Annotated in this window: 91 protein-coding genes, 1 tRNA gene, 4 pseudogenes and 1 CRISPR repeat array (1 of these 97 running past the window's edge); of the genes and pseudogenes, 47 read left to right on the top strand and 49 right to left on the bottom strand. The window is 71.5% G+C overall.

What is annotated here, in order from left to right:
* On the bottom strand, nucleotides 1–1197 hold the beginning of the coding sequence (gene cas3, locus ACTWP5_RS15655) for a CRISPR-associated helicase Cas3' (protein ID WP_443221554.1). 1683 nt of this gene lie to the left of the window's left edge; the window shows 1197 of its 2880 coding nt (coding positions 1–1197); it begins with the start codon at nucleotides 1195–1197; its stop codon lies beyond the left edge, outside the window.
* A gap of 186 nt (nucleotides 1198–1383) precedes the next feature.
* Nucleotides 1384–4095: a CRISPR direct-repeat array (repeat unit 28 nt; unit sequence GTCGGCCCCGCACCCGCGGGGATGTTCC).
* 477 nt (nucleotides 4096–4572) lie between these two features.
* On the opposite strand from cas3, the gene ACTWP5_RS15650 reads away from it, so the two are divergent.
* From ACTWP5_RS15650 to ACTWP5_RS15640, 3 genes are all read left to right on the top strand, one after another.
* A complete protein-coding gene (locus ACTWP5_RS15650; RefSeq protein ID WP_443221553.1) occupies nucleotides 4573–4989 on the top strand; it encodes a DUF6573 family protein in 417 nt (138 codons plus the stop codon).
* A gap of 273 nt (nucleotides 4990–5262) precedes the next feature.
* A complete protein-coding gene (locus ACTWP5_RS15645) occupies nucleotides 5263–5685 on the top strand; it encodes a hypothetical protein (protein WP_443221552.1) in 423 nt (140 codons plus the stop codon).
* A 248-nt stretch (nucleotides 5686–5933) separates the two neighbouring features.
* Entirely contained in the window at nucleotides 5934–6569 is a 636-nt protein-coding gene (locus ACTWP5_RS15640; protein WP_443221551.1) for a hypothetical protein, read from the top strand.
* Between the two features lie 4 nt (nucleotides 6570–6573).
* Here the strand turns inward: ACTWP5_RS15640 and ACTWP5_RS15635 are convergent, their stop codons facing one another.
* Nucleotides 6574–6951 carry a hypothetical protein gene (locus tag ACTWP5_RS15635; RefSeq protein ID WP_443221550.1) on the bottom strand — a complete coding sequence of 126 codons (378 nt, stop codon included), beginning with the start codon at nucleotides 6949–6951 and terminating at the stop codon, nucleotides 6574–6576.
* A gap of 354 nt (nucleotides 6952–7305) precedes the next feature.
* Here ACTWP5_RS15635 and mobF point away from each other — a divergent pair, with 354 nt between their 5' ends.
* From mobF to ACTWP5_RS15605, 6 genes and pseudogenes are all read left to right on the top strand, one after another.
* Nucleotides 7306–11361, top strand: coding sequence for a MobF family relaxase (gene mobF / locus ACTWP5_RS15630; RefSeq protein ID WP_443221549.1), 4056 nt, complete (start codon nucleotides 7306–7308; stop codon nucleotides 11359–11361).
* A gap of 161 nt (nucleotides 11362–11522) precedes the next feature.
* Nucleotides 11523–11930: a hypothetical protein gene (locus tag ACTWP5_RS15625; RefSeq protein ID WP_443221548.1), complete on the top strand. Its 408-nt coding sequence runs from the start codon at nucleotides 11523–11525 to the stop codon at nucleotides 11928–11930.
* A 17-nt stretch (nucleotides 11931–11947) separates the two neighbouring features.
* On the top strand, nucleotides 11948–13624 hold the full coding sequence (locus ACTWP5_RS15620) for a hypothetical protein (RefSeq protein ID WP_443221547.1): 1677 nt from the start codon (nucleotides 11948–11950) through the stop codon (nucleotides 13622–13624).
* Between the two features lie 334 nt (nucleotides 13625–13958).
* The gene (locus ACTWP5_RS15615; RefSeq protein WP_443221546.1) at nucleotides 13959–14564 is read left to right on the top strand and encodes a dihydrofolate reductase family protein; all 606 of its coding nucleotides are present in this window, start codon (nucleotides 13959–13961) and stop codon (nucleotides 14562–14564) included.
* A gap of 203 nt (nucleotides 14565–14767) precedes the next feature.
* Nucleotides 14768–16822, top strand: a complete 2055-nt coding sequence (locus ACTWP5_RS15610; protein ID WP_443221545.1) for an outer membrane protein assembly factor BamB family protein — start codon at nucleotides 14768–14770, stop codon at nucleotides 16820–16822.
* A 99-nt stretch (nucleotides 16823–16921) separates the two neighbouring features.
* A pseudogene (locus ACTWP5_RS15605) lies at nucleotides 16922–19009 on the top strand (outer membrane protein assembly factor BamB family protein); the annotation flags it as partial.
* Nucleotides 19010–19086: 77 nt separating this feature from the next.
* On the opposite strand, the pseudogene ACTWP5_RS15600 reads toward ACTWP5_RS15605, so the two are convergent.
* A pseudogene (locus ACTWP5_RS15600) lies at nucleotides 19087–19248 on the bottom strand (transposase); the annotation flags it as partial.
* Nucleotides 19249–19375: 127 nt separating this feature from the next.
* Here ACTWP5_RS15600 and ACTWP5_RS15595 point away from each other — a divergent pair.
* On the top strand, nucleotides 19376–21298 hold the full coding sequence (locus ACTWP5_RS15595; protein ID WP_443221544.1) for a P-loop ATPase, Sll1717 family: 1923 nt from the start codon (nucleotides 19376–19378) through the stop codon (nucleotides 21296–21298).
* 201 nt (nucleotides 21299–21499) lie between these two features.
* On the opposite strand, the gene ACTWP5_RS15590 is transcribed toward ACTWP5_RS15595, so the two are convergent.
* From ACTWP5_RS15590 to ACTWP5_RS15555, 8 genes are read right to left on the bottom strand one after another with little or no spacing between them, the layout of a single operon-like run.
* Nucleotides 21500–22000, bottom strand: coding sequence for a hypothetical protein (locus ACTWP5_RS15590; RefSeq protein WP_443221543.1), 501 nt, complete (start codon nucleotides 21998–22000; stop codon nucleotides 21500–21502).
* A complete protein-coding gene (locus ACTWP5_RS15585) occupies nucleotides 21997–23703 on the bottom strand; it encodes a type IV secretory system conjugative DNA transfer family protein (RefSeq protein ID WP_443221542.1) in 1707 nt (568 codons plus the stop codon). The genes ACTWP5_RS15590 and ACTWP5_RS15585 overlap by 4 nt, the downstream gene beginning before the upstream one ends.
* A complete protein-coding gene (locus ACTWP5_RS15580) occupies nucleotides 23700–25109 on the bottom strand; it encodes a hypothetical protein (protein ID WP_443221541.1) in 1410 nt (469 codons plus the stop codon). Before ACTWP5_RS15580 ends, ACTWP5_RS15585 begins: the two co-directional genes overlap by 4 nt.
* Nucleotides 25106–26674: a hypothetical protein gene (locus tag ACTWP5_RS15575; RefSeq protein WP_443221540.1), complete on the bottom strand. Its 1569-nt coding sequence runs from the start codon at nucleotides 26672–26674 to the stop codon at nucleotides 25106–25108. Before ACTWP5_RS15575 ends, ACTWP5_RS15580 begins: the two co-directional genes overlap by 4 nt.
* Entirely contained in the window at nucleotides 26671–28089 is a 1419-nt protein-coding gene (locus tag ACTWP5_RS15570) for a hypothetical protein (RefSeq protein WP_443221539.1), read from the bottom strand. The genes ACTWP5_RS15575 and ACTWP5_RS15570 overlap by 4 nt, the downstream gene beginning before the upstream one ends.
* 8 nt (nucleotides 28090–28097) lie before the next feature.
* Complete coding sequence (locus ACTWP5_RS15565) at nucleotides 28098–29021, bottom strand: hypothetical protein (RefSeq protein WP_443221538.1); 924 nt, start codon at nucleotides 29019–29021, stop codon at nucleotides 28098–28100.
* A gap of 7 nt (nucleotides 29022–29028) precedes the next feature.
* Complete coding sequence (locus tag ACTWP5_RS15560) at nucleotides 29029–29319, bottom strand: hypothetical protein (protein WP_443221537.1); 291 nt, start codon at nucleotides 29317–29319, stop codon at nucleotides 29029–29031.
* Nucleotides 29306–30472: a MinD/ParA family ATP-binding protein gene (locus ACTWP5_RS15555; RefSeq protein WP_443221536.1), complete on the bottom strand. Its 1167-nt coding sequence runs from the start codon at nucleotides 30470–30472 to the stop codon at nucleotides 29306–29308. The genes ACTWP5_RS15560 and ACTWP5_RS15555 overlap by 14 nt, the downstream gene beginning before the upstream one ends.
* Before the next feature lie 220 nt (nucleotides 30473–30692).
* Between ACTWP5_RS15555 and ACTWP5_RS15550 the strand changes: the two genes are divergently transcribed.
* Nucleotides 30693–31706 carry a lytic transglycosylase domain-containing protein gene (locus ACTWP5_RS15550; RefSeq protein ID WP_443221535.1) on the top strand — a complete coding sequence of 338 codons (1014 nt, stop codon included), beginning with the start codon at nucleotides 30693–30695 and terminating at the stop codon, nucleotides 31704–31706.
* Nucleotides 31707–31847: 141 nt separating this feature from the next.
* Entirely contained in the window at nucleotides 31848–32615 is a 768-nt protein-coding gene (locus ACTWP5_RS15545) for a hypothetical protein (protein WP_443221534.1), read from the top strand.
* 436 nt (nucleotides 32616–33051) lie between these two features.
* Here ACTWP5_RS15545 and ACTWP5_RS15540 read toward each other — a convergent pair whose 3' ends face one another.
* The 12 genes from ACTWP5_RS15540 to ACTWP5_RS15485 form a co-directional block, all read right to left on the bottom strand.
* Nucleotides 33052–34458: an ApeA N-terminal domain 1-containing protein gene (locus ACTWP5_RS15540; RefSeq protein ID WP_443221533.1), complete on the bottom strand. Its 1407-nt coding sequence runs from the start codon at nucleotides 34456–34458 to the stop codon at nucleotides 33052–33054.
* A 358-nt stretch (nucleotides 34459–34816) separates the two neighbouring features.
* The gene (locus ACTWP5_RS15535; RefSeq protein WP_443221532.1) at nucleotides 34817–35668 is read right to left on the bottom strand and encodes a 5'-3' exonuclease; all 852 of its coding nucleotides are present in this window, start codon (nucleotides 35666–35668) and stop codon (nucleotides 34817–34819) included.
* A gap of 84 nt (nucleotides 35669–35752) precedes the next feature.
* Nucleotides 35753–37051, bottom strand: coding sequence for a glycosyltransferase family 4 protein (locus ACTWP5_RS15530; protein ID WP_443221531.1), 1299 nt, complete (start codon nucleotides 37049–37051; stop codon nucleotides 35753–35755).
* 4 nt (nucleotides 37052–37055) lie between these two features.
* Nucleotides 37056–37859, bottom strand: coding sequence for an RNA-directed DNA polymerase (locus tag ACTWP5_RS15525; protein ID WP_443221530.1), 804 nt, complete (start codon nucleotides 37857–37859; stop codon nucleotides 37056–37058).
* Nucleotides 37856–38638: a WbqC family protein gene (locus tag ACTWP5_RS15520; protein ID WP_443221529.1), complete on the bottom strand. Its 783-nt coding sequence runs from the start codon at nucleotides 38636–38638 to the stop codon at nucleotides 37856–37858. The genes ACTWP5_RS15525 and ACTWP5_RS15520 overlap by 4 nt, the downstream gene beginning before the upstream one ends.
* Complete coding sequence (locus ACTWP5_RS15515) at nucleotides 38635–39321, bottom strand: PIG-L deacetylase family protein (RefSeq protein WP_443221528.1); 687 nt, start codon at nucleotides 39319–39321, stop codon at nucleotides 38635–38637. The genes ACTWP5_RS15520 and ACTWP5_RS15515 overlap by 4 nt, the downstream gene beginning before the upstream one ends.
* A 32-nt stretch (nucleotides 39322–39353) precedes the next feature.
* Nucleotides 39354–40472 (bottom strand): glycosyltransferase family 4 protein, encoded by a 1119-nt coding sequence (locus ACTWP5_RS15510; protein WP_443221527.1) that lies wholly within the window; start codon nucleotides 40470–40472, stop codon nucleotides 39354–39356.
* The gene (locus ACTWP5_RS15505; RefSeq protein ID WP_443221526.1) at nucleotides 40469–41023 is read right to left on the bottom strand and encodes a phosphoribosyltransferase; all 555 of its coding nucleotides are present in this window, start codon (nucleotides 41021–41023) and stop codon (nucleotides 40469–40471) included. The genes ACTWP5_RS15510 and ACTWP5_RS15505 overlap by 4 nt, the downstream gene beginning before the upstream one ends.
* The gene (locus ACTWP5_RS15500) at nucleotides 41020–41475 is read right to left on the bottom strand and encodes a DUF6884 domain-containing protein (protein WP_443221525.1); all 456 of its coding nucleotides are present in this window, start codon (nucleotides 41473–41475) and stop codon (nucleotides 41020–41022) included. The genes ACTWP5_RS15505 and ACTWP5_RS15500 overlap by 4 nt, the downstream gene beginning before the upstream one ends.
* Entirely contained in the window at nucleotides 41472–42008 is a 537-nt protein-coding gene (locus tag ACTWP5_RS15495) for a formylglycine-generating enzyme family protein (RefSeq protein ID WP_443221524.1), read from the bottom strand. Before ACTWP5_RS15495 ends, ACTWP5_RS15500 begins: the two co-directional genes overlap by 4 nt.
* A gap of 236 nt (nucleotides 42009–42244) precedes the next feature.
* Complete coding sequence (gene queD / locus ACTWP5_RS15490) at nucleotides 42245–42649, bottom strand: 6-carboxytetrahydropterin synthase QueD (protein ID WP_443221523.1); 405 nt, start codon at nucleotides 42647–42649, stop codon at nucleotides 42245–42247.
* A complete protein-coding gene (locus ACTWP5_RS15485; protein ID WP_443221522.1) occupies nucleotides 42646–42801 on the bottom strand; it encodes a hypothetical protein in 156 nt (51 codons plus the stop codon). The genes queD and ACTWP5_RS15485 overlap by 4 nt, the downstream gene beginning before the upstream one ends.
* Nucleotides 42802–42979: 178 nt before the next feature.
* On the opposite strand from ACTWP5_RS15485, the gene ACTWP5_RS15480 reads away from it, so the two are divergent.
* Nucleotides 42980–44458, top strand: coding sequence for a peptide deformylase (locus ACTWP5_RS15480; protein WP_443221521.1), 1479 nt, complete (start codon nucleotides 42980–42982; stop codon nucleotides 44456–44458).
* Nucleotides 44459–44482: 24 nt separating this feature from the next.
* Here ACTWP5_RS15480 and ACTWP5_RS15475 read toward each other — a convergent pair whose 3' ends face one another.
* Both ACTWP5_RS15475 and ACTWP5_RS15470 read right to left on the bottom strand, forming a co-directional pair.
* Entirely contained in the window at nucleotides 44483–45562 is a 1080-nt protein-coding gene (locus ACTWP5_RS15475) for a pyridoxal-phosphate dependent enzyme (protein WP_443221582.1), read from the bottom strand.
* Nucleotides 45563–45856: 294 nt separating this feature from the next.
* Nucleotides 45857–46291: an ATP-binding protein gene (locus ACTWP5_RS15470; RefSeq protein WP_443221520.1), complete on the bottom strand. Its 435-nt coding sequence runs from the start codon at nucleotides 46289–46291 to the stop codon at nucleotides 45857–45859.
* 300 nt (nucleotides 46292–46591) lie between these two features.
* On the opposite strand from ACTWP5_RS15470, the gene ACTWP5_RS15465 reads away from it, so the two are divergent.
* Together ACTWP5_RS15465 and ACTWP5_RS15460 are read left to right on the top strand one after the other, a co-directional pair.
* Complete coding sequence (locus tag ACTWP5_RS15465; protein WP_443221519.1) at nucleotides 46592–47995, top strand: hypothetical protein; 1404 nt, start codon at nucleotides 46592–46594, stop codon at nucleotides 47993–47995.
* Between the two features lie 32 nt (nucleotides 47996–48027).
* The gene (locus ACTWP5_RS15460; protein ID WP_443221518.1) at nucleotides 48028–48942 is read left to right on the top strand and encodes a phosphotransferase family protein; all 915 of its coding nucleotides are present in this window, start codon (nucleotides 48028–48030) and stop codon (nucleotides 48940–48942) included.
* Between the two features lie 1026 nt (nucleotides 48943–49968).
* Here ACTWP5_RS15460 and ACTWP5_RS15455 read toward each other — a convergent pair.
* The 4 genes from ACTWP5_RS15455 to ACTWP5_RS15440 all read right to left on the bottom strand — a co-directional run bounded on the left by ACTWP5_RS15455 (nucleotide 49969) and on the right by ACTWP5_RS15440 (nucleotide 62569).
* Complete coding sequence (locus tag ACTWP5_RS15455) at nucleotides 49969–50370, bottom strand: hypothetical protein (RefSeq protein ID WP_443221517.1); 402 nt, start codon at nucleotides 50368–50370, stop codon at nucleotides 49969–49971.
* A gap of 8 nt (nucleotides 50371–50378) precedes the next feature.
* The gene (locus tag ACTWP5_RS15450; RefSeq protein WP_443221516.1) at nucleotides 50379–56813 is read right to left on the bottom strand and encodes a polymorphic toxin-type HINT domain-containing protein; all 6435 of its coding nucleotides are present in this window, start codon (nucleotides 56811–56813) and stop codon (nucleotides 50379–50381) included.
* Between the two features lie 518 nt (nucleotides 56814–57331).
* Nucleotides 57332–61387, bottom strand: a complete 4056-nt coding sequence (locus ACTWP5_RS15445; protein ID WP_443221515.1) for a LamG-like jellyroll fold domain-containing protein — start codon at nucleotides 61385–61387, stop codon at nucleotides 57332–57334.
* Nucleotides 61388–62119: 732 nt separating this feature from the next.
* Nucleotides 62120–62569 carry an ATP-binding protein gene (locus ACTWP5_RS15440; protein ID WP_443221514.1) on the bottom strand — a complete coding sequence of 150 codons (450 nt, stop codon included), beginning with the start codon at nucleotides 62567–62569 and terminating at the stop codon, nucleotides 62120–62122.
* A gap of 292 nt (nucleotides 62570–62861) precedes the next feature.
* On the opposite strand from ACTWP5_RS15440, the gene ACTWP5_RS15435 reads away from it, so the two are divergent.
* The 4 genes from ACTWP5_RS15435 to ACTWP5_RS15420 all read left to right on the top strand — a co-directional run bounded on the left by ACTWP5_RS15435 (nucleotide 62862) and on the right by ACTWP5_RS15420 (nucleotide 65842).
* Complete coding sequence (locus tag ACTWP5_RS15435) at nucleotides 62862–63302, top strand: hypothetical protein (RefSeq protein ID WP_443221513.1); 441 nt, start codon at nucleotides 62862–62864, stop codon at nucleotides 63300–63302.
* Nucleotides 63303–63385: 83 nt separating this feature from the next.
* Nucleotides 63386–63922, top strand: coding sequence for a regulator component (locus tag ACTWP5_RS15430; RefSeq protein ID WP_443221512.1), 537 nt, complete (start codon nucleotides 63386–63388; stop codon nucleotides 63920–63922).
* Entirely contained in the window at nucleotides 63909–65066 is a 1158-nt protein-coding gene (locus ACTWP5_RS15425; protein ID WP_443221511.1) for an MAB_1171c family putative transporter, read from the top strand. Before ACTWP5_RS15430 ends, ACTWP5_RS15425 begins: the two co-directional genes overlap by 14 nt.
* 23 nt (nucleotides 65067–65089) lie before the next feature.
* On the top strand, nucleotides 65090–65842 hold the full coding sequence (locus ACTWP5_RS15420; protein WP_443221510.1) for an SDR family NAD(P)-dependent oxidoreductase: 753 nt from the start codon (nucleotides 65090–65092) through the stop codon (nucleotides 65840–65842).
* Nucleotides 65843–65977: 135 nt separating this feature from the next.
* On the opposite strand, the gene ACTWP5_RS15415 is transcribed toward ACTWP5_RS15420, so the two are convergent.
* Nucleotides 65978–66481, bottom strand: a complete 504-nt coding sequence (locus ACTWP5_RS15415) for a hypothetical protein (protein WP_443221509.1) — start codon at nucleotides 66479–66481, stop codon at nucleotides 65978–65980.
* 420 nt (nucleotides 66482–66901) lie between these two features.
* Here ACTWP5_RS15415 and ACTWP5_RS15410 point away from each other — a divergent pair, with 420 nt between their 5' ends.
* The 3 genes from ACTWP5_RS15410 (at nucleotide 66902) to ACTWP5_RS15400 (ending at nucleotide 69431) form a co-directional block, all read left to right on the top strand.
* Nucleotides 66902–67738: a hypothetical protein gene (locus tag ACTWP5_RS15410; protein ID WP_443221508.1), complete on the top strand. Its 837-nt coding sequence runs from the start codon at nucleotides 66902–66904 to the stop codon at nucleotides 67736–67738.
* A gap of 122 nt (nucleotides 67739–67860) precedes the next feature.
* Nucleotides 67861–68058 (top strand): helix-turn-helix transcriptional regulator, encoded by a 198-nt coding sequence (locus tag ACTWP5_RS15405; protein ID WP_443221507.1) that lies wholly within the window; start codon nucleotides 67861–67863, stop codon nucleotides 68056–68058.
* The gene (locus ACTWP5_RS15400) at nucleotides 68055–69431 is read left to right on the top strand and encodes a tyrosine-type recombinase/integrase (RefSeq protein WP_443221581.1); all 1377 of its coding nucleotides are present in this window, start codon (nucleotides 68055–68057) and stop codon (nucleotides 69429–69431) included. Before ACTWP5_RS15405 ends, ACTWP5_RS15400 begins: the two co-directional genes overlap by 4 nt.
* Nucleotides 69432–69611: 180 nt before the next feature.
* Here ACTWP5_RS15400 and ACTWP5_RS15395 read toward each other — a convergent pair.
* Nucleotides 69612–69693: transfer RNA gene (locus tag ACTWP5_RS15395), tRNA-Tyr, on the bottom strand.
* Nucleotides 69694–69945: 252 nt separating this feature from the next.
* Here ACTWP5_RS15395 and ACTWP5_RS15390 point away from each other — a divergent pair.
* On the top strand, nucleotides 69946–70428 hold the full coding sequence (locus ACTWP5_RS15390) for a GNAT family N-acetyltransferase (protein ID WP_443221506.1): 483 nt from the start codon (nucleotides 69946–69948) through the stop codon (nucleotides 70426–70428).
* Here the strand turns inward: ACTWP5_RS15390 and ACTWP5_RS15385 are convergent.
* On the bottom strand, nucleotides 70413–71747 hold the full coding sequence (locus ACTWP5_RS15385; protein ID WP_443221505.1) for a BNR-4 repeat-containing protein: 1335 nt from the start codon (nucleotides 71745–71747) through the stop codon (nucleotides 70413–70415). The genes ACTWP5_RS15390 and ACTWP5_RS15385 overlap by 16 nt on opposite strands.
* Before the next feature lie 221 nt (nucleotides 71748–71968).
* Nucleotides 71969–72901 carry an aldo/keto reductase gene (locus ACTWP5_RS15380; protein WP_443221504.1) on the bottom strand — a complete coding sequence of 311 codons (933 nt, stop codon included), beginning with the start codon at nucleotides 72899–72901 and terminating at the stop codon, nucleotides 71969–71971.
* A gap of 548 nt (nucleotides 72902–73449) precedes the next feature.
* Between ACTWP5_RS15380 and ACTWP5_RS15375 the strand changes: the two genes are divergently transcribed.
* From ACTWP5_RS15375 to ACTWP5_RS15330, 10 genes are all read left to right on the top strand, one after another.
* The gene (locus tag ACTWP5_RS15375; RefSeq protein ID WP_443221503.1) at nucleotides 73450–74313 is read left to right on the top strand and encodes an ABC transporter ATP-binding protein; all 864 of its coding nucleotides are present in this window, start codon (nucleotides 73450–73452) and stop codon (nucleotides 74311–74313) included.
* A gap of 2 nt (nucleotides 74314–74315) precedes the next feature.
* Complete coding sequence (locus tag ACTWP5_RS15370) at nucleotides 74316–75158, top strand: ABC transporter permease (RefSeq protein WP_443221502.1); 843 nt, start codon at nucleotides 74316–74318, stop codon at nucleotides 75156–75158.
* A gap of 39 nt (nucleotides 75159–75197) precedes the next feature.
* A complete protein-coding gene (locus tag ACTWP5_RS15365; RefSeq protein WP_443221501.1) occupies nucleotides 75198–76256 on the top strand; it encodes an ABC transporter substrate-binding protein in 1059 nt (352 codons plus the stop codon).
* Between the two features lie 50 nt (nucleotides 76257–76306).
* Nucleotides 76307–77458, top strand: coding sequence for an FAD-dependent oxidoreductase (locus tag ACTWP5_RS15360; RefSeq protein ID WP_443221500.1), 1152 nt, complete (start codon nucleotides 76307–76309; stop codon nucleotides 77456–77458).
* A 17-nt stretch (nucleotides 77459–77475) separates the two neighbouring features.
* Nucleotides 77476–78129 carry an amino acid synthesis family protein gene (locus tag ACTWP5_RS15355; protein ID WP_443221499.1) on the top strand — a complete coding sequence of 218 codons (654 nt, stop codon included), beginning with the start codon at nucleotides 77476–77478 and terminating at the stop codon, nucleotides 78127–78129.
* 107 nt (nucleotides 78130–78236) lie between these two features.
* A complete protein-coding gene (locus ACTWP5_RS15350) occupies nucleotides 78237–78992 on the top strand; it encodes a class II aldolase/adducin family protein (protein ID WP_443221498.1) in 756 nt (251 codons plus the stop codon).
* An 80-nt stretch (nucleotides 78993–79072) separates the two neighbouring features.
* Nucleotides 79073–80005, top strand: a complete 933-nt coding sequence (locus tag ACTWP5_RS15345; protein WP_443221497.1) for a 3-hydroxyacyl-CoA dehydrogenase NAD-binding domain-containing protein — start codon at nucleotides 79073–79075, stop codon at nucleotides 80003–80005.
* An 8-nt stretch (nucleotides 80006–80013) separates the two neighbouring features.
* A complete protein-coding gene (locus tag ACTWP5_RS15340) occupies nucleotides 80014–80946 on the top strand; it encodes an alpha/beta fold hydrolase (RefSeq protein ID WP_443221496.1) in 933 nt (310 codons plus the stop codon).
* 69 nt (nucleotides 80947–81015) lie between these two features.
* Nucleotides 81016–81483, top strand: coding sequence for a YbhB/YbcL family Raf kinase inhibitor-like protein (locus ACTWP5_RS15335; protein ID WP_443221495.1), 468 nt, complete (start codon nucleotides 81016–81018; stop codon nucleotides 81481–81483).
* Nucleotides 81484–81553: 70 nt separating this feature from the next.
* Nucleotides 81554–82288 carry an IclR family transcriptional regulator gene (locus ACTWP5_RS15330; RefSeq protein ID WP_443221494.1) on the top strand — a complete coding sequence of 245 codons (735 nt, stop codon included), beginning with the start codon at nucleotides 81554–81556 and terminating at the stop codon, nucleotides 82286–82288.
* A 258-nt stretch (nucleotides 82289–82546) separates the two neighbouring features.
* Here ACTWP5_RS15330 and abc-f read toward each other — a convergent pair whose 3' ends face one another.
* On the bottom strand, nucleotides 82547–84178 hold the full coding sequence (abc-f, locus tag ACTWP5_RS15325; protein WP_443221493.1) for a ribosomal protection-like ABC-F family protein: 1632 nt from the start codon (nucleotides 84176–84178) through the stop codon (nucleotides 82547–82549).
* A 120-nt stretch (nucleotides 84179–84298) separates the two neighbouring features.
* On the opposite strand from abc-f, the gene ACTWP5_RS15320 reads away from it, so the two are divergent.
* On the top strand, nucleotides 84299–84943 hold the full coding sequence (locus tag ACTWP5_RS15320) for a TetR/AcrR family transcriptional regulator (protein WP_443221492.1): 645 nt from the start codon (nucleotides 84299–84301) through the stop codon (nucleotides 84941–84943).
* A gap of 69 nt (nucleotides 84944–85012) precedes the next feature.
* Here the strand turns inward: ACTWP5_RS15320 and ACTWP5_RS15315 are convergent, their stop codons facing one another.
* From ACTWP5_RS15315 to ACTWP5_RS15305, 3 genes are all read right to left on the bottom strand, one after another.
* Nucleotides 85013–85138 (bottom strand): hypothetical protein, encoded by a 126-nt coding sequence (locus ACTWP5_RS15315; RefSeq protein ID WP_443221491.1) that lies wholly within the window; start codon nucleotides 85136–85138, stop codon nucleotides 85013–85015.
* 18 nt (nucleotides 85139–85156) lie between these two features.
* The gene (locus ACTWP5_RS15310) at nucleotides 85157–86614 is read right to left on the bottom strand and encodes a hypothetical protein (protein WP_443221490.1); all 1458 of its coding nucleotides are present in this window, start codon (nucleotides 86612–86614) and stop codon (nucleotides 85157–85159) included.
* A 148-nt stretch (nucleotides 86615–86762) separates the two neighbouring features.
* Nucleotides 86763–88076, bottom strand: a complete 1314-nt coding sequence (locus tag ACTWP5_RS15305; protein ID WP_443221489.1) for an aspartate aminotransferase family protein — start codon at nucleotides 88074–88076, stop codon at nucleotides 86763–86765.
* Between the two features lie 144 nt (nucleotides 88077–88220).
* Here ACTWP5_RS15305 and ACTWP5_RS15300 point away from each other — a divergent pair, with 144 nt between their 5' ends.
* Genes ACTWP5_RS15300 through ACTWP5_RS15290 form a run of 3 tightly spaced genes read left to right on the top strand, consistent with a single transcriptional unit; the run spans nucleotide 88221 to nucleotide 90146 of the window.
* A complete protein-coding gene (locus ACTWP5_RS15300) occupies nucleotides 88221–88799 on the top strand; it encodes a sugar O-acetyltransferase (protein WP_443221488.1) in 579 nt (192 codons plus the stop codon).
* Between the two features lie 16 nt (nucleotides 88800–88815).
* On the top strand, nucleotides 88816–89364 hold the full coding sequence (locus tag ACTWP5_RS15295; RefSeq protein WP_443221487.1) for a TetR/AcrR family transcriptional regulator: 549 nt from the start codon (nucleotides 88816–88818) through the stop codon (nucleotides 89362–89364).
* Between the two features lie 41 nt (nucleotides 89365–89405).
* A complete protein-coding gene (locus ACTWP5_RS15290) occupies nucleotides 89406–90146 on the top strand; it encodes an SAM-dependent methyltransferase (RefSeq protein ID WP_443221486.1) in 741 nt (246 codons plus the stop codon).
* Nucleotides 90147–90156: 10 nt separating this feature from the next.
* On the opposite strand, the gene ACTWP5_RS15285 is transcribed toward ACTWP5_RS15290, so the two are convergent.
* Nucleotides 90157–90474 carry a 4a-hydroxytetrahydrobiopterin dehydratase gene (locus ACTWP5_RS15285; protein WP_443221485.1) on the bottom strand — a complete coding sequence of 106 codons (318 nt, stop codon included), beginning with the start codon at nucleotides 90472–90474 and terminating at the stop codon, nucleotides 90157–90159.
* A complete protein-coding gene (locus tag ACTWP5_RS15280; RefSeq protein WP_443221484.1) occupies nucleotides 90467–91438 on the bottom strand; it encodes a Twin-arginine translocation pathway signal in 972 nt (323 codons plus the stop codon). Before ACTWP5_RS15280 ends, ACTWP5_RS15285 begins: the two co-directional genes overlap by 8 nt.
* An 867-nt stretch (nucleotides 91439–92305) precedes the next feature.
* On the opposite strand from ACTWP5_RS15280, the gene ACTWP5_RS15275 reads away from it, so the two are divergent.
* The 3 genes from ACTWP5_RS15275 to ACTWP5_RS15265 all read left to right on the top strand — a co-directional run bounded on the left by ACTWP5_RS15275 (nucleotide 92306) and on the right by ACTWP5_RS15265 (nucleotide 93511).
* Nucleotides 92306–92518, top strand: coding sequence for a hypothetical protein (locus ACTWP5_RS15275; protein WP_443221483.1), 213 nt, complete (start codon nucleotides 92306–92308; stop codon nucleotides 92516–92518).
* Nucleotides 92515–92817 carry a hypothetical protein gene (locus ACTWP5_RS15270; RefSeq protein ID WP_443221482.1) on the top strand — a complete coding sequence of 101 codons (303 nt, stop codon included), beginning with the start codon at nucleotides 92515–92517 and terminating at the stop codon, nucleotides 92815–92817. Before ACTWP5_RS15275 ends, ACTWP5_RS15270 begins: the two co-directional genes overlap by 4 nt.
* A gap of 508 nt (nucleotides 92818–93325) precedes the next feature.
* Entirely contained in the window at nucleotides 93326–93511 is a 186-nt protein-coding gene (locus tag ACTWP5_RS15265; RefSeq protein WP_443221481.1) for a hypothetical protein, read from the top strand.
* Between the two features lie 131 nt (nucleotides 93512–93642).
* Here the strand turns inward: ACTWP5_RS15265 and ACTWP5_RS15260 are convergent.
* The 3 genes and pseudogenes from ACTWP5_RS15260 to ACTWP5_RS15250 all read right to left on the bottom strand — a co-directional run.
* Nucleotides 93643–93761: pseudogene (locus ACTWP5_RS15260) on the bottom strand (IS982 family transposase); the annotation flags it as partial.
* Nucleotides 93762–93799: 38 nt separating this feature from the next.
* On the bottom strand, nucleotides 93800–94453 hold the full coding sequence (locus ACTWP5_RS15255) for an MOSC domain-containing protein (RefSeq protein ID WP_443221480.1): 654 nt from the start codon (nucleotides 94451–94453) through the stop codon (nucleotides 93800–93802).
* Nucleotides 94454–94557: 104 nt separating this feature from the next.
* Nucleotides 94558–96201: a beta-N-acetylhexosaminidase gene (locus ACTWP5_RS15250; RefSeq protein ID WP_443221479.1), complete on the bottom strand. Its 1644-nt coding sequence runs from the start codon at nucleotides 96199–96201 to the stop codon at nucleotides 94558–94560.
* Nucleotides 96202–96310: 109 nt separating this feature from the next.
* Between ACTWP5_RS15250 and ACTWP5_RS15245 the strand changes: the two genes are divergently transcribed.
* Nucleotides 96311–97066 (top strand): TVP38/TMEM64 family protein, encoded by a 756-nt coding sequence (locus tag ACTWP5_RS15245; RefSeq protein WP_443221478.1) that lies wholly within the window; start codon nucleotides 96311–96313, stop codon nucleotides 97064–97066.
* Between the two features lie 63 nt (nucleotides 97067–97129).
* Here ACTWP5_RS15245 and ACTWP5_RS15240 read toward each other — a convergent pair whose 3' ends face one another.
* Both ACTWP5_RS15240 and ACTWP5_RS15235 read right to left on the bottom strand, forming a co-directional pair.
* The gene (locus tag ACTWP5_RS15240) at nucleotides 97130–98899 is read right to left on the bottom strand and encodes an acyltransferase (protein ID WP_443221477.1); all 1770 of its coding nucleotides are present in this window, start codon (nucleotides 98897–98899) and stop codon (nucleotides 97130–97132) included.
* Between the two features lie 113 nt (nucleotides 98900–99012).
* Nucleotides 99013–99510, bottom strand: a complete 498-nt coding sequence (locus ACTWP5_RS15235) for a hypothetical protein (RefSeq protein ID WP_443221476.1) — start codon at nucleotides 99508–99510, stop codon at nucleotides 99013–99015.
* A gap of 104 nt (nucleotides 99511–99614) precedes the next feature.
* On the opposite strand from ACTWP5_RS15235, the pseudogene ACTWP5_RS15230 reads away from it, so the two are divergent.
* A pseudogene (locus tag ACTWP5_RS15230) lies at nucleotides 99615–99755 on the top strand (hypothetical protein); the annotation flags it as partial.
* Nucleotides 99756–99899: 144 nt separating this feature from the next.
* Here the strand turns inward: ACTWP5_RS15230 and ACTWP5_RS15225 are convergent.
* Nucleotides 99900–100310 carry a four-helix bundle copper-binding protein gene (locus tag ACTWP5_RS15225; RefSeq protein ID WP_443221475.1) on the bottom strand — a complete coding sequence of 137 codons (411 nt, stop codon included), beginning with the start codon at nucleotides 100308–100310 and terminating at the stop codon, nucleotides 99900–99902.
* 924 nt (nucleotides 100311–101234) lie between these two features.
* Between ACTWP5_RS15225 and ACTWP5_RS15220 the strand changes: the two genes are divergently transcribed.
* A complete protein-coding gene (locus ACTWP5_RS15220; protein ID WP_443221474.1) occupies nucleotides 101235–102119 on the top strand; it encodes an SGNH/GDSL hydrolase family protein in 885 nt (294 codons plus the stop codon).
* 69 nt (nucleotides 102120–102188) lie between these two features.
* Here ACTWP5_RS15220 and ACTWP5_RS15215 read toward each other — a convergent pair whose 3' ends face one another.
* From ACTWP5_RS15215 to ACTWP5_RS15205, 3 genes are all read right to left on the bottom strand, one after another.
* Nucleotides 102189–103481 carry an SPFH domain-containing protein gene (locus ACTWP5_RS15215; protein ID WP_443221473.1) on the bottom strand — a complete coding sequence of 431 codons (1293 nt, stop codon included), beginning with the start codon at nucleotides 103479–103481 and terminating at the stop codon, nucleotides 102189–102191.
* Nucleotides 103478–105274 (bottom strand): SPFH domain-containing protein, encoded by a 1797-nt coding sequence (locus ACTWP5_RS15210; protein WP_443221472.1) that lies wholly within the window; start codon nucleotides 105272–105274, stop codon nucleotides 103478–103480. Before ACTWP5_RS15210 ends, ACTWP5_RS15215 begins: the two co-directional genes overlap by 4 nt.
* Nucleotides 105275–105464: 190 nt before the next feature.
* On the bottom strand, nucleotides 105465–106799 hold the full coding sequence (locus ACTWP5_RS15205) for an FAD-binding oxidoreductase (protein WP_443221471.1): 1335 nt from the start codon (nucleotides 106797–106799) through the stop codon (nucleotides 105465–105467).
* A 291-nt stretch (nucleotides 106800–107090) separates the two neighbouring features.
* Between ACTWP5_RS15205 and ACTWP5_RS15200 the strand changes: the two genes are divergently transcribed.
* The 3 genes from ACTWP5_RS15200 to ACTWP5_RS15190 all read left to right on the top strand — a co-directional run bounded on the left by ACTWP5_RS15200 (nucleotide 107091) and on the right by ACTWP5_RS15190 (nucleotide 112429).
* A complete protein-coding gene (locus ACTWP5_RS15200; RefSeq protein ID WP_443221470.1) occupies nucleotides 107091–108710 on the top strand; it encodes an ABC-F family ATP-binding cassette domain-containing protein in 1620 nt (539 codons plus the stop codon).
* 208 nt (nucleotides 108711–108918) lie between these two features.
* On the top strand, nucleotides 108919–109938 hold the full coding sequence (locus ACTWP5_RS15195) for a hypothetical protein (protein WP_443221469.1): 1020 nt from the start codon (nucleotides 108919–108921) through the stop codon (nucleotides 109936–109938).
* A gap of 256 nt (nucleotides 109939–110194) precedes the next feature.
* Nucleotides 110195–112429 (top strand): heavy metal translocating P-type ATPase, encoded by a 2235-nt coding sequence (locus ACTWP5_RS15190; protein ID WP_443221580.1) that lies wholly within the window; start codon nucleotides 110195–110197, stop codon nucleotides 112427–112429.
* Nucleotides 112430–112598: 169 nt separating this feature from the next.
* Here the strand turns inward: ACTWP5_RS15190 and ACTWP5_RS15185 are convergent, their stop codons facing one another.
* The gene (locus tag ACTWP5_RS15185; RefSeq protein ID WP_443221468.1) at nucleotides 112599–114296 is read right to left on the bottom strand and encodes an outer membrane protein assembly factor BamB family protein; all 1698 of its coding nucleotides are present in this window, start codon (nucleotides 114294–114296) and stop codon (nucleotides 112599–112601) included.
* A gap of 387 nt (nucleotides 114297–114683) precedes the next feature.
* On the opposite strand from ACTWP5_RS15185, the gene ACTWP5_RS15180 reads away from it, so the two are divergent.
* A partial coding sequence (locus ACTWP5_RS15180; protein ID WP_443221467.1) for an AfsR/SARP family transcriptional regulator occupies nucleotides 114684–115343 on the top strand: 660 nt, incomplete at its 3' end.

The following is a 115343-nucleotide window of genomic DNA, read 5'->3' as shown; positions in this document are numbered from 1 at the left end:
ACCGAACTCGTCGGCCCCCACCGAGCCGTCCCACGCCGGAAGATCGCCCCTGTCCTTTGTCGACCACGCCTTCCGCCACGACAGATTGAAACGTCGCTTACCGTGCAGCAGACCCACGTGATCCGCGAGGTCTGGCGCGACTTTCTCGACCCACCCGCGTACCTCGTCGTACATCGGATCGCACGTCGCCTGCGTCGGCATCCCCAGGAACACACCATCGGTACCGAAGCGGGCGGCCAGCACCTCGACCGCCGCGAGCATCCCCTTCGTCTTCCCTTCCCCCATCGGTGCCTCGACGAAGATCAGTCCGGGGGACGGAATCGACCACGCGATGTCCACTAGGAGCGACTGAGAAGGCCGAGCCGACACCTTGAAACGACGCTGCAGCAGGTCTCCCTGCGCCGGATGTGGCAAACGCCCCCAGCCGCCCCGCAACCGCAGCGACCGCCACGCCTGATCCGCCCGGACACGAGCCCCCGCCAGACTCACCTCCGCCAACCGACCGAGCCCTTGAAATCGTCCCTGGCGCGTGTCGCTGGCGATCCAGTCGGCCTTAACAATCAGCCCTGACAGGCATAACTGCTCCGCTTTCGAAGGCGTCATAACGGGCTCGACGTCGCCCAAGCCGGCGTACCCCAAGCACCGGGTGAACACGGTCAGCACAGCGTCCTGCGCATCCCTCCATTCTGGACTCCTCCCATGCAACTCGCTCAGACCTCCGCCTCTGTAGACCGAAACTGACGGCACCCGACCGTGATGACCCGCCACCAGCGGCCACACCCATCCCACAGCCCCGGGGTTCCACACGCCGCTCAGCACATCCCGGACGATTTTCCCGCCCGCCTTGTCATGCCTCCATCGCCCACGCCTTCCGTCCACCACCGAACGACGCCACTGCAAACCTGTTGCAAGGACCGCCCGCTGTCCCTCCTCATCCAGAGCCTGGTGAGCCGGCGTAGCCTTTCCCAGGTCGTGAATTCCACACAACCACATGAAGAACAGCCGCCCGTCGCCCCCTGACACCCGCTCCAGCATCTCCCGCACACTCGGAGCCAGGTACCCGTCCCACATTCGCTCTGCCACAGCCGCTGTATCCAGCATGTGGCTGATCAACAGATTCATCCGCCCACCCCCGTAGCGGGCAGACTTCCCCCACAACACCCCCAGGTACATCAGAGTCCCCACCGGCAACCCCATGCCCCGTGCCACCTCGGCAACAGAAGGGCTCCCCACAGGCGTTGACGGCGTAGTCACCCCAGGCCCCATACTCATGACCGCGAGCTTGACACACGCCACTGACACTCGAGCCGCAGATGTTGCCCCGACCGGACCGCACCGAATGTAATCGGCCCACCCATGGCGCAAAGCCGCAGCTCAACAAGGGTCGGCCCCGCACCCGCGGGGATGTTCCTGCATAGGCGGTAGGAGGGAACGCGGGGAAGTGGTCGGCCCCGCACCCGCGGGGATGTTCCGGCCGCACGCCCGCCAGGGCGAGCCGCCGGCCCGTCGGCCCCGCACCCGCGGGGATGTTCCGGAGCGCACCGATGCTCTCACGGATCGCCCGCCGTCGGCCCCGCACCCGCGGGGATGTTCCCGGGCGAGCATCCCGTTCGACTTGAACTCGGGCGTCGGCCCCGCACCCGCGGGGATGTTCCTGACCGTGGATGGGCTGGCTACGAGGGGGAGGGGTCGGCCCCGCACCCGCGGGGATGTTCCGCTCCCGAGCAGCGTCAGGAGGCCGCGTGATGGGTCGGCCCCGCACCCGCGGGGATGTTCCCAGCCGGTCCAGCCGGGCCGTGGCGGCGGGGGAGTCGGCCCCGCACCCGCGGGGATGTTCCAGGCCATGCGCCAGGTGATCCGCACCGTGACCGGTCGGCCCCGCACCCGCGGGGATGTTCCCGACAGCCTGTTGGGCATGGCGACCGAGCAGGAGTCGGCCCCGCACCCGCGGGGATGTTCCGAGTCACGACGGGATGCGGCCGGAGAGCTTCCCGTCGGCCCCGCACCCGCGGGGATGTTCCCAGCGACGTGCCTGAGGAACGCGTCTGGGACTCGTCGGCCCCGCACCCGCGGGGATGTTCCCTCAAAGGCGCCGTAGCGCTTCCTTGCCATCACGTCGGCCCCGCACCCGCGGGGATGTTCCCATGGCAGCCGCGGCGAAGCCGACGCCCCCTCCGTCGGCCCCGCACCCGCGGGGATGTTCCGAGCTGACGTACGCCGAGCAGGAGGAGCTGGACGTCGGCCCCGCACCCGCGGGGATGTTCCGGGTGCTACGCGAGTCTGGTCCGTGGCCTAGGGGTCGGCCCCGCACCCGCGGGGATGTTCCCTGGTCCATCGCCAACAACCCGGTCGGCGGGCGGTCGGCCCCGCACCCGCGGGGATGTTCCCCCACACCCCGTCAGGAGCCGACCACCACCCACGTCGGCCCCGCACCCGCGGGGATGTTCCCGATCCACCGAGGGGCGTGGTGCCGTGTCGGACGTCGGCCCCGCACCCGCGGGGATGTTCCCGACGACGCTGTCCGACCAGACGTCCTCGGGGAGTCGGCCCCGCACCCGCGGGGATGTTCCGGGTGTTCCCCCGCAGGCAGCGCCCGTTCTCCCGTCGGCCCCGCACCCGCGGGGATGTTCCGCGCGTCAGGAGGTTGGGCGCGATGAGCTGGTGGTCGGCCCCGCACCCGCGGGGATGTTCCGATCACACCCGGAAGTACCAAGGTATCTGCGATGTCGGCCCCGCACCCGCGGGGATGTTCCCGCGTCAGCGTCGGCCCGAGGTTCTGCGAGTGCGTCGGCCCCGCGCCCGCGGGGATGTTCCAGCACATCAGTGTCCTTTTCCGTTTCGACCAGGGTCGGCCCCGCACCCGCGGGGATGTTCCCCTGGCGTGGGTGGCGGTCGGGGGAGTGGCGGTGTCGGCCCCGCACCCGCGGGGATGTTCCTCGCTGACTTCGTCGCGTTCGGTGACGGTGGTCGTCGGCCCCGCACCCGCGGGGATGTTCCCCCACGATTCAGATGTCAAGGAGCCGCAGGTCAGTCGGCCCCGCACCCGCGGGGATGTTCCCCACATCCGCTGATCGCCCCGGGGCCGTCCGCTGTCGGCCCCGCACCCGCGGGGATGTTCCCCGCGCGCCCCTGGGGATGTGGCGTAGATGTGGGTCGGCCCCGCACCCGCGGGGATGTTCCCATGGACATCGTCCTGCTCGCGCAGGACCCGGAGTCGGCCCCGCACCCGCGGGGATGTTCCGGAGGAACAGGACGCCGAGTGGGCCGCCCACGTGTCGGCCCCGCACCCGCGGGGATGTTCCGCACCGCGGCCCCGCCGAAGTCGTCTGCGAGAAGTCGGCCCCGCACCCGCGGGGATGTTCCGTGGGGCCGCCCGGTCGCACCCGGAACGGCCCCGTCGGCCCCGCACCCGCGGGGATGTTCCCCGCGCACCGTCCAGCACGCGATCACCGCGCTGGTCGGCCCCGCACCCGCGGGGATGTTCCCAGCGGGCGCAGCGGGTCCTGCCGCCCTACCTGGTCGGCCCCGCACCCGCGGGGATGTTCCTACGAGGTCGTGCTCGAGCGGGTCAACGGCCGTGTCGGCCCCGCACCCGCGGGGATGTTCCCGCCTCCGACAGCGCGGTGTCGACGTTGCGGGTGTCGGCCCCGCACCCGCGGGGATGTTCCTCGGGGAGTTCGTCGCGGTCGGTGACGGCGGTCGTCGGTCCCGCACCCGCGGGGATGTTCCTCCTGCGGTGCGGCGTCCACGCGGACCTGCCGGGTCGGCCCCGCACCCGCGGGGATGTTCCTACCTCCAGAGGTGGCACGACACCCGGCGCCGGGTCGTCCCCGCACCCGCGGGGATGTTCCCATCACCGGCTGGGTCGAGTCCGTCATCCCCGGGTCGGCCCCGCACCCGCGGGGATGTTCCCGGACGCATGACCATGAGAGCGTTCGTCGGCACGTCGGCCCCGCACCCGCGGGGATGTTCCGTCCTGGCCAGTTGGGTGGGCGGAGCATCACCGGTCGGCCCCGCACCCGCGGGGATATTCCGGTGCTGGAGGCGGACGGCCTGGTCAGGAGTGTGTCGGCCCCGCACCCGCGGGGATGTTCCCCACGCACCTTTCGGGCACTGCTTCAGCTCGGGTCGGTCTCGCGCACCGGCAGGATTAGGACCGACTGGTAGCCGATCCAGGTGTGGCGGCGCTGCCAGCTATGACCGACAAAGATGACGGACAACACAGGGCTGATCATATTTCGTGAATTCGAATGAGGTGGCGAACGGCGGCGGAACCTGGGCGTCAACGGTAGCAACTCATCCACTTGCCCATTAATTCCTACGAAAGGGTGAAGCTTTCGCGCTCCTCGGGGAATAAGAGTTGGTATAGTTATCGATGTCGAAAGTGGTTGGCCCCGCTCTTCGGCGCGAATCGCGTACCCAGAACTCGATGGAAGAGGTCTCATGCTTCCTTCTCCTACCCCAGAAGACGGCGGAACAGATTCCGACCCTCACGTCAGCCCTGATGCGATGCGGTGGATTCCGCACCAGCGCACCGAGTCACCAGTGACGGCTCAGTCAGAGCCTTTGCCGATGAGAGACGCCACTGCTCGTGCGCATTCCGCAGCCGACGGTGGAGGGAGACTCATCGCCGTCGATGACGAGACGGCTCGCCAGGCTGGCTTCCGGCTTCCCGTTGCGCTCACTGCCGCCGCCTTCACGGACTGCGTCGCCTGGAGCACGGCCAACAACGAGCGGAAGGGGACATGCCTGGACGAAGCTGGTCGGCTGCGGGATGTGCTGGCCATGGTCCGGTTTGTGTTCAGCCGGACTCGGCGCGGCGCAAGAGACAACGGGCATGCAGGCGGCCAGCGATGCGTCGTCCAGCTCTACCGCGTGCCGCGTGCGGGAATCGACAGGGTCGCTCGCCGAACGCTGCTGACCGCACAGATTGGGCGGGCAGGCGAGGGAGAACCCGTGCTCACGATCACGTTGCAGAGCGAGAGCTGAGGCAGAGTCGCCGGGCGATGTCTGGTCCGTCGTCACGCGCCGAACAACGCCCGGCGGCGTGCGAGCCGTCGTGGAACGGCGGCCGTCCGCCAGCAGGCGGACCTCCGAAGAGGCTGGCCCGGCCGCCGTTCCTGCGAATCACGCACCCACCCGAGAGGGAGGCACGCCTACACATTCTCCCACGTCGCGTAGCGAGAGCGATATTCACATGAACACGGTCGGTTGGCCCCGACCTCAACGCGAATCACGCACGTCCATCAGGAAGGCATTGCCATGACACATCGCCCGCCTCACACCCAGAACCCCGACGAGTCTGAGCCGCTCACCACACCCACACCGTGCTACGCGGAGTCCGAGCTGGCGCGCGCCACGGAACTGCTGACGGAAAGCCTCGCGTTCGTCGCCGAGCGCACTGGGCAGCCGTTGAACCCTCTCAAGAACCGCGACGTGCTCGACACGCACACTCTGGCGTACCTCCTCGCGCTGCGTCACTCCGACAACGACGCCGTCGTTCACGAGCGCGCCACGGGTCTCTTCGTCCGTCTGCTCCAGAACAGGGGCGAGCTACGGGAACTGGCCCTGCACGCCATCGGCGCCGTCTACGCCCACGCCCCGGCCACCCAGCCCCGGCTCAGGGTCGTCGACGACGCCGAGGAGGACGCCGAGGAGGACGTGGAGGGGGACGCCGAGGGCTGAGCTCGTGGCGCGGGTTGGGGGCGTACTCTGCTTGTCACCCCAATCCGCGCCCTCCGGGCAGACCGCGTTATCCGTTGTTGGTCTGGACCTCTTGCCACCCACCCGACCAACCCCGCCCCGAAGCTTCCCCGTCCGTCCTGCCGACCGTTCCCGAGGCGATTTCCTTTTCGCTGCCGATCCGGCTTACATGGTGACGCCACCCCAAACGGCTCATCGCCACCCCGGCACAACGAAGGAAGCGCTCAGGCATGATCCCCGCTGGCCGCACTCCAGCGGACTCGACGCGCGCCGCCCGGCTCCTCGGCATCTCGCTGAGCACCTTCCGGAACCGCCGCGCCTGGCAGACGCTGCCCCCCACCCTCAGCCGCCCGGGAGCGCGCCAGCGGATCTGGGACGAGGAGCAGCTCCTCGCCGCCGTCGAGGGGCGGCCCGTGCTCGCCATCGCGGCGCAACCGCACCCCAGGGACCTGCTTGACGCTGAGGAAGCGCGTCAGACCATCCCGGAGCAGCAGCGGCCCACGCGGCAGACGTGGGCCAGCTACCTCTCCAACGGCACCGGCCCGCGCCCGGACCAGTCCGTGTTCGGCGTGCCCCACTTCTACCGCGAGACGATCCCCGCCTGGCTCGCCTCGCGTCCCGGCCGTGGCATCGGCGGGGGCCGGCCCAAGGGAGCGACCGACACCAGGCCACGCGACCACTCCCGTGACCCCCGCCACCACCTCGCCCAGCAACGCCTCGCGTACGTCCGCCGCCTCCTTGCCGAGGACCCGCACACGTCGGCCGAACGCGTCGCCCGCGACCTGTCCGTCTCCCACCGGCACGCCGAACGCCTCATCGCCAAGGTCCACTCGACACCGAACGCCCAGAGCGTTGACGAGCGCTGATCCGCTACGAGGGCGCGGTGACGACCGCGTTCGGCGCCGCGTTCGCCGTCGTGCCCGGCGTCACGGCCGGCTCCGGCTCGGGCAGCTCACTCGCGCTCGGCCGGCCGCGCCGGTGCCGGCGCTCGTACGCGCGCAGCTCCCGCACCTCGAACGGCGTCACCTCGGCCAGCGCGTCAACGGACGGAAACGCCTCCACTGCCCGCGCCACGGCAGCGGCGACGGTTGCCTGCGCGGCCTCAAGGCGCTCCACCGCGCCGTCCAACTCGTTCAACGCCGCCGTCTGCGCCTGCTGGCGGCGTTTCACCTCACGCCGCTCATGCTCTTGCCGCTCGCGCAGCCGCCGGCGCCGTTCCTGCGTCTCCCGGTCGTATCGCGTCGCCATGCGGTACAGATTCGCCCGCCTCGTTAACGCCCGACAACGCGCGACGCCGCCGCGCCGCCGACGTGGCCCGCCCGGACCACACCGCGCGCGCCCAGCCGGGTGACGCCGCGCCCGCACGCCCCCCTCGACCGACAGACCGACAGCATCACAACCACCAACCCCACAACCCACAGCAACAACCACCGACAGCTCACGACGACCAAGCCGAGCACACAGCAACAACCCCAGACCAGCCATCTGAGAAGCCCAGCACCTTTCAAGATCATCCAGAGCACACCGTTTGCACTCCCACATGGCACCATCCCGTCACGCTACGATCACCTCATGTGATCAGTCCTCTGCGGATGGTGAGAAGTGATCACCCTGCACCCCGTCAGCGCGGGCTCCGGCATCGACTACCTGCTGCGCACCGTCGCATCGGCCGACGTGACGCTGGGCCGCCGCGAAGCCGCCATCTCCTGGTCCTCCGGCGGCGACACACCCGGCCGCTGGCTCGGCACCCAGGCCGCCGCGCTCGGCCTGCACGGACAGGTCGAGCAGGCCCACGCCGACGCGCTGTTCAAGGACGGCGTCCACCCCCTCACCGGCCGCCCGCTGGGACGGCTCTGGCCGCGCTACCCCACCGTCAACGAACACCTGGCCGCCCTCCTGGCCGCCGAGCCGAACGCCTCCCTCGCCCGCCAGGAACAGCTCCGCGAACGCGCGCAGCGGGTCGGCAACCACACCGCCCGCTCCGGCTGGGAGATGGTCTTCTCCCCCGTCAAGAGCTTCGCCCTGCTCTGGGGCACCGCCGACGACGCCACCCGCGCCCGCCTGGAGGAGGTGGAGCGGTCGGCGTTCCGCACGGTCTTCGACCGGCTGGAGCGCGAGGCGTGCTGGTCCCGCAGTGGCCCGGGCGGGGTGGTGCAGGTGCGCGGCCAGGGCCTGATCGCCGCCGGGTTCGAGCACCGTTCCAGCCGGGCAGGCGACCCCGACTGGCACCGCCACGTCGCCATCTCCGCCAAGGTCCGCACGTCCGAAGACGGCCACTGGCTCGCGCTCGACGCCCGCCACCTGCACCGGTTGGTCGTCTCCCTCTCCGCCCAGTACACCGCCGAGGTGGAGCGAGGCATGCACGAGACGTTCGGCGTGCTCGCCGCGCCCCGCACGGACACCATCCGCCCCGACAAACGACCCGTCCGGGAGTTCCTCGGCGTGCCCGACGCGGCCATCCGCGCCTTCTCCGCACGCCGCACCCAGACGGAGCGGAACCTCTCCTCGCTCGTGACGGCGTTCCGCGCAACGCACGGGCGCGAGCCCACCCGCGCCGAGGAGTACGACCTGGCTCAACGGGCAGCCCTGACCGCCCGCCCCGACAAGCAGGCGACGCACGACGCGGACGCCGAACGGCGACACTGGCGGGCACGGGCCCGGACGCTCGGCATCCGCCACCCGCAGCGCTGGCTCCGCCAGGCTCGTCGCGCCTCGCGCGCCCTCGTCACGCGCCCGTCCGCCACCCTCCCCGAGATCGTCGACCGCGTCCTCGCGACCCTCGAAGGGGACCGCACGTCCTGGACGCGAGCCAACGTGGAAGCCGAGGCCTACCGCCAGCTCACCGCCGCCGGCTGGCACCTCCACACGCCTCGCCCGACCTGGGAGGAGCACGTCGAACGCGTCGTGCAGGCCGTACTCCACCCCGACCGCTGCGAGCTGATCTCCCCGCCGGAACCGGTGCCCGTGCCCGACGCCTACCGCCGCGCGGACGGCACCCCCGTCTTCGTCCCGTACGGCGCCGCCCGCTACACCAGCCACCGCATCAAGACCCAGGAAGCCGAGCTGGTCGAGGCCGCCACCCGCCCCGCCCCCGTCGCCCGCCTGACACCCGCCCAGATCGACGCCGCGCTCGCGGCTGGCGACGCCCGCCGCGGCTTCCCGCCCTCCGCCGAACAACGCCGCGTCGTGCACGCCGTCTTCACCGGCGACACCCGCCTCCAGGCCATCACCGGCCCGGCCGGCACCGGCAAGACCACCATCATGGCGCTGGTCCGCGAGGTCTCCGACGCACACGGCCTCCCCGTCCTCGGACTGGCCGGCGGGCAGGTCCAGGCCGACACCCTCGCCGAGCAGGCCGGCATCCGCGCCGAGAACCTCGCCCGCTGGCGTTTCATGTCCGAGACCCACGCCCCGGGCAGCCCCGAGTGGACCCTCCCACCACGCGCCGTCGTGATCGTCGACGAGGCCGGACAGGCCGACACCGGCACCCTCCACGCCGTCCTCCGCCAGGTCGCCGAGGCCGGCGGACGGCTGCTCCCGGTCGGCGACCCGCGCCAGCTCAGCGCGCCCGGCCCGGGCGGCGCGCTGGCCCTCATCGCCGCCGACGCCGGGAGCCTGACGCTCACCGAGGTCCGCCGTTTCCGCGACGCCGACGGCACACCCCGCCGTTGGGAGATCAACGCCGCCGCGGCCGTCTCACGCGGCGACGCCGACGCCGCGTGGGAGGCGTACGCCACACGCGGACGCCTGCACGAGGGAACGTTCGACGCGATGCTTCACCAGGCACACGCCGCCTGGCGCGCGGACACCGCCGAGGGCCTGACCAGCATCCTCATCGCCCCTACCAACGCCCTCGCGGCCAAGCTCTCCCACGCCGCGCGGGCGGCCCGCGTCGCGAACGGCCACGTCGACACCGCCACCACCATCGAGCTCGCCGACGGCAACCGCGCCGGCGCCGGCGACCAGATCGTCACCCGCGCCAACGACCGCCGCCTGACCTGCGCCAACCGGCGCCAGCAGTACGTCCGCAACGGCGACGTGTGGACCGTCCTCGCCGTCACCCCGAACGGCGACCTCCGCGTCCGCCACGGCCGCACCGGTGGACGCCTCACTCTCCCGCGCGCCTACTGCGCCAGCGCCGCCGAACTCGGCTACGCCCTCACCCACGCCCGCGCCCAGGGCGTCACCGTCCATACCGGCCATGCCCTCCTCGTACCAGGCATGGACCGCAACGGCGCCTACCCCGCCCTCACCCGCGGCTCCCTCGAAAACCACGGCTACCTCGTCTGCCGCGACCAGCTCGACCTCGACACCGGAGAGCCGGCCCCCGACCTCACCGGCCGCCAGCTCTGGGCCGCCGTCGTCGCACGGGACGGCACCCAGCTCTCGGCCACCGCCCGCCAGCGTGCCGCACTCGACGACGTCGAGTCGCTGCGCACCCACGAGCCCCGGCTGCGTCAGGTCCTCCGCGACATCGCCGAGGCCGACTCCGTCGCCGCCATCGCCCGCCTCCTCGGCCCCGCCGCCGCCCGCCAACTCTCCACCGCCCCCGCCTGGCCCGCCCTCCGCGACCAGCTCCTCCGCCTCGCGGACGCCGGCATCGACACCGACCGCCTGCTGGCGACCACCTACGCGCAGCGGAACTTCCTCGACCGCGACGGCCACCCCGTGGACGACGCCGCGGCGATCCTCCATGCCCGCAACCGCCGCGCCCTCAACCCGGCCGAGGGCGGCAACCCCGACGCCTTCCGCCACCCCCCGGACGCCCCACGCCCAGCCACCGCGACCAGCTACGAGAACCGCCCCACCGCAGCCGACCCGAACGACCTTCTCACCGCCCTCGGCCTACGCCTCCCCACCCCCGACGCCGACGCCGCCGACGACGAGCGCCGCACCTACGCCCACTCCCTCGCCCGCCAGCTCACCGAACGCGCCACCACCCTCGCCGAGGACGCCCAACGCGACGCCCGCGCCCGTCGAGGCTGGGCCGCCGCCCACGGCACCGAGCCTCCGGACCTCGCCGAGGCCGTCGCCTGGCGCGACCGCCTCACCGCCGCAGCCGCCTACCGCGACCTCGCCGGCTACCAGGGCACCGACCCCACCGGCCCCGTGCCCCGGGCCGAGGACTCCCACCACCGCGCCCTGTGGCGTGCGGCCCAACACACCGACGACCCGCCGCCCCTCCGCACGGCGCGGATCGCAGCTCAGGCACCGCCCTGGCTCGTCCCCCTCGGCCGCCGCCCGGCACCCGGCGACCCCCTACGCCCGGCATGGGACAACGCCGCCCACGCCATCGCCACCTACCGCGACCTCTGGGACCACGGCACCGAACACTCACCCCTCGGAAACCGACCCGACGAGCCCATCCAGGCAGCCGACCACCAGACGGCACAACGCGCCCTCACCCGCTGGCGCCAGGCCGCCATCCGGCTCCACCAACGCGAGCTCAACTCCCCACCCGCACGCCTTCAGGCCGGCGCCGCCGACGCCTGGCACGCTGCCCACCAGGCGGCAGCTCGCACCGCACTACTCCAAGCCCTCTCCGACCCGCAGACAGCCGGAGCTGCGCCCAGAGACCTCGCCACCGAGCTGAAGAACGCCTACTCCCGCGCCACCGCCCCGCCCGGACGCGGAATCCCAGGTGTCCCAGAAATCTGACACCCCCTTCCCTCATTCACCCATTCACCCGTTCACCCATTCACCCGCGCCGAAGACTTATCCACAGCCCTTCCCCAAACCAGCCTGTCGCACATGACCGCATGGCAGCATGTCCTCATTACCCGCCCTCATTCACCTCCACCACTTTCCGGGACATCACCATGCCCCCTTCCTCGACACTCAACGATCTCCACCTGATCCTGAAAAGCGCCAATCCGATCGACGTACTCCATGCGAGCTGGGAGGTATTCGATCTCGGCGAGCGCGCGGCCGGCGACGCCGCCTGGCACGACGGTTTCGATGAGATCCAGGCCCTCGGGGCAGCCCAGGCATGCAGCTCCGGACGAGCCCTGCTCCCCCTCCCCAGGACGGGCCGCCCGCTGCACCTTCCAGGAACGCCAGAGGAAAACGTCAACGCCTGCGCGGAACTCCTCCAGGCAGTACAGCGAGCCCTCTCCTCCCTCTCCTCCCACAGCGAAGCACAGCAACCGGAAGACCTCGTCACGGCGGCAGCACTCGCCGAAGAAGCCGCGGAAGCGCTCGCCACGCTCCGGACGGGCGAGCCGTGACGCTCACCCTCGGCAGGGTGCTCGACGACGCTTCGACGGCCCTCCAAGCCGCAACGGCCGAGCTCACCGGCCCTCTCCCACCTCAGCAGATCGGCGCCCTGCTGTCCCACCTCCACGACTTCTTCCACACCCTTCGCGGCTATCCGGACAGCATCGCCCGCATCGCCGCCCGCATCCCCGAATCCCAGACACTCCTCGGCACACGACTCGCGAACACCAGAACCCACCTGACCATCGCCGAGAAACACCTGGCACGAGCCGCCCGACGACACGAGGCCGGCCCTCACCAAGCCGGCGCGTCAGCCCATCACCTGAAGAACGCACACACCCACCTACGCCTCTCCCACGACCTACTCGCCAGCCACCTCGACCCCGACGGCATGCCACACAGCCCGTACCTCCACCTCCTCGCCCACCCCGAAGCGCGGAACTACGTCTTCGTCCGCATCACCGAGCTCGCCGGACACACGGAAAAGCTGACGTCACGCCTCGAACAGCTCACCACCGACCCGGACGCGGCAGCCGACCTCTCACGTGCCCGCCACGCCATCGACCAAGCCGTCATCCACACCAGCCACAGCACCGTCCCCACCCTGTGGGAGTTCGGCGAGCTCTTCCTCGCGTCCCCCGCGAACCCAGCCCACCCGAGCACCGACACCGCCGGTCACACGGCACTGGACGACGTCGCTCGACACAGCGACCACGTCATCCTCGGGGTCTTCCAGGCCGCCGCCGCGTACGGGAACGGTCGGGCCTTCAGCGGTTCGGACGTGAAGGAGACGGCACGAAGCCTCGCCCTCGGCTGCCTCCTGACCGGCCGGACCCTCATCCACCTGTCACAGGACCAGCCCACCCCCGTGCAGGAGAGCCTGCGGGAGGCGGCCAACCGTCTGCGTGACGCCGCGAAGCAGTGGGAGCACCTGGCCCAACGCTTCCGCCGCATCGTCGATGTCGCCGACCCCCGCGAGCACCCCCCGCTTCCCCGCTACCGCTACGACGACGTGCGCGCGGGCAGAGCGAACCCCATGCCGCGAACGACGCCGCATCCCGCGACGCTCGCCGCCCAGCGCGCCAGCCTCGCCCTCGGGCGGCTCCTGTTCGGGGACCAGTGGCGCCCGACCGCGCGCGCACCCCAACCGCGAGCCGCCACCGACATCGCCGCCGAAACAGGCGGCCTCCCGAACACGCTACGAGGGCTCCACCGCCTTCTCGCAGCCGCCCACCACCTGTCCGTCGCCGGCCCACACCTGCTGACCCACCTCAAGACCAGCCTGGTCACCGACGCCCCCGAACACCGCCCCACCAGGCTCGCCCCCCGCCTGCGCTGGTACCCCCTCCCAGCCCGACAGTTCGACGAACTCGCCGACGCCTTCCACACCGTGTCCAGCACAGCGGCATCAGCCGCCCACGCCCTGACCTCCACGGCCCGCACCCTCGGCACCGACATCCCCCGCGCCCACCTCGACGCCGCCACCCACAAGGCGGTCCCGCTCGGCTCGCTCCTTCACCGCCCGCTGTCCCGGCTACCGGGCTTCAACGCCCCACCCTTCAGCGACACCTCGCGCCTCCGTGATGCTCAGTACCGTCTTCCACTCACGCCCCACGACCACGAAAGACCGCTCCAGGCCGCATTCGAACGCCCTCACCGGTCTGTGGCGCATCGCCAACCTCCCGTCACTCCACCGCGCATGTGACCGAGGAGTCGATCACCCCGCCCTTCCTCTTGTAAGGGACCGCGCGGGTAGGGATCGTCGTTTGCGAGCGTCGCAGCAGCGGCCACCGTCAGCGCCGGCTCGCATCAATGTGGTTCGGCGACGGCCGGGAGTTGAGCGGGCAGAGCCGGCGGATCGGCACGGTCAGCGTCTCGACGTCTCTTCGACCAGCAGTGCTTGCCATGCTGTCTCCCACTCCTTGGACGAGACGATCGGCTGCCGCGTCACGGGTTTTCCCGTCACCCCACGGCGCGGCCGATGAGTTTGGGGCTCCCGGCCGGTCATAGCTCGTGACACCCCAGGAAAGGACACCGTCATGTCGGAGCTTCTCGTCGACTTCATCACCTCGCTCGACGGCTACGCGTCGGGGGAGGGATGGCCCGGGTTCTGGGGCCTGGAGGGCCCGGAGTACCTCGCGTGGCTCGGCGAGCAGCCCGAGGTCACCTACCTGATGGGAGCGAACACCTACCGCCTGATGTCGGGCTTCGCCGCCGGGGAGGTCCCGGCTGGCCAGGACGAGTTCAGGCCCGAGGAGGAGGCGTCCGTCGACGAGCTCACGCAGGCGTCCAAGGTGGTGTTCTCCTCCTCGCTCCAGGAGCCGCTGACGTGGGCCAACTCCACGCTCGTCCGCGACGACGCCGTCGAGGCGGTCCGCGCCATGAAGTCGAGTGGCTCGGGGCTCCTCAGCACGATCGGCAGCCTGAGCCTCGCCCGGTCCCTGCTGCGAGCCGGGCTCGTCGACCGCTTCCGGGTCGTGATGTTCCCGGTGATCACCGGGGCCACGGGCGCGGAACGCATCTACGACGGCTATCCGGACGTCGCTCTCGAGATGGTCGAGCACCGGACCTTCGACGGCCGCATCCAGCTGGTCGAGTACAAGCCCTGCGTGCTCGAGCACCCGCCGCTCGCCGCTCCCGCGTGACGTCGCCCCCGTCCGCCGGTCTGGACCCCAGCCAGGCCGGCGGGCGCGGAGCAAGCTATGGAAACAGCTGTGCTATAACTCACGCTCTTCCGCACTGTAGATCCCGGAGTAGTCCGGGCGCTGGGTGCAGGGGGGCGAAGGCTCTACGCTGGTGGGATACACCGTAGCCAGGCCGCGTAGAGCTAGCTGCTGGAGGGGAAGGGGTGGCGGTCACATCATTGCGGGCGGGGGATCCCGAGCAGGTGGGGCGGTACCGGATTGTCGGGCGGCTGGGCCGGGGCGGGATGGGCCAGGTGTATCTGGGCCGCTCGCCGAGTGGTCGCGCCGTCGCGGTGAAGGTTGTGCGGGCGGCGCTGACGGAGAATCCAGGGTTTCGGCACCGGTTCGCCCGCGAGGTGGCTGCCGCCCGCCGGGTGACTGGCTTTTTCACTGCCGCGGTGGCGGATGCGGAGCCGGACGGCGCGGCGCCATGGCTGGCCACCGCGTACGTGCCCGGCATGGCGCTGGATGCGGCGGTGGCCAGGCATGGCGCTTGGCCGGAGCGGTCGGTGCTGGCGCTGGGGGCTGCGCTGGCCGAGGCACTGGAGGCGGTCCACGGCGCCGATGTGGTACACCGGGACCTCAAGCCCTCGAACGTGTTGCTCGCCGCCGATGGCCCGCGGGTGATCGACTTCGGTATTTCGCTGGTAGCCGATGCCACGAAGATCACTGAGCCTGGCCTGGTGATGGGAACGCCCGGGTTTATATCGCCAGAGCAGCTGCTGGGTGGTCATGCAGAGGAGGCGAGCGATGTCTTCGCTTTCGGCGCAGTGCTGGCCTTTGCGGCAATCGGCTCCGGTCCGTTCGGCGTTGGCCGCGCAGACGCCCTGAACTACCGGGTGGTCCATGAAGAGCCGGATCTGACCGACCTGCCGCCCGGCGTGAAGGATGTCGTGGCCCGGTGCCTGGCCAAGGACCCGCGGCAACGCCCCACCGTGCCGCACCTGGTCACGGAACTGGCCCAGGCCTCGCAGCCCAGACAGGCCGACGGTTACTTCGCCGCAGCGGACTGGTTGCCCGAGCCTGTGGCAGCGGAGATCGAGCAGGGCGCCGAACGCACCATTCCGACCTCGTCCGCCATGCCGACCCCCCTCGACGATCCCCAGCAGCGCGGACCCAGTCGACGCCGGATCGTCACCGGTCTCGCGGTCACCGCTGTCCTCGCCCTCCTCGTCACGACGGCGCTCCTCACGGGACACCTGTCCGGCCACGTCGACGGTGGCCAGCCCGAAGGCCCGGACAAGGAAGCCAACGACTCGCCGGCATGGACGGAGCTGTGGTCTTACGCCCTGAAAGCGGAATCGTTTTTGGAGGAGGTGGCGGATGGCAGGGCCTACGTCGCCAGCGATGAGGGTCTCTACGCCCTAGATGCCGACAATGGAGGCGAGTTATGGACACGCCGTTACCCAGCGGAATACGGCGGCTCTGTGCTGGGGACCTCCAGCGGGGTGGTCTACTACGGTGACGAAACCCACATGTACGCCTTGGACGCCCGCAGCGGCGACGAGCTCTGGCAGGTCGAGCACTTCGGCTTTTACCCCTCGGTCACGGTGGTTAGCGGGATTATATATCTGGACTATGGCGTTGCCCTGGAAGCGTTGGACTCCCGCACACTAGAACTGGTTTGGTTCAAAAGGGAAATCGACAGCAATCAGGACCCGGTCATATCCGACGGGCGCATCCATTTCACGGGGAGGGATGGCGCTCTCTTCGCGGTGGACGCCGAGACAGGCGACAGCTTGTGGGAGTTCGAGGCAAACACCGGGATCGTAGCATCGCCCGTCGTCGCTGACGGAACCGTCTACGTCGGCAGTGGAGACGGCGCTCTGTACGCGGTGAACGCCGACACCGGCCGCGAGAGATGGCGGTACAGCTTCGACGGCGAGCTGTGGGACCCGGCCATCGCTTTCTCGGCTGACCCGGCCCTCGTGGACCACGGGGTGGTCTACTTCGAGAACGACGTCTACGTATGCGCCTTCAGCGCCCGTACCGGCCGCCTGTTATGGCACCACAGGCCGCACGTGGATGATGTGGAATTGCTCTCCCTCGCGAACGGCGCTGTCCACTTCATCGGCGGCGAAGACACCCTGTACGCACTGGACGCCAACACCGGCAAGCGCCTCTGGGAGGACAACCTGGGAGAAAATCTGGTCATCGTCGGCGACACTATCTACTTCGAGGCTGGCGCGCGCCTGCACGCGGTCTCCACGCAGGACTGAGTGGGGAGGACCAGGGTGGCGGCGTCAGCACCATTGCAGTCGGGGGACCCCGAGCGGGTAGGGCACTTCCGGATCATCGGGCGGCTGGGCCGGGGCGGGATGGGCCTGGTGTATCTCGGCCGGTCGCCGAGTGGCCGCGCTGTCGCGGTCAAGGTGATACGGGACGAGCTCGCAGAGGAGCCGAGGTTCCGGTACCGGTTCGTCCGCGAGGTGGCGGCGGCCCGCCGGGTGACCGGCTTCTTCACCGCCGCGGTGGTGGACGCAGACCCAGACCCAGAAGGGATGCCGCCGTGGCTGGCCACCGAGTACGTGCCGGGGATACCCCTGGATGCGGCGGTGGCCAGGCATGGTGCCTGGCCGGAGCGGTCGGTGCTGGCGCTGGGGGCTGCGCTGGCCGAGGCGCTGGAGGCGGTCCACAGCGCCGATGTGGTACACCGGGACCTCAAGCCCTCGAACGTGCTGCTGGCTGCGGATGGCCCGCGAGTGATCGACTTCGGCGTCTCGCTGGCATCCGAGGCCACCACGCTGACACCCACCGGCGTTATCGTCGGAACGCCCGGCTTCATATCGCCCGAGCAACTGGTTGGCGACACAGTGGTAGCGGCCAGTGATGTCTTCGCCCTCGGCGCAGTCCTCGTGTACGCGGCGTCCGGCTCGGGTCCGTTCGGCGGTGGCCATGCCCACGCCCTGAACTACCGGGTCGTCCACGAGGAGCCGGACCTGACCGGCCTCCCGCCCAGGCTCGTCGAGGTCGTAGCCCGCTGTCTGGAGAAGGACCCGACCCGGCGCCCCACCGTTCCCGACCTGGTAACAGAACTGGCCCAGGCCTCGCCGACGAGACAGGCCGACGGCTACTTCGCCACAGACGACTGGCTGCCCGAGCCGGTGGCCGCGGAACTCACACTCCCCGGGAAGCCCGCGCGTGACGCCGTTCCCACCACCTTCCCCGCGACGGCAGCCGACCCGGACTCCCCGCCGTCTGAGCCCATTTCCAGCGGCAGGAAGCACCTGCTCACGCGGGGCCGAGCCCCGGTGGGCCTCGCCGTCACCATCCTCACGGTACTCGCCATCATCGTCACGGCGACGCTCCTCCCCGGCGACACATCCCGCGACAACGACAACCAGAACAACGAGGACCGTCAGACCGAGCGTCCCCGTCAGCCGGCACTAAGTCACCTGTGGACCTACGGACGGGACACGTATTACCCAATGCTGGTCACAGATGGGACCGTCTACTTCGGCCACGGCGTAGAAGAGGAGCCTGGCAAGGTGTATGCCTTGGACGCCAACACCGGGGACCGTCTGTGGGACTACGGTCCGACATCGGGCAACCGCTTCCACCTGACCTCCGCTGAAGGCGTCATCTACTTCAGCTCCGCCAACCTCGACAGCTGGCGCGTCTACGCCGTGGACGCCGACACCGGCAGCCCTCTGTGGGAGTTCACACCGAACAGCCATGTGCAGGTGGGGCCCATCGTGGCTGGTGACACCGTGTACTTCGCCACCTCCGCCCTCGGTACCGAGGAGCGTTTCAAAGGCACCATCTACGCAGTAGACGCCGACACGGGAGAGACGGCGTGGACGAACCTGGTCGGCTTCGTAGACGCACTCGCCGTCGCTGATGGGATTGTCTATTACGGCGGGGTCACCCCTGACGGGCGGTATCCCCATCTCGCCGCCTTGGACGCCAGCACCGGTGACCGGCTGTGGAAGCTTCAGACTAGCGATGACACGGCAGCACTCGCCGTCGCGCACGGCGTCGTCTACACGGCCATGGGAGACGGCCACGCCGGCATGCTGTCCGCGAGGGAGGCCGACACCGGTGAGCAGCTGTGGGAATACCGAGCCGGTCTCGGGGAACCATTGGGGTTCCCGTCCCCGGCGGTCATCGACGGGGTCCTTTACCTCAGCCGGAACAATCTGAGCGAGACAGGGGCTGGCCAGGTACTCGCCGTCAACGCGGAGACCGGCACGGTGCTGTGGAAGAACACGGTCGCCCACGCGAGTTCACCGCCCACCGTCATGGGCGGAACGGTCTATGTGAGTACGGAAAACGGCTATCTGCACCTCCTGGACGCCAGGAACGGTGACGCCCTGGGGAAGCTCCACTTGGCGGACGACCAAGAGTCGTATGCGAGCATTGCAGAGGGAGTGGTCTACTTCAACAGCGGTGACGGGCGCCTGCACGCAGCCACAATCACCCGCAGATCGCGCGATCGTTCACGGGGCGGCCATCGGAGCCGACTCTGGCCCTTCACTACGGGGTTGCCGTCCTTGCCCAGCCGCGCGGCCATCGGGTCCACCGATTTCCGCCGCCCGTCCAGCAGCAAGTTCCGCAGATACGCCTCGCCCCGCCGATGCCGGTCCGCCTGCGCGAACGGCTGGAACAGATTCCAACGGACCGCAGTGAACTCCCCAGGCAACACGCCCAATCAACGACACACTCCATGTCAAACGGACACGCCACCAGCGAAACAACCTGACCAAGCACTACTCAGATGGGAAATCGGGATGGTGAACGAAATGATACTGGACAAGTGATCAGGGGGACAGGTGGGACAGGAGATCGGCTCGATACGCGAGTTGTTTTTCGGCCGAGACGACGCGGAGACTGATCTCCGGGATGGGCTGCTGAAAGGATCGGTGTTTCGGCCAAACTACGCGTACAGAGAGGTACTTGCCGGCCGGAAATCCCTGGTCATCGGCCGAAAGGGCTCGGGAAAGAGCGCCATCTGTCGTCAGCTGGCGACTCCAGAAGGGCACGAGGGCGCGTCGATTCTCGTCACACCGGATGACGCGGCCGGCGACGAGATACGCCGCTTCGAGCTCCAAGGGGTCACCGAGGACACAGCTAAGTCGCTGATATGGCGGTACGTGTTCGCGGTCCACGTGGCGCGTCACCTCGTGACCCACGCCCGCGCCGCGCATGGCTGGCGCCGCCGAACGTCGGTGCGCGCGTTACGCTCGTTCCTGAAGGCGAACGGTGAGTCTGAGGAATCCCGCCTGTATGACAGGCTGATGCGGGGCGCGCGTGGTCTCCAGATGGCCACGCTCTCGCTGAAGGCGTTCGGCTTCGAGGCCGCCCTCGGCATCAACGGCGGCAGCGACGTTACGCAGGACGGGCTGCCGGTGCAGGCGTCGGAGGGGGTGACGGCCAGCAGGCAGTTGGAGGCGGTAGAGAGTGGTGTGGCCGCGGCCTTCGCCGACCTCGGATGCGCGGGCGTCCACAGGCCTCTTCTCTTCCTGGTCGATCAGCTGGAACAGGCGTGGACGTCCGACCGAGAGAGCCACGCCCTCGTCACGGGCTTGCTGCTGGCAGCAAAGCACGTGACAGATCTCTACGGCGGTGCGGTGCGGACCGCGCTGTTCATCCGCTCGGACATCTACGACACGCTGAATTTCAGCGATGGCGACAAGTTCCACAGCGACGAGATTCGCATCACATGGACGCTCGACGGCCTGCGGGACGTCGCCCTAGCACGAGCTCGCGCCAGCCTCGGATCCCGGTTGACTGGCGAGCAGCTGTGGGGGCGGATTTTCCCGCCGACCGTCCGGGGAGAGCCGGTCACCAACTATCTCTTCGGGCGTGCCCTGCCGCGCCCGAGGGACGCGATCCAGTTTCTCAATGCCTGCCAGAGCGTCGCCGCCGAGCGGGACAGCCCTGTCATCACGGAGCACGACGTGTTGGTCGCAGAGGAGCAGTTCTCCCGCTGGAAGCTGCAGGATCTCGCCAAGGAGTATCTGGCCAGTCACCCGTTTCTCCGGTCCCTGTTTTCTCTTTTTCAGAACACTGGATATGTCGTCATGCGTGAGGCGCTGTGCGACCGTTTCGATGCCATCCGAGAGGAGCTGCATCGAGAATTCTCTGCTTACGCTGAGAGTCTGACCGCTCAGGGAATTATCGATGTGCTCTACGGGGTGAGCTTCCTCGGAGTGAAGCGCGGGAGCAACGTCGTTTACGCCGGCGGCAGTGAGGGCCCACCCTTGCCCCATGAAGAGGAGTTCCGGATCCACCCCTGCTTCCGGGTTGCCCTCAACTGTATTGACTCCGTGACGCTCCCCAACTACTCACCCGCTGGGACACGCAACGCCGTAGTTCCCCAGAGCCTTCTCATCCAGACCATCGCGGGCGCCGACACCGCACTGGTAGTGAATCGCGACGAACGAATGCTGCAGGACGTCAATCGGGCCTGCGCGCGGTTGCTGCGCCAGCTGTCCCGGTCCGACCTGCCCGAGCCGACCCGCGAGGAGGTCCAGCGACAGATCGCGAGCGTGGCCGGCGATCACGGCGACCAGCCGGCGGGCGCGGACCGCGCGCTGCGGACCGCGCGCTTCTTCGATGACCTCGCGGCACAGCTGGCCGCTCACGGCTTCAGGGACCGGCCGATCACCCGCCGCTTGGGCGACGAGGCCCAGCTCCTGAACAGGCTGGTCGTCGGCCTGCCGATTCACGGTGGTGGGGATTCGTCAGGGTGACTGGCCCATAGCGAGACGGGCATCGTAGGCAGCCCACCTGCCGGTCTGGTGAAGCGCCGTTCACGTAGCCGGGAGGTGAAAGCGTCGTCCAGTTGCAGTTTCAGTTGCATCCGCTTTCGTTCAGCCGAGCCTACGCCTGATCGCTCAGGTGGTTCCGCAGTAGGTCAGGACACTGATGGTGCACCTGGACACCGGAGCCGGTCAGTCCGGGGTAGCCGAGCGGTTCTTGCAGTCTGGTGCGGTCGTCGGACCCTGCGCGGTGGATCGCGTGCTGATGGCGAGGTTCGCGGTGTCGGTGGTGTAGCGGTGGGGGAGGTCGTTGTGTTTGTCGCGTAGGCAGGGGGCGTTGGGGCCGAGGGTGGTGGTGAGGCGGCGGTGGAAGTCTTCGAGGTCGGTGCGCCAGCGGGGGATGTAGGCCGGGGTGGCGGCGGCGTAGACGTCGATGCGGGTGAAGGCCAGGGCTGCCAGGTCGTGGGCGATGTCGGGGTGGTGGGGCCAGCAGGCGGGGATGACCTGGTGTTCCTGCCAGGCGTAGGTGTCGTTGAGCCAGTAGGCGACCTCGTCCAGCCAGGTCCAGACGGCTGTCGCGAGGGGGTCGGTGAGGGAGGACAGGTCCCAGGGGTGGGGCCCGTTGTCGCCGGGTTCGAGGTGGTCGCGGATCGCGGTGGGGAGTGGAGGCCAGGGGAGGAGGGAGGTCGTCATGGGCGGGCGTGCCAGGTGGTGTGGTGGCGTTCGCGGGTGAGGCGGCGTTGTTCGTGGTGGTGGGTGCGGGTGGCGTCGGCGTGGGTGCGGATGGTGGTGATCTCCTGCTGGATGTCGGGCCAGTCGGGGTGGTCGGTGAGGGCGGGGAGTTCGACGAGGATGGGGGGGAGGTTGCCGGCGAGGAGGAGGGCCTGGCCGGTGGTGGTGTCGAGGTGCTGGATCTGGTGGGCGCGGAGCACGGGTTCGCGGTCGTGGCTGAGGGAGCGGCTGCTGCCGGTGGGGCGGGTGCCGCGCGGGGCCTTGTTGACGGTGGCGGAGGACTTGACGACGTCGGTGGTGCCGCACAGCTCCTGGAGGTCCTTGAGAAGCGCGACGTCGTGGCAGCCTCCGAGGACGAGGGTGTTGTTGGTGATGGCGGCGAGTTCCTTCGCGACGTCGCGGCCGAAGCGGGCCTCGGCCGAGGACCAGCCCTGGACGAGGTAGATGAGGCAGAGTCCGCGGCCGCGGCCGTCGGCGACGCGTTGGCGGAGGGAGGGGATGGGGGCGATGTTCGGGGCTTCGTCAAGGGCGACGACGAGGGGTGGGTCGAGGCGGCGGTGGGGCTTGGTGACGGCGAGGTGTTCGGCGCGGTCCAGGACGTCCTCGGCGATGGCGGTGACGAGCGGGGAGATCGTGGAGTGGGCGCTGTCCTTGCCGAGGAGGTAGAGGGTGCCGCCCGCGTCGAGGAGGGCCTCGATGTCGGTGGCGCGGTCGGGCGGGACGTCGACGGCGTCGACGACCGGCTGGTGGGCGAAGGCGGACAGGGCGTTGGCGAGGGTGGAACGGGTGTTGCCGACGGCTCGCTCGTCGCCGGTCGTGGCGTCCAGCAGGCTCTCCGCCCACCCCGGGCCGGCTCCGGGGTGGTGCTGGAGGATCTGGCGCGGTGCCGGGTCCTCGGGGCGTTTGGCCCAGCGCAGGACGTCGCGCCAGGAGGCGCCGTCGAGCGCGGCCGCGTGGATGAGGCAGGAGAGCCAGGTGCCGGCGAGGTGGCGGTAGTGGGCCGCCCCGTCGTCCTGCCGGCCTGAGGTGCCCCCGGCTGCGGTGCGGGCGCCAGCGATGAACGCCCGGCCGCGGAGCTCGGCGGTCAGGGTGTCCTCGGCGCCGTGGATGGGAGACCAGCGCAGGGGTTCCAGGCCGGGGACGAGTTCCTGGGGGTCGAGGGTGGCGACCGGGCCGCGGCGGCGGCGTGCGTCCAGGGTGAGTTCGACCAGGTCGGGCTTGGTGGAGGTGGCCAGGGCCGGGCCGGGGACGTCGCGGAGGAGGCGGGCGAGGAAGCGGAACGTCTTGCCCGAGCCCATGGGGCCGATGACGCGTAGGGCTTGGTCGTACGGCGAGTACAGCGGCGTGTGGCCGCACTCGGGCCGGGTGGCGTGGCCGAGGAAGTAGCCGAAGTCGGTGGGAGGCGGGGCGGGCGTCGTCGGGTGCAGTCCGGGACGGACCTGGGCGCCGGCACGGCGTACGGCGGCGTCGGAGAGGTGGTCGCGCAGATGGTCCGGGGTGGCGAAGCCGGCGTGTCGGGTGAGGGGGGTGACCCCGGCTCGGGGGAGGCGGGCGCGGTGGGCGCGGAGGATGGCGAGGGCGCAGGTGAGGACCAGGGCGAGGAGGACGAGGGCGAGGAGGAGCGGCCACGGGAGGGGGAAAGGGAGGGGAGGGTGGTGGGTCATGTGCGGAGGGAGGGGGTCGTCATGGCCTGGTCGGTGTCGGTGATCTCAACTTCGAGTGGGGTGCGGAGGTGGTGGACCACCCGGGCTGGTTCGTGGCCGATGCGCAGCACGTGGACTCCTTGGGCGAGCGCGGCGAGTTGGGCGTTGAGCGTGTGCGGGAGCCGGAACTGGCGCAGGGCTTGGGCGGCGTCGTCCTCGCGTGACTGCCGGTAGACGTGGACGATTCCGGCCTCGCGGATCAGCGCCATGGCGTCGGAGTCCTCGGGGATGTCACTGAGGTGGTGGATGACGGTGACGAACGACAGGCCGATGCCCCGGCCGCGCTTGGCGAGGGACCGCAGCACGGATGCGACCTTGTCGAGGCGGGCGGTGTGGTAGCCCTCTTCGAGGATGATCAGCCGTTGCCCGTCGCGGTGGGCCCAGACGGCGGAAAGGAACGTCGCGACCAGGGCCATGACCAGGGAGAGGGCCGGGGAGTCCTCGGGGAGGGCCGAGGTGTCGAAGACGATGAGGGGGGCGTTGAGGTCGACGTCGAGGTCGGTGCTGGTGGTCTGGTCGATGAGCCCTGACAGGTCACCGGTGATGAAGCGTTCGAGATCGAGGGCGAGGTCCAGGCCCCATTCGATGACGGCGCGGCGGGTGACGATGCCGTCGCGCTCCAGGTGCGGGCGGGGGACGGCGCCGCAGGCCGGGTCGTAGAGGGCGGCGACCACGTCGTGCAGCGTTGCGACGCGGTCCTCGTCGCGGGCGCGGCGCAACGCGGTGGCGTGGGCGGTCCGTAGGGCGTACCGCTGGCGGGAGTCGAGGCGGCGCTCGTGGGCGTGTTCGGCGACCATCAGCAGCAGCCGGTCCTGGCCGACGCGGCCGTCGCCGCCGGACTCGGAGGTGGTGGAGATGCGCGGGTCGAGGAGGTTGATGGCGGTGCCGCCGGTGCGGGCGAAGCGCACGGGTACGACGCCGCACTCGGCGGCGGCGCGTTCGTACTCGCCGCGCCCCTGCTGGTTCTTCCGGTCCAGGACGACGACCTGCTTGCCGCAGGCGACCTGGCGGACGCAGTACTGGGTCTTGACCAGGGACGACTTGCCGGAGGAGATGTCGCCGAGGACGAGGACGTTGGGGCTGGTGACGCGGCCCTGGTCGTAGAGCGCGTGCGGGTCGGTGGTGATCGGCTGGCCGGTGGCGAGGTCGATGCCGGTGATGGGGCCGGCGAGGGCCGGGTGGGTGGAGACGATCGCTGGGTTGAGGGCCGCGGCCTGCCGGGTGGAGGTGAAGATCGTCTCGGTGGTGAGTTCGGCGCAGCCGGTTCGCTCGCGCAGGCGGCCACGCGGCCGGGGCCGCGTCGGGGCAGTTGGGGCCGGGGCAGTTGAGGTCGGGGGAGTTGGGGGAGTCGGTTCTTCGTGCGTCATGTCCTGATGCCTCGGGCCATGGGGAGGGTGAGGAGGAGAGCCTGGTGGTGGCGGTGGGTGTGCCAGCGCAGCCGGGTGATGCCGCCCGCCTCCGCGGCGGCGGTCACGCGGACGCGTGCCGCGGCCAGCTCCTGCGGGCTCGGGGCGGACAGGTGGACGCGGATCGCGGGGAACGCGCCGCCGACGACGGGGGTCAGCAGGTCCTCCAGGACGCGCCGGGAGGAGGACATCGCCGCCTCGCTGACGCCGGTGGAGACCTGGCCGCGACGGCGTTCCCCGTGGCGGTCGGCGGTGTCGTAGGTGAGGGCGAGCCGGGCGTGTTCCCTGGCGGGTGCCTTGGGCAGCAGGCGCCACTGGGTCTGGACGGTGCGGATGGTGGCCGGTGAGATGCCGGTGACCAGGTGTTCCATCCACCGTGCGGTCACCGGCTGGAGCGGCCAGGCGTCGCGCGGCACGGAGGCCACCGCGTGGTACCAGGGCCGGCCGGTGCTGGTGCTCGTGCTGGTGGCGCTGCTGGGGCTCAAGCTGGTGCTGATGCTTTCGGTGCGGACCCACTCCTGCCCGGGGACGCGGATCTGGGACCAGCCGTCCGCGACGGTGGTGATGCCGTCCAGCTGGTCGATGGCCCAGTCCGGGTCGTGCAGGTGCCGGATCAGAGCCCCGAGGCGCCGTGGGCCGAGCATGGCGCGCAACGGATGGCCGGCTCGCCCCACACGCGCCACGACGTCGCCCAGCACGTTGAACGTCTCGGCGTACAGCCCGTCGAGGTGGGCCGTCGGCTCGGCGACCCGCTGGGCGATCCGCTCGGCGGCCCGCTGGGCGAGCTGCGGCAGCGGAATGCGGACGGTGGCGAAGCTGCGGTACTCCTCGGTGGTGCCGGCGGCGTAGCCGGCGAGCTGGTGGAGGGAGGAGCGCAGGCGGGGCGGGATGTCGGGGGCGAGCAGGCCGGCCATGTGGGCGCGGTAGGTGTCGGGGTGGACGGGGAGCACGCGGGTGCAGACGTCGAGCTGGTCGACGGGGATGTTGGCGCCGGCCAGCCCGCCCAGCAGGCGTTCGAACTGGTAACCCGCGGTGTTGACCTCCCGCGTGGGCAGGAGGCCGTCACCGCCGCCGGCGATCTCGAAGGTCGCGGTGAGGTGGCCGCTGGCCCACGAGCGGCGACGGTGGTCTCGGTGGTGGACGAGGGCCAGCGGGGCGCCGGGGGTCGACGGCGGCGCGTAGGACAGCACCCGGATGTCGCCGACCTCCCGAGGAAGAGTCAGGCCGGGCACGAAGTCGGGGCGTCGCCGCGCTCCGCCGACCAGGCGCCACGCGACGCGGTCGAGGAGGGCCGCGCCCCAGGAGTCGCCCTCGGCGGTGCGGCGGCGGGCGACGGTCCACGCTCCCGCGCCCACGACGAACCCCGCGACCAGGACGACGAGGGACTGGGTGGAGAGGAGGAGCCCGAGCCACACCAACAGGTACGCCACGACGGCGACCAGCTGCGGCGGCGTGACCGCGCCGAACAGGGAACGGCGCCGGGTCTGGCCACCGAGCACGTACGTACGTTCCACTCCCGGCTTCACCGGCAGGCCTCCTCGGTGTCGTCGTACGTGGGGGAACGGCTGGCGGCAACGGCTGTGTCGGTGCCGCTCTCCCGGGTGTGAGCGCCGTTCGTGCTGAGGTCCTGGGCGGGACCGGCTCGGTCCGGTTCGGGTGTGGCCGGCTCGATGTGCGTCTCAGCGGGTTGTTGCGCCTCGGGCTGGTTGCGGCCCTGATCCGAGGTCTGGCCGCTGCCGGAGCCGTCGCCGGGATCGGCGGGACCGCCGGGATCGGCGGGGGCGTCGTCGCGGTCGGCGCCGTCATCCACGTCGTCGCTGCCGCCGGTGCCCCGGGCGGCGACGATCTGGCTGACGCGGGCTTCGACGTGTCCGATCGCCGACTCCGCCATCTCGCCAGCCGAGGGGGTCCGGACCACGCCCCGCACGTCCGGGTCCATGCCGAGGGCCGACGAGGACGTCAGCGACATCAGCCACATGGCGACGAGTGGGAAGGCGTCGATCATCAGCAGCCCGACCGTCAGGAAGAGCAGGATGCTCAGCCCGTCGTCGCCCGCGTTGCTCGCGTTGCCCGCGTCGCGCTCGCCTCCCGCGATGAGCGCGTCGAAGCTCGTCCAGATGGTGGTGAAGAAGAAGTAGACGAACGACGGCAGCAGCAACAGGCCGCCGAGCAACCCGACCAGGCGCCGCAGCATGCCGGACCACGGCGGGTACACCCAGGCCACCAGGGCGAGCGGTACGAGCAGGGCGCCCAGGTGCAGCCCCCACTGCGCGACGGCCATCTCGATCAACGTCACCAGGCCCAGGCACAGGATGAACAGGAGCAGCAGCAGGGCCAGGACCGTTCCGCCGAACGCTCCCCAGTCGCCGGCCTTCTCGGTGAGGAGCTCCATCAGGCCCTCGACCGCGCTGCCCGCGTGCGCCTGGCCCTCCTCGGCGAAGGAGCGTGCCAGCTCGTGGGCCGCCACCTGCACGGTCAGCAGGATCGGCGGTCCGGCGGAGATCAGGGGGACGACGAAGACCAGGCGCCAGCCGGACTGCCGGAACAGGTCGGTCGCGCTCGCCGAGGAGCCGGAGGCGGCGAGGCGGGCGGTGATCCAGACCAGCAGGAACGCCAGCAGGAGGAGGGACAGCCCGAAGCTGGTGGCGTACTGGGAGGACCACCACCGCTGGTCGAAGGCGGGCGTGGACACGCGCCCGCCCAGCGCCTGGATGTGGGAGAGGAGGCTGACGGTCGACTCCGCCATGCCCGTGACCCACTGCTCGATGAAGTCGTCGGGAACGACCTCCTCCAGGGCCGCCACCGCCTCCTCGGCCGTGGCGCGCTGGGCGTCGCCGATCTTGCCGTAGAGCCAGTTGACGCCGGGGATGTCGTTGAGCGTCGAGCACGCCCACTCGCCCAGCAGCGCCTCTTCGCACTCGCTGTCGCTGTTCTGCGTCACGAGGTCCCTCACGGCCTGACCACCGCCGGGCGTTCCTCGCTCGCGTCGGCGAAGGCGTGCCAGCCCTCGCCCAGCAGCGCCGCCCGCTCCCGCAGCGTCGTCGCCGGCTCTCCCGCGTCGGGCGGGGTGACGGGCGCGTCGAACGGCCCGCGCGTCAGCTCGCCGACGCGCCAGTCGCCGGCGTGCCAGCGCAGCTCGGCGCGTCCCATCTGCCATCGGGTGCGCACCTCGGACCCGGACCCGATCCCGGACCCGGCTGCGTCCGCAGCGCCGTCCGCCACGGCGCCGAGGAGACACGGCATCCAGTAGTCCACCGTCGCGCGCCGCGCGCTGAAGCTCTCGACGCGGTAGGCGCCCAGCTCCGGGTGGCAGACGGAGACGAACCGGCTCGTCGTCGAGACCCCGCCGTCCGCTCCGTCCGCTCCGTCCATGAGGCGTCCCGTGGCCGTGAGGCGGTGGCGGGCGCGGAAGTCGGAGGCGGCCTGGTCGAGGTCGGTGGTGGCGGGTGGTCGCAGCATCGCGTCGCGCACGTAGGCCGACCGGTCCGCGGAGGTCATCCGTTGGACGACGAGAACGGAGGCGGCGAACGACGCACCCGCCTCCACGGCCCCGGCCCGCGAGCGGGGGAAGCCACGGGGCAGCCCGGACACGCTGCGCGTCGCCAGCGAGGCGGCGGCGGTGGCCGTGCCGCGGCGCAACGCCGGGTCAGCGGTCGGCGACTGACCGCCGCTACGGTCCTCCGACCGTGGGCGGTCGGCGTCGGTGACCAGCGTGAGGGCTGCCGGCAGGAGCAGCACGACGCCCCCGAGCGTCGCGGCCAGCATCAGGCGGCGGCGCCACCGGCCCAGGCGGGCTCGCGAGCCGCCGCCGGAGGCGCCACTGGCGGGCGGGGCGGGCTGGTAGTCGATGTGGACGTTCACCGGATCACGCACCCGCCGATCACGCGCTGACCAGGATCGCGAACACGACCGGAAGGGAGGCCATGCCGATCGTGGCGGCGCCGACCCGCACCAGTTCGGCGCGCGTCTCGTCCAAGTCTCCGGCGATTCCCTGCCGCTTGGACCGGCCGACGCGGGCAATGGCCTCCACCAGGAAGTACGCGCAGACGAAGAACCCGATGATCCAGGCCAGGGCCAGGAACATCCCGAACTTCGACTCCAGCAGCGGCGCGAACGGTCCGAAGCTCGGCCGGACCCCGTCGAACGGGTTGAAGTCCTCAGCGCGACGCACGGTTCCCCCGCCCTTCCCGTCCCGCCTGCGCTTCGCGTTCCGGCGAGAGCGCGGAGGCCATGGCGGCGCAGGCGTACAGCCAGGCCGTGTGCGTGGCCGGGGACAGCCGCGTGTAGTCGAGCTGTCCGCCGCCGGCGAGCGCCGGTTCGTAGGGGATCGGCAGCACGGCGCGGCACCGCTTGGCGAACGTCTCCAGCAGGAACGTCCGCAGCTTGGCGTCCGGGCCGGGGCCGGGGTCGCACACGAGGGCCACCCCGCGATGCCGGAGCGTTCCCGGCTCGACGACGTGCTGCTCGGCGAGGTCGGCCGTCCACAGCGCCGCCGATGCCGCGTCCTCCCGCACGGTCGTCGTGATCACGACCAGGTCGGCCCGCTGAACGGCGGCCACCCAGGTCGAGGACCGTGGGTTGTTGCCCGTGTCGACGAGGACGAGGCGGTAGTGCCGCCGGAGCAGCGCGTGAAGCCGTTGGAAGGAGGGGCCGTCGAGCTGCCCGGTGAGGTCCGGGCGCTCGTCACTGGCGAGAACGTCGAACTGGGCGGGCCCCTGTCCCCGGACGTACTGGCCGAGATCGCCCAGGGACGTCGCCGCGTCCGCGTCCTGGAACGGTTCCAGGGCTGCCGCGAGGTCGCGCACGGTGTTGCCGTGTGCTGCGGGCAGGGCACGCTCGCCGAGCGTGCCGCGCGTCTCGTTGCCGTCGATCGCCACCACGCCTCCGCCCCGGTGGACGCCGAAGGTACGCGCCGCCATCAGCGTGGCGGTGGTCTTGAACGCGCCGCCCTTCGGGTTCACGAACGCGATGGTGCGGGGCCCGCCGAAGGTCATCTGGACGGCGCGCAGCGCCGTGTTCCACCGCTGCTCGGCGGGGGAGACGGCGGGTGACACGCGCCCGCCGGTCCAACGGCGAACCCTCCCCCGCCACCCCCAGCGCGGCGCCGCTGCCGGGGCCTGTTGCCGCAGCGAGGCCGTGAACGCGGTGTGGGTGGCGGCCGACGGCCCAGCTGGTCGTTCGGCCCTCTCCGCGGTCTCACCGGCTGGAGGGGGCGGAGCGGCAGGACCCGGCGCCGGCGCGTTGCGCGGGGCGGGCGAGCCGAGCCGGCTCGCCCCCGAGGCGCGGAACGACGCCTCCGTCAGCGGCTCCTCAACCTCAGGCACCACGGCCTCCTCGCGCAGCGAGCCATCGCTCACGCGGACCAACCATCAACAACAACTGACGACCCGCCACATCCACTCCTTGCAACCGAAAGGATCATTCACGTACGTTTTCGGCCGCGACGATATGGCACGGAAGCTCACAAACAACGCATGTTTCGTACGTCCAAGGAGGGCGCGTCCGAGTGAATCGCCGAACGAGCGATCGACGGCCGTAACGCTCATGAACCACGGCCGCTGCCTCGTCCCTCTGCTCGTGGGCCCGTTCGCCACGCTCGCCCTCGTCGTCGCCGCCAGTCCCGGCGATCCCTCGGCCGCCGTGGGCAGCCCTGCCCAACTCGCCGACGACGCGCTCGTTCCGGACGCCTACCGCCCGCTCGTCGAGGCCGCCGCCCAGCGCTGCGCCGAGATCAGCGCCCCGCTGCTGGCGGCCCAGATCCACGCCGAGTCGACCTGGGACCCGCGACAGGTCTCCCACCGGGGCGCAAGAGGGCTGGCCCAGTTCACCAACGACACGTGGAGCCAGTGGGGTCGCGACGCGGACGGCGACGGCCGCAGCTCGCCCCACGACCCGGCCGACGCCATCGACGCGCAGGCGCGCTACCTGTGCCACCTGGTCGACGAGCTGTCCGACGTGCCCGGCGACCCGATCGCCAACGCCCTCGCCGGCTACCACGCCGGCCCCCACGCGATCCGCTCACACGGCGGCATCCCACCAGCCCAGGCGACACGGGACTACGTGGCGCGTGTGAACGCCCTCATCCCCCGCTACCAGGCCACCCACGCCTCGACCGACTGCACCTTCGCCCTCTCCCGCCCCAACCCCCGCACCTGCCAGGAGGCCATCGCCGCAGCCCGCCGGGAGGCTCGCTCCGGCGACCTCGACTGGCACCGGCTGTGCCTGGCGTTCGTCGCGGAGGCGTACGGCTGGCGCGCCTCCGGCGAGGCAACGGCCAACGCCGCCTGGAACCGCATGCTCGCCACCGGCCTCGCCCACCACGACGACCCCCATCCACCGGCCGGCGCCCTGCTGTTCTACGCCACCGACGACGAGGCCGGGCACGTCGCGCTCCACCTGGGCGGCGGCGAGGTCGCGACCAACGACATCGTCATCGACGGACGCATCGACATCGTCCCGCTCGACGACCTGACCGAAGGCCGATGGAATCTGACCTACCGCGGCTGGGCACCACCCGAGTTCCCCCAGGCCGCAGCCGGCGCGAGCCGCGTGGGCTGACGATCACCCGCTCCGCCTTCCCGCTTCTCCTCGCGTCTGCCGCCGTCTGAGGTATGCCATCGCCACGTCGCCCGCCCCTCTGTGGTAATCAGGGCACCACTGCGGTTCAGGCCGCCTCCGTAGGGAGTAGGGAGAGCAGCGATGTCCACCGCCATTCACGGCGACAGTGACAGGCGTCAGAGGACGCTCGCCGAGAAGTTGCAATGGCTCCGGGAGATGAGGGCCCCCCGAGGCGAGCAACCCATCTCCTACGAGGCGACAGCGCGCCGCGTCACCGAACTGACGGGGGTCAGCATCTCGGGACCATACTTCTGGGAGCTCGCCACGGGCAGGACGACCAACCCCAAGCTTCACCATCTCCAAGCCCTCGCCGGCTATTTCCACGTGCCCGTCGCCTATCTCGCCGACGACGGCGCCGACTTCCGGCAGCTCGAAGCCGAACTCGAACTGCTTCACACCCTCACGTGGCAGGACGTCCGCAGAATCGAACTCCATGGGGCTGCCACGGGCCCCGGCGCCGATCTTCCCACCATCCAGCGGCTGCTCAGCAAGCTAAGGGTTCTAGAAGGCTTCGCAGACGACGAGACTCGCGAGACCGCTCTGCGCCTCACCGCCCTACCCCCCCAGCAGCGTGCAGCCTTCCGGCCGGTCCTCGACGACGAGGAACTCCTCCAGGCACTCGAGAGCGAGCACGTCCGCCAGCTCGCCCGAATGGCCGCCTGCCTCACCAGCGAACAACTGACCGCGGCCACGGAGATCATCGACCAGTCGGATCTTCTGAACGGCCTTCGACGGGACGACGTTCGGGAACTTGCTCGGGCCGCCTCCGATCTCTCTGTTGCGAGCCGACGGGCCGTCCTGGCACTGATCAAGCATCTCCGCGACGTAGAGAATCGACCTGACGGTTAGCCGGCGTGTCCGTTACCCGGCGAAGTCCTCATTGATCCTTCCGTCGGATCAACATCCAGTCCAAGGGCCGCTGCAATAAGGATCGGAGACAAACTCGGCATCAACCAGCAGGCGGCGGTCAGCGTCTCGCGGTCCCGCTGCCCTGTCCGGTCTCCTGAGTAGAGAGGGACAGCGGAACAACCGTCCTCGGCGGCCACGCCGCCATTCGTGATGAGTACGAGCGTCACACCCGCATCCTCATCCACCCGTAGCCACCCCGCGGACACACTGCTCTGTTCGCCAGCCGCCATCACTCGCATCCAAGCTCTGCCGAGAGCAGGTCGATCACCGCATGGTTCCTTGCATTGACTCGGAACATATCCAGCGGATGAATCGAAGTCAATTCATCCGCTGGCGGCCGTGAGGGCGTGACTCGCTCCGTCGGTCTGGAGTCATCTCAATGGACCGTTTCGTCAGCTTGAAGAATGGGCCTTACTCTCCTTCCGATCAGTTTGACAGACGGATGTTCTTTAATCCTATTCTGATAGTCGCGAAAGGTGCAGAACCGCATCAAGCAGAGTAGGACCGTCAGGCGAAGAGACTCTGCCAGCCAGTAGAGTTCCGTGCTTGACGCTCCAGGACCTTGGCCTTTGTCATGATGTACCATTCTGTTTCGGGTCTTTGTCACGGCCTTGGCCCACTGCTGAACATCGCAGTCGAGAATGCCTGCAAGGCTGCCAAACTCGGCGAGCTCTTTGAGGCGGTCGCGGAGCCGGGGTTCATTCGAGAACGAAAGCTGTTGGCTGAGCCACGATTGATAGTTCTTGGGCACATGGCGAACCAGCATCTTCTTGAAGGCCTTGTACTCGGCCGCTGGTCGGATTTCATTCGGGAACTCCATCCTGTGGAGCGTCTCCGCCGCAGAGACCGTGTTAAAGAATTTGTTCTCGACGTACATTCCTCTGTAAATCGGGGAGAGTGCTAGTCCCAGGACAATCTTGTGGCTGCGCATGAAGTTGAGCCAGTTCGCCACTGCGGGCAATCCGCCAATATCGCTCAGGCCAACCAAGATGCGCCGTGCTTTACGCTGCAGGCTGGCAGGGTCTGCGGACGGCTGCTCGTACAGATGAACGATGGGTTGTGGCTTCGACTTTTCGTCGTCCTCCTCTATCGGGATGCGCAGGGTGATCTGGCTGGGAACCGAAGCTGAATCAGTCGTGGCGGAGATTAGATCCTGCAGAATTGATATATCACCTCGCACGATGGCGAAGTCGACGGGGTTGTCGTAGATGATCCTAAGTGAGTAGTCTTGCTCGAATCCAGGCTTCTGGGCACCCCCAAGAACTTTCCAGGACGGGGAAAGGGACACTTTGCAGCCGTCCGCAGGGTGCTCCTCTGTGCGAGGAGGCGTCAATGTGAGAACCGCCTGTGTGATTGCACGAGTCTCGTTGTCGTACGAGAGCTCGCGTGATACGGCCGACTTACCCACCCAGTCGTACAGATTGCTGAATCTAATGATGGCCTCGGTGAATCCCTGGCCATCTGGGCGAAGTAGGGCATGGCCCGCAAAGGTGGCATCGGATCTGTAATCTTCCCGAGGGAACCCGGGGGATTCGACTCGGAATCCTGTGCGACTGCACTCTGTCAAGGTAATGAAGCGCTTCCCTGCGACGCCATGAATTGTGGAGACTTGCATCTCATCGCCTGTATCCACGCCGAGTTCAGAATTGGAGAAAGTGCCAATCAGGGAAAGCTTCGTCCCCTTCGCGGGATCGAACGAAATCCTGCCAGCGACTTGGTTGTCATCCCGGCCGGGCAACCAGAAGAGGCCATCACTTTCGAATTTATCCAACGCTGTCTCCATCGATCTCAGACTATGCGTACGTCGATGATATGGGAAAAAGGGGGCTATCTCTAGTCGTTGTAGACCGTTTCCTACGTGGTGAGGCAGCGGAGTTTTTTTATAGCCAGGCAGTGATGGCGAGAAAGGGGCGGGTAGTTGTCAGGGTTGGGTTCGTCGTGAGGGAAGAAGGCGGCGATAGCCCGTCAGTCAGGAAATCGTGCACTCGGTCACCTACCTGTGCCCTCAGAATCAGAAACTTCCCGTAGTCCCTGCATGGGGATAGCTATCACCGCCATGTCCGATTGGCAGATGTTGAGTCCGTCTCACGAACGTGTATAACGCCACTTGGCCGATCACGGTAACGGTGCAGGGTGGGGCTCTACCAGAGGTCCAGGTCTTCCAGCAGCGCGGCGGCCGGGGACATGACGGGGGTGGGGGTGGTGGTGAGCAGGTCGTTGGGGAGGGGGAGCTTGCGGGTGAGGCGGATGAGTTCGCGCCAGCGGAGTGCTGCCTCCCAGTGGGTGCGGAGGAGGGCGAGTGGGCGGGCGAGGCCGTCGAGGGTGGCGTGGGCGAGGGCGTCGAGGTGGCGGCCGTCGGCCAGGAGGCGGCGGGCGGTGGCTGGGCCGATGCCGGGTACGCCGGGGATGTTGTCGGCTGGGTCGCCGGTCAGGGCGCGGTAGTCGGGCCACTGGGCTGGGGTGACGCTGTAGCGCGCGGTGACGTCGGCGGCGTGGAGGAAGCGGCGGTCGGCGGCCAGTTGGGTGTTGAGCAGGCGCAGGCCGGGTGTGTCGAGGAGTTGGAAGAGGTCCTTGTCGCCGGACATGACGACGGTCGGGCGGTGGGCGTCGGCGGCCTGGGTGGCGAGGGTGGCGAGGACGTCGTCGCCTTCGGCGCCGGGGTGTTCCAGCCAGCGGATGCCGGCGTGGTCGAGGAGGCGTCTGATCGGGGGGAGGGAGTGGATGGGGGTGTGGTCGGCGTCGGTCCGATTGGCCTTGTAGGTGGGGTCGGTGGTCCTGCGCGCGGCGGAGCCGTCCTCGGCGTCGAAGACGACGAGGGTCTCGTGGTCGGGGCAGTGTTCGCGGTGGGCCTTGCGCAGCAGGGCGGCGAAGCCGAAGACGCCGGTCAGGTCGCGTTCGCCGTCGCGGCTGTGAATGCGGGTGGGGAAGCCGAACCAGGCCCGGTAGAGCAGGTGGTGTCCGTCGATCAGGAGCAGCGGGGCGGGGGCGGTCATGCGGGGTCCTCTCGGCAGCTGGTGGTGCTCGCCCGCGCCGGTGACCGCGACGCCCGGGTGCCCGTTGCCGGACGGTCAGGGAGTCTAGCGGCGGGCCGGGGACGAAGGGGGCCAGAAGCGGCGCAGGAGGGCGGCGAGGTGTGCCGAGGCGTCGCGTTCGGCGTGGACGCGGGCGAAGGCGGCGCGGCGGAGGGTGGCGCGTTCGTGGTCGGGGAGGTCGAGGGCCTGGCTGAGGGCGGTGGTGAGGGCGCCTGGGTCGGTCGGGTCGTACAGCAGGCCGTTGGAGCGGTGGGTGATCTGCTCGGGGAAGCCGTGGCTGGCGGGGGCGACGACGACGGCGCCGCCGTGCCGGGCCCACAGCGCCGTCTCGAAGACGACGTTGGCCAGGGTCTCGCCGCGCGAGGGGCAGGCCATGGCGTACGTGGTCGGCAGGGCCGCGAGGGCTCGGGGCAGGGCGCGCGTGAAGCGGTCGACGACGGTGGCGCGCAGGCCCGCGGAGGCGATGCGGGACCGGTAGTCGGCGAGGAGTGCGTCCTGGCCGGGCGAGGGAACGACGATGGCGGCCAGGTGGGCGTCGTCGCGGAGCGGGGCGAGGGCGTCGATGAGCAGGTCCACGCCCTTGGTGGGGTCGGTGCGGGCGATCGTGGCGACGAGGGGTCGATCGGTGGGGACGCCGAAGCGGGCGGCGTGGGCGCGGGCCTCGGCGGGGGTGGGTGGCCGGAGGTCGCGGGCGTGGAGGTCGAGTCCCGATGGCCAGCTGACGAGGCGGTCGGCGTCGACGCCGTAGGCGGTGACGAGGTGACGGCTGAGGAAGACGCCGATGTCGGCGACGTGCACCCGGCGGTCGTCGTGGGCGACGTGGAGGCCGTCGTGTTCCCAGGCGACGCGGCCGGGGTCGGGCTCGGGGTGTTCGACGACGCGCGCGGTGCTGAACATCGCCAGCAGGATCTCGGCGTTGTCGGGGAGGCCACGGTCGAGGGCGGATCGGGCAAGGCCGGCGAAGGGGGTGTCGATGCCGATGGCGAGGACGCGGGAGTGGCGGGAGGCGAGGTCGGCGACGACGCGGGCCGCCTCCGCGCAGAGGCGCCGCCAGGTCGCCGTGTGCCACAGGCCGCGCCGGGTGTCGTACGGGAGCGGGATGACGTCGCCGCCGAGCGCTTCGACCACCGCGCGGGTGCGGCGGAGACGGTGGGGCTCGTAGTTCCAGGTGTCCGGCCCGGGCTCGGGGAAGGCGAGGTACGGGGTGAACGGACCGAGCTCGCGGCTCAGGCGGGCGTGGTGGCGGCGGAGCACGGAGAGGAAGGTCCTGGTCTGGCGGCCGATGCCGTTGGTGCAGTTGGCGACGCCGTTGAAGGTGCAGTACAGCAACGCGTTCGCGTTCATGGGGTCATCCGGCGGCGTAGAGGTCTTCGGGGTTGGGGCGCCAGATCCTTGACTTGGCACGGTTCGGTGCCAGGGCGTGCTCCGCGAGTGCGGCGACCAGCAGGTCCCAGGCGTCGGCGGCGGCCGTCGGGGTCGGGGAGAAGACCGTGTAGTTGTCGGTGAGGCGGACCACGGCGAGGTGGTGGAGTTGGGCGTCGACCGGCACCAGGCGCAGGTTGGTGAGCATGGGCGTGAGGCCGCTGCCCGGGGTGAGGGGCGTCGGTAGCGCGGCCAGGGCGCGACGGAGGAGCCGGAGGTAGGTGCCGTCCTGGATGTGGACGGCGACGCCGTCGACGGTTGCGTCGAGCTCGGCCCCGGCGGTGGCCGCCGCGATGTCGATGTCCACCACCCAGGGGCGTCCGGCGGCCAGGTGTGCGGCTGCGGCGGCGACGGCGTGGGGCCGTCCGGCGCGTGGTCGCCAGCCGTAGAGCCAGGGCGGGTACGCGTCGCGTTCGAGGACCGGCTCGGCGGCGTTGCGCAGGGCGCGGTGGACGATCCGGTCCTCGACCACGGGGACGACGACGGTGAGGCGTTTGCCCCAGCCGGTCCAGCTGACGGTTCGGGGCGGGGACGGTGTCCAGCTGCCGTCGCGGAGTGCTCGGGCGAGAGCGTGGAGGTTGTCGTCCAGCCGCTCGCGGTACGCCCGCCAGCTGACGTGGTCCGCTCCGGGTGCGCCCGCGCGGCCCATGCACTGGCGCGCGGCGCGCTTGAGGTGGGTGACGTTCGTGAGCAGCGGCATCAGGGTGTGGGAGCGGGGGTGGCTGGTCACGCCCCGCTCCTCACGGCGGGGTCGAGGTCGGAGGCGAGGTCCGGGTCGGGGTCCAGGTTGAGGTCCCGGTCGGGGTCGAGGTCGTGGAGGCTCGCCCCGGCTTCCAGCACCGCTCGGGCCGAGCCGGGTTCGTGGCGGGCGAGGATGTCGAGGGCGGCCAGGTGGCCGCCGGGGATGCGGTCGGGGCGCGGGTCGTCCCACCGGGCCACCTGCACGCGCAGGCCGGCATCCGCGAGCAGGGGGAGGTCGAGGTAGTTCAGGGCCCCGACGCCGACGCGCACGGTGTCGGCGCCCCGTCGGTGAGCGAGGTTGGCGAGCATCACGGTCTTGGCTCCTGTCGGGGGGAGGGTGGAGGAGCGCACCAGCCGGACGTCGAGGCCGAACGCCTCCAGGTGGAGGGCGACGAGGGCCTCGTTCAGCTCGGCGAGGTGGGTGAACGGCCTGGCGTAGAGCGCGCTCAGCCGTGGCAGCCAGCGGGCGAAGGCAGGGCTACCGCCGTAGCTGTGCCGCAGGGTGGTCAGGTGGCGGCGGGCCCAGCGGGGGTCGGCGATGCGGGCCTCGCGGAGGGGCTGGCCGAAGCGCCGCCGCACGGGGACGGTCAGGCGGACAGGGCCTCCTCCGGCCGGGCCGCGCACGCGGTTGCGGTGCTGACGGCCGCGTTCGGCGAACTGCACGTGGTCCAGGAGCACCATCTCCTCCACGTCCACCAGCCGTGCGAAGTAGCCCGGCCAGGGGAGGTACGCCGGCTGCTGGGCGACGAGCACGCGGCGGCCGGTCACCGGTACGCCATCCGGTAGGGCACGAACGACTCGGCGGTGGTGGCGCCGACGAGGGAGCCGGTGGCGGTGTCGGAGGCGTGGATGACGGCGACGCTGCGGGGATGGGGGGCCTCGCGCATCTGCGAGCCGTACGCGGCGAGCGCCGCCTTCTTGGCGTCCCACGTGCGGCTGGTGTTGACGTGGATCCGCCACGGCTCGCTCGCGGTGGTCCAGCCGTCCTCCGGTCCCTTGAAGCCGAGGACGAGGGGTGGGGTGTGCCGGTGCGGGCCGCCCGCGCGGGCGGCGGCGAAGCAGGCGTGGTGGACGGCCTGGTGGTCCTGGTGGAAGCCGCTCGCCGCGGGAATGAGGAACAGCTCGGGGCGGAGGGCGGCGAGCGAGAGCTCGGAGTCGTGCTCGATCAGTTCGACGAGGATGCGGGGGCGTTCGGGAACGGTGCCGGCACGCTCGTCGCTCCAGGCGACGCGTCGTCCGCTGACGCCCAGGGCGTCGCAGGCGCGGTCGAACTCGGCGGCCCGGATGTCGGCCGCGGTGGCGGCGTTTCCGCAGGCGACGGCCAGGACGTGGACGGTGACGCCCGAGGTGGTGAGGCGGGCGATGGTGGCGCCCGCGCCGAGGGTCTCGTCGTCGGGGTGCGGGGCGACGACGAGCGCGGTCGCGTCGCGGGCCAGTCCGAACAGCGGCACGGTGTCCTCCAGAAGGTTGAGGGGGTTCGGGTTCAACGGGAGGGGGCGGTGGCCCGCAGGAAGGCGCGGGCGGCGGCGAGCGGGGTGTGCTCGGCGACCTGGCCGGGGGCCGCTCGGCAGGCCCGTGCGTACGCGTCGGGATCGCCGAGGAGGCGGAGGACGGCGTCCCACAGGGCGTGCGGCCCTTCGCGTAGGGGCACCATGACGCCCGCCGCGCCGGTCAGCCGGGGCAGGTGCCCGAGGTCGTAGCCGACGACCGGGGTGCCGACGGACAGGGCCTCCGCCGCGACGTTGCAGAACGTCTCCGGGCTGGTGGAGGAGACGACGGTGGCGGATGCTCCGGCCAGGAAGGGCTGGACGCCTGACCAGGGCAGCGCGGGCAGGATCTCCACGTCGGCACGGCCGGCGACGACGGACCGGCACTCGTGGATGACCTCACGTTGCATGCCGGTCCAGTACTCGAAGGCGGCTTCGGCCAGCACGATCTCGACGCGGCGGCCGGGGGTGGCGGGCAGGGCGCGGAGGAGCTCGGCGATGCCCTTCTCCGGCTCGGCGCGGGCGACGATGCGAACGGGACCGTGGCGGCGCAGCTGTTCTCGGACGGTGTCGGGGACGGGCTCGGCGGGGTGGAGCAGGGCGTTCAGCACGGCGTGCCAGCCGTGGGTGGGGAGCTGGGCCCTCGTCGCGTGTTCGACGAGGAACGGGCTGTTGGTCAGGACCGCTCCAGGCCCCTTGCCGAGGGCCTCGTGCATCGGGCCGTCGGTGCGCAGCACTCGCACCATCAGGGCGGTGCGGACGGACGGTGGGGCGGGCGCGAGGTAACCCAGGCCCCAGACGGCGTCCACCCAGCACACCAGCTCCGTGCCGTGACGCGCCAGCAGGCCGCGCACTTCGTCAGCGACCGCGTCGGCGACCCTGTCGGCGGCGCCGTTCAGGGCACGACGCAGATCGTCCTCGGTCGCGGGGCGCGGCAGCGCGAGGCCACCGAGCCGGACGACGAGGTCACCGTCTCCGGGATGGGCCGGTCCCGCGGCGAGAACGATGCAGCGGTGGCCGGCCTCGCGCAGCCCGCTGGTGAGGGCGGCGATGCTGCGCTCGATGCCGGCGGGCTCGTCGCGGTTGTAGGTGAGCAGGACGAAGGCGATGTTCACGGCTGGCTCCGTAGGCGGGTGGGGGCGGGCAGCGGAGTGGTCTCGGCGGACGGCGGGGGCTCCCAGGGGAAGGCGACCCAGTCGGCGACGTCCCAGACCCACCAGGTGGGGCGGACCGCCGCGCCCGTGTTCCGGCACAGGGTCGCGCTCCACGTCGGGGGGTCGCCGAGCTCGCGCAGCCGGCCGCGTAGGGCGGTGAGGGTGGCTCCGGAGCCGCAGATGTCGTCGGCGAGGAGCAGGCGCCGGCCCGCGACCGGCACACCGCCGCCGCCGCCGAGCGGCGTCAGATCGAGATCGACGCGGCCGGTCGCGGGCAACGCCGGCTCGTCGGAGGCGTTGTGCCGCGCCGTGACCAGGGCGTGGGGCACACCGAGCAGTCGCGCGAGCGTCTTGGCCAGGGCCCGCCCGCCCCGTTCCACGCCGACCACCAGCTCCGGTGCGACGGGCTCGGCGGCCTCGGCCAGCAGCCGGGCCGCGAGGTGGAAGTCGTCCGGGCTCAGCCGCCAGATCCGGCGGCCCTGGAAGACGCGCCGCGCTCCGCTCCCGCTCACCGCCCCCACCCCCAACCGGTCAGCAGGCCGGTGACCTGCGGCCAGTCCTCGACGGGGCGGCTGAAGTAGTGGACGACGCGGAAGCGTTCCGACAGCGGCGGCAGCGCGTCGACGTAGCCGGGCTCCAGCAGCAGCATCGCCTGGTCCACGGGCTGCGCCGCGAGCGCCCGGTCCAGCTGCGCGGCGCACACCGGACGAAGGCAGGCGGCGCGCTCCGGCGTCATCCGTTGGTCGTAGGGCGCGATCGTCTGGTTCGCGTGCAGCAGCCCGTGCCGTGCCGACAGCACCGCCACCCGCTCACGCAGCGCGGGCCGCCCGTCGATCAGGCGCCTCAGCAGCGGCACACACCAGCCCTCGTACAGGTCGAGGGCGGCGGCCGGGGCCGCGGCCTTGCGGGCGGAGCAGCCGGTGATCACGAGCCCCGTGGCGGTGGCAGAGACGTCTCCGCTCATGCCGGCCTCACCACCCGAAAGCCGACGCCGGGCGAGACGAGTTCGGGCGGCACGTCGTTGGCGTGTCCGCAGCGGGTGTACAGGGACAGGGAGTTGTACGAGCCGCCGCGCAGCAGCGCGACCCGGTCGCGTCGCCACGGCGCGGTGGTCCACTCCCAGACGTTGCCGGCCACGTCCAGGACGCCGTCGGGCGTGGCGCCCGCCGGGTACGAACCGACGGGGGTCGTCGTGCCCGGCCCGAGCCCACGGAGGTTCGCCCGCCCCGGCGAGGGCTCACCCTCTCCCCAGGGATACGAGCGCTCACCGGCTCCGGCCATCCACTCCCACTCGGCGGCCGTCGGCAACCGCGCGCCCAGCTGCCGCGCGACGATCCCGGCCTCCTGGAGCGTCAGTCCCGTGGCCGGTCGCCGCCCGCGCTCCTCGGTGACCGGGGTCGCCGACCAGAGCAGGTCCGGCACGCGGGTCTCGGGGCACCAGTCGGTCCGGTCCAGGCGGCCGCCCGGGACGCGGACCCATTGAACGCCGCGCTCCACCGCCGCTACGGTGGTGGCGGCCTGGGCAGCAGGAACGCTCCCCAGCGGCGCTTCGAGGCCCCCGCTCACCGACACGCGCGGGGGCGCCGCCGGCGAACGACGGCCCTGCCCAGGTGTTTCCTCGCCTACGGGCTTCCCCTCACCGCAGGCTGTGGCGCCGCCATGCGAGGCGCCGTCTCCGGACCCGTACCCGATCGCGTGCCACCCCGGCAGGACCAGGGAGTCGCGGGACCCGCTCATGGCCTCGCCTCCTCGACCGGCTCGTACTCGGCCCAGGTGGACTCCGTCTCGCTGACGCGCACCCGCTCCAAGCGCCCGCCGACGTGCGGCTCGACGTGTTCGGCGAACCACTCGGCGAGGAAGCGGGCGAGGTTCTCCGAGGTCGGCTCGACCGGCAGCACGTCGTTGAGCACCCGGTGGTCCAGGTGGTCGGCCAGGTAGCGCCTGACGACGTCGAGGTCGCCGAAGTCCGTCACGAACCCGGGCGTGGACAGGCGGTCGCCGGCGAGGACGAACTCGACGGCGTAGGAGTGGCCGTGCAGACGCCGGCACTTGTGGTCCTCGGGCAGCCCGGACAGCTGGTGCGCGGCCTCGAACCGGAAGCGCTTCCCGATCCGGTACCGCCCCTGGCGGGCGCTCACCGCTCCGCCCCGGCGGGTCGCGGCTGCTCGTCGTCGCGGGAGAGCGACGTCGACCGGCTGCCCTGGCCGGCGAGCCGGCACGCCACGGCGGAGCCGGCCAGCACGCCGCCCGGTGCGATCACGACCGCGTGACGCGGAGCATTCACGTTCATCTGTCACCTTTCAGGCCCGGGTCCTCCGGGAAGCCGGGGTGTGAGAAGAAGCTGCGGTTACGGGTGGTCAGAGGCGGATCGCCGTCTGGTATCAGTCAGCCGGAGCCGGGCAGGATGAGGCAGCGGTGAGGCGCACTCACTCACGCCTCGCGCGAATCCCAGGGGGGTGCCCGGAGCGATGTCGGCAGCCGAATCGGGAAGCTACGCGGCCGAGCTCAAGCGCTGGCGGACGGTGCGCGGCCTGACCCGCGCCGCGCTCGCGAAGCTGCTGAACGTCTCGCCCTCCTACGTCAGCCATCTGGAGGCCGGCCGGGAGCACGGCAGCGCGGCCCTCGCGCGCCGCGCTGACGCCAGGCTCAACGCGGCAGGCGCCCTGTGGACGGCGTGGCAGAACCACGACCCGGCCGACGCGCCGGAGCCGGCCTCGCCCGAACCCGTCACGTCCACGGGGCTTCTGGTCCTGGCCGACGACGCGGCGCTGTCCTTCGACGGCGGCGTCTACCACCTGCGGATGCGTCGCCGCCTGCGCAACACCGGCACCGAGCCCGTCACCCGGTACCTCGTCCGCATCGCCGTCGACCGCTACCCCGCCGACCCTGCCCGCTCCAACGCCCTCTACCGCGCGAACCCACTGACCTGGGAGGAGCTCGGCCTGTCCGCCTCCTGCGGCGACGAGCCCATGACCTGGAGCGTCAAGCACGACCGGGACGCGTTCAAGGAGGTGTGGCTGGAGTTCGCGAACGACCAGGCCCGGTTCCCGCTCTACCCGGGTCAGGAGACCGAGATCGCCTACGCGTACACCGTCAGCTCCGCCAAGTGGGGGCCGTGGTTCCAGCGCGCCGTCCGGCTCCCCACGCGTCAGCTCAGCGTGACGCTCGCCTTCCCGACCGCGGCCCAGCCCGCCGTGTGGGGCACCGAGAACTCCCTCAGCGCCGAGTCCGCTCCCCTGCGGACCGCCCCGGCCCGCACCGAGCGCGGCCACCAGACGGTCTTCTCGTGGTCCGTCATCGACCCGCCGCTCCACGCCCGCTACCGGCTGGAGTGGCGGTTGAAGGCCGACGAGGCGGCCGTGGTCCACGACAATGAGCCGGTGACCAGCTCCACCGCCAGCGCGGCCATGTCGGCCGCCGGGATCGTCCAGGACAGCGATCCGGCCCTGTGCCAGCCCGCTCGGCCCTTCGACCTGCCCGCCGAGGCCGACGAGGCCCGCCGCGTCGTGCGGGAACTCCTGGACGCGGTGGAACGGGTCCGGGCCCTGCACACCTTCGGCAAGGGCATGGGCATCGCCGCGCCCCAGATCGGCATCCCCCGCTCCGCCGCTGTCGTCCTCCCGCCACAGGCCGGGGCGGAGCCGCTCGTTCTGCTGAACGCCAGCGTCGCGGAGTCGGCCGCCGAGGAGGACGAGCAGTACGAGGGTTGCCTGTCCTTCTTCGACGTCCGCGGCCTGGTCCCCCGCCCGCTGCGCATCGTCGTCGCCCACACCGAGCTCGACGGCGGCACGCGCCTGACGGGCTTCGAGTACGGCCTGGCCCGGCTGGTCGCCCACGAGGTCGACCACCTCCACGGCGTCCTCTACCGCAGCCGGATGCGGCCCGGCGTCGAGCCCATCCCGGTCGAGGAGTACCGGGGCACCGGCCAGAACTGGCGCTACGGCTGACACGCCTCCCCTCACCACCGCGCGTCACCGCCGCCGATCGCCGGCGGCGGCTCGGTCGGGGCCCGGGCGGGCCGACGGCTGTGCTGTCGGCGGTGGCGCCGTCGGCGGCCGACGCGGCTCCGGAGGCGCCGCACGTTCCATCGCGGCGTCGATCAGCGAACGGTAGACGCCCCAGTCGACGTTGCCGCCCGTCAGCAACACCCCCACCGGACCGCGCGGCACCCGCACCCTCGCGGTGAGGAGACCGGCCAACGCCACGGCGCCCGACGGCTCGACGACGGTGTGGAGGTGAAGGTGCAGCAGCGCCATCGCGTCGGCGATGGCCTGCTCGGAGACGGTGACGACCTCGTCGAGGTGCTGCTGGAGGATCATGAACGGCAGGGCGCCCGGTCGGGTGTGACGGAGGTCGTCCGCGACGGTCACCGGGGCCGCTATGCTCAGCCGCCGTCCGGCCGCCAGCGAACGCCGCACGTCGTCACCGGCCGCCGGCTCGACGCCGATGACCCGGGTGCCCCGGTTGCCCGGGTGCTGGGAGAGGGCCGCCAGTGCCGACCCGGCCGCCAGGGCTCCGGTGCCCACCGGGACGAACAGGGCCGCCAGCTTCGGGACGTCCCGACACAGTTCCAGCGCGGCCGTGCCGGCACCGGCGATCACGGACACCGACTCTCCCGGCGGCAGCTCCACCAGGCCCTTGAGACGTGCGTACTGCGCGGCGACGGCTCCGCCGTCCTGGCCCGCCGGGCTGTGGGTGACGATCTCGGTCCCCAGCGCGGACACGGCCCGGAACTTGATGGAGGCGGCGTCGGACGGCATCACAACGGCCGCCTTGACGCCGAGGAGCCGGGCGGCGGCGGCCAACGCACGGGCGTGGTTCCCGCTCGCCGCCGCGACGACGCCGGCCAGGCGGGGCCGCGCCGCCTGCGCGTACCGAACCGCGCAGTAGGCGCCGCGGAACTTGAAAGACCCCGTCCGCTGGTGGTTCTCCGCCTTGAGGAAGACCTTGCGTCCGACGAGTCGGTCGATCGCGGGGGAGGACAACACCGGCGTTGGGAACGCGACGCCCTGGAGACTCTCCGCCGCTCTGAGGACGTGAGACGGTGTCACACTCACGGGTGGCTCCCCGTCCGTAGGGCGGTCGTTGGCACGCACATCACAGGAGGGCCCTCTCTCGATCAGGTTCTCGGGGTGGGACGCAGCGTTCCGAGGACGTTGGGTCGCGATGCGCGCAGCCCGCGCCATCCGGCTGACCGGCCATGCAGCACATCGCGGCCATCAGGAATCCCGCTGCCAGGAAGGTCACCAGCGAGGTGACGACGCAGTGGGCACGGTCCGGCCGGGCCGGGCTCCTGACGTCGGACGCGTGGTGGAGACCGAACGGCCTGCTCCCGCCACGCCATCTCATGACCGGGACGGAACAGGGTGGCGGTTCAGGGGCATGACAGCCCACACCACCTTGCGGTCTCCTCGGCGCCGGGTGTCCCAGGAGGCGGCCAGCGCCTCCACGATGGCCAGGCCGCGGCCGTGTTCGTCCTCCTCGCACGGGACGTCGGTGGTCGGGAGCGCGACGGAGGTGTCCGTGACGGCGACGTACAGCTCCGCCTGCCGCAGCTCGCCCTCGACGACGACCTCGTCCCCGGCCCGGCTGCCGTGCGTGACGGCGTTGACGAAGAGCTCGTGCACGACGAGCGTCCCGTCGTCGACGAGCTCCGGCCGCTGCCAGTGACGCAGGTGGGCCGCCACGAGTCGTCGGACGCGCGCCGCCTGGGAAACCTCCGCGGGAACGGTCACGGCGAAGCGACGAACACCGTGTTCGTTCACGACGGGAGGTGTCATGGGTTCGTTCTCATCGCTGGTGCGTCCGAGGACACGTGGGAGGCGCGGACCGGCCTGCGCAGCGCCCCGTTCGCTCTGACAACCATGGCCGGCTGCTCGTGTGACGTGCGTCATGCCGCGCAGCATCGACCCGATGGAATCGGCTCTTCAACCAGCGACGATCACCGTTTGCCGCACACCGGAGACGGACTCACCGCTTCCTCGGGAAACCGGTGACCGGCTCACCGGTTCCCTCCCGCTCCGTGTCACAGCCATCTACGCTCTGTACACATCCGCGATCGGCACAGAGAAGGCGATGAGATGTCGAGTCGTCACGGGAAGGCGTGCGCCGCCGGGTGGCGCGAGCGGGCCGAGGACGAACGGTGGAGCAGGTCTGACCTGGCCATCGAGATCGCCCGCTGCTGCGGCGTGTCACGGCTGCGCGCCCACCGCCTGGCGGAGGGATGGACGTTGACGCAGGCGTGCCAGGAGCTGCGCGAGCTCTGCGAGCGCGAGAGCCTCGCCTGTCCACGGGTCAACGCCGACCAGCTGCGCGTCTGGGAAACGGGAAAGGGCCGGCCCCAGCGCGCGACGGTCGATCTGCTCTGCCGCCTCTACCGCTCCAACGCCCGCACGCTCGGCCTGGAAACCGCCGGCGACTACGGCGCCACCGCCAGCAGCGCCACCGCCGCTCCCGCCTTCCTCCCGGAGCCCGCCCCCTCCACCACGGCCGGAACGGTCGCCGGGGAGGGCGACTGGCTGGACGCCCTGCGCCGCTCGGTGGACCGCACCCTCGCGAGCGCCACCGTCACCAGCGGACAGCTCGACCTGATCGACGAGCGGCTCCTCCTCTACCGCGAGCGGTACCTCACCACGCCGCCCGGCCAGATGGTCGCCGAACTCGTCGCCGCCCTCCGCGAGGTGCGGGGACTGGCGGCCGACCGGCAGCCCGCCGCCGTACAGGTCCGGCTCTCCGAACTCACCGCGATCCTCGCCACGCTGATCGCCGACTCCCTGATGAAACTCGGCCTGCTCCGCCAGGCCGACGCCTGGTACGCCACCGCCCGCACCGCCGCCGACGACAGCGGCAACAACGACCTCCGCGCCCAGGTCCGCGCCCAGGCCGCCATGCTCCCCTACTACTACGGCCCGCTCGACCGGGCCGTCCGCCTCGCCCACGAGGCCCGCCTCCTCTCCCAACACGGCAGCCGCGCCACCACCACCGCGGCCTTCGCCGCGGCGGCCGAGGCACGCGCCCGCGCCCGTGGCGGCGACCGGACCGGCGCCGAGAAGGCGATGCGTCTGGCGCAGGAGTCGTACGCGCACGCCGCGCCGGCCGCCGCGAACGACGCGTGGAGCTTCCCCGAACGCCGCCTCCTGCTCTACCTCAGCGGCACCCTCACCTACCTCCGCCTCGACCAACGCGCCCGCCAGGTGCGCCGTCAGGCGTTCGACCTCTACCGCGCCCACCCCGGCGGAATCGACCCCGCCCTCCTCACCCTCGACGAGGCGCTCTGCCTGCTGCACGAGCACCACCTCGCCGAAGCGTGCCGGCTCGCGGGCCAGGCCTACACCGACGTCCCGCCCGGCCACCGCACGCCCATCCTCGGCACCCGCGCCCGCAACATCATCGAAGCCGTCCCCACACGCCTTCGCGCAAACCGCGCCGCCCGCGAACTCGACGCGCTCCTCTCCCTCCCCGCCCTTCCCGCATCCGGCAGATGACAGCAGCCGTCCCCGTCCTCCACCCTGGCGCCATGCCCGGCGCCCCCCGCCCTCGCCCGATCCACGGGGGCTTCACCCACGCCCAGATGCTCCACCTGCTACGACGGGCCTGCTCGATCGCCGGCCTCGACCCCGAAGGAGCCGTCCTCCTGCGGGGACAGACCAACGCCGTCCTCCGACTGGCCCACCACCCGGTCGTCGTGAAGATCGCCCGGAACGGCACCGACCCCGCCGAGGTGCACCGCACCGTCACCCTCGTCCGCTGGCTCATGGATCTCGGCTTCCCCACCGTCCCCCTCCACCAGCCCGACCTCCAGCCCCTCGTCGTCGACGGCCACGCCATCACCCTCTGGGACCACCTCCCCCAACCCGACCGCCCACCCCCCGCCGAGGCCCTGGCCAGGCCACTCCACACCCTCCACAACCTCCCCGCCCCACCAATCCCCCTCCCCAGCCTGGACCCGTGCGCGGCGATCCGCTCCTCTCTCGCCACCACGTCGATCCTGAACGCGGCGACCCTCGCCTTCCTCCACGAGCAGGTCGACCACCTCGAACACGCCCTCACCGGCATCACGTACGAACGCGCCCCCGCGATCGTCCAAGGCGACCCCCAGCACCGAAACGCCCTCCACGCAGCCGACGGCGCCGTCCTCTGCGACTGGGACAGCGTCGCCCTGGGCCAGCCCGAATGGGACCTCGTCACCATCGAGATCCACTGCCGACGCTTCGGCCACGGCGAAGCCCACCACCGCCGATTCGCCAAGGCCTACGGTCGGGACATCACCACCTGGCCCGGCTACCCCACACTCCGGGACCTACGAGAACTCCGCATGATCACCACGAACGCCAGAAAGGCATCCCACGAACCGGAGAAGATCCGGGAAGTACTCACCAGAATCGACGCGCTCCGCGACAGAGCACTCGACGCACGCTGGCGAATCCTGTAACGCAGCGAACCTACACCAGCAGGTCTGGCCTGAACTGAAACCCAGTACCAGCGGCAGCTGCTGCCAGATCATCCCGGCGTTCCAGCACGAACAGGATGCCTCCCAGGCAACGACGGTCGCCCGCCGGTCGCGGGGCCCGGTGACCGCTTCGGGTCACGGTGGCAGCATCGGCTCGATCACCGGCCAGAACGCGTCGTCCACGATCCACGACTTGCCGCCCACACCCTCACGGACAGCTCAACACTCACACCGGGCACGGCCACCAGCACCGCATCACAAGATCGTGTTACGAGTTTTAAGATCGGGAAGCATTTCCGCCCGTCGCTGACCGCAGCATCAACTGCTTAGAGATCCGTCCCACCGGACAGCGGGACTATTCGAGGCCAGCCAGCCCAGCAGTCGAACAGTTTCATGTCGACGCAACTTCGGTAGTCCTAGAAGTTTCCATGGACTGACATCCAGACTCATCCATACAGTCCGATTATTCCGATCTATGAGCACCAGGATGCATCGATTATTCGATGATCTCAGGCGATCGCCATGCGCCGGAATTAGATAGCAGCTCTGATAATCTCTCTTCCTTTCGGTCAGCCATTCGCGATTCCCTTTATGGGAGACCCCCGCCTCAATTGCAGCGACCACGAGACGTTCAGCAATTTCAACGGAGATCCGCCTTGCATGGCGGTTCGCCGCACGCTCCGCAATCCTCCGCACGTAAAGGCTCCAGTACTGAGATCCTCATACTTCCGTTCATGATCGCCCCATTCGACATCACGATCCGCGCCCCGGCTCCCGGCCTCAGTAAAGAGACGATGCCCTCGACACGTACCTACTCCAGACGTCCAGCGAACTTCTGTCGAGAGAACTGGCAGGTGCAACGACCTCAACGGCGGACCGCATGCGCTGGATTTTAGAACGAGGAGCGAAGTCTCGCGTGCGAGCACAGATCAACACATACGACCCGACTTCGTGCCGCGTCGAGATCCCCACGCAAGGCAAGCTCTTCGACATCCGAGGAATGATGAATTATCTCCCTCTTGAGAGGATTCGCATTTCCTCAATTTCCTTGCGGAGTTCCTCCAAGTCCTCGCCCGTTACCTCAAAGGGCGCGGAACAGGTCTTCAGAACCTGAATCTTCTGATCGACATCCCAGCTATCCCAAAGCGCCAATTTTGATGCGTAACGTGCAATCATGGCACGCTCGTATCCTCTATTTGACCAATCCTTCCAAGATCTCCACCTTGAAACTCGTCGCGAATCTCCCATTTGCTCACTTTCTGAGATGATCGCGCCGATGATGCGATGATAGGCAGTCGCAAGTCGAGGGCTCCCGAAATACGGTTCGGCAGGTTCCTCGTCGCCAAACTTAAGGCGCAGCAACGCCGCAGCCAGGGTCTCTAGCTCCTCAAGATCTATGTCTACCTGCATTTTACCTTCTATTCAAACGGATTCGGGCCAGCATAGAGGATATCGGACCGGTTGAATCTCAGAGACCCTTGATGTATGAGTTCATTTGGCTGTTCGCCAACACGAAGGGAAACGCCTTCCCGCACTCGGAGTGCAATCACGAATTCCCCCCTCCCTACATAGGACGGGTTGCCTGCAAATAGGACATTATATATTTCGCCGGGAGATACCATTTCTTGCGTAACGTACGTCCGCCCCTTGCGATCCGCGCGAATACTCCCGGAGCTTAGGATTCCTTCATAGCCCTCTAGATCCGAGTAGTGGAAAACTACATCATCACCGAGGTTTTCTAGCAGGGAATCAACGGATCCTACTCTTGAGCATCCACCGGAGTTATGAACCAAGACCGGCGTAAGGCCTGCGAGTACATAGTACGTGTGCTCGTCTGCGATGGTGAGGTTGTGGACGGTGCTGTGGAGGGCTTCGGTTCGGGCTGCTGCGATGCTGGCCGTGGTTCCGTTGGGGGTGGTGAGGTGGTCGCCGGGTTGGAGGTCTTGGGCGTCGAGCCAGGTCTGGTGGGTGGGTGACCAGTAGGGGTGTTCGGTGGTGGAGGTGAGGGTGGCGGGTTCGCCGTCGTCGGTGGTGATGGTGAGGGTGGTGAGGTGTTTGGTGCCGGTGCCTGTGAGTTCGGCGGTGACGGTGCGGGGGGTGGTTTCTCCGGTTTCGGGGTTGGTGGCGAGGACTTGGTCGCCGATCTGGACGTCCTCGATGGGCTTGGTGGTGCCGTCGGCCATGAGGACGTGGGTGCCGGGGATGAAGCTGTTACAGCTGGGCGCGTTGTCGGATCTGTTGCGCGCTCTCACGGCGTCGCGCGTGGCGTCCAGGGTGTTCTGGACCAGTCGGCCGATGGGCAGGAGTCCAAGTCCGGCGGTGGCGCAGCCGAGGGTGACCGAGTTGTCACGACACGCGTCTATGGTCTCGACAGGGTCAGGGACGAATATGTCCCAGGCGAGCTTGGCGGTGCCGCCGATGAAGCCGGTAAGAAAGTCGGTGCCGCGGCGCAAATCGTCGCCCCAAAGCCCGATCTGTTGGACGCCGCCGTGTGTTCCTCCGGGGGTCCAGACGGCGTTCGTGGCGGTGGTCACGGGTGGGCGGGCCTGGCCGGACCCGGTGCTGCCTCCGCCCCCTCCGTTGTTTCCGATGGTGCCTACGACGCTGCCGACGCCGCTGGCGATGTTGTCGAAGAAGTCGCCGAAGTCGAAGAAGAGGCCGGTGGGGTCGGCGTAGGTGGTGGGGTTGTTGTTGGCGTAGGTGTAGCCGTGGATTTGTTGGGGGTCGGTGAGGTCCATGACGGGGTCGAGGGAGATGAAGCGGCCGGTGGCCGGGTCGTACTCGCGTGCCCCGAGGTGGGTCAGGCCGGTGGAGGTGTCCTGGCGGCCGCCGACGAAGCCCTGTGTGCCGGGCCAGGAGGTGGGTGGGTCGCCGCGCAGGTCGCCGAAGGGGAGGGTGCGGCGCTGGGTGAGGTCGAGGGTTTCGGCGTCGATGGCGAGTTGGCCGGTGCCGTGGTGGTCGGCGAGGGTGAAGTAGACGTCGCCGTCGTTCTCCTGGACGGCGGTGTGGCCGCCGCCGAGGTCGGTGTATCGGGTGGCTTCGGGTGTGGTGGAGCCCGCGGGGAGGGTGACTTCGGTGTGGTCGCCGAGGTAGAGGGTGGTCTCGGTCGGGGTGCGGCCGATGAGGCGGTTGCCGTCGGCGTCGTAGAGGTACTCGGTGGTGTCACCGTTGGCTTCCTCGACCCGGGTCAGCTCGCCTTCGGCGTCCCAGGTGAGGGTTTGGGTGTCGCCGCCGATCTGGCGGCTGATGGTGTTGCCGGCGGGGTCGTAGCCGTACTCCTCCAGCGAGGTGGTGCCCGGGGCTTCCTCCGTGATGGAGGTGAGCGTGTGGGCCTGGGGGGTACCGGGCTGGGGGTAGGTGTAGGTGCGGGTGGTGTCCTGTTCGTGGAGGGTTTCGGTGATGCGGTTGCCAACATCGTCGTAGGTGTAGGAGTGCCAGTACGGTGCCGGGCCACCGAGGGTGGCGTCGGTGGGGGTGGCGGCGCATCCGCTCTGGCCCTGGGCCCAGGCTTCGGTGACACGGCGCAGGTAGTCGTAGGCAAAGCACTGGACGTCGGTGCCCGTGGCGGAGACGTCGGCGATGGACAGGACGTTGCCGGCCTGGTCGTAGGAGTAGGTCTCGCTGCGGTCGATGCCCGGCTGGTTGTCGCGGCTGACCTCGGTGGTCGCCAGGCGCCTGGAGCCCCATTCGTAGGTGTTGGTCACCCACGTTGACAGGCTGCCCTCACCCTGGTGGATCTCGTACTGAATAGGCTCGCCGGTCGGACTGTAGGTGATCGCGGCGTCGACATGGCCGTCGTAGGTGCGGCTCAGCCAGAGCGTTCGGTCCTCGTAGGCCAAGGTCCCGCCCGAGCCGGGTAGCCCAGCGACAGGGTCATGGGCGATTCCCGAGAGCAGACCGGAGTCGAAGTACGAGATCACGCTCCCGTAGGTGCCAGCCAGCGCACCTTCGGAGTCAGGAATTGTCCTGCTCTCCTCGAGGACGCGGTACTGCTCGTCATAGGAGTCGACCTCGTACGTGTAAGCGGCACCATCGTGATATCGGACCGACTTCGCGAGGTGGCCTTCGGAGAGGAAGACGGTGTCGTAGATCCATTCGGCGCGCAGTGGGCCGTTGGGGGTGTCGTCGTGGAGTTCGGTTTGGCGTCCGAGATGGTCGTAGACGTAGGCGAGGGTTTCGCCGCGGGCGTCGGTGCGGGTGGTCAGCTGGCCGCGGTCGTCGTAGGTGCTGGTGACCGTGCCGGCGTCGGGGTCGGTGGTGGAGGTGGTGCGGCCCAGCAGGTCGTGGGTGTAGGTCCACTCGTTGCCGGCCGGGTCGGTGACTGAGGCCAGGAGCCCGGCGCCGGTGTAGGTGTAGCTGGTGGTGTCGAACGGGGCTGTGGCGGAGCGTTCGTGGTGCTGGCGCAGTTGGGTGATCTGGCCGCGGGCGTTGGTGAGTGTGGTGGTGGCGGTGGCGCCTTCGGGCGGGATGACGGTGGTGCGGTCGCCGTGGTAGCTGGTGGTGGTGATGCCGAGGACCTCTCCGCCGTCGCCGTTGCCCGCGATCTGGCGTGCCTCGATCTCGCGGCCGAGGGCGTCGTACGTGTGGCGGGTCTGGGTCTCGATGCCGAGGGCGTCCTCCGGCGAGAAGATTGTCTGGACCGGATCGCCGGTGGCGTAGTAGGTGGCGAAGGTCTGGTCGACCAGGCCGCGTTCGTCGTAGAAGGTGTCCGTCAGCAGCCGGCCGCCGTTCGGCCCCGGTGCCTGTGTCTGGCGTTCCCGCAGGAACCCGTCGTAGAGGACGTAGCTGGTGGGAAGGAGGCCACCGCTGTGGTTGCGGCTGCGGGTGCCGACTGCGACGGGCTGGTTCTCTGCGACGCGGTAGCTGAACGTGTAGTGCGGCGTGCGGCCCGTGGAGATGTTGATCCAGACCTGTCGAAGCCGGCCGAGGGCGTCGTAGGTCTGGGTGGTGACACGGTCGTTGGTGTCGGTGAGCTGGGTGGGCAGGCCGCGCAACGGCTCCAGGCCGGTGATGGTGCGCTGGGCGGTGCTGGGGGTGGCGGGGTCGGCGGGTGGGGTGGTTTCGGTGATCTGGGTCGGGAAGCCGGTAGCGGGGCTGTAGGCGGTGGTCGTGGTGCGGCCGTCGGTGCGCGGAGTGCGGGTGAGGGTGGTGCCGGTGACGGTGACGTCGGCCGTCAGGTCGGTGACGGTGAGGGCGCGGCCGTAGGAGTCGTAGGTGGTGCCCGTTTCCAGGTAGGTGGCGGTGGTGCCGTCGTGTTCGGCGATCACGGCGGTGGCGGTGACGTCGCCGGCCTGGGGGACGCGGCCGTAGTCGCGGCCGTCGTAGGCGTAGCGGGTGTCGGCGATGACGTCGTCGTCGGCCCGGTTGGGGGTGGCGTCGCAGGCGACGGCGACCGTTTCCTGGCGGGAGGGGTAGGTCAGCATGTTCGCGGCGACGTTCGTGACGTAGGTGGTGCGGGTGCAGCGGTCGTCGCTGGGGGTGGAGACGTCGCCGAGGTCGTCGACAGCTGTGAGGCGGCCGGCGACGGTGTCGTGGGTGTTGACCACGCGGGTCGTGCGCCAGTCCTGGCCGGCTCCCTGGTCGAGGGAGGTCCAGGTGGTGGTGCGGGCTGTGCCGGTGAGGTCGGCGGTGAGGGTGCCCCAGTCACGGACGTCCCTGGCGGTCTCGTGGTGCCAGGGCCGGGAGACGGAGCGTTCCAGCACCGGTCCGCCGGGGCCGTCGTGGACGGTGGAGCGGTAGGCGAAGCCCGCGGTGGCGGGGTGGTCGGTGATGGGGTCGCCCTCGCCTGCGGGGAGGTCGACGGTGACGGACTTGGTGCCGCCGGTGGGTGACTGGCGGTCGCCGTCCATGCCGCGCAGGTAGTAGGTGTCCTGCTGGGAGAGCATGCTGTCGGGGCCGCCGGTCTGGACGCGCACGTGGCCGTAGCCGCGCCACTGGGACCAGGTCTTCTCCGATTCCGGGACGAGACCGTTGTCGTCGTCAAAGTGCCAGGCCGCGCCGCCGAGGTAGGAGTAGCGGGTGACCTGGCTCGGTGCGCCCCCGGTGCGGTCGGTGGCGGTCACGGACGTGACGACGTACTTGTTGAACCACTCCAGGTCGGGTTCGATGTCGACGCCGCCGCCGATGTACTGCGGGAAGCAGCGGGTGGTGTTGGTCTGCGGGGTCGGCAGGTCGCCAGGGGTGCAGGTGGGGTCAGAGTAGGTAACGGCGATCTGGCCGCCGTACTCGTCCGCGACCGTGGTCAGGCGTTCCTTGACGAAGGGGGCGTAGCCGTCGCCCGTCTCGTCCAGGCGGTTGGCGAACTGCTCGTAGGCGAAGGTGGTGGGCGGCAGGGTGGTGGTGGGGTCGGTGACAGGTCCGGTGTGGCCGGTGCGCTGGATGCTGTCCAGGAGGAGTTGGTAGTCGATGTCGGCGGTGCCCCAGCGCGGGACGAGCTCCCAGGAGTCGACGGAGCGGTAGGTGCCGGCGGACAGGACCTGGGTGGTGACCGTTTCCAGGCGGAAGCGGGACCAGAAGGTGGGTGAGAAGCGGCCCGCGTCGCAGGTGGCGGACGCGCCGCAGTTCAGGTCCCAGGGGACGTCGTACCAGTACTGCTGGTTGTCACCGATGGCGGCTGTGGAGCAGTCGACGTTCTCGTTCAGGCAGCGGGTGGCCTCGGTGAAGTCGACGCGCGCCAAGGCCTGCTGGGCGTAGACGTCGCCGGTCGTGGGGTCGCCGTTGCGCAGCCCGTAGTCGATGCGGTCGAGGTAGCCGCCGCGGATGTAGCGGACGTTGTCGGCGGAGTCGAGGAAGCGGCCGTAGGAGTTGCGCTCCAGGTTGTAGTAGTAGGCGACGGCGTTGTCGTGGGGGTCCACGACGTAGTCCAGGTTCCAGCGCCAGGCCTGGGTGCAGGAGGAACCGGCGGTGGTGGCGGCGTGGCACGGCTCGCCGGAGTCGTTGCCGAAGACGGGCACGGTCCAGGTCGACTCGGTGGTCTCGTCGCCCTCCGACCAGCCGGGCAGGCGGTGGTAGCCGAAGTAGTACCGGGTGCCGTCGGGGGCGGTGACCTCCCAGTACTCGTCGTTGTTGTCGCCGTTGGCGCGGGCGGCGTCGGTCAGGCGACGGATGCGGGTGCCGTCGTCGCGCTGCAGCTTCCACTCGTTGTCGGCGACGGGGACGAGCTCGCCGGCCTGGCCGTTGAGGGAGATGAACGCGTTGTCGTACTCCCAGCACAGGTCGCCGACCTCGTTGCCGTCGGCGTTGGTGACGCCTTCCTCGGCACAGGACTGGTACCGGCGCTCGATGTAGCCGGGCCACAGCTCGAAGCCGTCGCCGACCCAGGACGACTGGTTGTTCGTGCCACCGGTGCGGCCGTCAATCGACCCGGAGGAGTAGGACAGGCCGACGTTCGGCTTCAGGCCGCCGGGCACCTCGGGCACCGGCATGTCGTAGGACCAGGTGAAGTCCCCCGTGTTCAGGCCCACGTCCCAGGTGCCGGACGGGGAGAGCGGGGTGGCCGTGTAGTCACTGGCCATGCTCTCCTCGTCGGCCGCCGCAGCCAGCACCAGCGGCTGCGCACCGTCGAGGGTCACATCGTGGACCGAGAGAGTCCGCTCCTCGGCGTCGTTCACCGCCTCCAGCGGGGTGCGTGTCCGGCACGCCGGATCCTCGGCAGTGTCCAGGGCACACGCCGGCAGCTGGTAGAGCGTCAGACGGGACCCGAAGCCGCCACCGAACGCCTCAGCGAAAGACGCGTAGTCGACGCGCAGGTCAACGGGGGTGTCGCGCCGGGACTGGCCGGCGACCGTCTGCTGCTCGACGACCAGGACGACGCCGTCAACACCGGCGGCACGGCTGGCGTCGCGGTCCAACACACGCACCTCGGCCGCGACATCACGCGGATCCTCGGCGGACGAACCACCGCCCGCCGAAGCCTCGGCCTGCCGACCGGCTGCCCGCAGCCACACGGGAAGATCGCCCGCCCGACCAGCACGGAACGTCGTCGCTGACCCTCCAGAGAGCGTGACCTCCGCAGGACCGGCACCCGGCCACTCCGCACGCGGAGCCCGCTCCGGTACACGAGGCCCCTCCTCCCGCGTGCGGGGGACGATCGCGAGACCATCCGTGCCGGATACCGGCAGTTTCGCTTCGGGAAGCGGTGGCGGCCCGTGGTCCTCGGCGAAGGCCGTAGAAGGTAGCGACACGGCCTGCAGGAGCGTGCCGACCATCACGAGTGACGCGCCCAGCGCCACACGGTCACGCCACCTGCGGCCCCGGACCAGGCGTCGCCGCCCTCTGTCGTCGCTCATCGCGTGCCTCGGCTCCTTCGCTGGCTCGGTCCTCGCGTCGTGGCACGTTGTGTCCGTGCTGGCGCGTGTGCGTCGGTTCTCTGTCATGAGGTGGGGATCTCGGTCTCGACACCGGAGTAGCCGGTGGCAAGCCAGGCCACCTGCGCGGTGGTCAGCGCCCCCCGGAAGGCCCACAGGTCGTCGACCGCGCCGGGCCAGTACTCGCCCCAGGCACCGCTGGGCGTGCGGGCGCGGCCGACCTGGAGGGAGTGGGCGGCGTCGAAGGTGGTGACGTTGTTCGCCCAGGAGACGGAGCCACAGGCGTCGTCGGTCTCGTCGAGGCAGGCCACCTCGTCGAGCCTGCCGTTGACGTAGAGCTGGGCCTGCCGGCGGAAGCCGTCATAAACCAACGCGATGTGGTTCCAGTACCGGACGTCGGAGAACTCTGTGTTGTCGACGCTGACGACGGTTGCGGCCTCGCTGTCGTCGTCGGCGAGCGCGATCTGCCAGACGTTGCGCCCGCTCGCCGGATCGGGCACGTACCGCACAGCGAACGCGCTCCGTGTGCTGCCGGCGCCGCTCACGAGCGTGGCCGCGTTCTGGGGCAGAGCGGCGGCCTGGGCCCATGCCGCGACAGTGAAGCTGGCCGACGTGTCCATCGGGACGGTTCCCGTTGTGGTCGCCGCGTGATCGTTGACGCCGTCCAGCAGCAGGGCACTGGCGTCGATGCGGCCGGATCCCACGGCCGGCCCGCCGCTGAGGTTCAGGGGGTTGCCGGCTACGGAGGAGTCCGGGGTGGTGGTTCCGGCGGCGTCAGTCTGTTCGAACTGCCAGCGGCCCGCTATGCGCGGGTTCTGGTGGAAGAGCTGCCAGACCTCGTCCCCCGTCGCCATGCGATCGAACAGGCGGACGTCGTCGATCTGGCCGGTCAGCTCGCCGGAGGTGGTGCCGTCGCGATGGTCGGCCGCGCCGATGGTCACCCGGCCGTTCGCGGTCCACAGGCCCGTGAAGGACTCGGAGGCGGCCAGTTGGCCGTTGACGTAGAGCCGGATCTCGCGCCGGTCGATGTCATGGACGCCGGCGACGTGCGTCCAACCTCCCAGCCCCGCCGCGGGGCAGTCCGGTTCGCTGGCCGTGCACGGCGACTGGCTGGCCTGCACGAGCGACCCGCTCGTGTCGTCCGCGGTCCAGCGACGGAAGGTCCAACCGCGGCCGTCCGCCGCGTGCAGCAGGGAGAAACCCCAGTTGTGGGAGGCGGTCTGGGCCGCGACCACCATGTTCTGGTTCGGTTTGTTCGCAGGGAGCTTCACCCAGGCGGCCAGGGTGAACGACTGGTAGGTGTCCAGCACCGGCTGGGTGGTGGCCACGTGGCCGCTACCGGCGGTGAAGGACGCGGCGGTGCCCGTCACGCCCTCGCCACCGAAGGCGACCTGGCCGTGCACCTCGGCCGGCGACGGCTGGCTGTACCCGGCCACGGCGGTGGCGTCGGCCGGCTCGTCCAGGGACCAGACCGCGAGGGCCGGCCGCGAGCCGGCGGTGATCTCCTCGTGGGCATGGAGAGCTGCGACCTGGGCGTCGGTCAACCAGTAGTCGTAGAAGCGGACCTCGTCCAGCTCGCCCGCGAAGAAGTCACCGGCCGTCTGACCAGTCAACGCCGCCCCCAGCGCGACCGTACCCCGCGCCTCCCACCAGTCGCCGAACGCGACGGAACCCGCCGGCTGCCCGTCGACGTAGAGCAGGAGCTGGCCACCGTCGACCCGCTTGTAGACACCCACCACGTGCGTCCACGCGCCCAACGCTGCCGCCTGGCCCTGCCGCACCGTCGTCACCGCAGCACTGCTGTTGTCGGCCCCGGTGCGGGAGAACGACCAGCCACCGCTACCCGGATCCACGGACAGCCGGAAGGCGTTGCCGACCTTGCCGGCCTGGGACACAGCCGTACCGGAGCCGGTGATGCCAGCCTCCGGGAGCCGGGCCCAGAACGAGACCGAGAAGCTCTTGGACGTGTCCACCACCGGAACCTCCGTCACGGCGTGCCCCCCGGCACCGCCCAACCGGAGCGCCGTGCCGCGCGCACCGGCGACACCAGGCGCGGCGTCGCCCGTCAGCGCGGCGCTCCAGGGCTCGCCCCGGCCCTGCGCGCTGCTCGCGCCCGCCTCCTCATCCAGGTCCCAGACCACGCGCTCGGGCGAGCCAGCCCTCACACGGAAGACGTAGGAGTGCTCCTCCGAGGCGTTGCCAGCCGTGTCGAGAGCCTGCACGGTGAGGACGTTGACGCCTGCGTCCGGAAGCAACCGAGCCGTCCGTGGATCGCCGCCCGTGGTGGTGAGCTGGTTCGCGGTGAGCGGCTCCCCGTTGAGGCCGTAGCGGTAGCGGTTCACGTCGCTCGCGGCGCTGTCGAAGGTGAAGTCGCCATACCTGCCCGCCCCGTCATGCCACGGGTCCAGCGGGTTCTCCGGGGCGGTCGCCGGATACTCCGGCGAGACGATCGTCGGTGCGGTAGGGGTCGTCGTGTCCATGTGGAACGTGCAGCGGTGTGGAGTACCGCTGCCCGACCAGGGCGAGTACTGCTTCCCATCATGGGAGCGGGCCTCCCACTGCACCCGCCCGTTGTCGGGCATAGAGGTGGGAAGCCTGACGGCGACGAGGGAATCGTCGCCCTGACCGGTGGTCAGCGCGGTTTCCCAGCGGACGATGTTTCCCTGCCCGTCCCCGGCGTCCCAGAACGCGCGGAACTGTACCCTGAGCTGGTCACCGTCAGGATCCCGGAGGTTGGTGGCGTAGATCTTGCCTCGGCTACGCACCCGGGCCGGGTCGCTGGGGGACGGGCACTGACCGCCGTACTCCATCACCAGCTGGTTGGTCCTGAGCTGGGGCGGCGGCCGGTTGTACGTGACACGCAGGAACGCCTCGTCGGCGAACCGCTTCCACCCCAGCCGGTCGTCCTCACTGGTCGCGCGCATGCCGAAGGTCAGGCTCTGCCAGTCGTTGTCCACGGCCTGCCGCATGGCAGACGTGACGTCGAACTCGGCGTCCGCCGCCGCGCACTCATCAGAGCCGTAGGCGAAGCTGCGGGTGTCGAGGCGATCGATCCAGAACGCGTCGTTGTCCTGGGTGTCCCAGGTCGTGCCCGAGTCGATGCCCTTGGTCCGCCATATCTGCACCTCACGGGCGGTACAGGAAGCCGAGTGCACGTTCCTGACCACGAAGTCGGCGTTGGTGATCTCCGCGCCGCCGAAGTCTTCGTTGATCGGGATGCGGTAGAAGAGGCGCTTGAGGTCATATGGGGCGCAGTAGTCCCAGCCGCAGTACCCGAGGCCAGCGTTGTTCTCGCCGTTGAACCTCCACTGCGGCGAGTCGTGCCAGTACCGCGAGACCATCGTCCACGCGGTCGCCTTGGGAGAGTGCCACTGCGGATCGATGAAGACCGGGAACTGCGTGTCCGCCCCGCGCAGCAGACCCTCGTCGGGTGTGAGGGACAGCCCGTCGTCCGTCACCTCCACCGCCACCTCGGCCCTGCGCGCCGACTCGGCCGGGTCCGTCAACGGCTCGGGCCCCCCGGCGCCCGCCGAACTCGCGGAGTCCGTGACGGCCCCACCGCTCGCGGTGTCACCGCCGCTGGAGTCCCACATGATCGGCACGGGCGCCTCGAACACCGGACTCCCCGCGCCCACATCCACCGCCTCAACGCCGCCCTCAGGCGTGACCTGAACGTCCATACCCTCGGCACTCAGGCCGAGCGTCAGCTCGGTCAGCTCCGCGCTCGCGGCCGCCTCGGCGGTGTGCACGACGAGCAACTGCGTGAAGCCGTCCGGCGTCGCACCCATCCGCAGATCCACATCCGGCAGCACGTCCCGGTAGACCGCCTCCGCCCCGTCGAGCTCGGGCGCCGGGAGACTGCCTGGCCAGCTCAACTCCAGAACACGGCCCGCACGCGTCATCTGCACCAGCGGATCGTCAACACCACCACCGGAGAACGCCAGACCGACCGTGGTGGCCCCCGGCACCACCACACCATCGGGCCCGACCGCCAGCGTCGTGTCGACCTCCCGCCACTCCCCATCCTCCCGAGTCCACACCGGACGCAGATACTCGCGCGCCTCCAGCGTCCCGTCGGGATGCGCGAAGACCTCCCTGGACTCCCCCCGCAGCGACAACACCTCGACCGCCTCGCCACCCTCGCGCGCCAGGGCAAACGCTTCCGCCTCCGACGCCGCCCCCTCCGACGCGACGGACTCCTCGCCAGCGGCACCGGCGTCGCTCGCGGATTCGGCATCGAGCGACCTCGCCTGACCCGCCGACGCCGTCGCCGTCGCGTGCGCCGCAGCGCCCGGTGGGTCAGCCCCGAGCAGCCCCACCGTCAAGGCCACCCCCAGGCAGCACGCCACACCAAGACGCGCACCCCTCATGATTTCTCCCCGAAATCTTCATGCCACGCGACGAGTTCGCAAGACCGCGAAGATCGTAAGGAGGAGACGTCCCCTTGTCTATGGGGCTAATACGACCGATACCGCCCGATGCTGCCGCGAGTTCACGAAACGCCTCGACGCGCCTCCCGACATGCGGCCACCCCGCCGCCCCTGCCGTACCCGTGCTGAGCCGGGCTCCTCGTTCACGGCATGAAGCGGTACGCGGCGCGGAAGCGGCACTCGCGGACTGGAGCCCGATGGGACGCGCCGTCACACGGCAGGGCGCCCAGCCCTGTGGACTCGCTCAAGCTCCTTGGTACTACCGGGGGTGGAATCTGGCAGCGGCGCGAGTCGTCGCCGCCTTGGCGGATGGTCCTGCCTGGCCATGTGGTGCGGGGAACCGGGTCTTCCACGGCGACAGGAACGGCTTCGCGCAGGGGCAGCCCGAACGGGGCTCCGCCACCGTCAATGTGGCGGCGCGGTTCACCAATGCAGTGAGTCAGGTCCTTCGTCGACGTCGATGTCGCTGTCGATGTCGATCGTGCACCAGACGCGCTTACCACTGCCGTCCTCGGCGGCTTCTGCCCCCCACCGTTCGGATACCTCGTTGACGATGGCCAGGCCTCGACCGCGTTCGGCCATCAGGTCCACCGCTCGGACACACGGCAGGACAGGTGATGAATCCGTGACCGCAATGCGGAGCCGGGTCACCTCACAGTCGAGGCTCACCGTGACCATGTCCTCCGGGCCGTCACTGCCGTGTTCCACGGCGTTCGCGAACAACTCGCCCGTGGCGAGCGCGGCGATCTCGAACGTGCCCGCGTAACCCCACGTTCTGAGGTGGGCTCTCACCAGGCGGCGCACCTCCGCGGCGTATTTCGTCGTGGCGGCGAACGTGGCGCTCAGGTGACAGGTCGGCGTAACAGCGGTCATCAGAACCACCCCCAACACGGCTGAATACGCATGGTGACCATACGATGGCGCGACACAATCCAGCGGACAGTGCGCGGTCAACTCATCCGCCGACAGAAGTCACGCGAACTCATGGCCCTCGCTCGGAAGAAGTGTTTCATCAATCTTCTGACCTGGTATCTCGTCGCTCTCGCACAACAGAACGAGCCTCTGCTCCGTTGCTCCCCCATAGCGGACTGCTGTATTAGTTGTCCAGGCAATCGGTCCGCCAGGAGATACATCACCAAAGTCGATCTACCCGAGAGAGAGGCACATGGCCAGCACGGACAGAGGCAGCACCGGGGACCTACCGCCCCTTGCCCACCGCCTGGAAACCATCATCTCCGCGTACTACCGGAACAGGCGGCGCCCCAGCTTCAAGGAGATGGCCAGAGAAATCGAACGGGAAACCGGCCGTTCGTTCTCCAGCACATACCTGTGGGAGCTCGCCACCGGCCGCAAGCAGAACGTGACCCCTGAGCATCTCCACACACTCGCCGAGTTCTTCGGCGTCACCCGGGACTACTTCACGGACCCCGAGGTCTCGGAGCGTGTTCGACGGCAGATGGAGTTCGCTGTCGCGCTCGGCAACGGCAAGGTTCGTGCTCTGGCCGCCAGAGCGGACGGTCTCTCCGACACCCACCTCGACGCCATCCTCGCGGTGGTCAATGCCATGTCGAACGATCCGACCGGGGAGAGCGACCCCGCAGCCTGACAGTAACGCCACCTGGAGGGTCCGACGTGCGTGGACAGGCGTTCCACCGTTGTTGTCTGCAAGGGGAAGAAGCGGAGCAGCGCATGACGACGACCACCGAATACCTTCACCTGCAGGCCCGCTGCCGAAAAATCCTCAACGACCTGCACGTCCCCCGGCCCTACTCCCGAGAAGGGCTGATCCACTGGCTGGAGGAGCTGCGCGGCCGCCCGCTGTTCCTCAGGGAGCTGCCGTGGCAGGCCGCCGGTGCCGGCATGTGCGGGCTGTGGGACGGCACGGACGCCGCGGACTACGTCTTCTACGAGAGGCGGACCGCTCCCGTCCATCAGGAGCACATCATCCTGCACGAGATCGGCCACATGCTCTCCGGACACCACCACGCACCGGTCAACGGCTCCGGCATCGGGTTCGACGGCGACCTGAGGGACCTGCTCGACGGCCTCCAACCGCGCCTCATCAAACGCCTGATGGCGCGAACGAGCTACACCAGCGCACAGGAGCGGGAAGCGGAGATGCTTGCCAGCCTGCTGCACAGCAGCGCGGACCTCCGTCGCACCTCCGGTGCGGTGGGGCGGCTCGGTGCCGTGCTCGGAGTGAGGGTGGCCGATGAGCATCACTGAGCTCGCCGACGGCATCGGCCGCCTCAGCATCGTCCTGATGTGGGTCGCGCTGGCCGTTCGCGCCAGGCCCGCGCTGAGAGACCCGCACCAGCGCGGCCTGTGGCTGGCGATCCTGACCGCGGCGACCGCCACGACACTCTTCCAACCGGAGGTCGTCGGCTGGGCCGTCGACGTCACCGGCGACGCCCGCGCCGTCACCGTCGCCCGCAACGTCATCGGTGTCGTCGCCGCCGGCTTGACGATCCTGTTCGTCGTCGACTCCGCCCGCCCAGGCCGTGCGAGGCTCCTCATCACCCTCGGGACGGCCGGCATCGTCATGTCGCTGCTCGGCATGGACCTCGCACAGGGGTCCTACCCCGGCCCGACCATCCCCGCCACCGGCGGCCCGGCGGACCCCTCGACCGTCTACTGGCTGGTCCTCTGCGGCGCCCACCTCGCCGCCGACGTGGCCATCGTCGTCATCTGCGGCGTCTACAGCCGACGCAGCAAGGACCCGGACCTCGCCTGGTCCCTCCGGCTGTTCGCGATCGGCAGCGCCCTCGCCGCTCTCTACTGGGCCGGGTACCTGGCGCACCTTCAGGCACGCGTCCCCGACCTCCTGCCGTTCCTCGCGGTCGTGATCAACCTCCACGGTGTCTCGCGAGCCCTCACCCTCCTGGTGCCGACGGCCAGCCGGACGGCGCGGCTTCTCCGGGACGCCCGCACGGTGTGGGTGCTGTGGCCGATGTGGCGCGACCTGTCCACCGCCGTTCCCAACGTCGCGCTGACCCAGCCCCAGGCCACCCGTCTCAGCCAGTTCCTCCGGCCTCGTTCCCCTCTGTCCCTCCAGGCACACCGACAGACGATCGAGACCTACGACGCCATCCTTCAGCTCCAGTCCCACCTCACGCCCCACACCTACTGGCGTGCCCTTCAACGGGCCCAGCAGCTGAAGGTCCCCGTCCTGCGCACAACGGCGGCGGCCCTCGCCGGCGCCGTCGGGCACGCCCGACGCGCCAAGCTCGACGGCGCGCCACCCACCGGCCCCCAAGCGCTGCCGGCCCTCGACCAGGGCGGCGTTCCTCTGCTGCTGGCGGTGGCCCGCCACTGGCCCACCATGTCGCGCACCACCCTTGCCCCCGATCCGCCCCACCCGACCCCGTAGGTCTGACGCGGAGAGCCTCGACCATGACCACCGCCCTCGTCACCGGCGGCACCGCCGGCATCGGCCTGGGATTCGCCCACCGCCTCGCCGCCGACGGCCACGACCTGGTCCTCGTCGCCCGCGACGAGAGCCGCCTCGACCAGACCGCCACCGCCCTCCACGACCGCTACGGCGTCACCACCACGGCCGTCCCCGCCGACCTCGCCACCCGAGACGGCTGCGCCACAGTCGAAGAACACCTCACCTCCACCCCCACCGACATCCTCATCAACAACGCGGGCCACAGCCTTCCCCTGCCCTACCCCCACAGCTCGCTCGACGACGAGGAACGCATGCTCGACCTCCTCGTCCGCGCTCCCCTCCGTCTCGCGCACGCCGCCATCCCCGGCATGGTGGAACGCGGCCGCGGCGCCATCCTCAACATCGCGTCCGTCGCCGGCCTGCTCCCTGCCGGCACCTACGGCGCCGCCAAGGCATGGCTCATCAACTTCAGCGAGTCCCTCCGCCACGACCTCCGCCCCCACGGCATCCGCGTCCTCGCCGTCTGCCCCGGCTTCACCCACACCCCCGGCGCCTCCCGCCTCCAAGGGGTCCCCCGGTGGATGTGGCTCACCGTCGACCAGGTCGTCACCCAGGCCATGAAGGACCTCCACCGCAACAAGCCCCGCAGCATCGCGGGCCCCCACTTCAGGCTCTACGCCACCGCCGTCCACCACGCCCCCCGCCGCCTCGCCGCCCGCCTGGCCCGCGACCGCACCCGTGCCCACCGACGCTGAGCCGTCCCGGCGGACCGGCGGTACAGGACCCAGCTTCGCCGCATCTTCGGGAGAACAGGGCCGTAGTCTCCGTGGGTTCAGGAAAACCGAGGACCCTTCAGTGCGAACCCACGGGGTCCGCCGGTGAGCCTCACTTCATGCATCCGTGGATTCGGCTGGAACACGAGGATGCTGGGCGAGTCGACGGGCTTCGACTGTGACGTCAGCGTCGACCTGTGCCGATGCCCTGTCGCCGTATTCCAGGATGTCGTACTCGTCGTCCAGTTCGGCGAGACGCTCGGCCAGAGGCAGCTCGTGGCCGAAGCGCTTGTGGATACGGAAGGCCAGCTCGCGTGGAGTCAGCTCGCCGGCCAGCATCCGGGCGGCGAGTGCTCGTACGGCGGCCTCCTGTCCGGCAACGCTGCCGACCGGGTAGAAGGTGAGGCCCAGTTCATCGAGTGCCGGGGGCAGGAGGTCGGGGACATCGTAGTCCGCCTCCGCGCGTGTGCACGCGGCCAAGATCCGCAGGGCAGGACTGTCGAGGCCGGCAACGAGTGCGTCACAGGCACCCGCAACGACCTCGGTTGCACGGATCTCGCCCATGCTCCAGAGAACGGCACGGTCCTGAAGCTCGCGGGCTGCTGAGTCGGTCGAGGGCATCTGTCCATGGTTTCGTCGCCGGGTTGAGCAGGTCGAGCGAGTTTCACCGCGAACCTGCTCGGCAGCCTCTCCCAGCACCTTGATCACGGGGATGACGGCTCGGCAGCGCTCAGGGGTCGCACGTATATCGCACACACGAGCCGCAAGCTGGCATCATCACCGCGCAATTCACCCGTTTGCCAGGTGGTAACTTCGATCTTTCGGGAGTGAAGGTTGGTATAGTTCTTTATGTCGAAGGTGATTGGCCTCGCTCTTCGACGCGAATCACACCCCCAGATCTCGATGGGAACGCGACTCATGCCTCCTTCCCTCAACCCAGAAGTGGACCGCGCACGATTTCGTCGGCGGCAACCGCACCCCGGGAGGCGCCTTGTCGCACCCCCGATTCCATGGTCCGAGGGTCGGCCGCAGGGCCCGACGGTGACGGCCAGCTCGGCCGACTGGTCGGGGGCCGACCGGTCGGGCACCAGCGCCGTGGCCCCCCTGTCGGTCGACGACCGTGTGCGGGCTCAGGCTGCCGCCATCGCCGGCGCGGCGTTCTCGGTCTTCCTGCCGCTGGTGCTCGGCGCCCTCGTGGTGACGTCGGCCTGGACCGGATGGGTGAACGTGATGGCGATGCACACCTACCTGGACGTCCCCCGGGCACTGCCGGGGTCGATGTGGGCCGTGCCCATCGCCGTGCAGACCTTCATCATCGTGGGCGAGGCGACGATGGTCCTGAACTCAGTTCTCCGCCGACGGTGGATCGTGGCCAGCGGGGCAGCGGCCGTCGCGGCCGGGTACGGCGCCGAGATCGGGGCCCACGTGTACTACGGGGAAGCCCCGGACACCATCGCCACCATGATCGTGGCCGCCGCGGCGAGCGGCGGTGGATGGGCCCTGGTCGCCGCGCTGCTCGACCGCGGCGTACAGCTCGCGAACTCGGGAGTCGACCCCGAGCGGCTCCCTCCACGGTCGGGGAGCAGTGGTCGGCGTGGACGAAAGAGCCGTGAGCATGTGGCGTCAGGGTCGGAGTCGAGGTCGGGCCGTCGCACTCGTCGGCAACTGCTTGACATCGTCCGAGCCCTGGAGCCCGACCGGCCGAGCCTCAGCCCGAACTTCGTCGCCACGAGAGTCGGGGTCTCCTGGGCGAACGCCAAGTCGCTGCTCAGCGAAGTCGGCCGACTTCTGCCTCCTCCGCAAGGGGGCACCGCCCCGCGCCCTCGATATAAACAATCGGCGATGAGCCGACCTGGGGATGTTAGGCAAATCAGGTGAACCAGATGGCTCGCCACAGAGCCGAGCCAGGAACTGGGCGATCTACGTAAACAATCGTTAGCGGCCAGGCCACTGCCGAACGGCTGCTGCACCCCCGTTCCCGTGAGAAGGGTCGGCACATCGTGTCCGGAGTCCGTGAACCCCATCTCAAGCTCACCGAAGTGCTCGCCGAACTCGACATGTCCCGCGCCGCCTTCTACCGCATGCGCGCGCGTGGGCTCGCCCCGACGTCCATCAAGCTTCCCAACGGCCACCTGCGCTTCCGTCGCTCCGATCTCGACGACTGGCTCAGGGAGTGCGAGGAGACCGTCCTGTGCTGACGTACGACGTGCGGATCTACGCCATCGAGGTGCGGCGCGACCGGCCCAAGCCGCATCGCGTGCGCTGGCGCGTAGGGAAGCGCGACCACTCGAAGTCGTTCCGACTCAAGCCGCAGGCGGACGGCCGCCGCTCGGAGTTGATGTCGGCCGTGCGCAGAGGGGAGCAGTTCGACACCGAGACCGGTCTACCAGTCTCCGAACTTCGAGCTCAGAGGGGCTCGGTGACCTGGTACGAGCACACCCGCTCCTTCGTCGACCGCACGTGGGACAGGATCCCCGCGAAGTCGCGACGCAACGTCGCCGACGCGCTGGCCACCATCACACCGGCACTCGTGAAGGCAGAAGCGGGCGGTCCCGACCCTCGCGTGCTCCGCCGAGCGCTGTACAGCTGGGCATACAACAAGAACCGCTGGCAGGAGGAACCGCCCGCGCAGTGGGCGAAGGCCCTGACGTGGGTGGAGAAGCACTCCCTTTCCATGGCGGAGCTCGAAGATCCGCCGACGCTGCGCCGGGCGCTGGAAGCCCTCGGCGAGCGCCTCGACGGGAAGCCGGCCGCAGCCCGAACCGTCAAGCGAAAGCGGGCCTGCCTGAGCGACGTCCTCGGCCTGGCCGTGGAGGAGAAACTGCTGCCCAGTGGCATCAACCCCCTCACCTCGCTTCGGTGGGCGACACCGCGCACCGCCGAGCAGGTCGATCCGGAGAGCGTCGCCAACCCGCACCAGGTTCGGCAGCTGCTGGCCGGTGTGCGCGCACAGGGGTCGCGCGGCGAGCACCTGGAGGCGTTCTTCGGGTGCCTTTACTACGCGGCGATGCGGCCGGCTGAGGCCATCCGCCTGACGAAGCGGCAGTGCTTCCTGCCGAAGCGGGGCTGGGGCAGGCTCGTGCTCCGGGGCGGCGTCGTGCGGGCGGGTCGGGGCTGGACGGACGACGGGCAGGCACACGAGGTGCGCGGCCTGAAGGCGCGGGCTCCCGAGGACTCCCGGCCGGTTCCCGTTCCTCCGTCCTTCGTGCGCATGCTGCGCTGGCACATCGAGAGATTCGGCACCACCGACGACGGGCGGCTGTTCCGGACGAGCAGGGGTGGGCTGCTGCAGGAGAGCGGCTACGGCGAGGTGTGGGCCAGAGCCCGTCGTGAGGTGCTCAGCGAGCAGGAGGTCGCGTCGCTGCTCGCGCGCAGACCCTACGACCTGCGGTTGGCCGGGATCTCCTTCTGGCTCAGCTCGGGCGTCGACCCGGCCGAGTGTGCCCGCCGGGCGGGGCACAGCCTGGCCGTTCTCTTCCGCGTGTACGCCAAGATCCTCGCGCACAACGAGGACCGGGCGAACCGACGGATCGAGGCCGCCATACGCGAGTGGGACGCCGCCGGGACGTAGGCAAAGGGCGCGCCCCTGGGGCACATATGGGGGGTCGAGGTCTGATCGGTGCCGCGACAGGGGCGAGACAGACAGGGGCAGACCGGGTATTTCGATTGTTGTTCGGTGGGGAGATCTGAGGACACGAACGAAGGCCCCCTGAGCAGCGTTGCAGCTGGTCAGAGGGCCTTTCGTATGGTGTGGCGGCGCCAGGATTCGAACCTGGGAAGGCTGAGCCGGCAGATTTACAGTCTGCTCCCTTTGGCCACTCGGGCACACCGCCTTGCGACGCGTAAACGATACCTGATCCCGTGGGGGTCTTCGCCACTCGGTTCGGCTGCGTCACCGGAGGTCGGGCGCCAGCGCATCCCCGTGGGCGCGGCCGACCGGTCGGGCAGGGGGTGCGTGTCGTCATGGGGGTGGTGGGCGGTGGTGGTCGGCGGGGTTGGGGGGCACCGCATCGGGTTGGTGGGGGTGTGCGGGCTGGTGTGCCCGAGTCGTCCGGGTGTGTGGGGCACCGTCTACGGTGTCACGCATGAGTGAGGAAGACGGCCCCTACGAGCCGTACGAGCTGCGTCCGGGTGTGCCCACCGTCGAGGTCTTCCGGCGCCTGCGGACCGACGCCGGGCTGTCCGACAAGGCGCCCGAGGCGGTCGCGCTCGCGCTGCCCAACACCTGGTACGGGGTCGTGCTCCACCACGAGGGCGAGCCCGTCGGGATGGGGAGGGTCGTCGGGGACGGCGGCACCGCGTTCCAGGTCGTCGACGTCTGCGTGCACCCGGCGCACCAGGGGCGGGGGCTCGGAGGGCGGATCATGGCAGCGCTCACGGAGGAACTGGAGCGGCGGGCGCCCGCGACCGCGTACGTCTCGCTGATCGCGGACGGTCCCGCGCGCTTCCTCTACGAGAAGTTCGGCTTCGTCGACACCGCCACGCACGACTCGATCGGCATGTACCGCGTGATGGGCGGCCCGCCCCGTTCCCCCGCGGACGGAGGGTCTCCTCAGGCGGGGGCGTGACGCGGCAGGTCCAGCAGGACGATCTCGCAGTCGTAGTGCTGTGAGGCCGTCATCGAGCCGCGGAACCACAGCAGGGGTGTCCGCGTGGGGTCGCCGGGTGCCACGATCGGGCGCAGGTTGTCCACGTCGGAGTTCTCGGTGACGGGGTTCCACTCCCACGTCGCCCCGCCGTCCGGCGTGCGGGCGTGGAAGATCTCGTGGTGCGGCAGCGTGGCGCCGGTGCGCGGGTCGACGGGCGTGGAGACGTAGACGGAGTCCAGGTCGTGGGGGTCGATCGCGGCGAGGCCGGTGTAGTCCTCCTCGTGGGGCAGCAGGCCGGGGCCGGCCTGGGCGAGCTGGTGGACGCTCCACGTGCCGCCTGGTGACAGGCGGGCGTGGAAGAAGCGGAGGTCGGGGGCGGGGCGCGTGCGGTCGTAGCGGTCCCGCGTGGCCTCCGGGGTGGCTCCGGCGCGGGCGGTGAGGACCGCGGCGACGGTGCCGTCGGGCGAGCGTCGGACGTCGCTGGTCCAGCAGTGCGACATCCACGCGTCGCCCCGTCGCGCGTTCGCGGCCAGGACCGTGGTGAGGTCGGCCTGGTTGGGAGCCGCGCCGTTCAGCGCCGCAGCGTCGAGCACGCTGCCGTCGCTGCGGTGCAGTGCGCCGTTCTCCAGGTATCCGTGGTAGATCGCGTTGTCGTGGTCGCGTGGGTGGTGGTCGGTGGTGACGAGGTCGATGCGGTGGCCGTCGCCGTGGTACCGGGTGTAGCCGTTGACGTAGCCGATCTTGGGGCGGGTGAAGAGCTTGCCCGCGTAGGACCAGGTGTCGCCGTCGTCGTCCGAGACCAGGGCGCACGGGTCGTCGTTGACCGCCCGTGCGAAGCAGTAGAGGCGACCGTCCATGGCGTGGAGGTTGGAGTAGGTGACGCCTCGGCCGCCGGTCAGTTCGCCCCAGTCGAAGGTCCGCTCCTCGCCCCACGTGGTCGGGTCGCCGGGCTCGCTGATCCGCCAGCGGGTGAGGTCGTCGCTCTTGTGCTTGGCGTAGACCGCGAGCCAGCGGCCGTCCGAGCGGTGCCACAGCGCCGGGGCGTCGTGGTCGTCGGTTTCGAGGCGCTCGTGCAGGACGACGACCGTGCTCGTTCCCGTCCGCAGGTCGACCACCGTGAGTTCGACGTTGCCGGAGCGCGAGGCGCCGCCCGGGCCCTCCGCGGCCGCGACGGATCCGACGACGAGGGTCTGGGTCGCCGGGTCGACGAGGGCGCGCTCGTCCTGGAACCAGCACCAGGCGCCGTTGTCGTTGATGACCGTCGGCCTGGGGGTGGAGGGTGCCACGGGACGGGCCATGGGGGTGGGTCCCTTCGGGTGGTGGGCGGGTCACGGCCGCGCTGGTCGAACTGGTCGTGAGCTGGTCGAGCTGGTCGAGAGGTGATGGTAAGCGCTTGCGGCGGCGACTGGCGACCAGCGACAGGGAGAGCCGGCGGCGGTCCGCCGTCCTTCTCGTCCGACACGTCGGCCGGCGGACCGATCGCCGTTCGCGAGACGCCGCGCGCCGCGCGGGCGCCGCGTCAGTCCTCCAGCGTCGAGGGCGGCGTGCCCAGGGCGGCGAGCTCCGGCCAGAACGCCTCGGGGATCGTGGTGTTCTGTAGCTGACGCAGCTGTGCCAGGCGCTCGGGACGGCCGACCCCGACGACCGTCGAGGCGATCCCGGGGTGGCGCAGCGAGTGGTGCAACGCCACGGCCCGCAGCGGAAGCTCCCACCGCCGGCACAGCTGGCGGGCGCGCTCCACCCAGGCGAGGAGCTCGGGACCCGCCTGGGCGTAGGCGTAGCTCTCGCTCGTGCCGGCGAGGAGGCCGCCGCCGAAGGGGGCGGCGTTGAAGACGCCCATGCCGCGGTCGGCCGCGAGGTCGATCAGCTCCTCGCCCCTGCGGTCCACGATCGTGTACCGGTTGTGGGTCAGCAGGACGTCGAACGCGCCGCTGAGGGCGTAGCGGCGCATCAGGGAGACGGGCCCCGCGGCGATGCCGAGGGCGCCGACCAGCCCCTGCTCGCGCAGCTCGGTCAGGCCCTGCACGGCCCCGCCGGGCGCGAACGCCTCCTCGACCTCGATGGTGTAGGGGTCGTGCAGGTGGAGCAGCGGCAGGTGGTCGAGTCCCAGGCGCGTGACGCTCTCCTCGAACGACCGCCAGACCCGGTCGCGGTCGAGCGCGCCCGTGTCGGGGTCGGCGTCCACCTTGGTCACGATCGCTTTGCCGGCGGGAAGGCCCTCGCGGCGGACGGCGGTGCCGAGGACGGTCTCGCTGCGGCCCTGGGCGTAGTTGTTGGAGGTGTCGATCACGGCGAACGGGCCCGCGAACATCGCGCGCGCCAGGGCGTCGGCGTCCTCGGCCGGGGTCCCGTCCGGGTGGGGCGGGTCGCCGAGGAAGGAGGTGCCGACGCTGATCGCCGTCGCGTGTAGTGAGGTCCCGGGCACGATCCGGTCGTCCGTCAACTCGTCCATCGTTCCTCGTTCCTCGTTCCTTCGCTCCCGCGTCCCGCGCGCGCGTCTGTTCGACGCGCTCCCGCCGGCTGGACCCTAGCAGCGGCGCCGCGACCACGGCGCGGGCCCACGGCGTGCGTGGCGGGCGTCCGCCGGAGGTTCGTCCGCTCGACGGAGATGTGGTCGCGACCGCGAATCGCGTTCTCCGCCGGCGCGATCGCCTCCTCCGGAGACGAGGTCCGCGGGCTGCGGTCCGCGGGCGATCCCTCGTCCCCGGCCACGTGCCGCCGGTGAGCAGGGGAGCCGACACGGGCCCGGCGTCGGGTCCGTGGCCGGGCCGGGGAGGGCCGGTCCCGGTCGCCCCGGTCGACCCCTGTCCCGGCCGGCGCCGCGCCGTGCCAACGGCCGTGCGTGGCCGAGGAGTTCACGTGAGGCGGCGGGCGAGGGGCGGCGAGTGGCAGGGGCGCGGGCACGGCAACAGATTCGAACTGGTGATCCATTTCCGGCGTGAAACAACGAAACGAAAGCTGGTGCACGGGGGTTGACGGGCTTCACGAGGCGCGCCTAGCTTGCCTGATAAGCAGTTATCAGAGCCTGATAAACGGATCTTCCAGCCGTCCGGTGCTATCCCGTGCGGGGGAGAGGAGTTTGGCATGGAATCCATGGGGATTTCGGCACACGGCATCGAGATGCGGTTCACGCGCCGGGGTCAGGAGCAGGTCGTTCTGGAGAACCTCGACATCAGCATCGAACCGGGCAGCTTCGTCACCCTTCTCGGCCCTTCGGGGTGCGGGAAGAGCACCCTTCTGAAGATACTCGGCGGTATCCTCGCGCCCACCGCGGGCGAGGCGTTCATCGGTGGCCGTCCGGCCGCGGAAGCCGTCAAGGAACGGCGCATCGGACTCGTTCCCCAGAAGCCCTCCCTCCTCCCCTGGAAATCCGCCCTCCAGAACGCCGCGATGCTTCGGCAGCTCGCGACGGGCGAACGCGCGTCCCAGGCGACGAGCGCCGCGGAAGGGGCGCTGGAGATGGTCGGTCTCGCCGCCGCGCGCGACAAACTCCCCCACGAGCTGTCCGGCGGCATGGCCCAACGCGTGTCCATCGCCCGCGCCCTCGCCATGGACCCCGCCATTCTGCTCATGGACGAGCCCTTCGGCGCGCTCGACGCCATCACCCGCGACGTGATGAACGAGAAACTCGCCGAGATCTGGGCGGCGACGGGAAAGACCGTCGTCTTCGTCACGCACTCGATCCCGGAAGCCGTCTTCCTCTCCGACACCGTGCACGTGATGGGCGCGAACCCCGGCCGTGTCATCGACACGCACCCGATTCAGCTGCCCCGCCCCCGCGACCGGGAGGTCTTCGCCGACCAGCGCTTCGGCGTCTACACCTCCCGGCTGCGCGAACAACTCGAACCGAAAGTGACGGTCTGACGATGACGCTCGCAGAGGAGACCGTGACGACGAAGACGACCCCCGCCAGCGGCCCCGGCCCCCGCCGCGGCGCGCTCCGCTCCTGGTGGCACCGGTCCTGGCCCAGCGTCGCCGTGTTCCTCGGCGCCTGCCTGGTGTGGGAGCTGTGGGTGGAGGTCTTCGACGTCTCCGAGTTCACGCTCGCCAAACCCAGCGAGATCCTGGCCGAGATCGAAAGCTCAAGCGACCTTCTCCTCGACGCGGCCTGGGTGACCACGGAGGAGATCCTCTACGGATTCGTGCTCAGTCTCGTCGTGGGGGTCCTGCTCGCGGTCCTCATCGTCCGCTTCTCCTGGCTCGACCGCGCGCTCTATCCGCTGATCGTGCTCTTCCAGGTGGTGCCCAAGGTGGCGCTCGCGCCCATCTTCATCCTCTGGTTCGGCTACGAACTCGCGCCCAAACTCCTCCTCATCGTGGTGATCGCCTTCTTCCCGATCACCCTCAACATGATCGTCGGTCTCCGCGCCGTCGACCAGGACCTGCTGCTGCTCATGCGGTCCGTGGGCTCCAGCCGGAGTCAGATCCTCCGCCAGGTCCAGATTCCCACCTCCCTTCCCTACCTCTTCGCGGGAATGCGCATCGCCATCACCCTGGCGGTGATCGGCGCCGTGGTCGCTGAGTTCGCGGGCGCGTCGGACGGGTTGGGATATCTCATCCAGTTCGCCTCCACCCAGCTCGACACGCCCCTGATGTTCGCGGCGCTGACCGTCGTCTCCCTGCTCGGGCTGATCCTCTACTACGGCCTCTCCCTCCTCGAGTTCGTTCTGGGAAAGCGGTACCCGCACATCACGGCCGGCGACGAGTAACGCCCCCGCTGTCGCCCTCCTCCCCAGCAAGGAGTTCCCATGCGCCTGCTCAACGGAAAGCACCCCGCCCTACTCGCCGGTGCCGTCTCCACGGCCCTGCTGCTCACCGCCTGCGGATCGGACGACGAAGGCGGCGGCGGGGACGCCAGCGGCCTCGACACCGTCACCGTGCAGCTCGACTACCAGGTCCGCGGAAACCACGGAATGTTCTACGTCGCCGACGAACTCGGCTACTTCGAGGACGAGGGAATCGCGATCGAGGAGATCAGAACCGGCAGCGGCTCTCCCGACGCCCTGCGGCTCGTCGGCGACGGCGGCGCCGACTTCGGCTTCGCCGACCTGCCGTCGCTCGTCACCGCCCGCTCCCAGAACGTCCCCGTGAAGGCGCTGGCCGCCGTCAACCAGTCCTCCCCGCTCGGCATGTGCACGGTCAGGGACAAGGTGCGGCTCCAGAGCATCGACGACCTCCGGGGCCTGACCGCCGGCATCCACTCGGCCGGCTCGACCTTCATCTTCTACGAGACGCTGCTGGCCGCCAACGGCATCGACCGCTCCGAGATGGAGGAGGCCAGCGTCACCCCGCCCTACGAGAACTACCTGATCCAGGGCAGGGTCGACACCGTCCCCTGCTACATCGACGCCGAGGTCCCCCAGCTGGAGGACGCCGCGGGCGGCGAGGGCTCCCTCGACGTCCTGCTCGGCTCCGACCACGGCTACGAGGTCTACGGCTCCGGCCTGTTCACCACCGACGAGCTGATCGAGAACGACCCGGACCTGGTGCAGCGCTTCACCAACGCCTACCTGCGGGCCTTCCAGTACGTCATCGACAACCCGGCGGAGACGGCCACGCTGCTCAGCGAGTCCTCCCCGGAGCTGGCCGACAAGGCCGACCTCTTCGAGCGCCAGATCCAGGCCGACATCGACCACACCTTCACCAGCGACCTCACCGAGCAGCACGGCATCGGCGCCATGGACGAGGCCATGTGGCAGTCCACCATCGACACCCTCGCCGAGCAGGGCGCCCTGAGCGGCAGCACGCCCGCTCCCGCGGACGTGTACGACGCCAGCTTCGTCGAGAACCACCAGGACGGCTCCTGATCCCCGGCAAGGACACCCCGTCGTACCGGGGACGAGTGGAGAGCAACGCGATGACCACCACGGTTGAGAAGAACGGACGCCACGCCGAGATCGCCGGTGCCGGCTTCGCGGGCCTGACCGCCGCCACCGCGCTCGCCCAGCGCGGCTGGACGGTGCGGGTCCACGAGAAGGGCGCGGAACTGCGGGAGCAGGGCGCCGGCATCGTCCTGTGGCACAACAGCCTGAAGGTCCTCAAGGCCATCGACGCCTACGACCGGGTGATGGCCGACTCGATGACCCCGCCCTGGTACGAGACGCGACGTCAGCACGTCAGCGTCTCGCACGAGGACTTCGGCGGGATGCCCTGGCGCACCATGACCCGCCCCCACCTGCACAAGGCGCTGCTGGAGACGGCGCTGCGCTCGGGGGTGGAGATCCACACGGGCTCGGAGGTCGTCGCCGCCGACCCCCGGGGCGGCATCACCCTCGCCTCGGGCGAGGTCCTCACCGCCGACCTGGTGGTGGGAGCCGACGGGGTGCGCTCCCGCGTCAGGGACTCCGTCGGCTTCGAACAGGAGCGCTGGAAGTCCAGGGACGGCATCTTCCGCTTCCTCGTGCCGCGTTCCCGGGCGGAGCTCGGCGAGGGCGAGTGGGACAACGTCATCGACTTCTGGAACCTCGAACCCCGCTACCTCCGGGTGCTGTACGTGCCCTGCAACGAGCGCGAGCTGTACATCGCGCTCGGCGCCCCGCGCGCCGACGAGCAGGCCACCCGCGCCCCGATCGACCTCGACCTGTGGACGGGCACCTTCCCGGAGCTCGCCCCGGTGCTGCGCCACGCCCACGTCTCGCCCGACCCCCGGTACTACGGCTACCAGACCACGCTCCTGGAGGAGTGGAGCCGTGGCGTCGTCGGCCTCGTGGGCGACGCCGCACACGCCATGTGCCCCGCGCTCGCCCAGGGCGCCGGCTGCGCGATGGCCAACGCCTACACCCTCGCCGTCGCCGCCACCGAGGCCGATCGGGACGGGATCGCGGAGGCGCTGCACGCGTGGCAGCGCTGGGAGCGGCCGATCACCGACCGCTGCCAGAGACGCTCCGCCGACTTCGCCGCCAGCCGCGGCATGGCGCGGGGCGACCAGTTCACCCTCGAAGCCCTCGAAACCGCCCTCTACGACCCGACCAACCCCAACCGCCACGCCCTGGCGCTCGTCCGGGACTGACGAAGGAGCTGAGCAGCATGTCAGCTGAGCACGCCGAGCCGGCAACACGGGCCGAGCAGGCAGCGCAGGCCGAGCAGGCGGAGAGGGCCGTGCGCGAGCACTACCAGGTCCGCCGCTGGGTGGGGCTGGTCGAGGAGATCTGGCACGAGAACGGCCCGGTGGCGGCCGTGCCGCTGGTGAAGGCCGTCAGCGGCGTCGTGATCAGGAACCCGTTCGCCGGCCGGTGGGCCGAGGACCTCTCCCGCCTCACCGCTCCCAGCGCCGCCCTGGGTACCGCGCTCGGCCTGCGGGCCGCCGCGCTGCTCGGCGGGCGCGAGGTCCAGAGCTACGGCAAGGGCGGGATCGCCGGGCTGGCCGGCGAGCAGGAACACGTGGTCGCCTGCGTCACCACGGTCTTCGGCAACGCCCTGCGCGACGCGGTGGGCGGCGGCTCCGCCTGGATCAGCTCCGCGACCAAGACCGCCGCGGCCGGCACCAGCCTGGACGTCCCGCTCGCGTACAAGGACGAGGTGTACGTCCGTTCCCACTACGACGCGGTCAGCGTCGCCGTCACCGACGCGCCCCGCCCGGACGAACTCCTCATCTGCGCCGCCGTGGCCACCGGTGGCCGGCTCCACCACCGCGTCGGCGGCCTGAGCGTGGCCGAGGCCCGCGCCTCGGCCGGCGCCTGACCCGGCCGCCCCGCGCCCGGCGGTCCGGACCCGCCCGGCCGCGTCCGCCCTCGCCCGCCCCAGCCCGGCGACCCCCAGAAGGACCGATCCGTCAGAAAGGCCCCCGCATGTCCCGCCCGAGCGACCCGCCCAACACCCTCTACACGCAGGACGACTCGATCGCCACCACCCTGGGCCACCTGGCCCGCGCCCACCGCATCCTGGAGATGGAGGGCCACGGCGACATGTCCATGGGCCACCTCTCCTACCGCGACCCCCACGGCCGCGGCCTGTGGCTCAAGTGCGGCAACCTCGGCCTGGAGGAGGTCGGGGCCGCAGACCACATCCTCATCGACTTCGACGGCACCGTCCTGGAGGGCCAGGGCCTGCGCCACCTGGAGTGGCCCCTGCACGCCGAGATCATGCGCGCCCGCCCGGACGTGAACGTCGTCGGCCACTCCCATCCCTTCCACGCCACCGTCTTCGGCGCCAGCGACGCCCCGCTGGAGACCGTGCACAACCACGGCGCCTGGTTCGCCGAGCACGGCGTGCCGCGCTTCGACTCCACCAGCCACATCATCACCACCCCCGAACTCGGCAGGGAGGTGGCCGGAGTGCTGGGCGCCGCCGAGGCCGTCCTCCTGGCCCACCACGGCGTCGCCTTCGTCGGCCGGTCCGTCAAGGACGCCACCCTGGCCGGGATCTTCCTGGAGTGGTCGGCGAGGTTCCAGCTGGCGCTGGCCGCCTCCGGCCTGCCGTACGACGCCCCCGACCGGGAGGAGAGCGTCGAGAAGAACCGGCGCATCCACCCCGACCGGGCCCGGGACAACTACTGGATGTACTTCAACCGCAAGCTCGACCGGCTGGAGGGCGCGGCGGCCTGACCCCCCACCGCACGGCGTCCCCACCCCCCCGCACCCTTCCGCACCCACCCTCGTACGCGACACGCAAGGAGTTCACCAGCATGAGCATCCCGAAGACCTGCGCCGTGATCGGCGCCGGAAGCATGGGCCCCGGCATCGCCGCGCTGCTCGCCCGTTACGGCTCCGAGGTCCGGCTCAACGACGTCAGCCAGGAAGCGCTGACCCGCGCGGAGGCCGTCTGCGCCGGCGTGGTCACCCACCTCGACGAGCTGGACGTGCCGGTGACGCCCGGCGGCTCGGTCCTCTTCGAGGCCGACCTCGCCAAGGCCCTGGCCGGGGCCGACTTCGTCATCGAGGCCATCCCGGAGAAGCTCGACCTGAAGAAGACCGTGCTGGCGCAGATCGAGGCCGCCGTCGGCGACGACGTCATCATCGCCACCAACACCTCGGGCATCCCCATCTCGGACATGGCGGTGGCCCTCACCCACCCCGGCCGCTTCATCGGCATGCACTGGTCGAACCCGCCGCACCTCATCCCCATGATCGAGGTCGTCCGGGGACGTGACACCGCCGAGGACGTCGAGGCGCGACTCGTCACCATCGTCGAGTCCTTCGGGTTCGAGGCGGTGCGCGAGAAGGAGGTGCCCGGCTTCATCGAGAACCGGGTGCTGTACGCCGTGCTGCGCGAGTGCCTGGCCCTGGCCGAGGAGGGCGTGGCCTCCCAGCGGGACCTGGACACCTGCGTGAAGTGGGGCATCGGCTACAAGCTCGCCGTCATCGGCCCCATGCGCCTGCTGGACATGGCGGGTCTCGACATCTACGAGGCGGTCGGCAGCTACCTCAACCGCGAGCTGTCCACCGAGACGGGCGTCTCCTCCCTGGTCACCGACCTCACCGCGCAGGGGAAGCTCGGCATGAAGACCGGCGACGGCCTCTACTCCTACGGCGAGGGCGACGTCGCGGCGAAGCGCGCCCAGATCGTGCGCGGCCTGGTGAAGGTGAGGAAGGCCCTCTCCTCGATCGAACCGGTCTGAGCGCCGCGATGACGACCGCCGACCCCCACGGCCACGGGCATGGGTACGGCCACGGGCACGGCCACGGGCAAGGCCCTGGCAGCGAGCCGCCGCCCGTCACGGACGTCGCGTTCGTGGACGCGGGCGGGACGCGGCTGTGCGTCCGCGACCAGGGGCCCCGGGACTCCCCGGATCCCGCGGTGGTGCTGCTCCACGGCACCACCGCGAACCTCGGCGTCTGGGACGCCGTCGTGGCCGAGCTGGGCCCGGGCGTGCGGACGCTCGCCGTCGACCAGCGCGGCCACGGTCGCAGCGAACGGCCCCCCGGCGCCGGGTACGGCGCGGCCGAGTACGTCGCCGACGTCGCCGCGCTGCTGCGGGAGTGCGTCGAGGGACCGGCCGTGATCGCCGGACACTCGCTCGGCGCCCGCAACGCGGTCGTCCTCGGCGCCCGCCACCCCGAGCTGGTGGCCGGCGTGGTGGCGGTGGACTACACGCCGTACGTCGAGCCCGAGGTGCTCGACGCCCTGGACGCCCGGGTCCGGGGCGGCGACCGGGCCTTCGCCTCGGCGGCGGAGGTGGAGGGCTACCTGGCCGCACGCTACCCGCTGCTGCCCGCCGCGGCGGTCGCGCGCCGCCTGCGCTACGGCTACCGGCAGGTGGCGGACGCCTGGCGTCCGCTGGCCGATCCGCGTGCCATGCGGCTGACCGTCGAGGGCCTGCGTCGCGACTTCGACGCCGAGACCCGCGCCATCCGGGTGCCGGTCACGGTGCTGCGGGGGGAGCATAGCCGGATCGTGTCGCGGCGCGCCTTCGACGCGACGGTGGCGTCGCGGCCCGACTTCCGCGCCGTGCACCTGCCGGGTCTCGACCACTACGTGCCGGAGGAGGACCCGACGTCCGTGGCCCGCGAGATCCGCCGCACGCTCGACGCCGCTGCGAAGCCCCGAACCCGGTCCTGAGCCCGAAGACCTCAGCCAGAAGACCTGAGCCAGAAGACCTGAGCCCGAAGACCTGGAAGGAACGAGTTCATGCCCCTGAACATCAAGGATCTCGCCGTGCGCGCACGCGAGTTCGGCCCCGGCGAGCGCATCCCCGACCGGCTCGCCGCCGACCACGGCAACGCCGTGCCCGGGATCGAGATCAGCGGCGTCCCGGAGGGAACGGTCGAGCTGGCGCTCATCGTCCACGACCCCGACGCGCCACTGCCGAACGGCTTCACCCACTGGGTCGTCTACGGCATCGAGCCCACGGGGACCACCGCGAACGTGATGGCGGGCGCCGCCGGCTCCGGGCACCGCGAGGGCCCCAACTCCCTTGGCGAGAAGGCCTGGTCGGGCCCCCAGCCGCCGCCGGGCCACGGCGTGCACCACTACTATTTCTGGGCGTACGCCCTCGACGCCCCCGTCTCGGGCGAGCCGACGCGGGAGGAGTTCCTCGCCGCGTACGGCGAGCACGTCATCGAGCAGAACCGGCTCGTCGGCACGTACTCCGCCTGACGCACCGCGGATCACCATGAGCGAGGAAGGGCAGCACAAGGTGAGGGAAGGACGGGAACGCACTCCCGGAGTGGACAGTGCCCGACGGGTGCTGAGGGTCCTCCTCCTCTTCACCGGGAAGAGCACCGAGCTGAGCGTGGAGGAGATCGCCCGCTCCGTCGACATCTCGACGCCCTCCGCGTACCGCTTCCTCTCCCTGCTGCGGGAGATGGACATGGTCGAGGAGAGCGGCCGTGGCGGCTACGTGCTCTCGCCGCGCATGCTCCTGCTGGCGCGCAGCGCCGAGCAGACGTTCCCGGTGTCCACGCTGGTGCGCCCGCTGGTGGAGCGGCTCTCGCGCTCCACGGGGGAGGCCGCGCTCGTGATCCGCCGCGTCGGCGACTTCGCGACCTGCGCGGAGATGAGCCAGCCGGAGCACACCGTCCGGCTCTCCTTCGAGCCGGGGCACATCATGAGCCTGCACCGGGGCGCGGGGCCGAAGGTGCTGCTGGCGGCCCAGGGGGAGGTGTGGGCGCGGCGGTACTTCGAACGGCTGCGCCCGCCTCCGCCGGACGCGGAGCGCGACTCGGTGCTGTCGGAGCTGTCGGGCATCACGGCCCAGGGCTGGTCCGGGAGCGAGGGCGAGGTCGACGAGGGGGTGTGGGCGGTGGCCGCGCCGATCGTGGTCGCGGGCCAGGTGCTGGCCTCGGTGAGCGTGGCGGGCCCCCAGTACCGGATCGACGAGGAGCGCGGTCGGGACATCCTGCGTCAGGTGGTCGAGGGCGCCGCCGAGCTCTCCGAATCCCTCAGCACCTGGCGCCTCTGACCGGCCCCTGTCCGGTCACTGGCCCGCCACGCCCGCCGGCCCCCGCCGCGTCGTGCCGGCGGGCGTGGCGGCGAGCGGATCGGCCGTCGGCCGTCAGCCATCAGGCGTCGGCCGTCAGTCGTCGGCCGCCTCGCCGAGGGCACCGAGCACCATGCGCGTCACGTGGTGCACGTGGCCGTTTCCTACGCCCTCCCCGTCGCCCCCAACGCCCTCGCCGACACGCTCGCGCTCCCCGACCACCTCTGACGGCGCCGGCGTTCAGGGCGTGGCAGGGGCCGGGGCCGGACGGGAGGCGTGGGACAAGCGCAGGTGCCGGCCCCGCCACCGTCGTCCCAGGCCACGGTCGTGGCTGACGAGGACGACGGCGCCGGGGAAGTGTGCCAGCGCCTCCTGGAGGTCCTCGGCCAGGGCGGGGGAGAGGTGGTTGGTCGGCTCGTCCAGCAGCAGCACGTCGGCGGGCTCGCTCACCAGCCGCGCCAGCGCGAGGCGTTGGCGCTGCCCGGTCGACAGCTCCGTGACCCGCGCCTCCAGCCGGTCGGCGGCGAACAGCCCGAGCGCCAGCAGCCGTTCGGCGTGCTCCTCCGCCGGCCCGGGCCGGCCCCGGGCGAACGCGTCCAGCAGGCTCTCGCCGGGCCGGCCGGGCTCCGGCTCCTGCTCCAGGTACCCGACGCGCCCGCGCCGCAGCAGCCGCCCGCCGTCGGGCGCGAGGCGGCCGGCGAGGACGCGCAGCAGCGTGCTCTTGCCCGCGCCGTTCGGCCCGGTGACGAGCAGCCGGTCGCCCGCCGCGAGGGCGACGTCGACCGGCGCGAGCCTGCCGGCGACGGTGACGCCCTCGGCGTCGAGCAGTGGCCCCGTCACGAGTCCGCCGCCGGTCGGCGAGGCCGCGAAGCGCAGCGGCTCGGGCGGCTCGGGCACCGGGTCGGCGAGCAGGCGGCGCAGGCGTTCCTCGGCGTTGCGGACGCGGCTGGCCACGGACTGCTGCACCCGGCCGCCGGCCCGGTCGTACGCCATCTTGTTGCCGTCCCGCATCGCCCGGCCTGGCGCGACGCGGCGGGCGGTGGTCTCGGTGGTCTGCCGCAGCCGCGCCACCTCCTCGCGCCAACGGGCGTGGTCCGCTTCCCAACGGCGCCGGGCCGCGGCCCGCTCGGCGAGGTAGCCGCCGTAGCCGTTGCCGTAGCGCACGACCTGGCGCCGGTCGGCGTCCACCTCCAGCAGGCTGGTGGTGACGCGTTCGAGGAAGACCCGGTCGTGCGAGACGGCGACGGTCGTGCCGCGCCGGGTGCGCAGGTGGTCCTCCAGCCAGACCAGGGCGGCGTCGTCGAGGTGGTTGGTCGGCTCGTCCAGCAGCAGCACCTCGGGTCCCGAGGCGAGGAGGGACGCCAGGCGGAGCCGGACCTGCTCGCCGCCCGAGAGGCCGCCCACCGTCCGGTCGCGGGGGAGGGAGCCGAGGCCGAGGCCGTGCAGGGCGCGTTCGACGCGGGCGTCGGCGTCGTAGCCGCCGCGCAGCTCGAACGACGTCAGCAGCTCGCCGTAGGCGGCGAGGGCGGTGTCGTCGCCGCCGGCCATGGCCGCCTCCAGGCGGCGCATGCTGGCTTCCATGGCGCGGAGTTCGCCGAGGGCGCGGTCGACGACCTCCTGGACGGTCGACCGTGGCGGCAGCCGCTCCTCCTGGGCGAGGTAGCCGATGCCGCCGGCGGCCTGCCGGACGACCTCGCCCTGGTCGGGCGCGCGGCGCCCGGCCAGCAGGCGGAGCAGGGTGGACTTCCCCGAGCCGTTCTCCCCGGTGACGCCGACGCGTTCGCCGGCGTGGACGGCGCAGGTGACCCCGTCAAGAACGGGGCGGCCGTGGTACGAGACGGTGACGGCGAGGGCCGTGAGCTGGGTGGGCACGAAGGATCTCCGAAGCGTGCGGGGACGGCGCGGCCGTCCGGGTCCGGGGGGCCGGGGGGACGCTTCGGAAGAGCATCGGCAACTCCACTAGTGCGACAGCTGTAGCGTTAGAATGCTGTCATGTCCCCCGGCACCGAGCAAGCGCCGCCCGCTGTGACGCCCGCCACGGCCCGGCGCCGCCCCGGCGGGCGCAGCGCCCACGTCCGCGCCCGGGTCCACGACGCGCTGCTCGCGCTCCTCGTCGAGCAGGGCTTCGACGCCCTCACCGTCGACGCGGTCGCCACCCGTGCGCGGGTGCACCGGACGACGGTGTACCGGCGCTGGCGCGACGTCGGCGGCCTGCTCGCCGACGTGCTGGACGCCGCCGGGGACGATGACTGGCGGCCCGCCGACACCGGCAGCCTCCGGGGGGACCTGACGGCGCTCAACGAGGAGGTCCACGCGGCGCTGACCGTCGAGCCCTCCGTCACGGGGGCGCTGATCGCCGCCTCGTTCCGCTCGACGGAGGCCGCCCGCGCGCTGCGGCGCTTCTGGGAGGACCGGTACGCCCGCTGCGAGGTGATCGTCGAGCGCGCCGTCGCGCGCGGGGACGCCCCGGCGGGCTCGGACCCCCGCGCGGTCCTGCTGGCCGCGACGTCGCCCGTCTACCACCACGCCGTGCTGCTGCGCACCCCGCCCGAGCCGACCCTCCCCGCCGTCGCGGCCCACGCGGCGGCCGTGGCCGCGACGGCGGGCGCGTTCCTGCCCGAGGGCGGCCGGGCCTGACACGCGGGGCGGGCGGGCGGGACGCCGTGCGGTGATCGGCGGCTCGGGTGGTCGGCGGCCGTCGGCGGCTCAGGTGGTCGGGCGGCGGGGGAGTCCGAGGTGGAAGCGGAGGAGACGGGCGCGGTCGGGGCCGAGCAGGCCCTCGGCGGCACGCAGCCGCGCGGCGAGCGCGTCGGCGACGGGCCCGTGCGGCATCGCGTAGGTGGTGGTGGCCTAGTACGTGAGCCAGTTCGCGAGGTCGGTGCGGGCGCGGCGGCGGATCGCGGGCGAGGGGTCGGCGACGAGGTCGAGGTCGGTGAGCAGCCGCGTCCACGTGTCCCGCGCGTGCAGCAGCCGGTACGCGGCGGTGCGGACGTGCGGCGGCCCGCCCGGGGCGAGGAGCGCGCGCAGGCGCGTCCGGTCGAGGCCGGACGCGTGGGGGCGCAGCGCGGACGTGACCTGCCGGACGACGGCGCCGGATGCGTCGGTCAGCATCGGCGCGAGGGTGTCGGGGTCGGCCGCCCCGAGGCGGCGCAGCGCGCGCACGGCCTCGGCCCGCCCGCGCGGGCGCGGGTGGTCAAGAAAGGCACGGACGAGGCCGGCGTCGTCGGCGGTTCCGGTCTCGCCGAGGCCCGCGAGGGCGCCGGGCTCGGGGGCGGGCGACGCGGCCAGGCGCCGGTAGTGCGCGGCCGGGTCGAGGCCGGTGGGGCGCAGCACGGCCCGAGCCACCTCCCGCACCACCGGGTTGCGGTCGGCGAGCGCGGCGACGGCGGGCGCGACGTCGCCGTGGCGGGCGAGCGTGTGGACCGCCTCCGCCCGCACCGACGCGGTGCCGCTGCCCAGCAGCGGCCTGACCCGTTCGACGGTCCCGGCCGCCACCGCCGTCCGCACCGCCGCCTCGGCGCACCGGAGCCGCGTCGGCAGGTCGCCGTCGTGGGCGGCGGCGCGGAGCATCGCCGTCAGGTCCAGCCGGCCGACGGCGAGCGCGGTCAGGTGCGCGGTGCGACGGGTGCGCCAGTCCGGGGCGGCGAGGGCGGCGGCCAGCACCTCCTCGGGTCCCTCCCGCAGCACGGCCTCGACGCGGTCGGCCAGCCAGCGGCCCTGACGCCGCTCCCACAGCGCCAGGGCGACCGGCGCCGTCGCGAGCAGGACGACGGCGGTGGGTTCGTCGAGGCGCTCGTCGAACGCGGCCCGCGCACGGTCACGGACGCGGGGCACCCAGTCGGCGGCCCGCAGCGCGAGCGCCGGCAGGGCCAGCGGCTCGTCGAGCTCGGCCAGGTGCGCGACGACGACGTCACGGACGAAGCCGTCGGGGTGGAACGAGGCGACCACGAGTCCGAGCGGCGACGGGTCGCCTCGCAGCAGCCGCCGCGCCGTGGCCAGCGACCAGCGCGGCGCCCGCCACCACGCGCGGCGCGTCGCCACGTCGAGGGCGAGCCACAGGCGTGGGGAGGCGCGTGCCAGCAGCCGTTCCGCTTCGGCGAGCACCGCCGGGTCGCCGTCACGGTCGACGGCCAGCAGGTGGGCCGCCAACTCCTCAGCCGACCCGCGCTCTCCCGACTCGACGGCCGCCGCCACCTCGCGCAGCCGTGACGCGGTCGGCCGCTCGGGCAGGTGGTCCTCGTGCAGGGAGGACGGCGAGCGGTGGGTGCGGAGCCGCCGCAACAGGCGCAGCCGAGGACTGTCGAGCACGGCGTTCCTCCCGTTTCTCCGGCGCGGCCGGGTGCCGGCCCGGCCGCGCCCGGAACGGGGCGGGGCGGGGCGGGACTTGAGGATTTCCGCGACCCCCGGCCCGTGCAAGGGAGTTTCCCGGGCACCGGGGCGACGCGCCGCTATGCCGTTACGCCGCGCCCGACCGCCCGGAGACCACGTGGTCGATCGCGGCGGCCAGGACGTCCATGCCCGCGTGCAGTTCGTCCTCCGTCACCGTCAGCGGCGGCGCGATGCGGAAGATGCCGCCCATGCCGGGGAGTTGGACGATGTTGAGGTGCAGGCCCCGGTCGAGGCACGCGCGGGTGACGGCCTGCCCCAGCTCGTGGGCGGGCGCCTTGCTCCGCCGGTCGGTGACCAGCTCCAAGCCCTGGAGCAGGCCGCGCCCGCGCACGTCGCCGACGACCTCGTACCGCTCGCGGAGCTCGGTGAGCCGCGCCGTGAGCTGCTCCCCGAGCTCCGCCGCGCGGGCGACGAGGCCGTCGCGTTGGATCACGCCGAGCACAGTCGCGCCGACGGTCGCCGCGAGCGGGTCGGACACGTGCGTGGTGAAGAAGAGGAACCCCCGCTCGTGGCAGCGCCGCTCGATGTGGTCGCCCGTGAGGACCGCCGCCACGGGCAGGCCGGCGCCGAGGGTCTTGGAGAGCGTCAGGATGTCGGGGACGACGCCGTCGCGTTCGAAGGCGTACATCGTGCCGGTGCGGCCGAGGCCGGTCTGGGCCTCGTCGAGGACCAGCAGCATCCCGCGCTCCTCGCACAGCTCCTTCAGCCGGGCGAGGTAGCCGGGCGGCAGCTCGATGATGCCGCCCGAGGACAGGACGGGCTCCACCAGGCACGCGGCGAGGCTGCCCGAGGACTGCTGGTCCACCAGCGCGAAGCCGTACTCCAGCTCCGCCCGCCAGTCGTGGGAGCCGTCGGCGGCGCGGAACGGCGAGCGGTAGGCGTTGGGCGTCGGCAGGACGAAGTTCCCCGGGGTCGGCGGGCCGTGGCCACGGCGCCCGGCCGAGAACGTCGCCGAGCCCGCGCCGTGGCTCATGCCGTGCCAGGAGCGGTCGAACGACACGATCTCGTAGCGGCCGGTGTACAGCTTGGCGAGCTTGAGCGCCGCCTCGTTCGACTCGGCCCCGGTGGTCAGCAGCAGCATCCTGCGCAGCTCGGGCGGCAGGGTGGCGGCCAGCGCCTCCGCGAGGTCGACGACGGGGCGGCTGAGCATGCCGCTGAAGAGGTGGTCCAGGCGCCCGACCGCCGTCGAGACCGCCGCGACGACGTCGGGGTGGGAGTGGCCGAGCACGGAGGACATCTGCCCGGAGGTGAAGTCGAGGATCGGCGCGCCCGCCTCGTCGTACACGTACGTGCCGGCGGCGCGCTCGATGACGCGCGGGGTGAACGAGGCCCCGTAGCGGATCAGCAGGCGGTCGGCGGCCTCCCAGAACTCGGTGTCCATGTGCGTTCACCCTCCAACGTCTGGAACAAGTAGTTCGAGCAGAGCAAGCAGAGCATGGAGAGCGAGCAGAGGAAAGCGGGCTGGGACGGCGGGATCCGAGACGGGAGCGTACGATCGTACGCTCCGGAGCGTACGATCGTACGCATGGTTGACTACTTCGCCGGGGACCCCCGCACCCACCACGAACGCATGCTCGCCGGTGACCTGTACGTGGCCGACGACCCGCAGATCATCGAGGCGATGGGCCGGGCGGCCCGGCTCTCCGCCGCCTACCAGGCCGCGTACGTCGAGGACCAGGAGGCCGCGCTGTCCGTGCTGACCGACCTGCTCGGCGGCCTCGGCCAGGACGCCCACGTCCGCCCTCCGCTCTTCGTCGACTACGGCAGCCACCTCACCATCGGGGCCCGCACCTTCGTCAACTTCCACCTCACCGCCCTCGACGTGGCGCCCATCCGCATCGGCGAGGACTGCCAGATCGGCCCCAACGTGCAGCTGCTGACCCCCACCCACCCGCTGGAGCCCGCGCCGCGCCGCGCCAAGCTGGAGGCGGCCCGGCCCATCACCATCGGCGACAACGTGTGGCTCGGCGGCGGTGTCATCGTGCTGCCCGGCGTCACCATCGGCGACGACAGCGTCGTCGGCGCCGGCTCCGTCGTCACCCGGGACGTCCCGCCCGGCGTCCTCGCGGTCGGCAACCCGGCCCGCCCCGTCCGGCAGCTGTAGGGGAGGGGAGGCGCACGTGGCCACCGGATACACCGACCCCGAGCGGCGCGACCGCATCATCGACGCCGCCCTCGACCTGGTCGCCGAGCAGGGCGTCGCCGGGATCTCCCACCGCAAGGTCGCCGCGCGGGCCGGCGTGCCGCTCGGCTCGATGACCTACCACTTCGACGGCATGGCGGAACTGCTGCGCGAGGCGTTCACCCGTTTCGTCGACGACCGGGCCACCGCGTTCGAGGAGCACCTCGCCCCCGCGACGACACCCGCCGAGGCCGCCGAGGCCGTGACCGACGCCATCCACCACATCGCCGTGGGCGACCAGCGGGCGCTGGTCCTCACGCTGGAGCTGTACACGCTGGCCGCCCGCGAGCCCGCCTTCCGGGAGCTGACCCACGGCTGGATGGCCCGCAGCCGCCGCTGCCTGGCACGCCACTTCGACGCCGACACCGTCCGCCAGCTCGACGCCCTCATCGAGGGCCTGTCGATCCACCGGGCCCTCGACACCGCCCCCCACTCCCGGGACCTCACCGCCCGGGCCGTCGCCCGCGTCACGGCGGGCACGCCGTAAACCGGTCGACAGCGGTCGCGGGGGTGGGGAGACTGCCCCGCATGTCACTGCGCTTCCACGAGATCGCCGAGGGCGACCACCGGCTGCTCAACCCGTTCAGCGAGGAGAAGTTCGACCTCCTCGCCCGGATCTGCCGCCTCGCCGCGGGCCAGCGGGTCCTCGACCTGGCCTGCGGCAAGGGCGAGATGCTGGCCCGGTGGGCGGAGCGGTACGGCGTCAGCGGCACGGGCGTCGACCTCAGCGAGGTCTTCGCCGAGGCGGCCCGCGCCCGCGCCGCCGAGCTGGGCGTCGCCGAACGGGTGACGATCGAACAGGGCGACGCGGGCGCGTACCGGGCGGAGCCGGCGGCCTACGACGTGGTGGCGTGCATCGGCGCCACCTGGATCGGCGGCGGGCTCGCGGGGACGTTGGAGCTGATGCGCCCGGCGCTGGCCCCCGGCGGGCTGCTGCTCGTGGGCGAGCCGTTCTGGCACGAGGCCCCGCCGCCCGGCGCGTACGAGTCGATCGGCGCGGGGCCCGAGGACTACGTCGAGCTGGTGGGGACGCTGGACCGCTTCGAGGCGGCGGGCTGCGAGCTCGTCGAGATGGTCCTCGGCGACCTCGACGAGTGGGACCGCTACGCCGCCTCCCAGTGGCTGACCGTCGACGACTACCTCACGGCCCACCCCGACGACCCGGAGGCGGCCGAACTCCGCGCCTGGTCGGCCCACGCCCGCCGCTCGTACCTGGCGTACACGCGCCGGTACTGCGGCTGGGGCGTGTTTGTTCTGCGCGTGCGCTAGGACCCGCGAGTCAACCGATGGGCCGCGCGTCGTGCGCCGCCGCAATAGCGTCGATGCGCGCCGCGAGGTCGAAGTCGGCCTCTGTGAGCCGGTGACCCGCGTCATGCGTGGTGATCCCGAACCGCACCGTGTCCCACCGCAGATCGATGTCCGCGTGGTGCCCGATCAATCGCTCAACGTCTGCGACGTGCACGATCATCGCGACGCCGCCGTGATACCGGATGCCGAACGATCGCGTGATCTCGTGCCCGGACCTCACCCATCCCGGGAGCGCCCGCAGCCGCTCTTCGATCTCCGTATCGCTCAGCGGCACTGGACTGTCAGCCACGTCGTCCCCCCTCGCTGATCGGTGCGAGCACCTCGGTCAGGTCGTCACCAGCAGCCGTATCCTGCCACGGCCTCATGGCGCGCTCCAGGGCACTCAACTCCCGCCGCATCCTGACTGACCTGGTGTCCACGGCGATGGCGGCGGCTTCCCGCGCGATGTCCACGGCTTGGTCGGGGTCCTGAGCGCGCGCGGCTGCGGTGGCCTGGCGTGCCAGGTACACGCCACGGTCCCGTCGTGCCGTCTCAGGTACCACGTCCAGCACCTGCGACCAGAGCGCGCCCGCCTCCTCACTCAACCCGAGCCGTCCGTAGCAGGTGGCCCGCTGCACCTCCAGGTAGTTCGCCGTGCGACGGCAAGCATTCCCCCACGGAATGTCGTCGTCCACCCGTGGCACCAGCGCCTCCGCCTGGTCAAGCAGGGCATCGACGGCCCGGCGGTCACGCGACAGCGATGCCCCGTGAGCCTGCTGCTGGAGAGCTAGGACGCGGACTTTCGGCACCAGAGCGCGAGGATGAGCGAGCGCGGCCTCGCACAGGTCGACAACGCCGAGGCCGTCGCCGAGGTCGGTACGGACCTGGGCCTGATTGACGAGGCTGTAGCCGATCAGCTGAGGGTCGCGGGAGCGCATGGCGACCTCCTGTGTGACGCCGCGCCAGAATGTCGCCGCTCCGAGGTCTCCGGCGTCCTGGTAAAGCCACCCGACCAGTGCGGCGTATGCGGCGCCGACGCGCAGCAGACCGCGCCGGGTTTCCCCGGCGGCTGCCCTGATCAGGCGGTCGATGAGCTCGTACTGGGCGGACACTGTGCCGATCAGGTCGTGAGGGCCAAGCATCATGTCCGCCCGGTAGTGCCCCTCCAGTTGTTTCTCGAAGTAGGTGATGAGCGCTGGGTCAACATGTCGTTCAGGGATGGGCCCGGCGGTGAGTGCTGCGGCGGTTGCGGTGACGAAGGATCGGCGCTTCACGTCGTCCTCCCGTTCCGGTGTGGCGTCCTGCCGAACCCATCCGTCCGGGATCTCGAAGCCGAGGTCCTCCGGCCATCGGCCGAACGCGGCGTGGAGGGCGGTGGCGTAGTCCTCGCGTGGCCAGCCTGGTTTGGGAGACTCCCACCGCCGCCACGTGCGTGGTGAGACCTCGAAGTATGGATCATCAAGGGCCTTGCGTCCTGCGGCTGATACTTCCCTTGCAGCGACCTCTCCGGATCGCCACCCGCGCTTCAGACGGGCGGCTCTCAGAGTGTCGTTGCTAGGGGCACTCGCATTGTGAGACGTCATGGTTCGCGCTTCCGAGCGTGGCCGCAAAGTGGCCGCGAAATGGCCGTCAGCCGGCCTAGTTGGAGGGCAGTATGCCCTCCGATCATCCCTGTATGGCTACCGGATGTACTTCCTTCGTGGCGGCACGGCAATGACGAGCGAGACGCGGCCTCATGTCGCCTCGTCCCTGCCTGTGTGGTTGCCGCCGTCTGATGTCTCCGCGCGACGCGTCGCGTGCGGTCTGTGGTGGGACGCCGTCAGAGTCCCGCAGGACATCGGCGCTGTCGTGCTGGGGGCGTTGGCGGGGCGGTCGGGGCCGGTGGTCGGTGACCGGTGTGACGGTGTCTTCAGTTGGCTGGTCGCGCCGGGTGCGGCCGATGGCTGGCGCGACACCCTGCCGGTGGAGGTGTACGGCGTCGCGTGCCGTCTACTCGTGCCGTCGCTGGGCGCATGCCCCACTCGGTGGGTGGAGTGGCTGGTTCAGCCGGAGCCGGGGTGGGACTGCCTGACCGACCCGGGCCTGTTGCACGCGGCGCTCACCGCCGCCGTTGTCTGTCGGGCGCGGCCGAGGTCGGGGCGGTGAGTGGGATGGTGCCGTTCTGCGGCTGGTGTCGGACGGTGCTCGGGGAGCTGGTCGTGGTCGGGTTCGTCGAGGCGAACTCCGGGCCTGGCTGGTCCCGCCACGCCTGTGGCGGGTGCGTGGACGCGTTCGGGATCGTGCCGGCCGACGAACAGCCGGTCGGGTGGCGTGGTGAGGTCACCTACCGGCCGACGGTGGGAGCGGTCCGGTGATCGGGGATCTCGGCGGCAACGGTAAGGAGGTGTTGCGGGACGTGGCGCATCCGTGGGTCGGGCGGCGGGTCGTCCATCCGGCCAGTGGGCGGACGGGGCGGTTGGGGCTGGTCATGCAGCACCTGCACTACGACGTCCTGGGCCGCGAGAAGCTGCTGTGGACCGAGGCGCACGTCCGACGCCTCGACGGCTCCGGCTGGGAATGGCGCTTCAACCTCGACGACCTCACACCCGCCGACGAACACCAGAAGCAGCGACCGGGCCCGGCCGGAGGCGCCGGCCGAAGACCGCCGTCGTAGAAGGATCCCGGCCGCCCCCCTGGCGGGGTGGCCGGGCAAGTCCCCCGACCGGACCAGCCCCGAGCGGCCAAGCGGCGCGCCGCCGCTCCCGCCCCGGTCCGCCCCTTCGCTGGGGTGCCGCAACGCGGTGAGGGACACCCGCCCACCCCGGGACAGCTGATTCACACCCACAACCCCCGGGGTGGGCGGACCACCAAGACCCCCGCCCGGCCGAACGCCTCCCCGGCCGCGCGGGGACGCCGCCCGCCCCGCCAATCCCCCGTACAGGCCGGGGCGGGCGGCACCACCCCCCATCCCGTCCACCAGAAGAACAGCCGCGCGCCCGGAGCGCGGTCCTCGGCTCGTCGGGCGTCAACGAGCCCCCTGGGCGTCGCGGGAGCGGAGTCGCTACGGGTAGAAAGGAGGGAGGTGACAGGAATGCCCGATCCGATCAACGGCCATGACGTCGGCGGAGACGAGATCGTCACCCTGCCGGACGAGGGCAAGGACGACGACGAGCAGGACGGCGATGGCAAGTAACGCTGTGGACCCGAGCGAGCCGCCGCGTCCGGTGGACCTGATCCTGCGGACGTTGCCGGACCGGCAGCCCGCGTCGCGCTGGTGCGGGAAGCACCCGAGGCCGCGCACGGCCCGCGTGCTGCGGGCGGCGTGGGTGTGCCGGGACTGCGTGCGGGAGGCGTCGCTCGGCTCCTGAGAACAGGTCGGTATCCGAGAGCCGGTCACCCGCCCCCGTCGGTCATGGCGGCGGGGCGGGATGCCGTCCCGACCAGCGGGCGAGGCCGGCCGGCTGGCCGGTGACCGGCTAGACGATCAGTTCCAAGGGGTTCAGTGGTCGTATGCGGTGAGTGCCCGCATGACCGGCTGCCGGTGTGACCGTTGTGCCAGATGGCGGCGGTGAGCGCGAGGACGCGCCGCAGGACGCGGACGGCTACTGACGTTGGACTCCCTCGTCGCATGCGCGCAGACGATGTCCTGACACCGATCATTTATGTGCCGTGCGTCTGCGGGCCCGTTCCCTGGCCTCCTCGATCAGCGCGTCAGCGACCAGCAGTCGCGGCAAGAGGTCCGGTTCGAGTGTCATCGCGCGGAAGACGAGCGCGACGGTCACGTCGTGGTCGGGCCGGTGCACGATCTCGACGGGGTCGGAAGCCCGGATGTCTCCCGGCTCGATCACGCGCAGGTAGGCGCCCGGCACCGCGGCCTGGGTGAACCGCTTGATCCAGCCCTCTCGCTGAAGCCAGCCCTGGAACGTCGCGCACGGGATCCGCGCGCACGACACCTCAAGGACCACGTCCGGCCCGATGCGCCACCGTTCGCCGATCAGGGCGCCGTTGACGTCGAGGCCGAGGGTCGTGAGGTTCTCCCCGAAGACGCCGTTGGCGAGCGGCCTGCCCAGCTCGGCCTCCCATCCGTCGAGATTCTCGCGGGCATAGGCGTAGACGGCCTGGTCGGTACCGCCATGGTGCTTCACGTCGTAGACGCGGTCGCCTACGAGACCGACCTCGCCCGTGCCCTTGGGTCCGGGCGTGATGACGGCAACCGGGCCGTCAACAGGCCGCTTGTCGATGCCTGTCGCGCTGAGGCCCTTCCACGGGTTGGGTCGGGGCTTGCCGACATTGACGGAGAGCAGCTTCATGCGCGCGACGGTACGGGTCCTCTGCACGCCGGGGCGACCCATTTCCCTGCCAACCCCATGGAATCGATCATCCAGAGCAGTTCGACGCGGTCGCGGTACGGGCGTCACCGCGCCGGGGGCGGGCCCTCCTGCGGCCGGCCGGCGACGCCGGGGCGCCGCTGCCAGGGCCGGGGCCCCGACGGCGGCCGGTACTCGACGCCGAGCGCGTCGAGCCGCGCGTAGTGGGCCGCGCCCATCCGCCGCTCGAAGTCGGCGACGTCCCGCTCGGCGGGCGGCGGCAGGGGACGCCAGGCGACCTCGGCGAAGGCGGCCAGGCGCGGGAAGGCCATGTAGTCGACGACACGGGCGCTGTCCATGACCTCGGTCCAGACGTTGGCCTGGACGCCGATGACGTGCGCCGCCTCCGCCTCGCTGAGGACGTCGGGCACCGGCTCGAAGCGGTAGACGTCCCGCAGGGTCCGCACGTGCGCGATCGGGGTGGGCTCGTCGGGCCCGCCGGCCTGCCGCCAGTCGAGGTAGGTGTGCTGCTCCGGGCACATCACGACGTCGTGGCCGGCGCGCGCCGCTGCCACGCCGCCCGCGTAGCCCCGCCAGGACGAGACCACCGCGCCCGGGGCCAGACCGCCCTCAAGGATCTCGTCCCAGCCGACGAGCCTGCGGCCCCGCTCGGCCAGCCAGCGGTCGAAGTGGCGCACGAACCAGCTCTGGAGCTCGTCCTCGTCGCGCAGGCCCAGCTCCCCGATGCGCCGTTGCGCGGCGGGGCTGGCGCGCCACTGGTCCTTGACGCACTCGTCGCCGCCGAGGTGGACGTAGGGGGAGGGGAAGATCTCCAGCACCTCGGTGAGGACGTTCTCGTAGAACGCGAGCGTCGCGTCGGAGACGTTGAGCGCGTGGGGGTTGATGCCCCAGCCGTCCCACGGGTCGAGGGAGGCGGTGTCGACGACGTCGGCGTTGCCGAGCTCGGGGTGGGCGGCGATGGCGGCCTGGGAGTGGCCGGGCACGTCGATCTCCGGGACGACCGTCACGTGGCGCGCGGCGGCGTAGGTCACGATCTCGCGCAGGTCGTCGCGGGTGTAGAAGCCGCCGTGCGGACGCTCGTCGAACGGGGCGTCGTCGCCGAGACCGACCCGGCTGCGGGCGCGCCAGGCGCCCACCTCGGTGAGCCGGGGGTACCGCTCGATCTCGATCCGCCAGCCCTGGTCGTCGGTCAGGTGCAGGTGCAGCACGTTGAGCTTGTGGGCGGCGAGGAGGTCGACGTAGCGCAGCACGCCGTCCTTCGGCATGAAGTGGCGGGCGACGTCCAGCAGCATGCCGCGCCAGGAGAAGCGGGGCGCGTCCGCGATCCGCACCGGCGGCACCCGCCACGGGCCGTCGCGCAGCGGGGCGCGGCGGAAGGCGTCGGGGCCCAGCAGCTGCCGGAGGGTCTGCGCGCCCCAGAAGACGCCGGCCGGGCCGCCGCCCTCGATCAGCACGCCGGAGGCGTCGGCGAGGAGCTCGTACGCCTCGGTGCCGCGCGCCGCGAGGCGGTCGACGACCCGCAGGGTGACGGCGCCGGCGTGGGCGGTGGCGTGTGGAGAGGAGGCCGGCGCCAGGGGGAGGCCCGTCGCCGCGCCGAGCGTGGCGGTGAGCCAGCGGGCGGCGGTCCCGCTCGCCTCGTCCGCGACGACGCGGGTGCCGGGTCCGAGCACGAACGGGCCGTCCTCCGAGGGACCTGCGCGGAACTCCAGGGGCGCGGGAACGAGATCCATGGGGCTGACCTTTCGGCTGGAGACCACGGCGAGGGTAGAGGCGTATTCGGCCACCAACAAGAGGCCACGGCCCCGAGGCGCCCCGGGGGAGGGGAGACTGGTCGGCATCATGTCCGAGCTCACGTCCGACCTCGCATCCCGGCCGCGGACCCGCGCGCCCCACCCCGTGCGGGCGGCGGCGCGGCTCGTCCTGTCGGCCTGGGGGCGCCTGGCGCTGTTGGCGTTGGTCCTGGCGGCGGGCGCCGTCACCGCCGCCGTGGTGGGGGTGGACCGCCTGCTGGACCTCGGGGACGGCCCCGGCACCCCGGGCGTCGGCGCCGGGTTCCTGTTCGTGGGGCTCTACGCGGTGGGCACGCTCGCGTTCGTTCCCAAGCCGGCGCTCAGCGCGGGCGCCGGCGCCCTCTTCGGCTTCGGCGCGGGGCTGCTGGTGGTCGCCGTGGGCACCACGCTGGGCGCGCTGCTCGGCTTCACCGCCGGGCGGCTGCTCGGGCGGGACGCGCTGCGGCCGTTGCTGCTGCGGTCGAAGGCCCTCGCGACGCTGGAACGGCGCGTGTCGGACCGTGCCTTCGCCAGCGTCCTCGTGCTGCGCCTGCTGCCGGTCGTGCCGTTCGCGGCCGTCAACCTGAGCGCGGCGCTGTCGCGGATGCGGTGGGTGCCGTTCGCGCTCGCGACCCTCCTCGGCACGCTGCCGGGGAACGCGGCCTGGGTGCTGGCCGGCTCCTCGGCGACCGAGCCGTCGTCCCCGCAGCTGTGGATCCCCGCCGCCGCTGCCGTTCTGGTGGGGCTGGTGCCCCTCGTGCGTTCCGTCCTCCGCAGCCGCAGCCGCAGCCGCAGCCGCAGCCGCAGCCGCGGCGGGCGCCGGTAGCGGGCGCCGGCAGCGGGCGCCACGGTCAGGGGCGGACCGCGCCATGGCCGGCCCGTCCTCGCGTCAGCCGTCAGCCGGCTCCGGACGATGGATGCCGCGTGGACGGTAGCCGAGGGCGTCGGCGACGCCCGCGAGGTCTGCCAGGAGCCAGACGACGGCCAGCCACATCTCGGTGCCCTGGAGGCCCGGCACGGTCGCCGAGGCGCCCGAGGTGGTGGGGTGCGGCGCCTGGAAGCCGAAGCCCCGGCCGTCGGTCCAGTGGCCGAGGGCGTCGGCCAGCAGCGTGCGGGCGAGCGCCGTGACCTCCTCGGTCCGGTGGCCGGTTTCACGGGTCAGCCACAGCGGGTGGGCGATGTCCAGGATGTTGCAGGCGTTCTGCCGCTCGGGGCGGGTCCACCGCGGCTCGCGGGCGTGTTCCAGCACGGTGTCGACCACCCGCTCCGGGTGCGGCACCGGCAGGCCGAACTGGGCGAACGTGCCACGCGAGGCGCGGTAGAAGCCGTTGACGACCTGGAGCAGGCCGTCGGTGGGGCGCGGCGCGCCCCACAGGCCGGTCCGCGGGTCGGCGTGGCACAGCAGCCAGCCGAACAGCGCCTCGAACGCGCCGGGGCGGCCCGGCGCGCCGAGGCGGCGGTTCCACAGGAACGCGGTGCCCAGGGTGTCGACCCAGGCGCCCGCGTGCCAGGCGCGATCGCGCCACGGCTGGCGTTCCAGGCCGGCCACCACCTCGGCCGCCTCCGCCTCGGCCACCACGTGGACGGGGGCGGCGAAGCCGCTGCCGAGGAGGTCGAGGGCGTAGCCGACGCACAGCACGTGGTAGGCGCCGTCGTCGTCGAAGAGGCCGGCCTCGGGGAGGCGTTGGGAGCCGTCGGGCAGCAGCGGGCCGACCATGCCGGTGGCGGGGTCCTGCCAGGAGCGCAGCCGCCGCACCTGCTCGTCGGCCGGCAGCTGGGGCGGTGCGTGGCCGAGCAGCAGGTCGGCGATCTCGATCGCGTCGCACTGGGCGCGCACGGTGGGGGCGGCGCCGGGGGTGTCCGTGAACGCGCCGCCCAGCGCGCCCGGGTCGAAGCGGTGGGCCAGGATCTCCTCGGCCTGGGAGCGCGCCCGGTCGGCGAAGGAGGCGGCGGCGCCGGCCAGGTCACCGTCGGCCGTGGTCCGGGCCGTGGCCTGGGCCGCGCCCCCGGCCGGGGACGTCGTCGGGGACGTCGCCGGGGAGGTGACCGCGGGGCGCAGTTCCGGGACGCGCCAGCGCAGCACCCTCGCGGGGTTGCCGCCGACGACCGCGCCCGCCGGGACGTCCTTCGTGACCACGCTGCCCGCGCCGATGACGGAGCGCTCGCCGACGGTGACCCCGTCCAGCACGACGACGTGGGACCCGATCCACACGTCGTCGCCGACGCGGATGCCCCGGGAGGTGGTGGGCTGACGGAAGACCTCGGTCTCGGGGTCGGACACGGTGTGGTTGAACGCGAGGAGCGAGGTGTGGGCGCCGATGCGGACCGCGTTGCCGAGGTCGATCTCGCCGCGCACGACGGTGTAGGCGTTGATGGTGCAGTCACGGCCGGCCCGCAGCGCGCCGGTCAGGTACGCGCCGGCGGCGACGTAGCTGCGGGGCCCCAGCCGCAGCTCCTCGTTCTGCACCGAGGCGAGTTCGGAGACGAAGCAGTCCTCGCCGAAGGAGTAGCCGGGGTTGCGTCCGGTCAGCCGGCGTTGGAGCGCGAGCTGCCGGGCGCGGTCGTCCTCGTCGCCGTCGAACCAGTAGAGCCAGGGAGAGTAGTCGAGGCGACGCCGGTCGAACGGCGTGTCGTCCTGGGTGGCTTCTGTGTCCGTCATCTCGTCCGTTCCGATGGCTGACCGTGTGACGGCGGGCGGTGTCGCATCACTGTACGGGCCGGATCTCGGACGCCCGGCGGCGGGCGGCCAACGGGGCGGCCCACGGCGGCGGCTCAGCGGGCGCCGGCCGCGTCCCGGAGAACGAGGCTGCGGAGGGCCGCGAGGTAGTCGGCGCGGGCGGCGTCGTACCGCTCGACCAGCGGGTCGCGGATCCAGCCGCCGACCAGGTCGCTCCATCCGGCGGTGTTCATGGTCGTGTCGAGGATCCGCCGGATCTCCGCCTCCGGGATCCTGCCGCTCTCCCGCAGGCAGAACTCCAGGAGCTCCCGCTCCTCGTACGCTCCCCGCTCCTCGTGCTCCCGCTCCTCCTCGATGGCGTCCCACCGGGTGAGGTGGTCCCACGCGACCCACGCGGCGTCGTGGGCGGGGTGGTCGCAGTGCTCGGCGTTCCCCGGGCACCAGCCCTTCTCCAGCGACGCCAGCGCCGACCGGAGGACGGCTCGCCGCAGGGCGCAGCGCTCCAGCTGGGAGCACCGCGCGCGCAGACGGCGCGCGAGGGACACCGTGTCCCCGCTGCCCAGCAGCTCCACCGTGGTGAAGGACCGGCGCACGGCCAGGCTGGCGTGGCCGAGGTCCCGTTCTACGAGCGCGTCAGCCGCGTCGAGGAAGTCCCGGTGGATCGCGATCCGCGCCGCGCGCCGCTCGTCCCCGTTTCGCCAGCGTCCTCGCGCCGCGTCTGCTGCCGGTCGTGCCGTTCGCGGCCGTCAACCTGAGCGCGGCGCTGTCGCGGATGCGGTGGGTGCCGTTCGCGCTCGCGACTCTCCCCGGCACGCTGCTGGGGAACGCCGCCTGGGTGCTGGCCGGCTCCTCGGCGGACACCCCCCTCCTCGCCGCGGCTGTGGATTCCCACGGCCGTGGGCGTCGGGTTGCTGGGCGTCGTGCCCCTGCGCCGGTACCTGCCGCGCGGATACCGGCCCAGGCGCGGGTCGGGCGGCGCGGGTCAGCCCAGCGAGCGGAACAGCTCCTGACACGCCTGCTCACAGCGCCGGCACGCCTCCGCGCACACCCGGCAGTGCTCGTGGTGCGCGGCGTGACGCTCACACTCCTCGGCGCACGCCTTGCACGCCTGCGCGCACGCCTGGAGCAGCGCGCGGGTCAGGTTCGCGTCGTATCCGGTGTGCCGGGAGAGGGCCCGTCCCGTGGTCGCGCAGACGTCGGCACAGTCGAGGTTCGTGCGGACGCACTTGGTCAGCTCGCTCACCGCCTCCTCCGACAGACAGGCGTCCGCGCAGGCCGTACAGGCCTGGGCGCATGAGAAGCACTCCTCGATGCACCGGGCCAAGGTCCCGCGGTCCACCCCACCGAGATCGGCCGGGTACGTCTCCAGCATGTCCTTCACCGCAGTGGTCACGGTGCGCCACCTTTCGGGTTCGACGTCCGGGCCAGTGCTGCCCCACGACAGCCGTGAGCCCCTGTCCATGCCGCCCGAGTACCTGCTCCCGCCGGGACGAAACGGGCGAGCGGCCCCAACGACCTCCCGTCCCCCGCCCCGTGCGCCTCGCCTGTGCCGTCCTCGCCGTGGACGAGGAGGCCGCGCACGGTTTCGAGGAACCCGGCGCGGGCGGCGTCGAACCGCTCGATCAGAGGGTCGTGAACCCAGCCGCCGATCATGTCCTGCCATCCGACCGAGGTCGTGGTCGTGTCGAGGATCTGCCGGATCCCCGCCTCAGAGATCCTGCCGCTCTGCCCCAGGCAGTACTCCGGGTCCGCGAGCCCCTCGCGTGCCGGCTCCTCCTCGACGGTGTCCCAGCGGGTGAGGAGATCCCAGGCGACCCACGCCGCGTGGTGGGGCGGATGCTCGCAGTGCTTGGTGCTTCCCGGGCATCAGCCCTTCGCCAGGGAGTTCCAGGACTGGCCTCGGCACGGCGCGCCGCAGGCCAGCCGTTCCAGCCGGCGCACCGGGAACGCCGGGATGGGCGCGAGAGATCACGTCCTCACCGGCCAGGACCTCCATTTGGTGATGGCGCGGCTCACGGCGGGCTGGCCCGTCCGAGCTCCGTCTCGCGCTGGTCGTGGGGGGGAGGAGGAAGGGGCTGGCGCTGCTGCTGGTCGGCTGACGGGCCGTCAGCCGAGGCGGGTCGGTCGGGGTGGTTGACGGCGGGCGGAGGCGCCCGCATATTACCTAACGGTAAAACCGGACGGTAACCCGCCGTCGAGCCGCCCGAACCCTCCCGAGCCCTCCCTATCCTCCCGAGTCCCGCGTCGCCCGAGTCGCCCGAGCCGCCGCATTCGAGACAGAGAGCAGACGCCGATGCGCATGCGACCCATCCGTGTCATGACCGCGACAGTCGCGGCCGTCGTCACGGCCGCCCTCGCCCTCACCGCAGCCCCCGCCTCCGCCGCCCCCACTCCCACCGACACCGCCACCGCGGCAGCCGCCGCCGAGCCGCTGGAGTACGTCGCCCTCGGCGACAGCTACAGCGCCGCCTCGGGCGTCCTGCCCCCCGACCTGAGCTCCCCGCTCTGCCTGCGCTCCACCGCCAACTACCCGAACGTCATCGCCTCCCGCATCGGTGCCGAGCTGACGGACGTCACCTGCGGCGCCGCGCAGACGAAGGACTTCACCGAGTCCCAGTACCCGGGGGTGGCGCCGCAGGTCGACGCCCTCAGCGCCGAGACCGACCTCGTCACGTTGACGATCGGCGGCAACGACAGCAACACCTTCGTCAGCGCCATCCTGGCCTGCGGCAGCGCGGGCGTCCTCACCCTCGGACAGGGCAACCCCTGCGAGGACATCCACGGCACGTCCTTCGTGGACACCGTCGAGAACAGCACCTATCCCGCGCTCGTCGCCGCCCTCGGTGAGGTCAGGGCCGCCGCGCCCAACGCCGAGATCGCCGTCCTCGGCTATCCGTGGATCATGCCGGCCACCGCCGACCCGTCCTGCTTCCTGAAGATGCCGATCGCCGCCGGCGACGTGCCCTACCTGCGCGACCTCCAGACCCACCTCAACGACGCGGTCCGGCGGGCCGCCGAGGAGACCGGCGCCACCTTCGTCGACTTCTCCCGGGTCTCCGACGGCCACGACGCCTGCCAGCCGCACGGCACCCGTTGGATCGAGCCCGTCCTCTTCGGCACGAGCCTCGTCCCCGTCCACCCCAACGCCCTGGGCGAGACCCGCATGGCGGACCACACCCTGAGCGTCCTCGGCCTCGACTGACCCACGCCCGGGCCTGGCCCGTCGCGAATCGCGACGGGCCAGGCCTGATGCCGTGAAGGGCCCCCTCCGCTACGCGGACTCGGGCGGGTTCGGCGCGGAGGGCAGGAGACGGGCGGCCAGCAGCGCCGTCAGCATGGAGGCGTCGCCGCCGCCCCCCGCCCCGTCGGTGCGGACCACCACCGGCTGCGGCGCCCTGGCGGCCAGCGAGGCGCCCACCTCCAGGCGGCGGCGCGCCAGCTCGTACTGGAGCACCGCGCGGTTGTCGCGGTACGCCTGCGCGAGGCGCCGCTGCGCGCGGGCCTCGTTCTCCGCCGCGATGAGCTCGCTGCGTCCGCGGGTCTCGATCTCGAAGCGCACCCGCTGCGCGTTGGTCTCCTGCTCCTCCAGCAGCCGCGCCACCTGCTCGCGCGCCCGGTTCAGCGCGGCCTTCACCTCGACGATGCGGGCGTCGCGGACCTTCTTCGCGCGCTCGATGTCCATCTGGAGGCTGTCGATGCGGCGCTTGCGGGTCAGGCCCCACTCCTGGTCGTACGCCTCGCGTTCCTTCGCGACCCGCTCCCGGGTGGCCAGGTGCTGCTGGTACTGGGCCGGCAGCTGCACGTCCGGGATGTTGCAGCCCGTGATGCGCACGCCGTAGCGGGCGAGCTGCCGGTCCAGCAGCTCCTGCATGTCGGCGACGTCCGAGCCGCGCAGGTCGTAGGCGCGTTCGGTCCGCACCCTGCGGGCCCGCTGCCGGATCGCGTCCTGCACGGCGCTGGTGAGCACCATGTCGAAGTTGCCCGCGCCGATGATCCGCACGAACGCCACCGGGTCGGCGATCCTGAACTTCAGGAAGAACTCGATCGAGCGCAGCGGCACGTTCTCCCGGGTCGGACAGGCCATCACGGGGGCCGAGTAGGGGATCTCGGTGGAGGTGTCCACGACGAAGTCCACCCGGGACCACGGGTGCCACAGGTAGTGCCGGCCGGGCTCCAGCGTGCGGGCGACCGCGCCGTAGCGGGTGAGGATGCCGGTGGTGCCCTGCTCGATCTCGACGATCGAGGAGCGCCACCACCACAGCACGCCGGCCAGCAGCAGCACGACGCCGAAGACCTCGGCGAGCACGGCCAGGCCCTCGTACGTGGTCTCGGACACGCCGCCGCCGTCGTCGTCGGAGGCGCGCATCGCGAGCATGACGCCGGTGAGCAGGGTGAACGTCCCCAGCCACAGCGGCAGCATCCACCACAGCCTGCGGCGGTGGCGGGGAATGATGACGGGGATCAACGTGCCGGCGTCGCCGCCGCGCAGCAGCTGCGCGACGTCGCTCCACAGGGCGACGGACTCGGCGATGACCGACCTGCGGTGGGTCTGGGGCGTGCTCACAGCTCCTCGGCCTCCTCAGCCTGTCCGGCCGTCCCGGCCTGTCCGGTCCGCTCGGCCTGTCCCGTGTCCTCGGCCAGCTCGGGAGGTTCGGGATGTTCGGTCATCGTGGTGCGCGCGGGCGCCGCGTCGAGCGCGGTGGCCGCGCCGCCGCCCCCGGCGGGGACGCCGGCGGGCACGGTGGGCCGGTTCTCGTCCTCCAGCAGGGCGTCGATCTCCGCCTGCCGCTCGGCGATACGGCCGGCGACCTCCCGCAGCCGGGCCCGGACGGCGGCCATGTCCGCCTCCGTGAACAGCTCCGCGCCGCGCTCGCCGACGAGCTCCCGGGCGAGCTGGAGGAAGTCCACGCCCGCGCCGCCCTCGCCGTCGCCCGCCCCGCCGACGCGGACCAGGCGCGGCAGGTGGTCGGCCGCCCCCTCCAGCGTGTCGAGGACCTGCTGCTGGTAGCGGTACTCCAGGATCTCCGGGGCCTCGGCGGCGGTCACCGCCCGGATGTCGAGGGCCTGCGCCTCCAGCAGCGCCGCGTTCGCCCTGGCCTCGGACTCGGCCTGGACGTAGCGCTGCCGCGCCAGGGCCTCGGCGCGGTTGGTCTCCCGCTCCACGGCCGTGTCCATCTGCGCCTGGTACTGGGCGATGTCGGCCTGGATCGCGGACAGCGTCTCCTGCCGCGAGGCGAGCTCCCTCGTCAGGTCGCCCTCGTCCTGCTCCTTGCGCAGCCCGAGCGCGTACTCGTGGCTGTAGGCCTCCTTGGCGACGCGCACCATCTCCGGCGCCGCGAGGTCCATCCGGTAGGAGCGGTCGGACGGCTCGGCGTGGACGATGTTGGCGTTGGTCAGCTCGACGGCGGGCTGGAACTGCTGGTTCAGCTGCGCCAGCAGCCGGCTGGTGTCCTCGCCGACCATGTCGTAGATCCCGGCGGCCTCCTGCTCGTAGATGAGGCTGCGGATCGTCTCGCTGACGGCGTTCGTCAGCTTCTCCTCGAAGCCGCGCACGGCGCCCAGCGTGTACACGAACTCCACCGGGTCGCTGATGCGGAACTGGATGAAGAGGTCGATCGACGCCTTGACCCCGCCCTTCGTCGGGGCCTCGCGGACCGGCGCGTTGAACGGGTACTCGCGGGTGGTGTTGATCATGTACGAGACCCGCTTCCACGGGTTCAGCAGGACCACCCGGCCGGGGCCCACCACCTGCTCCAGCTTCCCGAAGCGGGTGATCAGCGCGGCGGCGCCGTCCGGCACCATCACCATGCCCTGCCGCCACCACACGAAGGCCACCGTGAGCAGCGACAACACCCAGCTGTGGACGCCGAACAGCGGGTGCGTCAGCACGTCGTCCGAGGTGGCGGCCGCGACGACGGCCCCCACCGCGACCAGCGCCAACAGCAGCGACACCGGCAGCATGCTGAGGAAGGACCGGCCGCGCGGCATCACCATCGGGCACAGCACGTGGACCTGCCGCCCGCCCTCGCGGCGCTGCTCGCTGCGGCCGAGCGCCGCCCCGGCCTCGTCCAGCGGGACGACCCGCTGCTCCATGACCGTGGCGACGCTGCCGCCCTGGTCCCTGGCCGCGGGGAAGTCGGCGGCGTCCATGCCGCTGCCGTCCTGCGCGCCGGCCTGCGTGCCGCCCTGTGTCCCGTCGGGTGTGCCTCCCTGCGTCCCGTCCGGCGTGCCGTACGCCCCCGACGCGTCGGCAACAGCGGCGGCGTGGCCGCGCAGCCGCTGCCCGACCACCGCGCGCGGGTCGGCCCCCGCCATCACCTCCCGCGCGACACTCCGTATCCCCTGACTCGGCGTCATCGTGGTGTCCCCCTCCTGACGTCGCGTTCTCCGTGGTTCGTGATCCATCCCACACCATGGGTGTGACACTGCGTAAGGAGAGGGCCGGAACCGTTACACCCTTAATGCACGACCACCCGCGTGGACAGGGCGGGGACGCGGGCGGGGACGCGGGCGGGGACGTGGCGGGAACGCGGCGGGAACGGCGGCGTCACAGCTCCCGGGAGTCGCCGACGGGGAGGACGGGGAAGTTGCTCCGGAAGACGTTGGCGGGGTCGCGGCGGCGCTTGATGTCGCGCAGCCGCGCCAGCGCCGCCGCCGAGAAGACGTCGGCCACCGACCCGTCCGCGTGGAGGTAGGTGAGCGATCTGCGACCGCTCACCGGCAGCGCCTCGGCCAGCTCCCGCTGCCGCGCGGTGACGGCCCTCCCCGTCGCCACGTCGAAGGGAATCCCGAAGAGGTAGAGCGCGTACGGCTCGGTCAGCGGGCCGTGCGGGCTGTCGGAGGGGCGGGCGAACGCGCCGCCCAGGTGACGGATCTGCACGCCCAGCAGCGGCGCGATCGGGCCGGCGAGCAGCGTCGCGACCGCCGTGTCGTCGAGCGCGGTGAGCAGCTCGCCGCGCGAGATGCCGGGCGCCGGCTCGGTCGGGTCACTGGTGATGGCGCCGACGTCGGCCACCGACATCGGCTGCCGGCTGTCGGCCAGCGGCGCCGGCAGCTCGTCGAGCGGCGCCAGCAGCTCGACGGCCTCCTCCGTCGGCCCGAGGTGGGTGACGTCGAGGGCCACCACCGGGTCCTGGCCGGGGAACTGGGCCAGGTCCAGCCAGAGCGTCAACGCCTCGGGCGCGGTGGCCGTGATCCGCCGGAACGCGTTCATCACGGCCGGCGCGTGCTCGCCGGGCCACAGCAGCCGGCCGCCGTAGAGGTGGGGCGCCGGGTGCAGGGCCAGTTCGAGGGCCGTGACGATCGCGAAGTCCCCGCCGCCGCCGCGCAGCGCCCAGAACAGCTCGGCGTCGGTGTCGGCGGTGACCTGGCGGGCGTTGCCCTCGGCGTCGACGATGTCGAACGCGGTGACGTTGTCGGCGACCCAGCCGTGGGAGCGGCCGAACCAGCTCAGCCCGCCGCCCAGGGCGACACCGGTGACGCTGACCCCCGGCGAGCTGCCGGGCAGGCCGGTCAGCCCGTGCCGCGCGGCGGCGGCCTGCACCCGGCCGGACGGCACCCCCGCGCCGACGCGGGCGCGGCGGGCGGCCGGGTCGACGGTGAGGGAGTCCAGGCGCCGGGTGCGCAGCAGGATCGCGCCTTCGGTGCGGCCCGAGGCGCCGTGCCCGTTCGGCTGGGTGGCGACGCCCACCCCGGCGGCGCGGGCGTACCGGACGAGCGCGGCGACGTCGTCGGCGTCCGCGGCCTCGACCACGGCCGCCACGGGCTGCACCACCGCGAGGTTCCAGGGCTGGCGGGCGCCGTCGAAGTCGGGGTCGCCTGGCAGCCAGACCTGGCCGCGAACGGCGGCGCGCAGGTCGTCCAGGGTGCTCGGGGCGTTCATGGTCGTTCCTCTTCTCTTCGTGCTCAGTGCTCGGTGCTCGGTGCTCGGTGCTCAGCGCTTCGGTGCTCGGGGCGCGGCGCTGGATGCGCCGTCGTCGTTCTGACGTGTGAGGCCCCGCCGATGTGACCGCCGCCGTGGCATTCGGGTGGCCACCGCCGCGGTCGGCCCCCGCCGGGGCGGAGACGGGCGACGTCGCCGCCCACGCCCGCGCCCACGCCCACCCCCGCGGGCCGGGTGCTCCGCCACTAACGCTTTGCCCGCCACGGCGCCGGCCTGGGAGGATCCGGGCCCATGGGACATGTCGAGGTCGCACACCTGGAGTACTACCTGCCCGACGGGAGGGCGCTGCTCGGCGATGTCTCCTTCCGCGTCGCGGAGGGCGCGGTCGTCGCGCTCGTCGGACCCAACGGCGCCGGCAAGACGACGCTGCTGCGGCTCGTCGCGGGCGAGCTGACCCCCCACGGCGGCACCGTGACCGTCGGCGGCGGCCTCGGCGTCATGCCGCAGTTCGTCGGCAGTGTCCGGGACGAGCGGACCGTGCGCGACCTCCTCGTCGCCGTGGCGCCGCCGCGGATCAGGGCCGCGGCCCGCGCGGTCGACGAGGCCGAGCACGCGATCATGACGGACGACGACGAGGCCGCGCAGATGCGGTACGCGCAGGCGCTGGCGGACTGGGCCGAGGCCCAGGGCTACGAGGCCGAGACCGTCTGGGACATGTGCACGACGGCCGCGCTCGGCACGCCCTACGACAGGGCCCAGTGGCGCGAGGTGCGCACGCTCTCCGGCGGGGAGCAGAAGCGGCTGGTGCTGGAGGCGCTGCTGCGCGGCCAGGACCAGGTCCTCCTCCTCGACGAGCCCGACAACTACCTCGACGTGCCGGGGAAGCGCTGGCTGGAGGAGCAGCTGGCGCAGACCCGCAAGACGGTGCTGTTCATCTCCCACGACCGTGAGCTGCTCTCCCGCGCCGCCGAGAAGATCGTCAGCGTGGAGCCGGCACCGGGCGGCGCCGACGTCTGGGTGCACGGCGCCGGCTTCGCCACGTACCACGAGGCGCGGCGGGAACGGTTCGCCCGCTTCGAGGAGCTGCGGCGGCGCTGGTCGGAGAAGCACGCCCAGCTGAAGCGGCTGGTGGCCAACCTCCAGCAGGCGGCGGCCGTCAGCCGCGACATGGCCTCCCGGTACGCCGCCGCCCAGACCAGGCTGCGGAAGTTCGAGGAGGCCGGCCCGCCGCCCGAGCCGCCGAGGGAGCAGGACATCCGGATGCGGCTGCGCGGCGGACGCACCGGGGTGCGGGCCGTCACCTGCGCGGGCCTGGAGCTGACCGGCCTGATGAAGCCGTTCGACCTGGAGGTCTTCTACGGCGAGCGGGTCGCGGTCCTCGGCTCCAACGGCTCGGGCAAGTCCCACTTCCTGCGGCTGCTCGCCGGCGAGGACGTCGCGCACACCGGGGAGTGGAAGCTGGGCGCACGGGTCGACCCCGGGCACTTCGCCCAGACCCACGCGCACCCCGAGCTGGCCGGGCGGACGCTGCTGGAGGTGCTGTGGAGCGGCCACTCCCTCGACCGTGGCCAGGCGATGTCCGCGCTGCGCAGGTACGGCCTGACCCAGCAGGCGCAGCAGCCGTTCGACCGGCTCTCGGGCGGCCAGCAGGCGCGCCTCCAGATCCTGCTCCTCGAACTCGGCGGCGCGACCGCGCTGCTGCTGGACGAGCCGACGGACAACCTCGACCTGGAGAGCGCCGAGGCGCTCCAGGAGGCGCTGGAGGCGTTCGAGGGCACGGTGCTGGCCGTGACCCACGACCGCTGGTTCGCCCGCTCCTTCGACCGCTTCCTGCTCTTCGCGTCCGACGGCCGGGTGCGGGAGACGCCGGAGCCGGTGTGGGAGGAGCCTCGGGTCGAACGCGCCCGGTGACCGGGTAACCGCCGAGGAGATATACCCCCTAGGTGTATGCCGACCAGGGGTGATCTCCGCTTGACTTATACCCCGCGGGGGTATTAGACATGGTGGTGAGAGCTAGAACGACAACGAGGACCGACGAGGACGGCGTGACCCGGCCGACCGGGCCGGGGGTGGCGGCAGCCGCCGCGCGTCCGAGGAGCACGAGGCGAGGAGAGGGACCATGAGGACGGCGGCCAAGGTGGGAGCGTTCGGCGGCGGGCTGGCGCTGGTGTTCGGCGCGGCGTTCGGTGTCGGCGGCGCGGTCGGGCAGGTCACCTCCGAGCCCGAGCGCCACGACGCGCACGACGCGCCGGGCGACGGCGACGGCGACGGCGAGGGCTCCGGCGGCCACGGCGCGGACCACGACACGGACGCCGCGGGCGCCGGGAGCGGCGAGGGCGGCGAGGGTGGCGGAGCCGAGCCGGCCGTCGGCGGGCTGCGGATCGCCGAGCGGGGCTACACGCTGGTCCCGCACGAGCGGACGGTGCCGGCCGGGCGGGAGACGGCCTTCCGGTTCGAGATCACCGGACCCGACGGCGAGCCCGTCACGCGGTACGAGGAGTCCCACGAGAAGGACCTGCACCTGATCGTGGCCGGCCGTGACCTCTCCGGCTTCCAGCACCTCCACCCCACCCTCGGCGAGGACGGCGTCTGGTCCGTGTCGCTGACGCTCGCCGAGGCCGGCAGCTACCGCGTCTTCGCCGACTTCACCCCGGCCGGGGACCCGGCCGGCGCGCTGACGCTCGGCGCGGACGTGGCCGTCGCGGGCGAGTACACCCCGCGGCCGCTGCCCGAGCCCGACCGGACGGCGACGGTCGACGGGTACACGGTCACCCTCGACGGGGACCTGGCCGCCGGGGCGGAGACCGCGCTCACCCTGTCCGTCAGCCGCGACGGCCGGCCGGTCACCGACCTCCAGCCGTACCTCGGCGCGTACGGGCACCTGGTTGCCCTGCGCGAGGGCGACCTGGCGTACCTCCACGTCCACCCGCAGGGCGAGCCGGGCGACGGCCGGACGTCCCCGGGGCCGGACGTCACCTTCCACACCGAGGCCCCCAGCGAGGGCGCCTACCGCCTCTACCTGGACTTCCGCCACGGCGGCGAGGTCCGCACCGCCGAGTTCACCGTGACCGTCGGCTCGGCCGACCAGACGGGCGGCGCGGGAGGGACGGGCGGAACGGGCGGCGGCCACACCCACTGACCCCCTCCCCGCCCACCGACCCCACCGCACCCGACGAGCCCCCGCATCCGACGAGACACCCGTGACACGCCGCGACACGCCTCTCGCGGTAAGATACCCCCAGTGGGTATGACGTGAGGAGAGAGCCATGAGCCCGCGCACCGACGTGCCGGCGACACCCGGACACACCGGCGCCGGTACGGCCGCCACCGCCACGGCCACCGGCCCCGCCGGCAGCGCCGCCGCCACCGGACAGGTCGAACTCGCCATCGGCGGCATGACCTGCGCCTCCTGCGCCGCCCGCGTCGAGAAGAAGCTCAACCGCATGGACGGCGTGACCGCCACCGTCAACTACGCCACCGAGAAGGCCCGCGTCACCTTCGACGAGGCGGACGTCACCGTCGCCGACCTCATCGCCACGGTCGAGGCCACCGGATACACCGCGCGCGAGCCCGAGCCCCCCGCCCCCGCCCACCCCGAGCCGGGCGAGCCCGGCCGGCCCGGCGGCCCCCCGGCCGAGGCCGACGAGCTGCGCCCGCTGCGGCAGCGGCTGTTCACCGCCGTCGCGCTGGCCGTCCCCGTCGTCGCGATGGCGATGGTGCCCGCCCTCCAGTTCGAGTACTGGCAGTGGCTGTCCCTGACCCTCGCCGCACCGGTCGTCACCTACGCGGCCTGGCCCTTCCACCGCGCCGCCCTCACCAACGCCCGGCACGGCGCCGCCACCATGGACACCCTGGTCTCGGTCGGCGTCTCGGCGGCCTTCGCCTGGTCGCTGTGGGCGCTGTTCCTCGGCACCGCCGGCGAGCCCGGCATGACCCACGGCTTCGAGCTGACCATCACCCGCACCGACGGCGCCGGGAACATCTACCTGGAGGCCGCCGCCGGCGTGACCGCGTTCATCCTCGCCGGCCGGTACTTCGAGGCCCGCTCCAAGCGCCGCGCCGGGGCGGCGTTGCGGGCCCTGATGGAGCTGGGCGCGAAGGACGTCACGGTCCTGCGCGACGGCGGCGAGCGGCGCATCCGCGTCGAGGAGTTGACCGTCGGGGACCGCGTCCTCGTCCGCCCCGGTGAGAAGATCGCCACCGACGGCGTGGTCGTCGAGGGCTCCTCCGCCGTGGACGCCTCGATGCTGACGGGCGAGTCCGTCCCCGTCGAGGTCGGCCCCGGCGACGCCGTCACCGGCGCGACGCTCAACGCGGGCGGTCGCCTGGTCGTCGAGGCCACCCGGGTCGGCGCCGACACCCAGCTCGCCCGGATGGCGAAGCTCGTGGAGGACGCCCAGAACGGCAAGGCCGCGGCCCAGCGCCTCGCCGACCGCATCTCGGCCGTCTTCGTTCCCGTCGTCATCGCCCTCGCCTTCGCCACCCTCGGCTTCTGGCTGGGCAACGACGCGGGCCTGACCGCCGCCTTCACCGCCGCCGTGGCCGTGCTGATCATCGCCTGCCCCTGCGCCCTGGGCCTGGCCACCCCCACCGCCCTCATGGTGGGCACCGGCCGGGGCGCGCAGCTCGGCATCCTGATCAAGGGCCCCGAGGTGCTGGAGACCACGCGCCGGGTCGACACCGTCGTGCTCGACAAGACCGGCACGGTGACCACGGGACAGATGACGCTGCTGGCCGTCCACACCGCCGAGGGCGTCGACACCGCCGAGCTGCTGCGGCTGGCCGGCGCGCTGGAGAACGCCTCCGAGCACCCCGTCGCGCGGGCCGTCGCCACCGGGGCGGCCGAGCGGCTGGGCTCGACGGCCGCCGAGCTGCCGACGCCCGAGGGCTTCGAGGCCGTCCCCGGCCTCGGCGTGCAGGGCGTCGTCGACGGCCACGCCGTCGTGGTGGGCAGGGAGAAGCTGCTGCGGGAGTGGGCGATCGAGCTGCCGGCGGAGCTCGCGGCGGCGCGGGCCGAGGCCGAGGCCGCCGGCCGCACCGCCATCGCCGTCGCCTGGGACGGGGAGCCGCGCGCCGTGCTGGAGGTCGCCGACGCGGTGAAGCCCACCAGCCGGGAGGCCGTCACGCGGCTGCGCGCGCTGGGCCTCACGCCGATCCTGCTGACGGGCGACAACGAGACCGTCGCGCGGTCGGTCGCCGCCGAGGTCGGCGTGACGGAGGTGATCGCCGAGGTGATGCCGGAGGACAAGGTCGACGTCGTCAGGCGCCTGCGGAGCGAGGGCCGTTCGGTCGCGATGGTCGGCGACGGGGTCAACGACGCGGCGGCGCTCGCCGAGGCCGACCTCGGCCTCGCGATGGGCACCGGCACGGACGCCGCGATCGAGGCCGGAGACCTGACGCTGGTCCGCGGCGACCTGCGGGTCGCGGCCGACGCGATCCGGCTCTCGCGCCGCACGCTGAACACGATCAGGGGCAACCTCTTCTGGGCCTTCGCCTACAACGTCGCGGCGCTGCCGCTGGCCGCCACCGGCCTGCTCAGCCCGATGATCGCGGGCGGCGCCATGGCGTTCTCCTCGGTCTTCGTCGTCGGCAACAGCCTGCGCCTGCGGCGCTTCCAGCCCACCACGTGACACCGGCCGCCCCCGACGCTTCCCGACACCCGGGAGCGCCCGGCGACCCGGCCGACACGGTGACACGGCAACGCGGCCCGGGACGGACCAGCCTCCGTCCCGGGCCGCGTCGGCTCACGTCCGGCCGCTCACGCGCGGGCTTCTCCCCGGCCCCGTCCGGGCCGCCGACTCACCCGCCCCGACGGGACCCACCGGACCCACCAGACCCACCGGAGCCGTCGGCCCCGCCGGCCCCGGCACCACCGGACTCACCGGAGCCGTCCGCCTCGCCGGCCCCGGCACCGCCCTCGGCCCCGTAGACCGCGACGTCGTACGGCAGCGAGTAGTCGGGCGGGCTGAAGAAGAGCTGGCCGTCGAGGAAGGCCATGAAGCACGTCGGGGTGAGGTAGAGCTCGGAGTCCATCCGGAACAGCGGCTCGACGCTCTGGCCGTCCGCCGAGATCCGGACGACCTGTCCCGGATAGTCGCCGCCGTACCCGGCCTGGTAGACGATCACGCCCTGCTCGTCGGCGCCGAGGACGACCTGCTCGAAGAAGTCCTCCGTCTTGTACGTCCACTCGACGGCGCCGGTGGTCGCGTTCATCGCCGTCACCGGGTTGCCCCCGCCGAGGCCGGTCGGGGAGACGTACATCCGGTTCTCCGAGAACGCCATGCCGCCGCACTCGTCGATGCGGCTGTAGACGACGATGTCGTCCCGGCACAGCCACTCCCGCAGCGACGCGGTGTCCTCGCGCCGGACGCCGGTGTTCCCGATCGGCACCTGACCGGTGACCTGGCCGTTGTCGTCGACGAACATCAGCTCGCTCATCGGCCCGAACTCCTCCGAGCGCAGCGACACCACCAGCGGCGAGAAGCTGTGGATCTTGTCCATCCAACGGCCCTCGGGCAGGTCCAGGCTCCACACGGTGTCCCCGGTCGCCGGGTCGATCTCCTCCAGCCTGAAGATCGGCGCGCTCGTCGTGCCGCTGGCCGCGTCGGTCACCGTGGCGCAGGTGCGGCGGCGCAGCAGCCGCTCGCCGCTGCCGGCCACGCCGTCCACGGAGCAGACCTCCTGGCCGTTGGTGACGCCCGCCTCCCTGGCGTAGTCCGTCTGGTTCACGGCCCCGTTCAGCGAGTCGTACATCGCCGCGCCCGTGGAGATCGGCTCGCCGTCCACGACGCTGTGCAGGTTCCACCCGCCGATCGTGTGGATGGCGTAGGAGGAGCCGGCCATCGCGATCTGGAAGCTGAGGGGGTTCTCCTCGGGCTCCAGCGGGCGGCTCCAGCCCTGCTCGCCGGTGGTGAGGTCGACCAGGGTGATGTTCTGGCCGCAGTTGGACTCGCCGTGGCCGACGACGATCTGGCCGTCGGCGTTGGCGTTGGTCGGCAGGCAGATGGCGTCCTCGGGGCCGCCGAGCTCCAGGGTCCACACCTCGGAGCCGTCCGCCATGGAGTAGGCGGTGAACGTGGACTGGTTGGCCTTGACGATCGTCTCGCCCACCACCCACCAGCCCCCGGGGTAGGAGCCGTCGTCGTACCCCTCCTCGTTGACCGACCAGACGAGCCCGCCCGGCGTGTCGGGGTCGACCGCCGACTCCCGCCCGGTCCCGCCGCTGTCGTCCTCGGGGCCGAACAGGAACCACCCGCCGCCGGCCAGCCCCGCCACGAGGACGAGGGAGAGCACGACGACGAGCGTCGACCGCCCCTTCCGCCGCCGGCGGCCCGGCGCCGGCTGGGGAGCGCCCGGCTGCCCGGGGTGCCCGGGATACCCGGGCGGCGTCTGACCCGGCACGGGCTGCGGCTGGTACTGCTGTTGTGGCTGGTGAGGGGTGGGCCCGTAGGGCTGGTAGGGCTGCCCGGCGGGAGCCGGGTGACCCGGCGGGCCCATCGGCGGACCGGGAGGGGCGCCGGGCGGGGCGCCGGGAGGCCCGGCGGGCGGGCCGCCGTGCGAGGCCGGCGGGCCGGGCGGGGGACCGGGGGGCGGGCCGGGAGGGCCCGGGGGCGGGAACGGCTGGTGGTGCTGCATGTCTGTCTCTGTCCGCGTCGACGATCGGGAGAACGCCGGGGAGTCCGCCGGCGCGGCGACGTGACGTGGCCCCGCCGGCGTTCCCCTGGCCCGCCACCGCATTGATGTCGTGATGAGAGTCGATCGCCGGGTGGCGCAGGGGCCAGAATGAGGGCGACCACTTTCATCGCGCTTTCATGCCGGGGACAGTCCGTCGCGGACGGAACGCGGCGCGGGGGAAGAGCGCGAACGGGGAACGAGGCGTGGACCATGAAGTTCGTGGTGTTGGGTCCGGTGGCGGTCCGGCGGGACGGCACGGGTGGCCGCGAGGTGGTGACGGGGCGGCTGCGGCGCGTCCTGCTGGGGATCCTGCTGGCGCGCGCCAACGAGGCCGTCTCGATCGACACGTTGACCGAGGCGCTGTGGGGGGAGCGGGTGGACGAGCGGGCGGGGCAGCGGCTCCACCTCCACGTGTACCGGCTGCGGTCCCTGCTGGGCGAGCCGGACCAGCTGACGTGGGGGCCCGAGGGGTACCGGCTGCGGGTGGCGCCGGGAGAGCTGGACGCCGAGCGGTTCGAGTCGCTGGTGGGCGAGGGGGTGGACCTCGTCACCCGGGACCCGGCTCGGGCGGTGACGGTGCTGCGCGAGGCGCTGGCCCTGTGGCGGGGGAGGCCGTTCGGGGACGTGGACGTGGACGTGCCGCTGCTGGCGGACTGGTCGCAGCGGCTGGGGGAGCGCCGGGTCGCCGCGCTGGAGGGGCTCTACGAGGCGGAGCTCGCGTCCGGGTCGCCGCGTCTGGCCGCCGGTGAGTTGGCGGGGTTGGTGCGGGAGTTCCCGTTGCGGGAGCGGCTGCACGGGTTGTTGATGGTGGCGTTGTACCGGTCGGGGCGGCGGGAGGAGGCGTTGGGGGCGTACCGGGTGGCGCGGGGG

The sequence above is a fragment of the Streptomyces sp. 4N509B genome, from assembly GCF_052245655.1.
Classification (GTDB): Bacteria; Actinomycetota; Actinomycetes; order Streptomycetales; family Streptomycetaceae; genus Streptomyces.
This window is presented reverse-complemented; position numbering and strand designations above follow the sequence as displayed.

Excerpts from the sequence above, each read along its gene's own strand:
- ACTWP5_RS15650 (WP_443221553.1), top strand. The coding sequence starts at position 4,573 with ATGAGAGACGCCACTGCTCGTGCGCATTCCGCAGCCGACGGTGGAGGG.
- ACTWP5_RS15645 (WP_443221552.1), top strand. The coding sequence starts at position 5,263 with ATGACACATCGCCCGCCTCACACCCAGAACCCCGACGAGTCTGAGCCG.
- ACTWP5_RS15640 (WP_443221551.1), top strand. The coding sequence starts at position 5,934 with ATGATCCCCGCTGGCCGCACTCCAGCGGACTCGACGCGCGCCGCCCGG.
- ACTWP5_RS15635 (WP_443221550.1), bottom strand. The coding sequence starts at position 6,951 with ATGGCGACGCGATACGACCGGGAGACGCAGGAACGGCGCCGGCGGCTG.
- ACTWP5_RS15625 (WP_443221548.1), top strand. The coding sequence starts at position 11,523 with ATGCCCCCTTCCTCGACACTCAACGATCTCCACCTGATCCTGAAAAGC.
- ACTWP5_RS15615 (WP_443221546.1), top strand. The coding sequence starts at position 13,959 with ATGTCGGAGCTTCTCGTCGACTTCATCACCTCGCTCGACGGCTACGCG.
- ACTWP5_RS15590 (WP_443221543.1), bottom strand. The coding sequence starts at position 22,000 with ATGACGACCTCCCTCCTCCCCTGGCCTCCACTCCCCACCGCGATCCGC.
- ACTWP5_RS15585 (WP_443221542.1), bottom strand. The coding sequence starts at position 23,703 with ATGACCCACCACCCTCCCCTCCCTTTCCCCCTCCCGTGGCCGCTCCTC.
- ACTWP5_RS15580 (WP_443221541.1), bottom strand. The coding sequence starts at position 25,109 with ATGACGCACGAAGAACCGACTCCCCCAACTCCCCCGACCTCAACTGCC.
- ACTWP5_RS15550 (WP_443221535.1), top strand. The coding sequence starts at position 30,693 with ATGAACCACGGCCGCTGCCTCGTCCCTCTGCTCGTGGGCCCGTTCGCC.
- ACTWP5_RS15545 (WP_443221534.1), top strand. The coding sequence starts at position 31,848 with ATGTCCACCGCCATTCACGGCGACAGTGACAGGCGTCAGAGGACGCTC.
- ACTWP5_RS15540 (WP_443221533.1), bottom strand. The coding sequence starts at position 34,458 with ATGGAGACAGCGTTGGATAAATTCGAAAGTGATGGCCTCTTCTGGTTG.
- ACTWP5_RS15535 (WP_443221532.1), bottom strand. The coding sequence starts at position 35,668 with ATGACCGCCCCCGCCCCGCTGCTCCTGATCGACGGACACCACCTGCTC.
- ACTWP5_RS15530 (WP_443221531.1), bottom strand. The coding sequence starts at position 37,051 with ATGAACGCGAACGCGTTGCTGTACTGCACCTTCAACGGCGTCGCCAAC.
- ACTWP5_RS15500 (WP_443221525.1), bottom strand. The coding sequence starts at position 41,475 with ATGAGCGGAGACGTCTCTGCCACCGCCACGGGGCTCGTGATCACCGGC.
- ACTWP5_RS15485 (WP_443221522.1), bottom strand. The coding sequence starts at position 42,801 with ATGAACGTGAATGCTCCGCGTCACGCGGTCGTGATCGCACCGGGCGGC.
- ACTWP5_RS15480 (WP_443221521.1), top strand. The coding sequence starts at position 42,980 with ATGTCGGCAGCCGAATCGGGAAGCTACGCGGCCGAGCTCAAGCGCTGG.
- ACTWP5_RS15470 (WP_443221520.1), bottom strand. The coding sequence starts at position 46,291 with ATGACACCTCCCGTCGTGAACGAACACGGTGTTCGTCGCTTCGCCGTG.
- ACTWP5_RS15465 (WP_443221519.1), top strand. The coding sequence starts at position 46,592 with ATGTCGAGTCGTCACGGGAAGGCGTGCGCCGCCGGGTGGCGCGAGCGG.
- ACTWP5_RS15460 (WP_443221518.1), top strand. The coding sequence starts at position 48,028 with ATGCCCGGCGCCCCCCGCCCTCGCCCGATCCACGGGGGCTTCACCCAC.
- ACTWP5_RS15455 (WP_443221517.1), bottom strand. The coding sequence starts at position 50,370 with ATGCAGGTAGACATAGATCTTGAGGAGCTAGAGACCCTGGCTGCGGCG.
- ACTWP5_RS15440 (WP_443221514.1), bottom strand. The coding sequence starts at position 62,569 with ATGACCGCTGTTACGCCGACCTGTCACCTGAGCGCCACGTTCGCCGCC.
- ACTWP5_RS15435 (WP_443221513.1), top strand. The coding sequence starts at position 62,862 with ATGGCCAGCACGGACAGAGGCAGCACCGGGGACCTACCGCCCCTTGCC.
- ACTWP5_RS15430 (WP_443221512.1), top strand. The coding sequence starts at position 63,386 with ATGACGACGACCACCGAATACCTTCACCTGCAGGCCCGCTGCCGAAAA.
- ACTWP5_RS15425 (WP_443221511.1), top strand. The coding sequence starts at position 63,909 with ATGAGCATCACTGAGCTCGCCGACGGCATCGGCCGCCTCAGCATCGTC.
- ACTWP5_RS15420 (WP_443221510.1), top strand. The coding sequence starts at position 65,090 with ATGACCACCGCCCTCGTCACCGGCGGCACCGCCGGCATCGGCCTGGGA.
- ACTWP5_RS15415 (WP_443221509.1), bottom strand. The coding sequence starts at position 66,481 with ATGCCCTCGACCGACTCAGCAGCCCGCGAGCTTCAGGACCGTGCCGTT.
- ACTWP5_RS15390 (WP_443221506.1), top strand. The coding sequence starts at position 69,946 with ATGAGTGAGGAAGACGGCCCCTACGAGCCGTACGAGCTGCGTCCGGGT.
- ACTWP5_RS15385 (WP_443221505.1), bottom strand. The coding sequence starts at position 71,747 with ATGGCCCGTCCCGTGGCACCCTCCACCCCCAGGCCGACGGTCATCAAC.
- ACTWP5_RS15380 (WP_443221504.1), bottom strand. The coding sequence starts at position 72,901 with ATGGACGAGTTGACGGACGACCGGATCGTGCCCGGGACCTCACTACAC.
- ACTWP5_RS15370 (WP_443221502.1), top strand. The coding sequence starts at position 74,316 with ATGACGCTCGCAGAGGAGACCGTGACGACGAAGACGACCCCCGCCAGC.
- ACTWP5_RS15365 (WP_443221501.1), top strand. The coding sequence starts at position 75,198 with ATGCGCCTGCTCAACGGAAAGCACCCCGCCCTACTCGCCGGTGCCGTC.
- ACTWP5_RS15360 (WP_443221500.1), top strand. The coding sequence starts at position 76,307 with ATGACCACCACGGTTGAGAAGAACGGACGCCACGCCGAGATCGCCGGT.
- ACTWP5_RS15355 (WP_443221499.1), top strand. The coding sequence starts at position 77,476 with ATGTCAGCTGAGCACGCCGAGCCGGCAACACGGGCCGAGCAGGCAGCG.
- ACTWP5_RS15350 (WP_443221498.1), top strand. The coding sequence starts at position 78,237 with ATGTCCCGCCCGAGCGACCCGCCCAACACCCTCTACACGCAGGACGAC.
- ACTWP5_RS15345 (WP_443221497.1), top strand. The coding sequence starts at position 79,073 with ATGAGCATCCCGAAGACCTGCGCCGTGATCGGCGCCGGAAGCATGGGC.
- ACTWP5_RS15340 (WP_443221496.1), top strand. The coding sequence starts at position 80,014 with ATGACGACCGCCGACCCCCACGGCCACGGGCATGGGTACGGCCACGGG.
- ACTWP5_RS15335 (WP_443221495.1), top strand. The coding sequence starts at position 81,016 with ATGCCCCTGAACATCAAGGATCTCGCCGTGCGCGCACGCGAGTTCGGC.
- ACTWP5_RS15320 (WP_443221492.1), top strand. The coding sequence starts at position 84,299 with ATGTCCCCCGGCACCGAGCAAGCGCCGCCCGCTGTGACGCCCGCCACG.
- ACTWP5_RS15315 (WP_443221491.1), bottom strand. The coding sequence starts at position 85,138 with ATGCCGCACGGGCCCGTCGCCGACGCGCTCGCCGCGCGGCTGCGTGCC.
- ACTWP5_RS15305 (WP_443221489.1), bottom strand. The coding sequence starts at position 88,076 with ATGGACACCGAGTTCTGGGAGGCCGCCGACCGCCTGCTGATCCGCTAC.
- ACTWP5_RS15300 (WP_443221488.1), top strand. The coding sequence starts at position 88,221 with ATGGTTGACTACTTCGCCGGGGACCCCCGCACCCACCACGAACGCATG.
- ACTWP5_RS15290 (WP_443221486.1), top strand. The coding sequence starts at position 89,406 with ATGTCACTGCGCTTCCACGAGATCGCCGAGGGCGACCACCGGCTGCTC.
- ACTWP5_RS15265 (WP_443221481.1), top strand. The coding sequence starts at position 93,326 with ATGGCAAGTAACGCTGTGGACCCGAGCGAGCCGCCGCGTCCGGTGGAC.
- ACTWP5_RS15255 (WP_443221480.1), bottom strand. The coding sequence starts at position 94,453 with ATGAAGCTGCTCTCCGTCAATGTCGGCAAGCCCCGACCCAACCCGTGG.
- ACTWP5_RS15250 (WP_443221479.1), bottom strand. The coding sequence starts at position 96,201 with ATGGATCTCGTTCCCGCGCCCCTGGAGTTCCGCGCAGGTCCCTCGGAG.
- ACTWP5_RS15245 (WP_443221478.1), top strand. The coding sequence starts at position 96,311 with ATGTCCGAGCTCACGTCCGACCTCGCATCCCGGCCGCGGACCCGCGCG.
- ACTWP5_RS15240 (WP_443221477.1), bottom strand. The coding sequence starts at position 98,899 with ATGACGGACACAGAAGCCACCCAGGACGACACGCCGTTCGACCGGCGT.
- ACTWP5_RS15220 (WP_443221474.1), top strand. The coding sequence starts at position 101,235 with ATGACCGCGACAGTCGCGGCCGTCGTCACGGCCGCCCTCGCCCTCACC.
- ACTWP5_RS15210 (WP_443221472.1), bottom strand. The coding sequence starts at position 105,274 with ATGACGCCGAGTCAGGGGATACGGAGTGTCGCGCGGGAGGTGATGGCG.
- ACTWP5_RS15205 (WP_443221471.1), bottom strand. The coding sequence starts at position 106,799 with ATGAACGCCCCGAGCACCCTGGACGACCTGCGCGCCGCCGTTCGCGGC.
- ACTWP5_RS15200 (WP_443221470.1), top strand. The coding sequence starts at position 107,091 with ATGGGACATGTCGAGGTCGCACACCTGGAGTACTACCTGCCCGACGGG.
- ACTWP5_RS15195 (WP_443221469.1), top strand. The coding sequence starts at position 108,919 with ATGAGGACGGCGGCCAAGGTGGGAGCGTTCGGCGGCGGGCTGGCGCTG.
- ACTWP5_RS15190 (WP_443221580.1), top strand. The coding sequence starts at position 110,195 with ATGACCTGCGCCTCCTGCGCCGCCCGCGTCGAGAAGAAGCTCAACCGC.
- ACTWP5_RS15185 (WP_443221468.1), bottom strand. The coding sequence starts at position 114,296 with ATGGGCCCGCCGGGTCACCCGGCTCCCGCCGGGCAGCCCTACCAGCCC.